General features: G+C 62.5%; 88 protein-coding genes and 1 pseudogene (1 of these 89 running past the window's edge). 53 read left to right on the forward strand and 36 right to left on the reverse strand.

Annotation, left to right across the window (positions count from 1 at the left end):
* Positions 1–188: pseudogene (locus C6558_RS19895) on the forward strand (IS110 family transposase); the annotation flags it as partial.
* A gap of 263 nt (positions 189–451) precedes the next feature.
* Positions 452–1,315: a DMT family transporter gene (locus tag C6558_RS19905; protein WP_057224082.1), complete on the forward strand. Its 864-nt coding sequence runs from the start codon at positions 452–454 to the stop codon at positions 1,313–1,315.
* A gap of 21 nt (positions 1,316–1,336) precedes the next feature.
* On the opposite strand, the gene C6558_RS19910 is transcribed toward C6558_RS19905, so the two are convergent.
* Positions 1,337–2,230 (reverse strand): LysR family transcriptional regulator, encoded by an 894-nt coding sequence (locus C6558_RS19910; protein ID WP_107027615.1) that lies wholly within the window; start codon positions 2,228–2,230, stop codon positions 1,337–1,339.
* Between the two features lie 115 nt (positions 2,231–2,345).
* Here C6558_RS19910 and C6558_RS19915 point away from each other — a divergent pair, with 115 nt between their 5' ends.
* From C6558_RS19915 to C6558_RS19955, 9 genes are all read left to right on the forward strand, one after another.
* Positions 2,346–3,254: an NmrA/HSCARG family protein gene (locus tag C6558_RS19915; protein ID WP_107027616.1), complete on the forward strand. Its 909-nt coding sequence runs from the start codon at positions 2,346–2,348 to the stop codon at positions 3,252–3,254.
* A gap of 25 nt (positions 3,255–3,279) precedes the next feature.
* Positions 3,280–3,528, forward strand: coding sequence for a DUF2798 domain-containing protein (locus C6558_RS19920; protein ID WP_198956878.1), 249 nt, complete (start codon positions 3,280–3,282; stop codon positions 3,526–3,528).
* Between the two features lie 129 nt (positions 3,529–3,657).
* Positions 3,658–4,404, forward strand: coding sequence for a GntR family transcriptional regulator (locus C6558_RS19925; RefSeq protein ID WP_025428406.1), 747 nt, complete (start codon positions 3,658–3,660; stop codon positions 4,402–4,404).
* A 173-nt stretch (positions 4,405–4,577) separates the two neighbouring features.
* Entirely contained in the window at positions 4,578–5,264 is a 687-nt protein-coding gene (locus C6558_RS40850) for an N-acetylmannosamine-6-phosphate 2-epimerase (protein ID WP_038577785.1), read from the forward strand.
* Entirely contained in the window at positions 5,261–6,127 is an 867-nt protein-coding gene (locus C6558_RS40855; protein WP_244445456.1) for an ROK family protein, read from the forward strand. Before C6558_RS40850 ends, C6558_RS40855 begins: the two co-directional genes overlap by 4 nt.
* 13 nt (positions 6,128–6,140) lie before the next feature.
* A complete protein-coding gene (locus C6558_RS19940; RefSeq protein ID WP_107027617.1) occupies positions 6,141–7,469 on the forward strand; it encodes an extracellular solute-binding protein in 1,329 nt (442 codons plus the stop codon).
* 137 nt (positions 7,470–7,606) lie between these two features.
* Entirely contained in the window at positions 7,607–8,494 is an 888-nt protein-coding gene (locus C6558_RS19945; RefSeq protein WP_107027618.1) for a carbohydrate ABC transporter permease, read from the forward strand.
* Complete coding sequence (locus tag C6558_RS19950) at positions 8,491–9,312, forward strand: carbohydrate ABC transporter permease (RefSeq protein ID WP_107027619.1); 822 nt, start codon at positions 8,491–8,493, stop codon at positions 9,310–9,312. Before C6558_RS19945 ends, C6558_RS19950 begins: the two co-directional genes overlap by 4 nt.
* Positions 9,313–9,332: 20 nt before the next feature.
* Positions 9,333–10,394: an ABC transporter ATP-binding protein gene (locus C6558_RS19955; RefSeq protein WP_025428402.1), complete on the forward strand. Its 1,062-nt coding sequence runs from the start codon at positions 9,333–9,335 to the stop codon at positions 10,392–10,394.
* Between the two features lie 23 nt (positions 10,395–10,417).
* Here the strand turns inward: C6558_RS19955 and C6558_RS19960 are convergent, their stop codons facing one another.
* A complete protein-coding gene (locus C6558_RS19960) occupies positions 10,418–11,458 on the reverse strand; it encodes a dipeptidase (RefSeq protein ID WP_107027620.1) in 1,041 nt (346 codons plus the stop codon).
* A 286-nt stretch (positions 11,459–11,744) separates the two neighbouring features.
* On the opposite strand from C6558_RS19960, the gene C6558_RS19965 reads away from it, so the two are divergent.
* The 7 genes from C6558_RS19965 (at position 11,745) to C6558_RS19995 (ending at position 19,368) form a co-directional block, all read left to right on the forward strand.
* Positions 11,745–13,343, forward strand: a complete 1,599-nt coding sequence (locus tag C6558_RS19965) for an ABC transporter substrate-binding protein (RefSeq protein ID WP_107027621.1) — start codon at positions 11,745–11,747, stop codon at positions 13,341–13,343.
* Positions 13,340–14,353, forward strand: a complete 1,014-nt coding sequence (locus C6558_RS19970) for an ABC transporter permease (protein WP_107027622.1) — start codon at positions 13,340–13,342, stop codon at positions 14,351–14,353. Before C6558_RS19965 ends, C6558_RS19970 begins: the two co-directional genes overlap by 4 nt.
* Positions 14,350–15,252 (forward strand): nickel transporter permease, encoded by a 903-nt coding sequence (gene nikC, locus C6558_RS19975; protein ID WP_107027623.1) that lies wholly within the window; start codon positions 14,350–14,352, stop codon positions 15,250–15,252. Before C6558_RS19970 ends, nikC begins: the two co-directional genes overlap by 4 nt.
* 4 nt (positions 15,253–15,256) lie before the next feature.
* The gene (locus C6558_RS19980; protein WP_025428397.1) at positions 15,257–16,087 is read left to right on the forward strand and encodes an ABC transporter ATP-binding protein; all 831 of its coding nucleotides are present in this window, start codon (positions 15,257–15,259) and stop codon (positions 16,085–16,087) included.
* Positions 16,084–16,824 carry an ABC transporter ATP-binding protein gene (locus tag C6558_RS19985; protein WP_025428396.1) on the forward strand — a complete coding sequence of 247 codons (741 nt, stop codon included), beginning with the start codon at positions 16,084–16,086 and terminating at the stop codon, positions 16,822–16,824. The genes C6558_RS19980 and C6558_RS19985 overlap by 4 nt, the downstream gene beginning before the upstream one ends.
* A 39-nt stretch (positions 16,825–16,863) precedes the next feature.
* Positions 16,864–18,378, forward strand: a complete 1,515-nt coding sequence (locus tag C6558_RS19990) for a serine hydrolase (protein ID WP_107027624.1) — start codon at positions 16,864–16,866, stop codon at positions 18,376–18,378.
* 87 nt (positions 18,379–18,465) lie between these two features.
* Positions 18,466–19,368 carry a LysR family transcriptional regulator gene (locus C6558_RS19995; protein ID WP_107027625.1) on the forward strand — a complete coding sequence of 301 codons (903 nt, stop codon included), beginning with the start codon at positions 18,466–18,468 and terminating at the stop codon, positions 19,366–19,368.
* A 77-nt stretch (positions 19,369–19,445) separates the two neighbouring features.
* Here the strand turns inward: C6558_RS19995 and C6558_RS20000 are convergent, their stop codons facing one another.
* The 3 genes from C6558_RS20000 to C6558_RS20010 form a co-directional block, all read right to left on the reverse strand.
* The gene (locus tag C6558_RS20000; protein WP_025428393.1) at positions 19,446–20,312 is read right to left on the reverse strand and encodes a D-amino-acid transaminase; all 867 of its coding nucleotides are present in this window, start codon (positions 20,310–20,312) and stop codon (positions 19,446–19,448) included.
* Between the two features lie 25 nt (positions 20,313–20,337).
* Positions 20,338–21,393, reverse strand: a complete 1,056-nt coding sequence (locus C6558_RS20005) for a P1 family peptidase (RefSeq protein WP_025428392.1) — start codon at positions 21,391–21,393, stop codon at positions 20,338–20,340.
* 179 nt (positions 21,394–21,572) lie between these two features.
* Entirely contained in the window at positions 21,573–22,619 is a 1,047-nt protein-coding gene (locus C6558_RS20010) for a DUF930 domain-containing protein (protein WP_025428391.1), read from the reverse strand.
* Between the two features lie 413 nt (positions 22,620–23,032).
* Here C6558_RS20010 and C6558_RS20015 point away from each other — a divergent pair, with 413 nt between their 5' ends.
* From C6558_RS20015 to C6558_RS20030, 4 genes are all read left to right on the forward strand, one after another.
* A complete protein-coding gene (locus C6558_RS20015; RefSeq protein WP_038577778.1) occupies positions 23,033–24,076 on the forward strand; it encodes an amino acid ABC transporter substrate-binding protein in 1,044 nt (347 codons plus the stop codon).
* A gap of 19 nt (positions 24,077–24,095) precedes the next feature.
* Positions 24,096–25,286, forward strand: coding sequence for an amino acid ABC transporter permease (locus tag C6558_RS20020; RefSeq protein ID WP_084815192.1), 1,191 nt, complete (start codon positions 24,096–24,098; stop codon positions 25,284–25,286).
* Entirely contained in the window at positions 25,283–26,356 is a 1,074-nt protein-coding gene (locus C6558_RS20025) for an amino acid ABC transporter permease (RefSeq protein ID WP_107027626.1), read from the forward strand. Before C6558_RS20020 ends, C6558_RS20025 begins: the two co-directional genes overlap by 4 nt.
* A gap of 82 nt (positions 26,357–26,438) precedes the next feature.
* A complete protein-coding gene (locus C6558_RS20030) occupies positions 26,439–27,647 on the forward strand; it encodes a TIGR03862 family flavoprotein (RefSeq protein ID WP_107027627.1) in 1,209 nt (402 codons plus the stop codon).
* 127 nt (positions 27,648–27,774) lie between these two features.
* Here the strand turns inward: C6558_RS20030 and C6558_RS20035 are convergent, their stop codons facing one another.
* A complete protein-coding gene (locus tag C6558_RS20035; RefSeq protein ID WP_107027628.1) occupies positions 27,775–29,589 on the reverse strand; it encodes an ABC transporter ATP-binding protein in 1,815 nt (604 codons plus the stop codon).
* 506 nt (positions 29,590–30,095) lie between these two features.
* Here C6558_RS20035 and C6558_RS20040 point away from each other — a divergent pair.
* The 7 genes from C6558_RS20040 to C6558_RS20070 all read left to right on the forward strand — a co-directional run bounded on the left by C6558_RS20040 (position 30,096) and on the right by C6558_RS20070 (position 39,965).
* The gene (locus C6558_RS20040) at positions 30,096–31,445 is read left to right on the forward strand and encodes an ABC transporter substrate-binding protein (RefSeq protein WP_146160897.1); all 1,350 of its coding nucleotides are present in this window, start codon (positions 30,096–30,098) and stop codon (positions 31,443–31,445) included.
* Positions 31,445–33,349, forward strand: coding sequence for an ATP-binding protein (locus tag C6558_RS20045; RefSeq protein ID WP_245449187.1), 1,905 nt, complete (start codon positions 31,445–31,447; stop codon positions 33,347–33,349). Before C6558_RS20040 ends, C6558_RS20045 begins: the two co-directional genes overlap by 1 nt.
* Complete coding sequence (locus C6558_RS20050) at positions 33,346–34,686, forward strand: sigma-54 dependent transcriptional regulator (protein ID WP_025428383.1); 1,341 nt, start codon at positions 33,346–33,348, stop codon at positions 34,684–34,686. The genes C6558_RS20045 and C6558_RS20050 overlap by 4 nt, the downstream gene beginning before the upstream one ends.
* A gap of 162 nt (positions 34,687–34,848) precedes the next feature.
* Positions 34,849–36,168 carry an ABC transporter substrate-binding protein gene (locus C6558_RS20055; protein ID WP_057224052.1) on the forward strand — a complete coding sequence of 440 codons (1,320 nt, stop codon included), beginning with the start codon at positions 34,849–34,851 and terminating at the stop codon, positions 36,166–36,168.
* A 217-nt stretch (positions 36,169–36,385) separates the two neighbouring features.
* Entirely contained in the window at positions 36,386–38,095 is a 1,710-nt protein-coding gene (locus C6558_RS20060; protein ID WP_107027630.1) for an iron ABC transporter permease, read from the forward strand.
* Between the two features lie 18 nt (positions 38,096–38,113).
* The gene (locus C6558_RS20065; protein WP_057224048.1) at positions 38,114–39,214 is read left to right on the forward strand and encodes an ABC transporter ATP-binding protein; all 1,101 of its coding nucleotides are present in this window, start codon (positions 38,114–38,116) and stop codon (positions 39,212–39,214) included.
* 91 nt (positions 39,215–39,305) lie between these two features.
* On the forward strand, positions 39,306–39,965 hold the full coding sequence (locus C6558_RS20070) for a histidine phosphatase family protein (protein WP_107027631.1): 660 nt from the start codon (positions 39,306–39,308) through the stop codon (positions 39,963–39,965).
* A gap of 95 nt (positions 39,966–40,060) precedes the next feature.
* Here C6558_RS20070 and C6558_RS20075 read toward each other — a convergent pair whose 3' ends face one another.
* The 3 genes from C6558_RS20075 to C6558_RS20085 form a co-directional block, all read right to left on the reverse strand.
* A complete protein-coding gene (locus tag C6558_RS20075) occupies positions 40,061–41,845 on the reverse strand; it encodes a diguanylate cyclase (RefSeq protein WP_025428378.1) in 1,785 nt (594 codons plus the stop codon).
* 146 nt (positions 41,846–41,991) lie between these two features.
* On the reverse strand, positions 41,992–44,202 hold the full coding sequence (locus C6558_RS20080) for a TonB-dependent siderophore receptor (RefSeq protein ID WP_107027653.1): 2,211 nt from the start codon (positions 44,200–44,202) through the stop codon (positions 41,992–41,994).
* Positions 44,203–44,381: 179 nt separating this feature from the next.
* Positions 44,382–45,266 (reverse strand): AraC family transcriptional regulator, encoded by an 885-nt coding sequence (locus C6558_RS20085; RefSeq protein ID WP_057224044.1) that lies wholly within the window; start codon positions 45,264–45,266, stop codon positions 44,382–44,384.
* 249 nt (positions 45,267–45,515) lie between these two features.
* On the opposite strand from C6558_RS20085, the gene C6558_RS20090 reads away from it, so the two are divergent.
* The gene (locus C6558_RS20090; protein ID WP_057207551.1) at positions 45,516–45,722 is read left to right on the forward strand and encodes a hypothetical protein; all 207 of its coding nucleotides are present in this window, start codon (positions 45,516–45,518) and stop codon (positions 45,720–45,722) included.
* Between the two features lie 53 nt (positions 45,723–45,775).
* Here C6558_RS20090 and bla read toward each other — a convergent pair whose 3' ends face one another.
* Entirely contained in the window at positions 45,776–46,636 is an 861-nt protein-coding gene (bla, locus tag C6558_RS20095; protein WP_107027632.1) for a subclass B3 metallo-beta-lactamase, read from the reverse strand.
* 329 nt (positions 46,637–46,965) lie between these two features.
* Between bla and C6558_RS20100 the strand changes: the two genes are divergently transcribed.
* Entirely contained in the window at positions 46,966–47,922 is a 957-nt protein-coding gene (locus C6558_RS20100) for a polysaccharide deacetylase family protein (RefSeq protein WP_057213053.1), read from the forward strand.
* A gap of 94 nt (positions 47,923–48,016) precedes the next feature.
* Here the strand turns inward: C6558_RS20100 and C6558_RS20105 are convergent, their stop codons facing one another.
* On the reverse strand, positions 48,017–48,934 hold the full coding sequence (locus C6558_RS20105; RefSeq protein ID WP_107027633.1) for a LysR family transcriptional regulator: 918 nt from the start codon (positions 48,932–48,934) through the stop codon (positions 48,017–48,019).
* A gap of 445 nt (positions 48,935–49,379) precedes the next feature.
* Between C6558_RS20105 and C6558_RS20110 the strand changes: the two genes are divergently transcribed.
* The gene (locus C6558_RS20110; protein WP_107027634.1) at positions 49,380–51,833 is read left to right on the forward strand and encodes a penicillin-binding protein 1A; all 2,454 of its coding nucleotides are present in this window, start codon (positions 49,380–49,382) and stop codon (positions 51,831–51,833) included.
* A 1-nt stretch (position 51,834) separates the two neighbouring features.
* Positions 51,835–53,574, forward strand: a complete 1,740-nt coding sequence (locus C6558_RS20115; RefSeq protein ID WP_107027635.1) for a penicillin-binding protein 2 — start codon at positions 51,835–51,837, stop codon at positions 53,572–53,574.
* 83 nt (positions 53,575–53,657) lie between these two features.
* Here the strand turns inward: C6558_RS20115 and C6558_RS20120 are convergent, their stop codons facing one another.
* On the reverse strand, positions 53,658–54,260 hold the full coding sequence (locus C6558_RS20120) for a nitroreductase family protein (RefSeq protein WP_025428369.1): 603 nt from the start codon (positions 54,258–54,260) through the stop codon (positions 53,658–53,660).
* Between C6558_RS20120 and C6558_RS41660 the strand changes: the two genes are divergently transcribed.
* Complete coding sequence (locus C6558_RS41660) at positions 54,253–54,720, forward strand: hypothetical protein (protein ID WP_156407918.1); 468 nt, start codon at positions 54,253–54,255, stop codon at positions 54,718–54,720. The genes C6558_RS20120 and C6558_RS41660 overlap by 8 nt on opposite strands.
* Here the strand turns inward: C6558_RS41660 and C6558_RS20130 are convergent.
* The 12 genes from C6558_RS20130 to C6558_RS20185 form a co-directional block, all read right to left on the reverse strand.
* The gene (locus C6558_RS20130) at positions 54,717–55,313 is read right to left on the reverse strand and encodes a 2-hydroxychromene-2-carboxylate isomerase (RefSeq protein WP_025428367.1); all 597 of its coding nucleotides are present in this window, start codon (positions 55,311–55,313) and stop codon (positions 54,717–54,719) included. The two genes, C6558_RS41660 and C6558_RS20130, sit on opposite strands and share 4 nt — an antisense overlap.
* A gap of 48 nt (positions 55,314–55,361) precedes the next feature.
* Positions 55,362–56,423, reverse strand: a complete 1,062-nt coding sequence (locus C6558_RS20135) for an LLM class flavin-dependent oxidoreductase (RefSeq protein WP_057207546.1) — start codon at positions 56,421–56,423, stop codon at positions 55,362–55,364.
* A gap of 11 nt (positions 56,424–56,434) precedes the next feature.
* A complete protein-coding gene (locus C6558_RS20140) occupies positions 56,435–57,373 on the reverse strand; it encodes an ABC transporter substrate-binding protein (RefSeq protein ID WP_057224031.1) in 939 nt (312 codons plus the stop codon).
* A gap of 76 nt (positions 57,374–57,449) precedes the next feature.
* Positions 57,450–58,394 (reverse strand): ABC transporter substrate-binding protein, encoded by a 945-nt coding sequence (locus C6558_RS20145; protein WP_107027636.1) that lies wholly within the window; start codon positions 58,392–58,394, stop codon positions 57,450–57,452.
* Between the two features lie 77 nt (positions 58,395–58,471).
* Positions 58,472–60,247, reverse strand: a complete 1,776-nt coding sequence (locus tag C6558_RS41480) for an amino acid ABC transporter permease/ATP-binding protein (protein ID WP_081788921.1) — start codon at positions 60,245–60,247, stop codon at positions 58,472–58,474.
* A gap of 43 nt (positions 60,248–60,290) precedes the next feature.
* Positions 60,291–60,842, reverse strand: a complete 552-nt coding sequence (locus C6558_RS20155) for a GNAT family N-acetyltransferase (protein ID WP_057207543.1) — start codon at positions 60,840–60,842, stop codon at positions 60,291–60,293.
* A 25-nt stretch (positions 60,843–60,867) separates the two neighbouring features.
* Entirely contained in the window at positions 60,868–62,055 is a 1,188-nt protein-coding gene (locus C6558_RS20160) for a M20 aminoacylase family protein (protein WP_038578097.1), read from the reverse strand.
* A 19-nt stretch (positions 62,056–62,074) separates the two neighbouring features.
* Positions 62,075–63,424, reverse strand: coding sequence for an LLM class flavin-dependent oxidoreductase (locus tag C6558_RS20165; protein WP_107027637.1), 1,350 nt, complete (start codon positions 63,422–63,424; stop codon positions 62,075–62,077).
* A gap of 23 nt (positions 63,425–63,447) precedes the next feature.
* Positions 63,448–64,443 (reverse strand): LLM class flavin-dependent oxidoreductase, encoded by a 996-nt coding sequence (locus C6558_RS20170; RefSeq protein WP_107027638.1) that lies wholly within the window; start codon positions 64,441–64,443, stop codon positions 63,448–63,450.
* 377 nt (positions 64,444–64,820) lie between these two features.
* Positions 64,821–65,348: a DUF992 domain-containing protein gene (locus C6558_RS20175; protein WP_057224028.1), complete on the reverse strand. Its 528-nt coding sequence runs from the start codon at positions 65,346–65,348 to the stop codon at positions 64,821–64,823.
* Positions 65,349–65,669: 321 nt separating this feature from the next.
* A complete protein-coding gene (locus tag C6558_RS20180; protein ID WP_057224026.1) occupies positions 65,670–65,882 on the reverse strand; it encodes a hypothetical protein in 213 nt (70 codons plus the stop codon).
* 113 nt (positions 65,883–65,995) lie between these two features.
* A complete protein-coding gene (locus C6558_RS20185) occupies positions 65,996–67,174 on the reverse strand; it encodes a glycosyltransferase (RefSeq protein ID WP_107027639.1) in 1,179 nt (392 codons plus the stop codon).
* Positions 67,175–67,504: 330 nt separating this feature from the next.
* Between C6558_RS20185 and C6558_RS20190 the strand changes: the two genes are divergently transcribed.
* From C6558_RS20190 to C6558_RS20220, 7 genes are all read left to right on the forward strand, one after another.
* Positions 67,505–68,830, forward strand: a complete 1,326-nt coding sequence (locus tag C6558_RS20190) for a polysaccharide biosynthesis/export family protein (RefSeq protein ID WP_025428358.1) — start codon at positions 67,505–67,507, stop codon at positions 68,828–68,830.
* Positions 68,831–68,877: 47 nt separating this feature from the next.
* The gene (locus C6558_RS20195) at positions 68,878–71,148 is read left to right on the forward strand and encodes an exopolysaccharide transport family protein (RefSeq protein ID WP_025428357.1); all 2,271 of its coding nucleotides are present in this window, start codon (positions 68,878–68,880) and stop codon (positions 71,146–71,148) included.
* Positions 71,127–72,065, forward strand: a complete 939-nt coding sequence (locus tag C6558_RS20200; RefSeq protein ID WP_225906406.1) for a glycosyltransferase family 2 protein — start codon at positions 71,127–71,129, stop codon at positions 72,063–72,065. The genes C6558_RS20195 and C6558_RS20200 overlap by 22 nt, the downstream gene beginning before the upstream one ends.
* A 4-nt stretch (positions 72,066–72,069) precedes the next feature.
* A complete protein-coding gene (locus tag C6558_RS20205) occupies positions 72,070–73,377 on the forward strand; it encodes a glycosyltransferase family 4 protein (RefSeq protein ID WP_025428355.1) in 1,308 nt (435 codons plus the stop codon).
* A gap of 229 nt (positions 73,378–73,606) precedes the next feature.
* Positions 73,607–74,284 carry a sugar transferase gene (locus C6558_RS20210; RefSeq protein ID WP_025428354.1) on the forward strand — a complete coding sequence of 226 codons (678 nt, stop codon included), beginning with the start codon at positions 73,607–73,609 and terminating at the stop codon, positions 74,282–74,284.
* Positions 74,285–74,723: 439 nt separating this feature from the next.
* The gene (locus C6558_RS20215; RefSeq protein ID WP_057207541.1) at positions 74,724–76,244 is read left to right on the forward strand and encodes an oligosaccharide flippase family protein; all 1,521 of its coding nucleotides are present in this window, start codon (positions 74,724–74,726) and stop codon (positions 76,242–76,244) included.
* 46 nt (positions 76,245–76,290) lie between these two features.
* Positions 76,291–77,112 (forward strand): methyltransferase, TIGR04325 family, encoded by an 822-nt coding sequence (locus tag C6558_RS20220; RefSeq protein ID WP_244496064.1) that lies wholly within the window; start codon positions 76,291–76,293, stop codon positions 77,110–77,112.
* 32 nt (positions 77,113–77,144) lie between these two features.
* Here C6558_RS20220 and C6558_RS20225 read toward each other — a convergent pair whose 3' ends face one another.
* Entirely contained in the window at positions 77,145–78,869 is a 1,725-nt protein-coding gene (locus C6558_RS20225) for an FAD-dependent oxidoreductase (RefSeq protein ID WP_107027640.1), read from the reverse strand.
* Positions 78,870–79,142: 273 nt separating this feature from the next.
* Here C6558_RS20225 and C6558_RS20230 point away from each other — a divergent pair, with 273 nt between their 5' ends.
* Positions 79,143–80,324 carry a DegT/DnrJ/EryC1/StrS aminotransferase family protein gene (locus tag C6558_RS20230; RefSeq protein WP_025428350.1) on the forward strand — a complete coding sequence of 394 codons (1,182 nt, stop codon included), beginning with the start codon at positions 79,143–79,145 and terminating at the stop codon, positions 80,322–80,324.
* A complete protein-coding gene (locus C6558_RS20235; protein ID WP_025428349.1) occupies positions 80,314–81,114 on the forward strand; it encodes a 4'-phosphopantetheinyl transferase superfamily protein in 801 nt (266 codons plus the stop codon). Before C6558_RS20230 ends, C6558_RS20235 begins: the two co-directional genes overlap by 11 nt.
* On the opposite strand, the gene C6558_RS20240 is transcribed toward C6558_RS20235, so the two are convergent.
* The 5 genes from C6558_RS20240 to C6558_RS20260 form a co-directional block, all read right to left on the reverse strand.
* Positions 81,035–82,621: a hypothetical protein gene (locus C6558_RS20240; protein WP_038577754.1), complete on the reverse strand. Its 1,587-nt coding sequence runs from the start codon at positions 82,619–82,621 to the stop codon at positions 81,035–81,037. The genes C6558_RS20235 and C6558_RS20240 overlap by 80 nt on opposite strands.
* A 24-nt stretch (positions 82,622–82,645) precedes the next feature.
* Positions 82,646–85,450, reverse strand: a complete 2,805-nt coding sequence (locus tag C6558_RS20245; RefSeq protein WP_107027641.1) for a condensation domain-containing protein — start codon at positions 85,448–85,450, stop codon at positions 82,646–82,648.
* A complete protein-coding gene (locus tag C6558_RS20250; RefSeq protein WP_107027642.1) occupies positions 85,447–93,525 on the reverse strand; it encodes a hybrid non-ribosomal peptide synthetase/type I polyketide synthase in 8,079 nt (2,692 codons plus the stop codon). Before C6558_RS20250 ends, C6558_RS20245 begins: the two co-directional genes overlap by 4 nt.
* On the reverse strand, positions 93,522–95,471 hold the full coding sequence (locus C6558_RS20255; RefSeq protein WP_025428345.1) for a non-ribosomal peptide synthetase: 1,950 nt from the start codon (positions 95,469–95,471) through the stop codon (positions 93,522–93,524). The genes C6558_RS20250 and C6558_RS20255 overlap by 4 nt, the downstream gene beginning before the upstream one ends.
* A gap of 349 nt (positions 95,472–95,820) precedes the next feature.
* A complete protein-coding gene (locus tag C6558_RS20260; RefSeq protein WP_234907998.1) occupies positions 95,821–96,678 on the reverse strand; it encodes a glycoside hydrolase family 16 protein in 858 nt (285 codons plus the stop codon).
* A gap of 138 nt (positions 96,679–96,816) precedes the next feature.
* On the opposite strand from C6558_RS20260, the gene C6558_RS20265 reads away from it, so the two are divergent.
* The 4 genes from C6558_RS20265 to C6558_RS20280 all read left to right on the forward strand — a co-directional run bounded on the left by C6558_RS20265 (position 96,817) and on the right by C6558_RS20280 (position 101,420).
* Positions 96,817–98,265 carry a hypothetical protein gene (locus C6558_RS20265; RefSeq protein WP_025428343.1) on the forward strand — a complete coding sequence of 483 codons (1,449 nt, stop codon included), beginning with the start codon at positions 96,817–96,819 and terminating at the stop codon, positions 98,263–98,265.
* Positions 98,262–99,545 (forward strand): polysaccharide pyruvyl transferase family protein, encoded by a 1,284-nt coding sequence (locus tag C6558_RS20270; RefSeq protein ID WP_025428342.1) that lies wholly within the window; start codon positions 98,262–98,264, stop codon positions 99,543–99,545. The genes C6558_RS20265 and C6558_RS20270 overlap by 4 nt, the downstream gene beginning before the upstream one ends.
* 270 nt (positions 99,546–99,815) lie before the next feature.
* Entirely contained in the window at positions 99,816–100,484 is a 669-nt protein-coding gene (locus C6558_RS20275) for a Crp/Fnr family transcriptional regulator (protein WP_025428341.1), read from the forward strand.
* Positions 100,485–100,757: 273 nt separating this feature from the next.
* Positions 100,758–101,420 carry a response regulator transcription factor gene (locus C6558_RS20280; protein WP_025428340.1) on the forward strand — a complete coding sequence of 221 codons (663 nt, stop codon included), beginning with the start codon at positions 100,758–100,760 and terminating at the stop codon, positions 101,418–101,420.
* A 227-nt stretch (positions 101,421–101,647) separates the two neighbouring features.
* Here C6558_RS20280 and C6558_RS20285 read toward each other — a convergent pair whose 3' ends face one another.
* The 4 genes from C6558_RS20285 to C6558_RS20300 all read right to left on the reverse strand — a co-directional run bounded on the left by C6558_RS20285 (position 101,648) and on the right by C6558_RS20300 (position 107,428).
* Positions 101,648–102,199 (reverse strand): DUF922 domain-containing Zn-dependent protease, encoded by a 552-nt coding sequence (locus C6558_RS20285; protein WP_234908000.1) that lies wholly within the window; start codon positions 102,197–102,199, stop codon positions 101,648–101,650.
* A gap of 222 nt (positions 102,200–102,421) precedes the next feature.
* Positions 102,422–105,574, reverse strand: a complete 3,153-nt coding sequence (locus tag C6558_RS20290; protein WP_107027654.1) for an efflux RND transporter permease subunit — start codon at positions 105,572–105,574, stop codon at positions 102,422–102,424.
* Between the two features lie 26 nt (positions 105,575–105,600).
* A complete protein-coding gene (locus C6558_RS20295) occupies positions 105,601–106,752 on the reverse strand; it encodes an efflux RND transporter periplasmic adaptor subunit (protein ID WP_107027643.1) in 1,152 nt (383 codons plus the stop codon).
* A gap of 67 nt (positions 106,753–106,819) precedes the next feature.
* Positions 106,820–107,428, reverse strand: coding sequence for a TetR family transcriptional regulator (locus tag C6558_RS20300; protein ID WP_025428336.1), 609 nt, complete (start codon positions 107,426–107,428; stop codon positions 106,820–106,822).
* Between the two features lie 203 nt (positions 107,429–107,631).
* On the opposite strand from C6558_RS20300, the gene C6558_RS20305 reads away from it, so the two are divergent.
* The gene (locus tag C6558_RS20305) at positions 107,632–108,600 is read left to right on the forward strand and encodes a DUF808 domain-containing protein (protein ID WP_025428335.1); all 969 of its coding nucleotides are present in this window, start codon (positions 107,632–107,634) and stop codon (positions 108,598–108,600) included.
* A 97-nt stretch (positions 108,601–108,697) separates the two neighbouring features.
* Here C6558_RS20305 and C6558_RS20310 read toward each other — a convergent pair whose 3' ends face one another.
* A complete protein-coding gene (locus C6558_RS20310) occupies positions 108,698–109,459 on the reverse strand; it encodes a L,D-transpeptidase (RefSeq protein WP_038577748.1) in 762 nt (253 codons plus the stop codon).
* A gap of 108 nt (positions 109,460–109,567) precedes the next feature.
* On the opposite strand from C6558_RS20310, the gene C6558_RS20315 reads away from it, so the two are divergent.
* From C6558_RS20315 to C6558_RS20325, 3 genes are all read left to right on the forward strand, one after another.
* Positions 109,568–110,230 (forward strand): response regulator transcription factor, encoded by a 663-nt coding sequence (locus tag C6558_RS20315; RefSeq protein ID WP_025428333.1) that lies wholly within the window; start codon positions 109,568–109,570, stop codon positions 110,228–110,230.
* Positions 110,230–111,585, forward strand: coding sequence for an ATP-binding protein (locus C6558_RS20320; protein WP_057207530.1), 1,356 nt, complete (start codon positions 110,230–110,232; stop codon positions 111,583–111,585). The genes C6558_RS20315 and C6558_RS20320 overlap by 1 nt, the downstream gene beginning before the upstream one ends.
* Positions 111,586–111,654: 69 nt before the next feature.
* A complete protein-coding gene (locus tag C6558_RS20325; RefSeq protein WP_025428331.1) occupies positions 111,655–112,005 on the forward strand; it encodes a DUF1801 domain-containing protein in 351 nt (116 codons plus the stop codon).
* Between the two features lie 18 nt (positions 112,006–112,023).
* Here C6558_RS20325 and C6558_RS20330 read toward each other — a convergent pair whose 3' ends face one another.
* Positions 112,024–112,986, reverse strand: a complete 963-nt coding sequence (locus C6558_RS20330; RefSeq protein WP_025428330.1) for a LysR family transcriptional regulator — start codon at positions 112,984–112,986, stop codon at positions 112,024–112,026.
* Positions 112,987–113,094: 108 nt separating this feature from the next.
* Between C6558_RS20330 and C6558_RS20335 the strand changes: the two genes are divergently transcribed.
* Together C6558_RS20335 and C6558_RS20340 are read left to right on the forward strand one after the other, a co-directional pair.
* Complete coding sequence (locus C6558_RS20335; protein WP_057207529.1) at positions 113,095–114,897, forward strand: adenine deaminase; 1,803 nt, start codon at positions 113,095–113,097, stop codon at positions 114,895–114,897.
* Between the two features lie 59 nt (positions 114,898–114,956).
* Positions 114,957–115,343 carry the 5' end (the start) of an NCS2 family permease gene (locus C6558_RS20340; RefSeq protein WP_082523592.1) on the forward strand. Its footprint extends 1,017 nt past the window's final position, so 387 of the gene's 1,404 nt are visible here — the first part of the coding sequence; its start codon is at positions 114,957–114,959; its stop codon lies off the right edge, out of view.

Here is a 115,343-nt window from a genome sequence, read left to right on the forward strand (position 1 = left end):
TCGCCAGCGATGCGCAACTTCATGACCAGTACGAGCATCTGAAGATCAGAGGAACCAACAAGGCGCGTGTGGCGATCGCGCGCAAGCTTTTGACGATCGCCTTCCAGATCCTGCGTGACCAGCGCGCCTATGAGCCGCGCGGCGAAAGCACGATGGGAGGCGCGTCGACGATATCCCGGTTGTCCTGATGGCTTTTTAGCGAGCCCGGCAGGTCCGGGCTGCGCTCCTTAAGGAGAATGGGAAACCGGGAGCCGAACGCCACTCTGTGACCGAAGCCAAGGCATCAGGGTCACGCATTGGAGACTGGTTCAGAACCGAAGGACGGCCCTGTCCAGCGGAAGGAAGAACATTGAGCCGATCGGCAAAAAGCCGGTCAGAACGAAACCGAACCCAAGGAAAAGCCGCCAATCGAAGGCGTTTTGCCCCTTGTGTTCTTTCATTGGAGACGACAATGGACAGGACGACGACCGGCTGGATAAACGGCTTTGTGGGTGTATTGATTTTCAGCGGCTCGCTGCCGGCCACACGCGCTGCCGTCATGGACTTCGACCCGGTGTTCCTGACGGTCGCGCGCGCGGCCATCGCCGGTGCACTAGCGCTCTGCCTGCTCCTCGTCTTTCGCCAACCCAAGCCGACGCGCGCCGATCTCTTCTCGCTGGCGATCGTCGCCTTCGGCGTCGTTCTCGGTTTTCCGCTGCTGACCGCGCTGGCGCTTGAGCACGTGACCTCGGCCCATTCGATCGTCTTCGTCGGATTGTTGCCCTTGGCGACCGCGGTCTTCGGCGTGCTTCGCGGCGGCGAGCGACCGCATCCGGCCTTCTGGCTGTTTTCCTGCCTCGGCAGCGCACTGGTTGCCGGTTTCGCGCTCACGCAGGGCTTTTCGGCCTCGCCGGTCGGGGACCTCCTGATGCTTGCCGCAATCATCGTCTGCGGTCTTGGTTATGCCGAGGGAGCAAGCCTGTCGCGCAAGCTCGGCGGCTGGCAAGTGATCTGCTGGGCGCTGGTACTGTCGCTGCCGGTCATGATCGGTATCGGCCTCTTCTCGAACCCGCCGTCCTTCGAGATGGTGAATGGCGCGGCCTGGACCGGGCTTGCCTATGTCTCCGTCTTCAGCATGCTGATCGGCTTCGTCTTCTGGTATCGCGGACTGGCGCTTGGCGGCGTCGCCGGCGTCGGACAGTTGCAGCTGCTTCAACCGTTCTTCGGCCTCACGCTAGCTGCAGCGCTTCTCCACGAGCCGGTTAGCTGGGCCATGCTGGCTGTCACCGGCGCCATCGTGCTGTGCGTAGCCGGTGCAAAGAAGTTCGCGAAATAGACGGCAAGCACTGAGCCGTCGTCAGAGGTGATCGAGTTTGAGCCGTTTGCTGAGGAGATCGATAAATGTCCGGACCTTCGCCGTCGGCGTCCTGCCCTCGCGCCAAAGGACGTGGATCGGAACAGGCGCAGGCTCGAACTCTTGAAGTACAATCTCGACCCGACCCTCGGCGATCAAGTGCTCGATCTGCCAGAGCGGAGAGTAGCCAAGACCGAGCCCCTCGCAGACGGCGGCATAGATTGCCGTCATGGCGTTTACCCGCAACGGGCCGGCTACTTTGACCTCACGCGGCTTGCCGTCGATCGAGAACATCCACGCGCCGGGCCGGTCGCCACCTGAACGAACGACACAATTGTGCTGCTTGAGTTCATTTGGATGCATCGGCCGGCCATGGTCGGCGAAATAGGACGGCGTGCCGAAAACCACACGGCGCAGCGCGCCCAATCGCTTTCCCATCAGACCGGAGTCAGCAAGGTCTCCAATCCGCACCACCATGTCGAGCCCGCCGTCTGCGAGGTCGACGAACGCATCGGAAAGGTCGAGTTCGACCTCGACCTTTCGATGTTGCCGCATGTACTCGGCGACGATCGGCATCAGGAAGCGCGGGGCAAACAGCGCTGGCGCGCCGATCCGCAGCACGCCTGAAGGCTCCATCCGTCGCTGTACCGCCTCAAGCCTGGCTTCGCGGATTTCATCGACGGCAGGTTTGATCCGGCGATAGAAGATTTCGCCAGCCTCGCTCGGCGTCGAGCGGCGCGTCGTGCGGTGGATGAGTTCCACGCCAATATCGTCTTCAAGAGCGGCAAGCGCACGGCTGACGGTTTGCAACGGCCGCGCAAGACGGCTGGCCGCCGCCGTCAGGCTGCCGAGTTCCACCACGGCGACGAACACTTCCAGGTCTTCGATACGGCTCATTCCATTATCCCGCTTTTGTAGAGAATAAATCACATTTTTGGATGATTGTCCAAATTTTTGCCGAACGATAATCTGCGTTCACATTGAAGTGACGAGCACAGGAAGGCGAAATCGCATGACAGCGAGAGGCAAGAAAGCGACCGGAAATAGGATACTTGTCGTCGGGGCAACCGGCCGGTTTGCCGGGCTTGTCATGCCCGAACTGGTCCGCCGCGGCGCCGTCTTGCGCGCCCTGATCAGGGATCAGTCCAATATCGGCCTGGCGCAATCACTTGGCGCCCGACAGGTTGCGGTCGGCGACCTTAGAGATCGCGACAGCCTCGACATCGCACTGCAGGGCGTCGACGGCGTCTTTCATCTCGGACCGGCTTTCGCGCCGGACGAAACGGCGATGGGCATCGCGATGGTCGACGCGTCGGTCCGTGCGGGTGTGCGAAAATTCGTCTTCTCCTCGGTCATCCAGCCGACGAACACGCGGCTGAAGAACCATGCTGCCAAGATACCGGTCGAGGATGCGCTCTATTCGTCCAATCTCGAATACACCATCCTGCACCCGGCAAACTTCATGCAGAACATCCGCTCAGCCTGGCCGACCGTCGTCGAACAGGGCGTCTTTTCCGAACCCTTTCCGAAGACCGCGCGTGTGGCACGCGTCGACTATCGTGACGTCGCCGAGGTGGCGGCAATCGCGCTGACCGAGGACCGGCTCGCCTACGCCAGCCTCGAGCTCTGCGCCGATGGTCGCCACAACAGGGAAGAGATCGCCGAGATGATGGCAAAGGCGCTTGGCCGGCCGATCGCGGCCGGTGAGATCGGCTTCCACGAATGGGCCGCTCCGGCGCGGGCAAAATACACCGAGCACCAGCTAGGCCTGCTCGCCAAGGTTTATGAGCACTACGCAGCCGTCGGCCTTGGCGGCAACAGCCTGTCGCTCAGGGCCGCTCTTGGGCGGGAACCCCGGAGCCTGCAGTCCTTCATCGAAGAGCTGGCCGGCGCCAATCCCCGCCTTCAGCCCCACGCCTGAACCTTGAAACCGGAGCATGACCCAAATGCCGAAGAAACTTCCTCCGCGCTATAACGCCGTCGCCATGCCACTGGTGCTGTCGGTGCTGATGTCCTGCCTCGTCTCGGCCGTCTCGACCACGGCCAATGCCGGCTTCAGAGCCGATCTGTTCTCCCTGTGGATGAAGGCCTGGGGCATTTCGTGGCTGGTGGCGTTTCCAAGCCTGCTGCTCGTGCTGCCACTGGTACGCCTCATCGTCGCGGCGATCGTGCAGGCACCGCAGGCCAGACGTTGAGTCTGGCTTGATAAACGGTCGAGCCGTGCACCGGCTTGGTAAAAGCCGTAAAATTCGGCCCCCAGTACAATACCAGTTTAACACCGGGCAAAAATATTGCATAAGGAGGCATCTCAAGCAGGTGTCTCCATGAGCGATCAGGCAACTCTCGATTTTCTGTTGCAGACCATGTCCGGCGAGAGCGGCGAGCCGCTCTACCGCCGGCTCGGCGAAGCGATCAAGGCGGCGATCGGCGCCTCCGTCATACGGCATGGTGCAGTCATTCCGAGCGAGCGGGACCTGAGCGAGGGTCTGGCGATATCGCGCGTGACAGTGAGAAAAGCAATTGAGGGCCTGGTCGCCGAAGGGCTATTGGATCGGCGCCAGGGCGCAAAGACCGTCGTCTCTTCGCGTGTCGAAAAATCGCTGGCGACGATGACAAGCTTTTCGGAGGATATGCGGTCGCGCGGGCTCGAACCCGGATGCGTCTGGATTTCGCGGGAGATCAGCCGCCCGTCGCCGGCAGAGATGATGGCGCTCGGCATTCCCGTCAGCGAAAAGATCGTTCGCCTGCGGCGGCTGCGCACCGCCGACAACACCCCGATTGCCATCGAGACCGCGGCACTCCCCGCCCGTTTCGTGCCGCAGCCTGAGGCGATCGGCGCCTCGCTCTACGAGTATCTGGCCGCCCATGGCGCCCTTCCCGTCCGGGCGCTGCAGCGCATGCAGGCAAAGCCGGCGAGCGAGGAAGAACGCCGCCTGCTCGCGACACCCGAAGGCACCAGCCTTTTGATCATGGAGCGCCGCTGCTTCCTCGCCGACGGCCAGATCGTCGAGTTTACCCAGACCAAATATCGCGGCGACGTCTACGACTTCGTCATCGAATTGATGCGATAATACCAGTTTAATTCCTGTTGCAATCTGGTCTTGCCCTGTTACCGTAATGGCCTGATCGGGTCGCAACGGTACGGGCTGACACAGCCTCAAAGCCATGATGCGGCCGAGTAGCAAATGCGTGCGGGGAGCGGCTGATATCGCCAAAGGTCGTTACCCGCGCCAGAGGAGCCGGCGTGACATTCGAGATCCAAAGCCTGAAGAACGGACTGATCGTTTCCTGCCAGCCGGTCAAAGGCGGCGTCATGGACAACGCGGCGATGGTCGTCGGCTTCGCCTTGGCGGCGCTTAATGGCGGTGCGGCGGCGCTCCGGATCGAATCTGCCGACTACGTCCGCGCCGTTCGCCAGGCGACCGACCGGCCGATCATCGGCCTCGTCAAGCGCGACCTGACGACCTCGCCTGTTCGCATCACGCCGCTGATCGAGGATGTAGATGCATTGGCCGCGGCGGGCGCGGATATCATCGCCTATGACGCCACGCAACGGACGCGCCCGGTCGAGACCAGGCGCCTGATCGAGCGCATCCAGGCAACAGGAAAGATCGCCATGGCCGATTGCTCTGTCAGCAGCGACGCGGCGCAGGCCTTGCGCGAAGGCGCCGAAATCGTCGGCTCGACACTCGCCGGCTACACCGGACCGGTGGAGCCGACCGAACCGGACTTCGCGCTCATTGCCGCCATGCGCAGGCTCACACCCTTCGTCGTTGCGGAAGGCTGCGTCCGCACCCCGGAACAGGCGTCGCAAGCGCTGCGGGTCGGCGCCTTCACCGTCGTTGTCGGCTCCGCCATTACCCGGCCGGAACACGTGACCTCCTGGTTCCGCACAGCGCTCGACGAAACCCTGGCATCGAGCGGGGCATGAATGTGATGGCGCAGGCGCAGGCCACCCTCTCCATCGACCTTGGCGGCACGAAGATGCTGGCGGCGCTGGTGCGCGACCGGACCGTTCTCGAAACGCACAAGATGGCGACACCCCGCGGCGGCGATCCAGCCGAATGGCTGCAGGCTTTGTTCGACGCCATCGCCATGTGGAACGGTCGCTACGACAAGGTCGGCGTCGCCGTTACCGGCATCGTCGACGATGGCCATTGGTCAGCGCTCAACCGCAACACGCTCGATATCCCCGATCGCTTCCCGCTGACCGACGTGGTCGCGGCACTTTCGGGCTCGCCCGTCCTTGCCGCCAACGACGCCCAGGCGGCGGCCTGGGGCGAGTTCAGCTTCGGTGCCGGCCGGCGCGAGGACATGGTTTTCCTCACGGTTTCGACCGGGATCGGCGGCGGCATCGTCGTCAACGGCCGTCTGCTCGGGGGCCTTGCCGGGCACTTTGGCCAGTTCCGCCTTGATGAGGCGACGCACCATACGCTCGAAGACCAGGTTTCCGGCCATTGGATAGCCGGGGAGGCCAGCGTCCATCAAAAGGATGCCACCGCCCGCGAGGTCTTTGCAGCGGCCGACGCCGGGCAGGAGTGGGCGCGCCGGATCGTCGAGGCCTCGGCACGCCAAACGGCTTTGCTGTGCCGCAATATTCAACTCGCGCTCGATCCGAAGCGCATCGTCATCGGCGGCGGCATTGGGCTGGCGCCGGGCTACCTGACATCCATCGAGCGCGCGCTGGGCGACCTTCCGCCGCGCCTCAAGCCATCGATCCACGCCGCCGAACTCGGGGAGAACGCTGGCGTGGTCGGAATCGCAGATCTTGCAGAGCGTCAACAACAACTTTGAGGGAGAACCAAAGATGACACTTGCGACCATGAAACGAGGAGCGCTGCTCGCAGCCAGTATCGCCGGCCTTCTGGCAAGCCCGACACTGGCAGAAGTCACCGTGCTCGGCTGGCCCGGCGGCCCGGAGGAAGTGGCGCTGCGCGCCGCCGCTGACACCTACAACGCAAAGCCCGACGTTGCCGACAAGGACAAGGTCGAGCTGCTGTTCTTCAACCGTGAGGGCTTCTGGGACAAGCTGCAGGCCGACCTTGCCGCCGGCTCCAAGGCATTCGACCTCAACCTGCTCGCCACCTACTCGATCGGCCGCTACGCGCCGTTCATGGAGCCGGTCGTACTGTCTGAAGAGGCCAAGGCCGTCTATGGCGACTCGGTGCTTTCGACGATGCAGTATGAAGGCAAGCAGTACGGCGTGCCGACCGACCTGTCGCTGCATTTCATGTACTTCCGCAAGGACCTCATCGACGCCCTGATGAAGGACGATGCGGCAAAGGCGAAATATGCGGAGATCTCGGAGAAATACCTGGGCAAGAAGCTGGAGCCGAAGGCTCCGGACGAATGGACCTGGGACGACTATGCCACAACGGCGCTTTACTTCACGCAAGCCGTCAATCCGGACAGCCCGACGCGCTACGGCACCGTGCTGCAGCTCAAGAACCTGCTGTTCAACATCATGATCTGGCAGTCGGTGCCGCGTGCCTACGGCGCCAACTGGATGGACGACAGCGGCAAGATCATCGTCAATTCCGACGCCTATCGCAAGGGCCTGGAAATCTACAAGCTGCTCTACGACAACGGCGCAACCCCGCGCGACTCGCTCTCCTACGAGTTTGCGGAAGCGAACGCGGCCTTTGCTTCCGGTCAGGTGGCGGCCATGCTGCAATGGAACGCCGCCGCCGGCGATCTGACCAGTAAGGAAAAGTCACCCACTGTGGCCGAGGTCACCGATACCGTAGCCCCTCCCGCCGGTCCGGAAGGGCGCTTCACCCATATCCACGGCCTCGGCTTCGGTCTCAACAAGAACGCCGAGAACAAGGAAGGGGCGGCCCTGTTCCTGAAATGGCTGTCTTCGAAAGAAGCGGCGCTGATCTATGCCAGGAACAACGGCGCACCGGCGTTGACACCCGAGGTGGTCGCCGAAGTCGCGGAAGCACGGCCGGATCTGGTCAAGCTCGGCGAATTCGCCGGCAAGTACGGTTACGTCATGAACGGCGGCACCTCGGCCAAGGCGCTGTCGGTCTATGAACTGCAGGCCAAGGAGTTCACCGGTTACTGGTCCGGCCAGCAATCGATCGACGATGCGCTCGCCAATACCGAAAAGGGCATGGCCGAACTGCTGAAATAAGCGAAAGCACCGGCGGCGGGTGACTGTCGCCGGTGCCCTTCGGCAAGACCGGTAGTTAAGGAGTGACAGGCGCCCGCCGGGAACTGTCTCTCCGTGAGCCGCCGACACCCTAAGACAGGTAGACACAGATCGGTCCGATGACGAAAGCCTCGCAACGCCCCCTTGTCCAGGAATTCAGGTTACTCGCCACGCCCGTGGTGCTGTTCCTCCTTGTCTTTCTCGGCTTTCCCGCGATCGTCAACCTGATCTATTCGGTCTCCGACGTCTCGTTCGAGACGTTGCGCCAGCCCGAATTGTCCGGCTTCAAGAATTTCGCCGCCGTGTGGAGCGATAGCGCCTTCTGGCAGGCAAGCTGGTTCTCGTTCCGCTTTGGTCTTCTGACGGCCGCACTCGAATGCACACTCGGGCTTTTCCTCGCCATATTCCTGTCGCCGCTGATCGAGCGGCGCAGCTGGCTGATGGCGATCCTGATGCTGCCGCTGATGGTAGCGCCGGCGCTGGTCGGCCTGATGTATCGGCTCGTCCTACACGAGTTCGTCGGCCCCGTGCCCTATTATCTCTGGACCTATTTCGGCGCGAGCCTGTCCTTTCTCGGCCCCGGCTCAGCCTTCTGGACGCTCGTGGTCGTCGAGACGCTGCAGTGGACGCCGTTCGCGCTGCTGCTGTTCTACATGGCCTACCAGGCGATCCCCTCCGAGATCGCCGAAGCTTCGGCCATGGATGGCGCCAAGAGTCATCATCGGCTCTGGTACATCGAATTGCCCTTGATGCTGCCGACGATCGTCGTGGCCTTGCTCATCCGTTTCATCGACGGTTTCCGCGTCTTCGACAACGTCTATGTCCTGACCGGCAGCGGCCCCGGCGGCTCGACGGCATCGCTGTCGATCTACATCTACGAGGCGTTCTTCAAGCAGGGTGCCATCGGCAAGGCGGTCGCCACCTCGGTGATCCTGTTCGTCGTCTCCTTTGCCGTCCTCTACGGCCTCAATTTCATTGCCAGCCGGCGGAAGGGAGCGGCCCGATGATGACAGCACTTCGCTGGCTGGTATTTGCGATCGCCGCATTCGCCATGAACTTTCCGATCCTGGTGACCCTTTCGACCTCGTTCAAGAGCACCAGAGAGCTGTCGACCAATCCCGGCCTTTGGGTGCAGTCGCCAACGCTCGACAACTATCTCGCGGTCTTCCAGGTGACGGACCGGTTGAACATCTTCCTCTATCTGTTCAACAGCCTCTCGGTCGCCTTGATCGGCACGTTGCTGGCGGTGGCGCTCGCCCTTCCCGCGGCTTACGCGATTGCCCGCGGCCGGCTCGGCGAGCGGACGCTGCTGCCGTTCATCGTCAACCTGCGCGCCGTTCCGCTCATCATCTTCGCGATCCCGCTCTATATGATGTTCCAGTGGCTGGCGCTGCTCGACACCCGTCTCGGCCTCGGGCTGATCCTGACCATCGTCAACCTGCCGCTGGCGCTCGTTATCCTCGTCAACGCCATCCGTGACCTGCCGGCCGAGCTCGACGAGGCCGCGCTCATGGATGGAGCCAACCGGACGCAGATCCTCTTCAAGGTGATCGCCCCTGTCTGCCGCCCTGCCATCGTCACCAGCCTGATCTTCGGCTTCATCACCGCCTGGAACGAGTTCCTGTTCGGCCTGATGCTGACGACGTCCAAGGCCGTACCAATCACCGTCGGCGCCTCGTTCTTCTTCGCCGCCAGCGGCGGCGGCGTGCAATGGGGCGTGGCGTCTGCCGTGATGATCGTCGGCGCGCTTCCCCCGGTCCTGCTCGGCCTCATCATGTATCGCCAGATCAGCGGCTCGATGACAGCAGGCGCGGTCAAGGGCTGACCTTTATTTCGGAGACAACCATGGCTACGATTTCACTTAAAAAGGCCGGCAAGCAATACGGCAACCTGGAGATCATCCGCGAACTCGACCTCGACATCGCCGACGGCGAATTCGTCGTCATCGTCGGCCCTTCCGGCTGCGGTAAGTCCACACTGCTGCGCATGATCGCCGGGCTGGAGGAGACCACCTCCGGCCAGCTCTTCATCGACGGCCGCGACGTGACTGCGGCCTCCCCGGTCGAGCGCAAGCTCGCTATGGTGTTCCAGTCCTACGCGCTCTACCCGCACATGACGGTCCGCCGCAACATGGGGTTCGGCCTCAAGCTGGCAAAGCTGCCCACTGGGCGGATCAAGGCCAAGGTCGAGGCGGCCGCCGAGACCTTGAAGCTCACCCACCTGCTCGAGCGTTACCCGAAGGAATTGTCCGGCGGCCAGCGCCAGCGCGTCGCGATCGGCCGAGCGATCGTTCGCGAACCCGTCGGTTTCCTCTTCGACGAGCCGCTCTCCAATCTCGATGCGGCGCTACGCGTCGACATGCGGCTCGAAATCGCCAAGCTGCACCGCACCCTCGGCGCGACGATGATCTACGTCACCCACGATCAGGTGGAGGCGATGACACTTGCCGACAGGATCGTGGTGATGAAGGACGGACGCATCATGCAGCAGGGCAGCCCGCAGGCGCTCTACCAGACGCCCGCCAATCTGTTTGTCGCCCAGTTCATCGGCAGTCCGAAGATGAACCTTCTGGCCTGCCAGCCCGGCGCTAGCGGGCTCGACCTATCCGGCGAAGGCAGCATTCAGCTGCGAGTATCCGGCGCTGCAGCGCCAGCGCATCTGGGCGCCCGGCCCGAACATCTGTCTCTGGTTTCGCCCGAAAGCGGCCATTGCCGGGGCACCGTCGAGGTCAGCGAATATCTTGGCGGCAACACCAGCGTCTTCGTGCGCGCCGGCAAACTCGGGTTGATCAACGTCAGCGCCCCCGCCGATACGCCCTATCGCATCGGCGAGACCGTGGGCATCAGTATTGATGCGGCGAGATCGTCGCTGTTCGACGAGGCAGGAGCAGCAATCGCAGCGAACTGATAAGGCTCGCTGCGCGCCCTATCTTACGCGCCCCAGGTCGTTTCCAGCACCCGGATCCAGTTGCCGTGGCAAACCTTGGCGAGCGTCGCCTCGTCGTAACCTCGCTTGCGGAGCACGTCGACCAGTTGCTGCAGGTCGGCCGCGTCGCGCATCGCCGCGGGGATCGTGGTGCCGTCAAAGTCGGAGCCGAGCGCGACATGATCGATGCCGATGCGGTTGGAGATGTAGTCGATGTGATCGGCCAAAAGCTCGAGGCTGGTGTCCGGGTTCTTGATGCCATCAGACCGCAAGAACAACACGCCGAAATTGATGCCGGCAAGGCCGCCGGTTTCCTTGATGGCGTCGAGTTGGCGATCCGTGAGGTTGCGGCTGTGCGGGCAAAGCGCATGCACGTTGGAATGCGAGGCGACCAGCGGCGCATTGGACAGAGCGGCAATGTCCCAGAATCCCTGCTCGTTCATGTGCGACAGGTCGACCATGACCCTGAGCTCGTTGCACGCCCGGATCAGATCCTTGCCGCTTTCCGTCAGGCCGGGACCGATATCCGGCGACGACGGGAAACGGAACGGCACACCATAGGCAAAGATGTTCGGCCGGCTCCAGACAGGCCCGAGCGTGCGCAGGCCGGCGGCGTGCAGCACGTAAAGCGCATCGAGATCGGCGGCGAAGGCTTCGACACCTTCGACGTGGAGCACCGAGGCGAACACACCGTCGGCGATGGCCTGGCGGATATCGGCTGCCGACCGGCAGATCTTCAGACGGCCGCTCGCTCGCCGCTCAAGCCGCATGAGCAGGCTTGCCATGCCGAGCGTGCTCTTCAGCGCATCCTGCTGATCCGGCGTTGCGAAATCGCCATTAGCATCCTTCTGCATGCTGGGCGACGCGACATAGACAGCGCAAAGACCACCGGCGAGCCCACCTTTTTCCGCCTTGACGAGATCGATATGACCGCTGCCGCCGCCGTCAACGAAGCGGGCCTCGGCGTCTGCCTGCTGCGAGTGCCACAAGCGGGACAACACATCGTTATGTCCATCGAAGACCGGAATTTTCGCCTGTGTTGCCAATTGGGGACCGCCTTTCAACTTGTTTGCCGCCCACGGCGGCCGACTGCGCACGACTCAAACTGGCCGTCGCGCGCGAACATAATCATCTGACAGCCCTAGGGGAAAGCCGTCCATCGGCGCAAATGCAAACCATGCATAGGCCCTGCCGAAATCGGAATTGGTAGCACCAAGCCATGTTGTGCTTAATCCGGCCACTAACAAGGGAACACGGTTGGCGGTGAGGTGAACTGCGAAACCTCACGACGGCCGTTCGCATGACGTTAAGTCCGAGAAGGGGATATTTCCGATGATTTCCAGACGCAACCTGTTGATCGGCGGCGCTGCCGTGCCGTTTCTGTCCTATGTCAGCCTGGTTCCGGCCTTCGCCGAAACGCCGAAGGACATTCTGGTTGTCGCTCAGCAGCTCGACAACATGACCAGCCTCGATCCGCATGAGAGCTTCGAGGCAGTCGGCAGCGAAATCTGCGGCAATATCTACCAGAAGCTCGTTCATCCCAACCTTGATGATGCCAACAAGGTCGACCCGATCCTGGCTGAATCCTGGGAAACCGATGCCGACAGCAAGGTCTTCACCTTCAAGCTTCGCGCAGGCGCAACCTTTGCCAGCGGCGCGCCGGTTACGTCAGAAGATGCGGCCTTCTCGCTGCAGCGCGCCATCAAGATGAACAAAGGCCCGGCCTTCATCATCGCCCAGTTCGGCTTCACGCCGGAGAATGTCGAAGAGCGCATCGTCGCCGTCGATGCTTCGACCCTACGCCTGACGCTCGAGGAGCCGGCATCGCTCTCCTTCCTGCTCTACTGCCTCTCGGCCAATGTCGGCAGCATCGTCGAGAAGAAGGCCGCGCTCGAAAACGAAGTCGACGGCGACCTCGGCAACGCCTGGCTGCAGAAGAACACCGCCGGTTCGGGCGAGTTCGCGCTGCAGTCCTGGAAGCCGAGCGAGAGCGTCGCGCTGACGGTCAATCCGAACGGCCCCTACAAGGGCAATATCAAGCGCATCATCCTACGCCACGTTGCCGACCCGTCGTCGCAGCTGCTGATGCTGCAGAAGGGCGACGCCGACATCGCCCGCAACCTCAGCTCCGAACAGCTGCGCACCCTGCAGGGCGACGAGAACTACACGCTGGTTCGCAAGGGCGTCGCCTCGCTCGTGCTGATCTCGCTCAACCAGAAGCAGGCAAACCTCGCAAAGCCTGAGGTCTGGCAGGCGATCAAGCACGCGCTCGACTACAAGGGCATGCAGGAAAACATCGTTCCGCTCACCCACAAGATCCACCAGAGCTTCCTGCCCGAGGGCTATCCGGGCGTCGTCAACGATACGCCGTTCGTCAAGGACGTGGCCAAGGCCAAGGCGCTGATGGCCGAGGCGGGCCTCGAAGCAGGTTTCGACATCGTGATGGATCATTATTCGGCACAGCCCTATCCGGATCTGGCGCAGGCGATCCAGGCAAACCTTGCCGAAATCGGCATCCGCGTGCAGCTGCAGGCGGCAGAGAACCGCCAAGTGCTGACCAAGATGCGCGCCCGTGAGCACCAGATGGCGCTCTCGGCCTGGGGATCGGACTACTTCGACCCGCACGCCAATGCCGACGTCTTCAACATCAACCCCGACAATTCGGATGATGCCAAGTCGCGCCCCTTCCTGTGGCGCTCGTCCTGGCAGGACGCCGAGATGGCAAAGAAGGCAGAAGCCGCCCGCGACGAGCAGGATCCGGCAAAGCGCATCGCGCTTTACGAGGAACTGCAGCGCGCCCACATGGAGCACAGCCCCTTCATCTTCATGCTGCAGACGACGACCACAGCCGCCTGCCGCAAGTCCGTCGCCGGCATTCGGCTCGGCACGCTGTCGGACTCCCACTCCTACGCAGAGGCGTCTAAGGCTTGAACAAGCGTATCCGAAGCTTTTCCGCCACGTTGAGCAGCGTCCTCCTGACGCTGCTCGGCCTGACGATCGTCACCTTCATGATCGGCCGCGTCATGCCCGTCGACCCGGTGATTGCCGCGGTCGGCGACAACGCCTCCGAGGCGGTGATCACCCGCGCGCGCATCGAAATGGGCCTCGACCAGCCGCTGATCGTGCAGTTCTTCCGTTATCTCTGGCAATTGCTGCACGGTGATCTCGGCATGTCGATCCTGACACGCAACCCTGTTGCGACCGATATCGCCCGGTTCTTCCCGGCTACGCTGGAGCTGGCCACGGCGGCGCTGCTGCTGTCGGCGGCAATCGGCATTCCGCTCGGCGTCTGGGCGGCCGTCCGGCAGGGCAAGTTCGTCGATCAGGCAATCCGCGTCGTCTGCCTCGCCGGTCATTCCGTTCCGGTGTTCATGCTGTCGCTGATTTCGCTGTTGATCTTCTACGCGACGCTTGGCGTGGCACCGGGACCCGGCCGCCAGGACGTGATCTTCGACGGCATGATCGATCCGGTCACCGGCCTGTTGACGATCGATACACTGATCGCCGGCGACTGGGATGCTTTCCGTGACGCCGTGGCGCACATGGCGCAGCCGGTCTGCATCCTCGCCTATTTCAGCATGGCCTATATCACCCGCATGACCCGGGCCTTCATGGTCGATGCGCTGAAGGGCGAATTCGTCATCACCGCGCGCGCCAAGGGTCTCTCGGCATCGACTGTCATCTGGAGCCACGCCTTCCCAACGGTAGCCGTACAACTGGTGACGGTATTGGCGCTGACCTATGCCGGACTTCTTGAGGGCGCCGTCGTCACCGAAACGGTCTTCAGCTGGCCGGGCCTCGGCCAATACCTGACCGTGTCGCTGATGAACGCCGACATGAACCCGGTGGTCGGAGCGACCCTTTTGATCGGCCTCATCTATGTCGGCCTCAATCTCATCGCCGACCTTCTCTATCGTGTACTGGATCCCCGCGTCCGATGATGCTTACGACCTTTCGAAACTGGGCGCTGGACGAAACGCCCGCCTCCCGCACACAGGCCTCCTGGGGTCATCGCTACCGCATCTGGCTGAAGCTCAGGTCCAACCCGCTGGCGATGATCGGTCTGACGATCATCCTCGTCTTTTCGCTGCTTGCGGTGCTTGCGCCGGTACTGGCGCCGCACGATCCAGCGATCCAGAACCTGGCCAACCGGCTTGCCGCCCCAAGTGCTGCCCATTGGCTCGGCACCGACGAGCTCGGCCGCGACATCTTTTCACGCATCCTCTTCGGCGGCCGCGTGACCCTCGGCATGGTCGTTTCCGTGGTTGTCCTGGTGGCGCCGATCGGGCTCGCTGTCGGGTGCATCGCCGGCTATTTCGGCGGCATCGTCGATACGGTGCTGATGCGCGTGACCGACGTGTTCCTCGCCTTCCCGCGCCTCATTCTCGCACTTGCCTTCGTCGCGGCGCTGAAGCCGGGCGTCGAAAGCGCCATCCTCGCCATCGCGCTCACAGCCTGGCCGCCCTATGCGCGTCTCGCCCGCGCCGAAACCATGACCGTGCGCCGCAGCGATTTCATCGCCGCCTGCCGGCTGACCGGTGCATCGCCATGGCGCATCATCATGCGCCATGCAGCGCCGCTCTGCGTGCCGAGCCTGATCGTGCGCATCACGCTCGACATGAGCTCGATCATCATCACCGCTGCAAGCCTCGGCTTCCTCGGCATGGGCGCGCAGCCGCCGTCACCGGAGTGGGGCGCGATGATTGCCACCGCCAAGCGATTCATCTTCGACCAGTGGTGGGTCGCCACCGTTCCCGGCATCGCGATCTTCCTCGTGTCGCTCGCCTTCAACTTTCTCGGCGACGGATTGCGCGACGTGCTCGATCCGAAGGGGGACTGAGACCATGCTGGTTGATATCAAGAACCTCCGCATCGCCTTCGAGAACCGCTCCTCGCGCTTCGAGGCGGTGCGCGGCATCTCGCTTTCACTCGGCGCAGAGAAACTCGGCATCGTCGGCGAGAGCGGCTCGGGCAAGAGCCTGACGGCACGGGCGCTGATGAAGCTGCTGCCCTCCAATGCCGCCATATCAGCCGACCGGCTCTCCTTCGACGGCATCGATTTGCTCTCTGCCTCGGAAAAGCAGATGCGCCAGATCCGTGGCAAGCGGGCGGGCTTCATCCTGCAGGATCCGAAATATTCGCTCAACCCGGTGATGAACATCGGCCGACAGGTGGCGGAAGCCTGGCGTGCCCACAAGGGCGGCAGCAAGAGGCAAGCGCTCGAGGCGGCGATCCATCTCCTCGACCAGGTTAAAATCCGCAATCCGCGCGAAGTCGCCGCCGCCTACCCGCACGAAGTCTCGGGCGGCATGGGCCAGCGGGTGATGATCGCGATGATGCTGGCACCCGATCCGGAGCTGCTGATTGCCGACGAACCGACGAGCGCGCTCGATGCGACCGTGCAGGCAGAAATCCTGCGGCTGATCGAGGAGCTGGTGTCGGAGCGCAACATGGGCCTCATTCTCATCAGCCACGACCTGCCGCTCGTGTCGCATTTCTGCGACCGCGTCGCGGTGATGTATTCCGGCCGCGTGATGGAAGAGCTGAAGGCGTCCGAGCTGCTGAACGCCCGCCACCCCTATACCAAGGGGCTTCTCAACTGCATGCCTTCCCTCACGCATCCCAGGGACCGGTTGCCTGTTCTCAACCGCGATGCATCGTGGCTCACCGCATGATCGACGTTGAAAATCTCCGCATAAGATTCGGCGACCGCGAAGTCGTCAAAGGTGTCTCGTTTTCGGTGAAGAAGGGCGACAGCTTCGGCATCGTCGGCGAAAGTGGCTCGGGCAAATCCACGATCCTCAGGGCGATGGCCGGGCTCAATGAAAGCTGGGCCGGTCGCATCGCCTTTGGCGGTGAAGCGGCGGCACTGAAGCGCCCACCCGCCTTCTTCCGCCGGGTGCAGATGGTGTTCCAGGATCCTTATGGCTCGCTGCATCCACGCCAGACAATCGATCGCATTCTCAGCGAATTGCCGCTCGTGCACGGCATGGACAATATCGACAAGCGGATCGTTCAGGCGCTGTCCGACGTGGCGCTGCCGCAGGCGGCCCGCTTCCGGTTTCCGCACCAGCTGTCCGGCGGCCAGCGTCAGCGGGTGGCGATCGCCCGGGCGCTGATTGCCGATCCGCAGGTGTTGCTGCTCGACGAGCCGACGAGTGCGCTCGACGTTTCGGTGCAGGCTGAGATCCTCAACCTATTGTCCGATCTTCGCGAAGCGCGAAATCTCACCTACATTCTCGTCAGCCACAACCTGGCGGTGATCGCCCACCTCTGCGGTCAGGTCGGCGTCATGCTGAACGGCGAAATGGTGGAGCAACTGAGCGCGCAGGACCTTCGAGCGGGCAAGACACACCATGCCCATACGACGGAGTTGCGTATGCTGAGCGTCGGGCTGGAAGAACCGGCCTGACTTCGCCCCTTGGTGACAACTAGGACAATGGAAGAAAACATGCCGGCACATTTCGATTGGCACGCCGCATCCGCCACAGCCGAAGGATTCGCCAAGCAGTGGGCGGAGAACGAACCGGGCGGCGCCATCGTCGGTTTCGACGATAGCGGCATCCGCTTTTCGCATGCGCGCGGCGTCGAAAGCCTGGCAACGTTTGCGCCATTCTCGGCCGAAAGCGTCGTTCGCTATGCCTCGGTCACCAAGCATTTCTTCTGTGCCATGGTGCTTGGCCATGACGACATCATCAAGCTCGACGACCGGCTTGGGCACCATCTGCCCGCACTCGTCTCGCCGCTTGCCGACGTGACGGTCGGCCAGGCGCTGGATATGAGCGGCGGCCTGCCGGATACGCGCGAATGCCTGTCCCTGCTCGGCCTCTCCGTCTACACGGACACACAGGCCGCACCGCTTCTGGCGTTTCTGGCGCGTCTGCGGCGGCTGAATTTCGATGCCGGCAGCGAGGTCTCCTACTCCAACACCGGTTATCGCCTCGTCGAGGCCGCGCTGGAGCGCAAGGGCTTTGCGTTCGATGACTTCATCCAGAACGACGTTGCCGGACCGCTCGGCGTCACCTTCAAGGCGCCCGACGTCTGGAACGATCCGGTCGCGAGCCTGGTGCCTGGTTATTGGCACTCTGGCGAGCGCTGGCAGCTTTCCGCCGCCGGCCTGCATATCTCCGCTTCCGGCAGCCTGACAGGAAGCGCCAATGCGCTCACTGCCTGGTTGCAGGCATTGATGGGCGGGCACGGTCGTTACGAAGGTTTGCTGGAAAGGTTGCAGACGACCCGTTTCCTGGCGGACGGACGGCCGAGCGGCTACAGCCTTGGCCTGCGTCTGTCGACGCTCGGCGACCGTAGCTTCGTCGGCCACGGCGGCTCACACCCCGGCTACAAGACTTACTTCCTGCTCGACCCCGAAAGCCGCTCGGGCTTCGTCGTCGTCTCCAACCGTGAGGACACCAACGGCAACAAGATCGCGCTCGAAAGCATGGCGGCGCTGACCGGCTTGCCGCTGCCAACACCGGCAGCCGGCATTCCCGACGGCCTCTATATCACCGAACAAGGTCCCTGGTGGCTGGAGATCAAGGGCAGCGTCTGCACCTATCTCGATGCCGACGACACGCTTTACGACGACGGCGACGGGTGGGTTTCCTCGCGCTCGGCCTCGTCGCCGATGCGGCTGCGGCTGGAGGGATCGGCGCTTGTCGGCGAGGCGGGCCATGCGGCGCGGCGGTTCCTGCCCGTCGCCGGCCAGCACGTTGTGCCGGCGTCTCTCTCCGGAGCGTGGCAGTCCCCTGAAGGGGCAGAGTTCGAGATCCGCGACGGGGCGGTGGTTATGGGTGTTGGCCCGGTGCGCAACGTCATGCCGCTGACGGCGCTCGGCAACGGTCGCTTCCTGTTCACGCTGCATGACGGCCCCTGGACGAAGCGTGTCTGCCTGCATGCCCTCGACGATAACCGGGTGGAACTGGTGCTCAACCGCGCGCGGATGATGGAATACCGCCGTCGGCCCTGATTTTTCTTGAAGCCTGTCGAACTGTGCCTAAAAGGGGTCAGGTTCCCGCTGCAAGGCGGGAAATGACGTTCTTCAGGAGTGCATGCGTTGGAAATCAAGTGGCTCGAAGACTTTCTGGCACTGGCGAGCACGCTCAATTTCTCGAAGGCGGCCGACGAACGGCACGTCACCCAATCCGCCTTCAGCCGCCGGATCAAGCAGCTCGAAGCCTGGGTCGGCGCGAGCCTTGTCGACCGCGCCACCTACCCCTCTCGGTTGACCGAGGCGGGCCTGAAATTCGTTCCGGTGGCGCAGGAAACCCTCAAGCACCTCTACCAGTCCAGGCGCAACCTGCAGAAGGAAGAGGGCTCGGACGCCAAGACGATCAAGGTGACCGCGCTCCACACGCTCTCCTTCACCTTCTTTCCCGACTGGATGAACCGCATCAACAGGAAGGCCGGCCCGGTCTTCTCGCGGCTTCGCCCTGACTCCGGCAGCATGGAGGAGAACCTCAACTCACTGGTCGATGGCTCGTGCGACTTCCTCCTGACCTATGCCCACACCCAGGTGCCGCTGCTCCTGGACCCGCAGGCGTTCGAACACCGCTTGCTCGGCCATGAAAAGATCATCCCGGTTTCGGCGCCTATCGAAACCGGAGCGGCCGCGCACCTGCTGGAGGGCGGTGCAAAGCCCTTCCCTCATATCAGCTACGAGAAGTCGTCATTCTTCGGGCAATTGCTGGGAGAGCTGGTCGGCGCCGACCTGCCGCCCTTTCAGCGCGTGCATGAGGGCAGCATGTCCGTCGGCCTGAAAGCGATGGCGCAGGCCGGCTGGGGCATTGCCTGGGTGCCGGAAAGCCTGATGACCGCAGAGCTTTCGTCCGGCACGCTGGTGCGCGCCGCCGATCCCCGTTGGGATATCAGCGTCGAAATCCGGCTCTATCGCGCCAAGGACAACCGGCGCCCCGTCGTCGGCCGTATCTGGCAGTCGCAAGAAGCGGCTGCCCTTTGAGGAAGGTATGAAGCGGTTCCGGTCAGGATTCGCTTCGCACTCCTGTCCCATCGACTGCCCCTCCCGCTAATCGGCCGCTAGATCGCCGTACGGCGGGCATTTTCCAGATAGAGTTCACGCAGCCGCTTGACCATCGGTCCGGGCACGCCGTCGCCGACAGGCTTTCCGTCGATGCGCGTCACGGAGACGACGAAGTTCGACGCGCTCGTCAGGCATGCCTCGCGGGCGCCCAGCGCCTCATCGAGCGAAAACGGCCGCTCCTCGATCGTAAGCCCCTGCTCGCGCGCCAGTTCCAGCGCGGCAAGGCGCGTGCAGCCGGGCAACGTCGCACTGCTGTTGCCGCGGGTAACGATCCTGCCGTCGTCGGTAACGATATAGGCGGTGGAGGACGCGCCTTCGGTCACCAACCCGTCCTCGATCATCCAGGCTTCGTCGCAGCCTTCGGCCTTGGCGATGCGCTTCGCCATCACCTGCGGCAAGAGACATACGCTCTTGATATCGCGTCGCGCCCAGCGCTGGTCGGCGACCGATTTGACGGAAACACCGTTGTCTACCGCTGCGACGTGCTCGAGCGTCTTGACCTGGGTGAAGAGCAGCAGCGTCGGCTTGATCTCTCCTGAAAACAGGAAGTTGCGATCCTCGGCGCCGCGCGTGAGTTGCAGATAGACCACGCCCTCGACGAGGTTGTTCTCGCGCACCAACCGGCGCTCGATCTCGACGATCTCGGAAACGGGGACCGGAAGCGGCACGTCGATCTCGCGGGCGGAGCGTTCGAGCCGCGCCATATGCAGCGCGCTGTCGATAAGCTTGCCTTCGAGCACGGCGGTCACTTCATAGATCCCGTCGCCGAACAGGAAACCGCGGTCGAAGACCGAAAGATGCGCCGCGTGCTCGGAAACGAACTCGCCGTTCAGATAAACGATACGGCCGGTCGGGTTGGACATGGTAACTCCGTCTGAGGGAAGAGAATTAGGCTTTGAGGGCTGCGAGGCGGACGAGCGAAATCGCCTCAACCGAACTCACCTTGCCGGTGGCCGCATTGAAACCGCTTGTGGATTGCGCCGTGACCAGCGAATTGAGGATCGCCTCTTCTGTCGCCTCGATCGTCGCCTCGAACAGCGGCGAGATCAGGTCGTTCGGCAGGTCGGGGTAGCTGGAGATCGCTGTGCGCCGCTCGCGCGTCCGGCGGACAGCTTCCGCGGTGGAGAATGCCAGCGCATAGTCGCCGGATCCATTGCTGAGGGCGGCACCGGTGCGGGAGAGGCCGCCAAAGGCGCGCTCGGCCAGCCGTTCGAGGCTGCGCGCCGACAACGGCGCGTCGGTGGCGACGACGATGACGATTGAGCCGTCGCGATCATGTCCCGACGGCGCATCATAGGGATGCCCGCAAATCAGCAGCCGGCCGCCATAATTGGACTGCACCAGCACGCCGACTGTGAAGGTTTCGCCTGCCGCCTTGACGCGGCGCGAACTGGTGCCGATCCCGCCCTTGAGACCGAAGGCCACCGTGCCGGTGCCGGCGCCGATGGCGCCCTCTTCGACCGGACCGGGCGCCGCCGCGGCAATTGCCTTGCCGATCTCATCGATCGTCGGGCGGCCGGCGCGGATATCGTTCAGTCTGGAGTCATTGGTCTCTCCGACGACGGCGTTGAGCGACACAACCTTTTCGTTGCCCGGCTGGGCCAGCGTAAAACGGTTGATCGCCTCGATCGCCCGCCCGGTTGCGAGCGTATTGGTCAGAACAACTGGCGTTTCGAGCTCGCCCAACTCGGCGATCTGGGTCGAACCTACGAATTTGCCGAAGCCGTTCAGGACCGCCAGCGCCGCCGGCACCTTGTCCTGAAACAGATTGCCCTGGTGGGGAAGGATAGCAGTCGCGCCCGTGCGGATCCTGTCGCCCTCGACCACAGTCGCGTGGCCAACGGCTACACCGGCAACGTCGGTAATCGCGTTCAACGAGCCGGTTTCATATACGCCTGGGCGGAATCCGAGGTCGCGAAGCCTTTGGCGCGTGTTTGCCGACATGTAGCCTTTTCCCCATTTTGCCAAGTGGCGATCCGCCGCAAACGACCGTCGCCCTATTTGGCTGGAAGCTACTCTGCCCTGCGACAAAACGGCATCGCAAAAATGGAATAGTTCTATGAGAAGTCCGCAAGACGACCGGACGTCTCGCGTTGCAGAGCACGGGCGGCTCGAAGATCGGCTCAGTTGGGCGGCAGACGGCGGCTCTTCCAAGCCGTTTTCGGAACGATGTTGCCGATGGCGAAGCTGAAAGATGTGACCTCGACCGTCTCGAGATCGACCTTGCATTTGAAGTCGACGTCGTACCAATTGCCCTTGCTGCGATAGGCGCCGCCGCTTGCGTCGATCTGCTCCTTGCCGATGAACCCGCCAGATGGCCCGAAGGGCACGAGTATATCAGGAAAGTCCTCCGGCCGCTGATGGCGGATCTGCTCCAGGGCTTCGATGTTGCAGAGTTGGAGGATACGCTTCTTGACCGGAAGTTGGCCCATCGCCTGCTTAACGCGCGGATCGGCGATCGACTTCGCCGAAAAAAGCTCCTCGGCCTTGACAAACCGGTCGGACGGCAACTTCGCCGTCGCTTCGGCCTCGCCTTCCGTCTCGTCACTTTTCTCCTTGTCGTCGGCAGGTTTGCGCACCGGCACCGAATCGGCTTTGGACACCGCCTTCTCGGCATCCGCCTCGGCAGCCGGCTTCTTCTCATCCGCCTCGGCAGCCGGCTTCTTCTCAGCAGCACTATTATCGCCGTTGGCAGGGGTCGACAGGACGGCAAGCTGCTGCGGTGTCGGCTTTTCCGTCTCCGGTTGCTTCTGCGCCTGCGCCTCCTCTTTCTCCACCTTCTTCGTGGCGGCGTCGGCCGCCTCTGCCTTCTTCGGCTGGTTCACCACATCCTTCTTCTCGGCCTTCGCAGTGGGCGGAAGCTGAGCAGCTTTAGCCTCCTGCTTGATCTTGGCCGCAGCCGACTCGAAGGCCTGTGGCTGCTGACGAGAGGGAGCCGGTTGTGGCTTCGGCTGTTCCTTCTTCGGCTGAGCCTCCTGCTTGGGCTTCTCTTGCTGCTTGGGCTGCGGTGGAGAGACGAGTTCGACGTTGATGCTCTGCTCGCCCTGCGGTTTGGGCGTTTCCTTCGGCAGTTGGATCAGCAGCAGAGCGATGACAAGCAGGTGCAGAGCCACCGAGGTCGGCGTGCCCCATCTGATCTTCTCCCACCATTTTTCTGAAAACAGCTGCATCGCTTACGAGATAATGGACCACATGGGCGGAAGCTAGGTGCTTCGGCACATCTCAACAAGTGGCCGCAATAAAGCACACACAAACCGGAGACTTGACCGGTCGTAGCCTGGCCCGGTCAAGATGCGCACAGCGGTGAACGAAAAATCATCCGTCACCCGAAGAAAATGCGCGGGGCCATCATGAGCTGAGCACACAGCCAGTCAGTGCGAATGTCTTTGCGAGGTTAAGGCCCAGCAACTATCGAAATCATTTCACCGACACTGAAAGGCGAGAAATTTCTTCCCGAAATGGCAGATATTCCGCATAATCATCTCTATTCTATATTTTCTATAGATTTAAAAAATAAAGGCAGTCGCGGCCCGGGATTTGTCGGGCGGCGCGACGGACGAACACCATGGCCAGGAGCCTCTTCATGCAGCGAAATTCTATCGGCAGCAGATTTTTCACAAAGGCATTTACAGCCACGGCGGCCCTGACGGCAGCCCTGATCGCCTCCTCCGCCCTTGCGGGCGAGACCCTCGACAAGATCAAGGCACGCGGGCTCATCAAGGTGGGCGTCGGCACCACGCCCGGCTTCTTCACGCCGGATAGCAGCGGCCGCTGGCAGGGTTTCTTCGTCGATTTCGGTCGCGCGCTCGCAGTCACCGTCTTCAACGACACCGAGAAAGTCGAGTTCACCAACTCCTCGCCGCAGCAGCGCCTCCCCGCCCTGCAATCGGGCGAATTCGACATCCTGCTCTCCGGCGTGACCCAGACAGTGACCAGAGCGTTCAAGCTCGGCTTCCATTTCGGCCCGGTGGTCTTCTATGACGGCCAGGGCCTGCTGGTGCGCAAGGATCTTGGTGTCGGCAAGGGCGAGGAGCTCGACGGAGCGACGATCGGGGTCCAGAGCGGCACGACCGGCGAACTCAACATCGCCGATTTCTTCCGGAAGACCGGCAAGACCTTTACGCCTGTGACGATCGAAGAGACCGGCGAATTCCTGAAGGCACTCGATTCCGGTCGCGTCGATGCGCTGACCCAGGATGCGACCGACCTTGCCGCCAAGCGCACGCAGCTTTCCAAGCCGGACGACTATGTCCTTCTGCCAGAGCGCCTGTCGAAGGAACCACTCGCACCGGCCATTCGCGCCGGCGACGACCAGTGGCTGGAGATCGTCAACTGGACCGTCTACGCCACGATCCAGGCGGAAGAGTTCGGCATCACCCAGAAGAATGTCGACAGTTTCCTTACGAGCGAAGATCCGGGCATCAAGCGCTTCCTCGGCGTTGATCCGTCGCTCGGCGAAGCCATCGGGCTTGACCCGAAGTTCGCCTATAACATCGTCAAGGCGGTCGGAAACTACGGCGAGATCTTCGACCGCAACGTCGGCAAGGGCACGCCGCTCAATTTCGATCGCGGCTACAACCAGCCCTGGACCGCCGGCGGCCTACTCTATTCGCCGCCGTTCCGTTGAGCCTTTGCCGGTATCTGCGATGACATCCACTCTTCAACCGGGCCCGCTAGGGCCCGGACTTCCCTCGCGGTTGCGCACCTGGCTCGGCCCCTCGCCCTTTCAACAGATCGTCCTGTTTATCGGCGTGCTGGGGATCTTTGCGCTCTTCGGCTCCAACACCGTCGACAGCATGCAACGCATGGGCCTCACTCCGGGTTTCGGCTTTCTCTTCCATCAGGCGAATTTCGAAATCGGCGAAACCGTGCTTCCCTATTCGGCGGGAGACACCTACGCCCGCGCGCTTGCGGCGGGCCTAGCCAACACCGTCAAGGTCGCCGTCGTCGGCTGTGTGCTCGCCACGTTTCTTGGCGTTGCCCTTGGCATCGCCCGGCTGTCGGGTAACCTGTTGCTGGCAACCTTCGTTCATGCCTATGTCGAACTGCTGCGCAACACGCCGCTGCTGCTGCAGCTCTTCCTCTGGAGCGCGATCATCCATGCGCTACCGCCGCCGCGCGGCGCCTATCTCTTCCTGGAAAGCGTCTATCTCAGCAATCGCGGTGTCTATGTCCCGTCCATTTCGCTACACGGCCTCTCCTGGGCGATCTGGCTGCCGGCCATCCTGTTGACGGCTTACGCGTCGCTGTCGCTCGCCCGGCGCCTGCTGACAGGTGCGACCTTCTATATGCCGAAGGCAACCATGACCGTGTTCGGTTCGCTGGTCGTCTGCACGCTCGCGCTCACCTCTTTCGGCCTCGCTGCCACCATCGATCTGCCAGCCAAGGGCGGCTTCAATATCAAGGGCGGCCTGTCGCTGACGCCGGAATTCTTCGCGCTCTTGATCGGCTTGGTCGTCAACGCGTCCGCCTCGATCTCCGAAATCGTGCGGAGCGGCATCCAGTCGGTAAAATCGGGCCAATGGGAAGCGGCGCGTGCGCTGGGCCTGAAGCCGGCGCAGATCATGCGTCTCGTCGTCTTGCCGCAGGCGTTGCGTGTCATCACGCCGTTGATGATCTCAAGCTTTCTCGACCTCACCAAGAATTCCAGCCTCGCGGTGGCGATCGGCTATCCCGATATCGTCAGCGTCGCCAACACCACCGCCAACACCACCGGCCAGGCGCTGGAAGCGATCTGCATCATCGCCGCCGTCTATCTCACCCTGAGCCTCTCGGTGTCGGCACTGATGAACTTCTACAACAGCCGCATTGTCCTTCGCGGGGAGACACGGCGATGAGCCATATCGAACTGCCACCACCTGTTGCGCCGGACTGGCATCGCTGGCGAAGCGGCCTCTTCGGCGGTTGGGGTAACAGCCTCATCACGCTCGCTACCCTCGGCGTCTTTGTCTGGTTTCTCCAACCTTTCCTCCGTTGGGCAATTTTCGATGCGGTATGGACGGGAACCGCGACAGATTGTGCGGTTGACGGGGTCGGCGCCTGCTGGGCTTTCATCGGCGCCAAGCTGCGTTTCATCCTCTTCGCGTTCTTTCCACCGGTGCTGCAATGGCGCCCCGCCCTTGTGGTTGTAACCGTGCTCGCCCTACTGGTGCTATCCGCCCTACCGCGGTTCTGGAGTTTCCGGCTTGTGCCGCTGTGGATCGCCGCACTCGTCTTGAGCTGGCTTTTGATGGCGGGAACGTTGACGCCACCAGTGGTGTCGACCAACAATTGGGGCGGGCTGCCGATCACGCTGGTCGTCTCGATCGCCGGCCTCGCCTTCGCATTCCCGATCGCGCTCCTGCTGGCTCTTGCCCGACAATCGAGCATGGGGATCGTCCGGACGCTAGCGATCACCTTTATCGAGACGCTGCGCGGGGTGCCGATGATAGCAGTGCTCTATGTCGCCATGCTGATCGTTCCGCTCGCCCTGCCGAGCGGGGCCGCCATCGACAAGTTGTTGCGCGCACAGATCGGCGTAACGCTGTTCTTCTCGGCCTATCTCGCCGAAGTCATCCGCGCCGGCCTACAGGTGGTGCCGTGGGGCCAGCGGGAGGCAGCACTTTCCCTTGGTCTGGGCTATGTCCAGACGATCCGCCTCGTTGTCCTTCCCCAGGCGCTTCGCGCCGTCATCCCGGCGATCGTCAATCTTTCGATCGGCATCGTGCTCAACACGTCGCTTTTGGCGGTGATCGGCATCTACGACCTCTTGAATGCGGCAAGGACCTCGGCCACGGATCCGACCTGGCTCGGCTTCTATACCGAAGCCTATGTCTTCGCCGCCGCGGTCTATTTCATCATCTGCTTTGCCGGCTCGCGCTACAGCATCTGGCTCGAGAAACGTCTGAACGCCGCGAGCAGGCATTGAAGCGCGCCCTTCGCCCCGCCTTGCGCGAGGCGCCGTGACGGGCCAAGAGTCCCCGTAACGGAATCGGACGCCGGACGGGCACATGAAACGAAGCGAAATCGCGATCATCGGCGGCGGGCCGAGCGGGCTGATGGCGGCAGAGATCCTGTCTATGCAGAACCATTCGGTGACGGTCTACGACAGCATGCCGACCGTTGCGCGCAAGTTTCTGCTTGCCGGCAAGTCCGGCCTCAATATCACCCATTCCGAGGATTTCGAGCGCTTTGCCGATCGCTTCGGCGCCGCGTCGCAACAGTTGCGCCCGGCACTCGACGCTTTCACGCCCGCGGACGTGCGCGTCTGGGCGGAAGGTCTCGGGACCGAAACCTTCGTCGGCTCGTCCGGCCGGGTATTTCCGAAGGCGATGAAGGCCTCACCGCTGCTGCGCGCCTGGATCAAGAGGCTTGAGGCGCAGGGCGTGCGGATCCTGACGCGGCACCGATGGACTGGCTTTGCCGGTCAGACACTGACCTTCGACACGCCGGATGGGCATAAGACCGTCCACAGCGATGCCACGCTTCTCGCACTCGGCGGGGCAAGCTACCCGCGCCTCGGGTCGGACGCCGGATGGGCGACGGCTCTGAGAGACGCCGGCGTCGATGTCACCGACTTCCGCCCAGCCAATTGTGGCTTCGATGTCGACTGGAGCGATGCGTTCCGTGAGCGCTTTGCCGGCGAAGCGCTGAAATCGGTGACGGCGACTTCAGAGGCAGGCACGATCCCCGGCGAATTCGTCATCACCCGTCACGGTATTGAGGGCAGCCTCGTCTATGCCCATGCGGCGCATTTGCGCGACCGTCTGGAGATGCAGCGCTCTGCGGCATTGTCAATCGATCTTGCTCCGGGACGAACGGTCGAACGGCTGGCCAAGGACTTGGCGCGCCAAGACGGCAAGATGAGCTTCTCCAATCGCCTGCGCAAAGGCGCGGGGCTGGAGGGTGTCAAATCGGCCTTGCTGCGCGAAATTGTTCCCGACGCCTCCCGGTCTGACCCGAAAGCACTTGCCAACCTCATCAAGGCTCTGCCGATCACCGTCGTACGGCCCCGCCCGATCGCCGAAGCGATCTCAACGGCAGGCGGCGTGCGGTGGAACGCCATGGATGACGCCTATATGCTGAAGGCACTGCCGGGTATTTTCGTCGCCGGCGAGATGGTCGATTGGGAAGCGCCGACCGGCGGTTACCTACTGACGGCCTGTTTCGCGACGGGTCGCGCTGCGGCGCGCGGCATCGTGGCCTGGCTTCAACGGTAGGCAGACGTCATCCGGTTGCAGCCAGCGATCGCTCTTGCCACCCGATGATAGATAGTGAAACGCAAGACGCCGGCACACTCGGGTACCGGCGTCCTTGCATTTCGGCATTTGCGGCTCGCGCCCGATATCAGCTGTCGTTGAGCACCAGGCCCTTGGTCAGTTCCAGCGCCTGGCGCTCGAACAGCCCGCGATAGATGCCGCCGTCGAGACGGATGAGCGCCTCGTGCGTACCTTCTTCCGCGATCCGGCCGTGGCTGAACACCAGCAAACGGTCAAGCGCGCGCACTGTCGACAGCCTGTGCGCGATCACCAGGGTGGTGCGACCCAGCATCAATCGCTCCATCGCCTGCTGGATCAGCACTTCCGATTCCGAATCGAGGCTCGACGTCGCCTCGTCCAGAATGAGGATCGGTGCATCCGCCAGGAAGGCCCGGGCGATGGCGATGCGCTGGCGTTCGCCGCCCGACAGCTTGACCCCGCGTTCGCCCACCAGCGTGCCGTAGCCTTTCGGCAGGCCCGTGATGAAGTCGTGAGCGCTCGCAAGCCTTGCGGCTTTTTCGATCTCCGCTTGCGTGGCCGTCGGCCGGGCATAGGCGATGTTCTCCGCAAGCGAGCGGTGGAACAGGATCGGTTCCTGCTGGACGATCGCGATCTGCTGGCGCAACGAAGCCTGGGCAACGCCGGCGATATCCTGACCGTCGATCCGGATCTGGCCGGACTTCAGGTCATGCAGGCGCTGGATCAGCTTGACGAAGGTCGTCTTGCCCGAGCCGGAATGTCCAACAAGGCCGACACGCTCGCCCGCCGGGATCGTCACCGAGAACCGATCATAGAGCGGCTTGCGATGGGCGCCGTAGTGGAAGGTCACATCGTTGAATTCGATGCGACCGTCGGTGATGCGGATCGGCTTTGCTTCGGCCTTGTCTTCGATACCGAGCGGCTGGGCGTGGATGTCGACCAGCTCTTCCATATCGTTGACGGACCGCTGCAGGTTGCGGATGTGCATGCCCACTTCACGCAGGTAGCCCTGCAGGATGAAGAAGGAGGTCAACACGAAGGTGATATCACCGGCTGTTGCCTGCCCGCGCGACCAGAGAAACAGTGCAAAGCCGATGACCGCCGCCCTAAGAACGAGCAGCAGGGCACCCTGCGTCGTACCGTTCACCGTTCCGCGGACCCAGGTCCGGCCCGTGCGGTCCCGCCATTTGGCCAGCACCTTGACCAGCCGCGCATCCTCGCGCTTTTCGGCCCCGAAGCCTTTGACAACGTTGTTGCAGCTGACGGCATCGGCAAGCGAACCGCCGAGCTTGGTATCCCAGCTGTTGGCCAGGCGTGCCATCGGCGCGACGTAGCCGAGCGACAACGTGACCGTCGCAGCGATGAAGACAAGCGAGCCCACGCCGATGATGACACCCATCATCGGCCAGTACCACGCCATCAAAGCGGTCGAGCCGACCAGCATGATGATCGACGGAAACAACGCGATCAGCAGCGTGTCGTTCAACAGGTCCAGCGCCCACATGCCGCGCGTCACCTTGCGCACCGTCGAGCCGGCAAAGCTGTTGGCATGCCAGTCGGACGAGAAGCGCTGGATGCGGAAGAAGGCCGCCGAGGCAATGTCGGACATCATCCTGAGCGTCAGGTCGACGACACCCATGAAGGTGACATGCCGGAAAATGATGGCACCGAGCGACAGCGCCATCATCGTCCAGAATGCCGCAAGGGCCGCGTCCCAGGCCACCTGGTCGGAGGCAGCACCGGTCACGACCGCGTCGACCAGCCGACCGGAGTAAAGTGGCGTCAGGACATCCGCGAGCGTCGAAAACAGGACGGCACCGAGGATGAAGGCAAGGCGAAGCGGCTGGCGCTTCCAATGAACCCAGGTGAAACCGAGAACGCTGCGGAACGCACCGCCGCGCAAGGCGAAACGAGTAAAAGCCATAACGATTGCCCAATGCCTGGAGCATTGGCCTCAAAATTCAGGTCAATGAAACATGCCGAGAAAGGGAAACTGTTTTCCGATCGGCATCAATGGATTGGTAGCTTCCGCATCGAGGGAAGACCAAAGTCAGCGAGAAAGGTCCTGACTTGCAACTGCTAAAGAGCCCGAAGCCCCCCAGCGTCTCGTTCAGAACTGTACGCCGCCCCGTAGGGAGAAAGAATAAGCTGGCATCTGAAACCTCCCTGATCTGTTGCCGGAAATCGACTTATAGGCGAATCGCCCGCAACCGCCAAGCGAGGAAATCTAGCCATGCCGCCAAAGTGCAACCGGTGCGGCTTGCTTGCAACAGTGTACAAGACGCCCCGGGGTTTACGGCGACACGGTCTTCGTAGCAGAGTAAACCGTCGGCCGATGGCGGGATCAACCCGCCGGGATGGCGATAATGAGGGGGGGACCGCGGCAGCTTTTTTTTAAGAAGAAGCAGGCGCTGGTCGTGGTGGCATGCAGTGTTGAAGTTCCGTTTCGTCATTCTTGCGGCATTGCAACTGCTGGCTTTTGCCGGCCTCAGCATGCCCGTGATCGCTGCGCAGGCAGCCGAAAAACGGGACCTGGTGGTTGTCACCTCCTACCCGCCATCCTTTTTTGAGCCGTTTCGCCGGGCGTTCGAGAAGGCCAATCCCGATATCCGCACGTCGATCGTTCAGCGCAACACGGCAAGCGCGACGCGCTTCGTCATGGAGAAAGCCGATGTGCCGGCCGACATATTCTGGGCCTCGGCGACCGATGCTTTCGAACTCTTGAAGCGCAGCGGCGAACTGCGCCCGATTGCGCCGCGCCACACGGGCGCGGCTGAAAAAGTCTTCGGTTACCCGGTCAACGATCCCGAGGGTTACTATCTCGGCTTTGCGCTCTCCGGTTACGGCTTCGTCTACAATCAGTCCTACCTCGCCCAGAACAAGCTGCCGGTGCCGCGGGACTGGCAGGACCTGCTGAACCCCATCTATTCCGGCCAGATCGGCATCACCACGCCGTCACGGTCGGGCACGACGCATCTGATCGTCGAGGCCTTGCTGCAGACCTATGGATGGGAAAAGGGCTGGGCGATGCTGTCCCAGCTCGGCGGCAATCTATCGACGGTTACCGCGCGCAGTTTCGGCGTTGCGTCCGGTGTCGCCCAAAGGCGCTTCAGCATCGGCATCACCATCGATTTCCTCGCCAATGCGCCAGAATTCGCCGACGCCGGCAATGTGTTCATCCTGCCGCCCGATACCGTGTTCGTGCCGGCCAGCATCGCGATCCTCTCCCGGGCGCGCAATGTTTCCGCCGCCGAGCGCTTCATCGATTTCGTTCTGTCTGAAGACGGCCAGAAGGTGCTGTTGCTGCCCGCCGTCGCCCGCATTCCTCTCAACCCGGCGCTCAACAAGGGACTACTGCCCCAAGAGAGTGATGACGGCCTGTTGAAATACGGCGGTTTCGACGCGGCGTTGTCTGCTCGAAGGTACGGTCTCGTCAACCTGATCTTCGACGACTATATCGTGCGCCGCCGGGCGACGCTTGCCCGGCTCTGGAAAAGGGTGACGGATCTGGAAGCGATCGAAATCGAGGACGCGCAGCAGCGCAGCACGCTTGCGAGAGCCCGGCGTCTGCTGGGCACGCCGCCGCTTTCGGCCAGCGATGTGGAAAACGCCGACGAAGCCCTGAAGGCCGAGTGGCCGCGCAGCATTGCCCGCTCGCCGGCGCATACCGCACTGACGCAGCGGCTGCGCGCCACCATCGAGCGGAACCTGGCGACGGCCGAAATGCTGCTCTCCTCCGTCGGGCGACCGGCGACAGATCTGCAGCCATGGCGGCAGTGATGGGCCAATCGTTAGACCCTGCTGCCGGGATGCGCCGCTGGCGCTTCGGCATCGGCGCGCGCCTGGTCCTTGCCTTCGTCGCGATCGTCGGCCTCGCCGTCGGCGCCTGCCTTGTCGGCTGGCTCTCCTACGAGCGTCTGTCCGGTGAACTGTCGCGGATCGCGGAAGACCAGATGCCGCAACTCGCCTTCGCCTCGAGACTGTCGAAGGCGGGTGCCGACATCGGTTCGGTGACGACGGTTCTCGCAGGCGCTGAGACACGTGCCGAGTACAACGAGATCCGCAGCAGCTACGCGGCGCGCCTGACCACACTGCGCTCGCTGCTTGGGGAAAGCGGCACAAAGTCGGATGCGACCGATCTGCTGCCGCTGGCGGAAGCGATCGGCGAAAACCTCGACAAGATCGACCTTGCCGCCGGCAAGCGCTTTACACTTCGCGAAGCGATGCGCTCCGATACCGACGAACTGCGGTGGGTCCAGGCCGATCTCCTCGAGGAGGCCGATCCGCTCGTCGACGACATTCGCTTCAACATCGAAGCCGAGACGCGCAACGGAAACGGGGCGGCCGCACTTGCGGAGCAGCAAAAGAGCGAGGCGTTGCTGACGGCCGTGTCGCAAGCGAACCTGGCAACCGGGCTGATCGGCCGGCTCGTCAACGCCACCACGCAAGAGGAAATTCAGGAAACCAATGCCTTCCTCGGTGACAGCGCCGACGAACTCGCCAGCCGCATCGCCAGCCTCGATAACTGGCCTGATAGCATCACCGTTCGCCAACTGGCACGCCGCATTCTCGACCAGTCCGACGTTCTGACGGGCATTCCCAACCGCAAGCGCTCGGAAATGATCGAGGCGGCAAAGCTCTCCGAACTTGCCGGCGAAAACGGCCGCCTCGTCGAGGACCTGGGGCGCCGGATCGAAACGGAAGTCGTGACGATCGAGGCCAGCGCCGCCGCCGCCGCCCAACGGGCCGCTGCGGCTATCGAAACGGGGCGCAGCCTGCTCGTCGCCATCGCCATTCTTTCGGTGCTGCTCGCGTCTGCGATCGGCTTCTTCTACGTCTACCGCAATCTGCTCACACGCATCCGGCTTCTTTCGGCAGCCGCCGGCGCGATCAGCAGCGGGCGTCCGGCAACCGCGATCCCCGCACCCGAGGCCGACGAGCTCGGCGATCTCGCCCATGCGCTGGTACTTTTCCGCCAGACGCGCGACGAGTTGATCCAGTCGGCAAAGCTCGCGGCTCTCGGGCAGATGGCGGCCGGCATCGGCCACGAGCTCAACCAGCCGCTGGCAGCCCTTCGGGCGCATATCCATAGCGCCACCACTCTGATCGGGCGAGACAAGGGCGATCAAGCATTGCTCAATCTCGACAAGATGAAGGGACTGACGGGGCGCATGGCCGACCAGATCAGCCATATCCGTCGCTTTGCCCGCCGGCCCGACGCGCAGCTGCGGCCCGTCGATCTCACCGCGGCGGTCCGCGACGCGCTCAGCCTGCTCGAACATCGGTTCGAGGAAGAGGCTGTCGAAATACAACTGCGCCTGCCGGAAGGCGCCGCAGTCCTTGTCATGGCCGAACCGGTGCGGCTCGAACAGGTGGCGGTCAATCTCATCGGCAACGCCTTGGATGCCGTTAAAGACAGGCCCGTTCGCCAGGTAAACGCAATGATCGAAAGGGTCGGTACCGATGCCCGCCTTGTCGTCGGCGATAGCGGAACCGGTATTGCTGCTGCCGATGTCGGCGCGGTTTTCGATCCCTTCTTCACCACCAAGCCGGTCGGTTCCGGCCTCGGACTTGGCCTCTCCATTTCCTACAACATCGTCAAGGATTTCGGTGGCGAGATATCGATCCTTGAAACCAGTGCGGACGGCACGCAATTCCTCGTATCCTTGAAAGGCCCGGAATGACGTTGGACCCGGATATCATCCTGATCGACGACGATGCCAGCGTGCTTGAAGCCTGCTGTCAGGTGCTCGAACTGGAAGACCTCAGCGTATCGCCGCACGGCTCGGTGACATCGGCGCTCGCCGGCCTTCGCGCCGACAGCCGCGCCGTTATCGTTTCCGACGTGCGCATGCCGGATCACGATGGCTTCGATCTGGTCGCCGCCGTGCGCAAGATCGACCAGGAGATCCCGATCATCCTGATGTCCGGGCACGGCGATATCCCGATGGCGCTTCGCGCCATGCGCGACGGCGCCTGGGATTTTCTGGAGAAGCCCGCCGATCCGATGCATCTCATCGAAACCGTACGCCGCGCCCGCGACCATCGCCGCCTGCTTCTCGAAAACCGGCGGCTGCGGCTGTCGGTGGACGACGACGGTTGGGAAACGCGCCTGATCGGACATTCCGGACCGATGGTTGCGCTGCGGGAGAAACTCAAGCGCATCGCGGCCGCGACAACCGACGCGCTCATCATCGGCGATACCGGCACAGGCAAGGAAGTGACGGCGCGCGCGCTGCACGATTTCAGCGGGCGCAAGGGGCGTTTCGTCGCCGTCAATTGCGGCGCCATTCCCGAAACCATGCTGGAATCCGAACTCTTCGGCCATGAGGCCGGGGCCTTTACCGGTGCGCGCGAGAAGCGCATCGGCAAGATCGAGTATGCCGACGGTGGTACGCTGTTTCTCGACGAGATCGAATCGATGCCGCTTGCCGCCCAGGTGCGGCTGCTGCGCGTACTGCAGGAGCGCGTCATCGAACGGCTCGGCTCCAACGTCGAGCTGCCGGTTGACATGCGCGTCGTGGCGGCGACCAAGGCGGATCTGCATGCGGCGGCCAAAAAGGGCGATTTCCGTGAAGACCTTGCCTACCGCCTCGACATCGCCCGTGTGGAGCTGCCGTCACTGGCGCAACGCAAGGGCGACGTCGGCCTCTTGTTCCAGCATTTCCTCGGCCTCGCCGCCAAACGACAGGGCCGCACCCCGCCGCGGGTGAGCGCCGAACTTCTGGCCGAACTCAATGGCAGGTCATGGCCGGGCAACGTTCGCGAACTGCGCAACGTCGCGGAGCGCTTCGTGCTCGGGCTTGAAGACCGCTCCGATATCGACCGGGCAGCGGCAGGCGGCGAGACGTTGGAGGTGCAGATGGACCGCCTCGAGCGCGCCATCCTTCTCGACAGCCTCGCCAGGCACGACGGCCGCGTCGGCGCGACGGCCGATGCGCTCGGCATCTCCCGCAAGACGCTCTACCTCAAGATGCGCAAATTCGATATTGCCGCCCAGGGCGATGGCGAAGCCGGCTGATGTTACCGGTTTGACCCCGTCCTTTTGCGAGGTTGTTACCTTTTTTACCCATCAGCCGACAAAGAACTGCTGATTTCCGGCGGTTTTCAATCTGGCACGGTGCTTGCTCTCAATAGATCGGACACCAAACAAGCGGTGTCCCTATTGGGAGGAGATACCTATATGTTGAAGACCATTGCTGCGGCGATGCTGATGTCGGCTGCCTTCGTCGTGACGGTTTACGCCCAGGACGGCGGGAAAGTCACGATCGTCACGTCGTTTTCCAAGGATGTGACCGATCCGTTCAAGGCGGGCTTCGAAGCGGCCAACCCCGGCTTCACCCTCGACGTCCAGAACAAGAGCACGAGCTCGGGCGTCAAATACATCGATGAAACCAAGGTGAACAACCAGGTCGACCTGTTCTGGGCATCGGCCCCGGACGCATTCGACAGCCTCAAGAGCCGCGAGCTGCTCGCCAAGTTCACGCCTTCGGTCACCGGCCTTCCTGAAAAGGTCGGCTCCTACCCCGTCAACGACAAGGACGGCTATTACTTCGGCTTTGCCGCCTCCGGTTACGGCATTATGTCGAACGATCGCTATCTCGAAGCCAACGATCTGCCGAAGCCGGTCGAGTGGAGCGACCTGACCAAGCCCGAATACCACGATCACATCGCGATTGCTGCGCCCTCGCGTTCGGGCACGACCCACCTGACGATCGAGACGATCCTGCAGGGCGAAGGCTGGGACAAGGGCTGGGCGACGCTGAAGGGTATCGGCGGCAACCTGCAGCAGGTCACCGAGCGTTCGTTCGGCGTTCCTGACGCGGTCAACTCCGGCCAGACCGGCATCGGCATCGTCATCGACTTCTTCGCCTTCTCGGCACAGGCAAGCGGCTTCCCTGTCAGCTTCGCCTACCCGTCGGTCACGACGGTCGTTCCGGCCAATATCGGCATCGTTGCCAATGCGCCGAACCAGGCCGGTGCTGAAGCCTTCGTCAACTACCTGCTTTCGGAAAAGGGCCAGGCCGTTCTGCTCGAACCGGCGATCCGTCGTCTGCCAATCAACCCGGCCCTCTACGAAAAGGCACCGGAAGGCTTCCCGAATCCCTACAAGGATCCGCGCTTCCAGTCGATGATCACGTTCGATTCCGACGTTTCGAAGAAGCGCACCGACGTCGTCGACACGCTCTACGATCAGCTGATCTCGTTCCAGCTCGACAACATCAAGGGCGCCACCAAGGCGATCCACGAAGCCGAAAAGGCAGTTGCCGCCAACGAACAGGCTCCCGCACGCGCTTTGCTGACGGAAGCCCACGCGCTGATCGCGGCCATGCCGATCACTGCCGACGAAGCTGCCAGCCAGCAGATCCGCGACGCCTTCACCGGCGGCGAGGAAAAGACCGCCCGCCAGGCGGAACTCGAGCAGAAATGGGCCGCCTTTGCGACCGAGAAGTACGCCGCCGCCAAGGCCAAGGCCGAGGAAGCGCTGGCTCTCGTCGACTGACGCCGGCTTAAAAAGCCGCCTGCCCCGGCGGGCGGCCATCCCCGAAAACCATGCCTTCGCCAAGCCTGACGCGCCTGCCGGTCGGCTCTCAGTGATCCGAACCGATCATGAAGCAACCGCGCAGCAGCCGACAGCGTTGCTGCGACCCCAGCGATCCAGAGGCGCAGGGGCGCCGCAAGCGCGTCAGGCTTGTCGACCAAAATCCGGAGTCTGCCCCATGGCGCTCGTTCAATCCATTCCCATAAGACGCGTTTCGGCCAAGCCCGGACAGATCTTTGCGATCTCGCTGATCGCGCTTTTCCTCGCCATCTTCCTGGTCATCCCGGCCGGTACGGTGATCTATACCGCCTTCACCGAAAAGGGCACCGGCGCGTTGACGATCGTCAACTTTGTCGACTTCTTCAACACCGATCTGTTCCGGCGGTCGTTCTTCAACTCCGTCTACGTCTCCGGCATGTCGGTGGTCTGGGCAAGCGCCATCGCGCTGCCGCTCGCGGTTTTGACCACGCGCTTCGACTTCCGCGGCTCGCTGATCATCCAGACGCTCGGCTTCGTGCCGCTGATCATGCCGCCATTCGTCGGTGCGGTCGCCATGCAGCTGCTGTTCGGCCGCAACGGCACCGTCAACCTCATCCTGAATGACTGGTTCGGCATCCGCATTCCCTTCATGGAAGGCCTGAACGGCGTCATCTTCGTGCAGTCGCTGCACTATTTCCCCTTCATCCTCATCAATCTGTCGACCAGCCTGCGCAACATCGACCGCTCGATGGAAGAAGCAGCCCAGAACCTCGGCTCGTCCGGCTTCCGGCTGTTCCGCCGCGTCGTCTTCCCGCTGGCAATGCCCGGCTATCTCGCCGGCGCTTCGCTGGTCTTCGTCAAGGTCTTCGACGACCTGGCAACGCCGCTGCTTCTCAACGTCAAGGACATGCTGGCGCCCCAGGCTTACCTCCGCGTCACTTCGGTCGGCCTCACCGATCCGATGGGCTATGTCATCTCGGTCATCCTCATCACCGTCTCGATCTTCGCCATGTGGCTGTCAGCGATCGCTATGCGCGGCAAGGACTATTCGACGACGCAGCGCGGCGGCGGTGGTCTTTCCCGTCGCAAGCTGAGCCGCGGTGAGAGCGTCATAGCCTATGGCGTCGTCGGCCTGATCCTGCTGCTCGTGCTGTCGCCGCATATCGGCTTGCTTCTGCTGTCGCTTGCAACCGTGTGGTCGTTCAGCCCGTTGCCGGACGCCTATACGGTCGCGCACTACGGCCGCGTCTTCGGCGAAAGCTCGCTCTACATCAAGAACACGCTGATCTACGCCAGCCTCGCCGGCCTGATCGACGTGGTCATCGGTGGCGCCATCGCCTATCTCGTGCTGCGAACCAAGGTCGTCGGCCGTCGCTGGCTCGACTGGGCGGCAACCGCCGCACTCGCCATCCCCGGCGTCGTGCTCGGCATCGGCTACCTCCGCACCTTCTACGGCATCACGCTGCCGGATGGTACGCCGCTTGCGACGCTCTGGGTCATGGTGGTGCTGGCACTCGCCATCCGTCGTCTGCCCTACGCGCTCAGAGCCTGCTACGCCGCATTGCAGCAGGTGTCGGAATCGCTGGAGGAGGCCGCCGAAAACCTCGGCGCCACCAAGCAGCGAACGATCCGGCGCATTGTCCTGCCTTTGATGACGGGTGGTCTGCTCGCCGGCTTCGTCACCAGCTTTTCGACAGCCGCCGTCGAACTGTCGGCAACCCTGATGCTGATCCAGAGCAACTCGGACGCACCGATCGCCTACGGGCTCTACGTCTTCATGCAATCGCCGGCGGGTCGTGGCCCGGGTGCAGCCCTCGGCGTCATCGCCGTCATCATGGTCGCACTCTGCACCCTGCTCTCGCACTACGTCATCGAGCGGCGCCAGAAGGCGCTCGGCATGACGAAATAGAAACTCGGGAGGAACACTATGACTGTCAACATCAACAGCGCAGCGCTCGCGGTTAGCCCCGCCAAGGCGATCAGCATCAGCGACGTCAATCTCTACTACGGCGCGCTCCACGTGCTGAAGGATATCAACCTGGAGATCCAACCGGGCGAGTTCTTCGCCTTTCTCGGCCCGTCCGGCTGCGGCAAGACCACGCTTCTCAGGCTGATCGCCGGCTTCAACAATGCCCGGCAGGGCAAGGTCGTCATCGGCGGCCAGGACGTGCTCGACATGCCGCCGTGGAAGCGGGACATCGGCATGGTCTTCCAGTCCTACGCGCTCTGGCCGCATATGACGGTGGCCGCCAATGTTGCCTTCGGCCTGGAAGAGCGTCGCCTGCCGCGCGCGGAGGTCGAACGCCGGGTCCAGGCGGCACTCGAACTCGTCGGGCTGAAACATCTCGCCGATCGCCGCCCGTCGCAGCTCTCCGGCGGACAGCAGCAGCGCGTCGCACTTGCCCGCACCATCGCAATCGAACCGAAGGTGCTTCTGCTCGACGAGCCGCTCTCCAACCTCGACGCCAAGATGCGCGTCGAAGTCCGGCGGGAGCTGCGCGACCTGCAGCAGCGGCTGAAGTTGACGACGATCTTCGTCACCCACGATCAGGAGGAGGCCAACACCGTCTGCGACCGTATCGCCGTCTTCAATGAAGGGCGCATCCAGCAGGTGGGAACGCCGATGGGCCTCTATGAGAAGCCCGCCAACCTGTTCGTCGCCAACTTCCTCGGCACCGCCAACATCCTTGACGGCACCGTCTCGGGTTCCGGCACGCAGCGCACGTTCGAGGTTGCAGGCGCCGGCTCGATCCCGATCCCGGCAGGGGCGTCGGTACCGGCGGGCGCCAAGCTCGTCTTCCGGCCGCAATATGCGACGCTCGCCACGCTGGAGCCGGGTGCCGTCGCCTTGACCGGCACGATCGCGCATCGCGAATTCCTGGGCGCCACCGTCCGCTACGGCGTGCAGGTCGGAACGGCCACGGTGCTGATCGACGCACCGTTCCATTCCGGCGGCTCTCTGCTAGAGACCGGAGCCACGACGACACTCGGCCTCAAGCCGTCCTCGGCGCTTTGGCTTGCCGAGTAAGCAACCAGGCACCCGCCGGCCGTCGGTCGGCGGGTGTCCTTCTTTCTTTTTTTCATGTCGGTGCGCCGCGCCGTCGAACTTCGAGCATGTCATGACCTCCCATTTGCCAAACATCATCCTCATCCGCCACGGCGAAACCCAATGGAATGTCGCCGGTCGGCTGCAAGGCCGAAAGGACACGCCGTTGACGGCAAACGGTGTCCGGCAGGCGCTCGCCGTCGGGCTGCGGCTGGCGGAAAGAATTGCCGGCGAGACGAAACTCAAATTCTGGGTTAGCCCGCTTGGGCGCGCGCGCCAGACGGCGTCGATCCTTGCCGACACATGGTCTGTTCCCTTCGAGCAATTCACCCATGACGAGGCACTGGTGGAAAGGGCCTACGGCTCCTGGGAAGGGCGCGCGCACGATGAGATCGAGAGGGATCTCGCGCACGAATATGAGGCGCATAGCGCCGAACCGTGGGATTACGCCATGCCCGGCGGCGAAAGCCGCACCACGCTCGACGGCCGCCTGCTCGCCTGGCTCGCCACCCTCGACCACGAGAATACACACGTGGTGGTGACCCATAGCGGCTGCGTGCGCGCCCTGCGCGGCATCTATACCAAGGCGTCCCGCGAAGAGATCCTCGCCTACCGCGAACCGCAAACGGCCTCGTTCCTGCTTTCGACCGGCCATGAAACCATGATCGGCATTCCGCTCAGCATTCTGCGCGCACTCGGCTGCGAAGGCGTGGGCCGAACCGTCTGGATCTGAACGGCGACGGTCCGACGTTGGCTCGAGCGCGCCCGGCTGCGCGCGCTATCATGCCGCAGCCGTCCAAACCGGAAACGCGCTATTCCAGAAGCGTGCTAGATGACGACCAGCCCTGACGAGCAAACCGTCATGTTCCGCCCCCGCGCCTTGGCGTCGAGCAAGGCGGCATCGGCCCGCGTCAGAAGCGTCGCGACCGTGCCTTCGCGTGGCGACGAGGCAATACCGATCGACACGGACACGGAGCCGAGGATGCGTCCGCGGTGAGAAAGCGGCGTCGTGCCGATCTTGTCGCGCAGGCGCTCGGCGAATTCAAAGCCCGCCGCCTCGCTCATTTCGGGCAGCAGCATCGTGAACTCCTCGCCACCGAAACGATAGGTCGCGCCCAGCTCGCCGGCCGCGTCGAGCATGATCTGCGCAACATACTGCATCACCACATCGCCGGCGTCGTGGCCGAACTCGTCGTTGAAGCGTTTGAAGTGATCAATGTCGATCATGAGGCAAACGAGCGGCCGTCCGGCCCGCTCCCGCAATTGCTTGTTCAGGGCTTCGTCGAGGCAGCGCCGGTTGAGCAGCCCCGTCAATGCGTCGCGGACCGCCAGGTTGGTCAGTTTTTCGCGCAGCTGTAGGTTGGCCACAGCCAGGCCGATATTTTCCGCGATCAGCTCGAGATAAAGCCGCGACGTCTCGACGGCCGGCTGCTCGGGCGAGCGTTCCTCGAAATAGAGCAGACCGATCGTATCGCCCTGAGCGGTCAGCGGCACGCACAGTCCAGCGACATCGCTCTCGTCCAGATGCTGGCAGGCAATATCGCCCTGCCCGCCATTGCTGACATGCGGCCGGCCGCGGCGAAGCCCCCAGCAGGCACTGGAAGGGAAAGTATCGGCCGAATGTTGCGGGTCGAGCCAGGTGCCGACACGCGTCAGCGACGTGCGGTTATCGTTCAGCACATAGAGATGACCGGCAAGGTTGGGGAAGATCTGCGGTGCGAACCGGGCTACGACCTCGGCCAGTTCTTCCTGGATCTGGCACGCCTGCAGCCGATGCATCATTTGCAGGATGAGGTCCTTGGTCTGCTGATCCAGTCGGCGCTCTGCATCGAGCCGGTCCCGCTCCAGCCCGTTGGTGCGAAAGATATGGATCGCCTCGTTCATCTCGCCGATCTCGTCGCGGCGGCGGTCGAGCGGAACTTCCACGTCGTAATCCTGCTTGGCAAGCCGCGTCACGATGCCCGTCATGCGCACCAGCGGCATGGCCACGCGCCGCTTGAGCACGAAATAAAGGACACCGAGGAAGAGCGCCGCAGTCATGGCGAGCATCGTCTTGGCGGCGATGGCGAACCAGTCGCTTCGCTCCTTTGCCTGCTCCAGTGCCGCGCCGGTTCTGGCCTTGGTCAGTTCGCGGAAGCGGACCACCGTTTCAAGCAACGCCGTCTGCAGACGGTCGTGCTCCGGACCGAAGAGCATTTGTTGCGCTTTTGCCTGGTCGCCCTCCTGGTAGGCGGCGATCGCCGAAACCTCGATCTTGTCGAGGGCCTCTACCTCGCGCTCGACCTCCTGAAGTGCCGCCAACTCGGCCGGTGACGCCCCAACCTCCCGCACGTTCTTGATCGCCGCCTCGTGAGCGCGCTCTTCCTCTTCCCTGCCATGGAAGCGTTCGAGATGGCGCAGGTCGCCGCGCATCACGTACAGACGGGCAGCATCGCTCCGTTCCTCAGCGCCGAGCGCAAGATCTTCGCCAAGCGTGTCGAGCACAAGATGCTGCTCGGCCGCCTGCCGCTCCTCGATCGCGCTGTTCGTCGACAGGATGAACGCTACACCGGAAAGTCCGGTCAAAAGGACCGTGACCCCGTAGGCCCAGTTTGTAATCGCATTGATTCTCATGGGATGATCTATAGCCGATGGCGACGGAATAGCCGACATTGGAAAGCGCAGCGAGCGACGCATTTGCCAGAATGTAAACGACGTCGGGACCGGCTGCCGCCGGTCCCGACGTCGTTTACATACAAACTAAAGCGGTGATGCCGTCGTTACCATTTCTTGCTGAGCTTCAGGGTCAGCGTGCGGCTTTCGCCGTAGCCGCACACCGAAAGCCCCTGGCACCCCTTCACATATTCCTTGTCGAAGAGATTGGAGACGTTGAGCGATGCCGCCCAATCGTCCTTCTCGTAGCGAATTGCCGCATCGACCAATGCGGCCGAGGGCACTTTGCGCGTGTTCTCCGCATCCGCCCAGGATTCCCCCTGGTATCTGACGCCGGCGCCAAGGCTGACCCCCTCGAGCGCTCCTGAAGGCACGGTATAGTCGAGCCACAGCGACGCCTGAGCGTTGGGAACAAGGTACGGCGTCTTTCCCACCAACGCCGTGTTCGCGTCTTCGGTCACCTCGAGATCCATGAAATCAAGACCGGCGATCAGCTTCCAATCTTCGTTGATATTGGCCTTGCCCTCAAACTCGATGCCGCGGGAACGCACCTCACCCGTCTGGGTGGAAATGCTCGTCAACGGGTCGGTCACGAGAGCATTGCGCTTGGTCAACTGATAGAGTGATGCCGTCAACACGCCGTCGAATAACGTCGGCTCGTATTTGACCCCGACTTCGAACTGTTCACCTTCCTGCGGCTTGGTATTGCCTGTTGCTGTCACCGCGACGATCGGGTTGAAGAAGGTCGCGACGCTGACATATGGGGTCAGGCCATTGTCGAACTCATAGGCAAGGCCAGCGCGGCCGCTGAAAGCGCCTTCGTTGTAGCTGAAGGCGTTATTTTGCGTCGGAGCCCAGAAGGTCGGGCCGTTTTTGGTGTTGGTGTCCACGTAATCGTAGCGACCATTGAGCGTGACGAGCCAGCCCTGACCGAACCTGATCTGATCCTGCGCATAAACGCCCAGCTGCTGCTGCGTAACCACCTGATTGATATAGGTGGCGTTTGCGGGCTGCGGCGCACCATAGATCGGATCCGTTGCGCTGATGGGTGTAGCGGCCGACGAAGCCTGCACATGGTCCAGCCGGTAGTACTTGTAGTCCAGGCCAACGAGCAGCGTATGATCCAGTGCCCCGGTTTCGAATTCTCCTTCGACACGGTTGTCGACGGCGAAGGTATCGACCTTCGATGTCGCCTCAAACCCCAGACGATAAAGGAGATTGTCGGGGGTGGCCGGCACTGTCGACGACGGGAAGGGCAGGCTCGGATCGTAGTAACCGAAGGTATATGGGCCGTTCTCATGCTTGTAGAGATGGCCGTACCGCAGGTTCTGGCTAAACTGCCAACCGCCTTCAAACTCGTGCGTGAATTCATAGCCGATCATCTGCTGGACATAGGTGCCCGTATCCAGATCCGGCTCACCATAAAATGCATCGCGGTCGATCTTACCGAAGGGTGCATCGACGACCGTGCCGACATAAGGCAGGAAGCCGTTGCCGACGTGCACCTGGTCGAGGCCCTGTAGAACACCGTAGACCGTCAGGCTTGTCGCATCATCAGGCGCGTAGGTGATCTGCGGCAGGACGAAGCCGCGCAGATCGTTGGAGAAATCGGTGTAGGTATCGCCGCCCGACATCTTGCCGGTGACGCGATACCGGATGGTGCCATCGTCCGTCAGCTTGTCGTTGACATCGAAGCCGGTGAAGGCATTGCCAAAGTTGTTGATGCCGATCTCGGTATAATAGAGCGGTTCATCGAATGGCCGCTTGCTGATCAGGCTGACGATACCGCCTGCGTTGGCGCCGCCGTAGAGCGCCGAGGCGGGCCCCTTCAGCACTTCGACCCGCTCGAGCATGAAGGGGTCGATTTGAAAACCGCCGAAACCAAAGCTGAAAAGCGTCAGACCATCGAGGAACACGCCGGTCTGCGTCGCGTCGAAACCGCGGATGTAGTACCAATCCGTATCCGCATCGGTGCCGAAAGGCTCCGTCGTCACACCCGGCGTGTAGCGCAGGGCCTCATCGACCTTGTTGACCACGCCGCGGTCGTCGAGCTCATCGCGACCGATGACGGAGACGGATTGGGGAATTTCGCTGATCGGCGTGGCCGACTTCGAGCCCGTCGTCGTCGCCTTGGCGACGTAACCGTCAACTGGGCCGGTGGCCTCGTCGCGTAAGCCCTGTGCCTGCACCTCGATCTTTTCGAGTTTCGTGGTGATACCGTCCTGGGCGACCGCCGCCGTCGACACGAGCAAGGCGATACCGGCAACGCCACTCGCAAGGAATTTTCTCAAACGCACACTTTCACCATCACGCTGCATCGTATCGTCGCCCTTTGATGCCGGACCCGCCATCCCCACGACGTGCGGCCCGACTTTCTGACTGCTGATAAGATGACCGTTTATCTCAACTATTAGGACGGGGCTTGTTTCGAACCCTGAAAGTTGAACGCTCTTGGGCAAATGTGTGCGGGCAACTGTTCAAGGCTGAAGGCATTTGCTCAGGCGAGACGGCTTCTTTTCCAAAGAGCCGGCGTCGTTCCGACTGCCTTGCGGAAGACGCGGGTGAAATGTGCCTGATCCGAAAAACCGGTTTCGGCAGCGATCGCGGTCAGCGACGCTTCATTCTTTAAAAGCAGATGCTTGGCCCGCTCGATGCGCGCGTTAGTCTGCCACTGGTGCGGCGCCACGCCTGTCGATGCCTTGAAGGCGTGGCTGAAATGGGACTGCGAAAGCCCGGCGAGACCAGCCAGTTCCTCGAGCCGGATGTTGCGAAGGCTGTTTTCCTCGATGTATTCCACCGCCCGACGCAACTGCCATGACGCCAGCTGGCTGCGCTTGCGTGCGCTGCTGCGATTGAGCTTCATCAGGTCGATGAACAGCGCCAGCGTCAGCCCGTCGCCGTAGAGATCGTGTAGTGGCTGCGGATTGAGGCATTCGGCAGCGATCAGTCGGGCGAGTTGGAGAAACCGCTCGTCGTGGAACATCAGCCGTGGTACGGCGCATTGGCCGGCGTCGAGATCCTCCATCAGCCGTCGGCTAAGGATGTCGATGTTGAAGTGCAGATCGAGATGGCGGATGTATTTGACATCAACCACATCCGCCCAGATCTCCATGCCGGCGGGGATGTAGGAGATCGCCTGTTGCCGATAGTTCTGGACGGCGCCGTTTGCCTGCGAGGAAAGCTTGACGTTGCAGCTGCTCCCACCCCGCGCATCGAGAACGATGAACATCCGCGGATCATCCGAGACGTAGTAGCCGCCGGCATGGGGGTCGCATTCCACATCCCACACGTCGGCAATGATCCCGTTCCATTCCCGGCGATGCAACTCGCCCTGGATCTTGAAACCGGCAATCTTGTTCTGCATCCGCGGCTGAAACGTCATTATCGCGTTGCCCGTCTTCGGGAAGGTCTGTCTTGGCTACTTTATTCCTTCCTCCAATACTCATCTTTAAGCCGCAACGGAAGTCCCCGGCGATTGCTTTTGGAGAGAACAGCACCAAGCGGATCTGAGGGTGAAAGACTGCGGCGTGGCATGATTTTTTCGAGATTCCACACCAAAGGATCACACGGACAATCCCCAGCAGGGCCGATAGGGCTATAAGGCTGCACTCAAACAGATCAGGAGCTTACGATGGACACCGTCGAAATCGCAGACCGCAGCGAATTTGCCCTCTGGGCAATCCAGCGCGCACAGGAAATCGTCGTGACTGAAGGCGCGTCTTTCGCCATGGCGGCACGCGACATGGACGATACGGCGCTGACCGCTGCTGCAGCAGCACTCGGTAAGGCCATCAGCGACGCCATGATCGAAGTGTTCGACGGTCTCATGGCCGAGTAAGAGCCCGATTCGTTCGCAATGTGAAAAGGGCCACGCCAAGCGCGGCCCTTCTCTCATTTTTTCGCCTTCTGCCGTGCAAGCTCTTTCTTGAAGGCGGCACGGGACTTTTCGACGATTTGGCCCAGCAAGGCCGGATCGACGAAGGCATCTTCCTCGCCCGCATCCCGCCGCGCGGCGCGGCCGATAATGTCGGCGATATCGGGATGAGCGGGCAGGACCACATCCGCCGTCATGCCTCCCAGCCGGTCGAAGCTGGTCTCGAAGTCGGCAACGATCCCGGGATAGCGCTTGTTGCCGAAGAGCTTGTTGCCGGCGACGGTGACGCTGCAGGGAAAGACCACCTTGAGCGCACGCCCGGCCTCGCTCACCGACGTTGACCAGGTGGTGCAGCCCGGCGTGTGGCCGGGCGTCAGCGTCGCCTTCATGCTGACGTCTCCGAGCGTCACGACTTCGCCGTCGTCAAGCACATGATCGACCTTCACCGCCGGAAAGGTTCCACGCTTATAGGTGGTCTCACCATCATGCAGGCCGTTTTCCAGTGCCCAGCGATCCGCCGCGATCGCATAGAGCTTGGCGCCGCTGTCACGCTTGATTTGTGCAACGCCAGCGACATGATCGTAATGCGCATGGCTCGTGACGATGATCTTGATGTCGGAGCGTTTGAAACCGAGTGCTGCGATATTGTCCTCGACAAGGGATGCGGTGCTCTTCAACGTGCCGTCGAGCAGAATGGCCTGCTTGCCTGAGGTGATGAGGTAGGCCGCCAGCCCCTTGGTCCCGACGTAATAGATGTTGCCGACGACGCGGAGTGGCTTTGTCGGCTGCGACCATTCGGCGTTATCAGCCATTGCCGCACTCGCCAGGCATACCGTGGCGACCACCGTCGCCAGCGCGCGTCGCATCATCTTTCTCATACAAGCCTCCGCATCTCGAATTTGGTTTCCATGAACCTCGGACGCGTCCTGCCTAAGGAGCCGTGGCGCGGTCGGCAAACGACGATAATTTGCGGCAGCCATTAGAATAATTTGCATTTCGATGAACCTGGACAGTCGGGGCCAGCAGCCACAGGCACTTGGCCCGAAAATCCCGACCACGCAATGCTCATGCAACCCTTGCGTACGAGGGTCGATCTCATTTCGATTAGCAGAAGAGGGACGATGATGATGGAAACCAGGCTTCATGGTGCCTGCGGCACGCAGTGTTAGGGCTAGGCGTTCGAAGGGCCCGCGCGATCGGGCGCCTCATGCTGCTTGCCTTCACGCCTTGGCTCGCGCTTGTTTTCTTCCTGGTCGACGCCCATGCCGAAACCAGCGGCACCGCCCGGGAGAAATCCGTCGCCATCACATTCGATGATCTTCCCCACGCCAATGCCGGCACCGACGGAACAGATCAACCTTCGCCTCAAAGCATCCAGGATGCGAATGCCCGCATTCTTGCCGCCCTCAGGGATCACAAGGCGCCGGCTATCGGCTTTGTCGTGGAAAGCAAGGTTCGCGCGATCGGTCCGTTTGCGAAAGATATCCTGAAGGATTGGACCGGCCCGCGGCTGACGCTCGGCAACCATACCTTCTCGCACGCGGACACCAACACGCTCGACATCGCCGGCATCGAGCGCGAGATCGTCGATGGCGAGAAGACGACGAGGCGAACGCTAAAGGCGGCGGGCAAGCAGCTGCGTTTCCTACGGTTTCCCTACAATCACACCGGCGACACAACGGAAAAGCAGAAGGCGATCGCGGCGCTTGCGGCGAAGCTTGACTACACGATCGCCGCCTCGACCATCGATACCTCCGATTACGTCTTCGACCGCGCCTATGAGCGCGCGCTTGCCGAAAACGACACGGAAGCCGCCCACCGCATCAGGACGGCCTATCTGATGCACACCCAACAGCAGATCGCCTATTACGCCGGTCTCAACGAGCAGGTCCTTGGCTACGAGCCGCCGGCAATCATGCTCTTGCATGTCAACCGGCTGAATGCCGACGCGATGAAGGGGATCCTGTCGCTGTTCGAAGAGAGCGGCTACAGTTTCACAACGCTCGAAAAGGCGCAGGCCGACGCCGCCTATCGGCGACCGCTGTCCTACGCGACGAAATTCGGTCCGATGTGGGGTTACCGCTGGGCGAAGGACAGGAACGTGCGCGTTGACGGCAGCCTGGAACGAGAGCCGCCGGAATGGATCGTCAGCTACGGCGAATAGCTCGGCACACCGGTCGCAGGTTGACCTTCAGTATCGAGTTGCTCCCAGCAGATCCCCCTTCGCTGACGGCACTCCCCCGCCAACGCATTGCAGCCTATGCCGAGTTGCTCGCCTCCGGCTCATGCAATCGGGCGGCGCTATCCTCCTTCGCCGCCATCAGCCAATCGTGGAAGGCGGACATCGCCAGTGTCGGCGCGCGCGACCGCAGCCGCGTCAGCCAGTAGCTCCCCATCGAGGTATAGACGTCGAAGGGCTGCCGCACTGTGCCGTTCGACAGCAGTCGGGAAAACATCAAAGGCGGCGCAAGCGCCACACCGATGCCCTGGGCGGCTGCCTCCATCATGGCGAGCGACGAATCGAAGACGACGCCCTTGAGCAGCGGCGCCGGATAGGTGATGCCGGCGGCGGCAAGCCAGTTCACCCATTCGTCCGCCCGATAGGACCTGAGCAGCGTCTGGCCCAGAAGATCGGCGGGACGGCGCAGCGTATCGGCAATCTCAGGTACGCACAGCACCGAAAGCGGCGCCTCGAACAGCCGCGTCGCCTCGATGTTGTGCCAGGAACCGCTGCCGAAGCGAATGGCGTAGTCGAGCCCCTCGGCGGCCATGTCGACACGATTGTTGTTCGTCGACAACCGGACATCGATGAAGGGATATTTTTCCTGAAAATCCGCAAGGCGTGGCAGCAGCCAGCCGACGGCAAAGGTGCCGACTGCGCCGATCATCAGCACCTCCCGCAGATGGCCGCCCTCGAACCGTTCGAGCATATCGGCCATGCGATCGAAGGAATCCTGGAGTACCGGCAGCAACGCCTCGCCCTCGGCGGTGATCATCAGACCGCGCGGCAGCCGCTTGAACAGCGTCACGTTGAGACGGCTTTCCAGCAGCTTCACCTGGTGGCTGACCGCCGCCTGCGTCACGCACAGTTCGATCGCCGCGCGGGTAAAACTCAGATGTCGCGCGGACGCCTCAAAGGCCCGCAGCGCATTGAGGGGGAGATATGGCCTGACCATGGATGCCCTAATTCAGCTAATGGGTCCTGCAAATAAACGTGGTTTGCCGCTGCGGTGCAACCTCTTTACGGTGAACTCACGTCGGCACCCTGTTTCGCCAGGACGAGACTGCCAACATATCGAGGATCCGGCCCCTCAGACATACTTCCCCGTGGAGGACCCAACCATGTGTCGTCTCAACTGAACGCCCCATAGGCACGCGCCCAACACGTTTCGCACCGTCACATCCGCTCCGGCCGCAGCAGCGGACCAAGGCGGCATGTCACAGCCCTTGGTGGTGAGACTGAGGCGACCGGCCGCGACGGGATAGGCGAAACATCGGGCTTCTAGGCCCGATCCGCCGCCCCGCACCGCCTTCACGCCACAAACTGATGCGCGTCAGCCGCTCCCTTGGATCGGATGGCGAAGCCATGTCCTTCGAAATTCGAAAGCCCCGACATCCGCCATGAAGTTCATTGCAAACCTGCTCGCAACCCTGATCAATCTGGCAACGCTTCTCGGCGTCGGGCTGGCATTCTGCGCCGCGGCCCTGACGCGAGACCTGCCGGATCATCGGGCGCTGGCGAACTGGGAGCCGGCGGTCACGACCCGGCTTTACGCCGGCGACGGCGCCATGATTGCGCAATATGCCCGGGAACGCCGTCTGTTCCTGCCGATCGGCGCCATTCCCGCCCGGGTCAAGCAGGCTTTCCTTTCGGCCGAAGACAAGAACTTCTACCTTCATCCGGGCATTGACCTGACGAGTCTTGCCACCGCGCTCTGGTCGAATGTCGCCAACTACGGCTCGGGCCGGCGCATGATTGGCGGATCGACGATCACGCAGCAGATCGCCAAGAATTTTCTCCTGTCCTCCGATCGAACGGTCGAGCGCAAGCTGCGCGAAGCGATCCTTTCGATCCGCATCGACCAGACCTATTCCAAGGACCGGATCCTGGAACTTTATCTCAACGACATCTATCTCGGTCTCGGCGCCTATGGCATCGCGCAGGCAGCGCTTACCTATTTCGACAAGCCGGTCGATCAACTGACGGTGGCCGAAGCGGCCTATCTCGCCGCCCTACCAAAAGCGCCGAACAATTATGACCCGTATCGCCATCCGGACCGAGCCGTCACCCGGCGCGACTGGGTCATCGAGCAGATGCGCCGCAACGGCGTCATCGACAGAGAGGTTGCAGCCGCAGCCACCGCCTCGCCCCTCAGCATCAGGCCGAAACGACAGGAGACATCCGCCGACAAGGCGGACTACTTCACCGAGGAGGTGCGCCGCCAGTTAGGCACCCGCTATGGCGAGGCAGCGCTTTACACTGCCGGGCTCTCGGTTCGCACGACACTCGATCCGCGGCTGCAGCAAGCGGCCATGCGGGCGTTGCGAAAGGGACTGGTTGGCTACGACCAGGCAAAGGGGTACCGCGGGCCGATCACCCGCCTGCCTTCGCTTGAAGGGTGGCAGCAGGCGCTCGCCAAACGTCAGCCGCTCTCGGACGTTCCGGAATGGCAGCTCGCAGTCGTCCTCTCCGCAAGCAACGACAAGGCCGAACTCGGCCTCAGGCCGTCAGGACCAGAAACGGCGACGGCGGCCGCAGACACCGCCATGATCGACCGCGATGACACAGCCTGGGCTCTGTGCCGGCTCGCCGAAGGCAAGCGTCGTTGTGCCTCATCCCTCAACGGCGTGGTGCAGCCGGGCGACGTCGTCTATGTCGAAAAGCAGGAGACCGGCTATGTCCTGCGCCAGCCGCCGCAGGTGCAGGGAGCGCTGGTCTCGATGGACCCGAACACTGGTCGGGTGCTCGCGGTCGCCGGCGGCTTTTCCTACGCGCAATCCGAATTCAATCGCGCGACCCAGGCTTACCGCCAGCCCGGCTCGTCGTTCAAGCCGTTCGTCTACGCCGCGGCACTCGATACCGGCTATGCGCCGACCACGCTCGTCATGGACGCGCCGATCGCCATCCCTGATGGCACCGGCAAGACATGGCGGCCGAAAAACTATGATGGGCGCTTCAGCGGTCCTTCGACCCTGCGAACGGGGCTGGAAAACAGCCGCAACCTGATGACCGTGCGCCTTGCTCGCCATCTTGGCATGGACCTTGTCGCCGACTACGGCAAGCGCTTCGGCATTTACGACGAGCTTCGCACCTACCTACCGATGGCGCTGGGCGCCGGCGAAACGACGTTGCTGCGGCTCGTTTCCGCCTATGCCGTCATCGCCAATGGCGGCAAGGCCATAACCCCGTCGATGATCGACCGTATTCAGGATCGATATGGCCGGACGATCTACCGGCAAGACAGCCGCCAGTGCGCGGACTGCAATGCGCTTGCCTGGGAAAACCAGGAAGAGCCTGATCTCGTCGACATCAGGGACTATGTGCTCGACCCGATGACGGCCTATCAGATCACTTCGATGATGCGTGGCGTGGTGGAAAGAGGCACCGCCAGAAATGTCGCCACGCTGGGTGTCCCGATCGCCGGCAAGACCGGAACGACCAACGACGAGAAGGACGTCTGGTTCGTGGGTTTCACCCCCAATATCGTCACCGGCGTCTTCCTCGGCTACGACACGCCGAAGCCGATGGGTTACGGCGAAACCGGTGGCGGTCTCGCCGCACCGATCTTCATCGACTTCATGAAGGTGGCACTTCAGGGAAAACCGGCGGCCGATTTTCATCCGCCGCCCGGCATGTCCTTCCAGACAGTCGACAGAAAGACGGGGCGGCCCGCGCAGGACGGCGCGCAAGGCGCCATCCTCGAAGCCTTCAAGCCGGGAACCGGCCCCTGCGACGGCGGTTGCGCCGTCATCGACGACAAGGAGATGGCCGAGTTGCCGGCCAACGGCGCCGACCAGGGCCTAACACCTGAATTGCGGCAGAAGCTGCTCAGCAATACCGACGGGCTCTACTGATATGGTGCAACGGCTTCAATCGCGCGCGGATCGCCGCAAGCGCATCCTCTTTCTGATAGCCGTGTTTATCGTCGTGTTCCTGACGATGTTCGGGCGACTGATCCAGCTCGGCACGGCCGAAATCGAGACCACCGGCTATGTGCCGAAGCGCCCCTCGGTCGGTCGCCCTTCGATCCTGGATCGCAACGGCAATCTGCTGGCGATCGATGTGCCAAGCTCCGGTGTCTATGCCGAGCCCCGCTTCATCGTCGACGTCGACGAGGCGGTGGAAAAGCTGACGGCCATCTTCCCCGATCTCGATGCTCGCGAACTGCACCAGCGGCTGAAAAGCAAGGCGCCCTTCGCGTGGATCAAGCGTCAGGTGACACCGGCTGAGGAGCAGGCGCTCTGGGACGCGGGCATTCCGGCCGTCGGCTTCCAGCGGGAAAAGCGGCGTGTCTACCCCAATGGTTCGCTTGCCGCCCACGTGCTCGGCACTGTCGATATCGACAATATCGGCATTGCCGGCATCGAAAAATGGATCGAGAGCCAGGGCCTGGACGTGTTGCGCCAGACCGGCATGGACCTCTCCCATCAGAACCTGCAGCCCGTCACGCTGACGCTCGACATCCGAATCCAGCACGCGCTGCAGATCGAGCTTGCCAAGGCGATCGAGAAATTCGGGGCAAAGGCCGGTGCCGGATTGGTGCTCGATATCACCAATGGTGAAGTGCTGGCGCTTGCCTCCGCGCCGGATTTTGACCCCAACACCCCCGCCGATGCGCTGAAGCCTGATCGTATCAACCGCATTGCCGCCGCCACCTTCGAGATGGGCTCCACCTTCAAGGCCCTGACGACGGCCATGGCGCTCGATTCAGGGCAGTTCAACATCCGCTCCGTCATCGATGCCAGCAGGCCGCTGGCCTTCGGCCGGTTCCGCATCCGCGATTATCGCGGGAAATACCGGCCGCTCAGCCTGCCGGAAGCCTTCATCTATTCCTCCAACATCGCGATGGCCAAGATGGCGATCGCGCTCGGCCCTGAGAACTTCCGCGCCTTTCTCTCTCGTTTCGGACAGATGTCGCGACTGACGACCGAGTTGCCGGAGAGCGCGCATCCGCAACTGCCGCGCTCCTGGCGCGAGATCGATACGGCAACCGCATCCTACGGCCACGGCATTGCCGTGACGCCGCTGCAGGCGAGCATTGCGGTTGCGGCCCTCGTCAACGGCGGGCGCCTGATCAGGCCGACATTGATCAAAGGCTCTGATGTCGAAGAGCGGGTGCTGGCCGCCAACCTCATCAAGCCGGAAACCGGCGAGGCCATGCGTTTTCTGCTCCGCCTCAATGCCAGAACCGGATCGGCGCGAAAGGCCGAAGTCAAAGGTTATTTCATCGGCGGCAAGACCGGCACGGCCGAAAAGGTCGTCGCTGGACGCTATGCCAAGGATCTCAATCTCACGTCCTTCATGGGTGTCGTTCCGGCCGACGATCCGCGCTATCTGCTCCTGACCATTCTGGACGAGCCCAAAGGGTTGCCGGAAACCTATGGCTTCCGCACCTCCGGCTGGAATGCCGCCCCGCTCGGCGGTGCTGTGTTCGAGCGCATCCTTCCGATGATGAGCCTGATGCCGTCCTTCGACGTCCGGGACGTGAGCTTTCCGTCGATCGTTGCGCAGCAGGCCTATGGTTCCGAGCTGTTTTCAGGTGCGACCCTGCACGGCGCGTCCGGCCATGACACACCCATTGAAGAGCCACTTTGAGGTAAGGCGGCAATTGTGACCTGTCAGCCGAATTGCGGCCGAGGGCGAGACCCGCCCTCGGCAAAGTCATCGGAGCAATGCGTTCAAGACCGCTCGAAACGACCCTCGGACACGATCTCCGTCAGGGGTTTCCGCGGGCTCGGCACTTCGCGCTCCCGCAACCCCTCGGGCAATTGCGCCTTGTCGCCGATCCTGCCGATCGCCACGGCGGCTTCAACGCGGTAATCGGACGGCACGCCAAGCTCGGTCCGCGCCCTGTCGTAGTCGAGGCCGGCCATGCCGTGCGCCTGCCAACCGGAATAGGCGGCCTGCAGCGCGAGCGCACCCCATGCGGCCCCCGTGTCAAACGAGTGCGTATAGGAAGGCACTTCCTCGCTGGCGCCAGGAGGCAGCAGCGACGTTTTCGACAGCACGAAGATCAGTGCGGAAGCCTCCTTGGCCCAGCTTTGATTGAATGCGTTGAGAATGCCGAACAGTTTGTCCCAATGCTCGGTGCCTCTGCGGGCATAGATGAAATGCCAGGGCTGGGCGTTATAGGCCGACGGCGCCCAGCGCGCCGCCTCCAGGATGCCGAACAGCTCGGCTTCGGAGATCTCCGCTCCGGCATAGGCGCGCGGCGACCAACGCTCGAGAAAGAGCGGGTTGATCGGGTGGCCGGCGATACGCGAATTGATTTCGATGGTCATGGCTTTCCTGTGTCGTGGCGTTGGTTTCAGCCTTCAGCCGCAATCGAAATCACCAGGTTTCGTACCGTTCGCGCCGACGGTTGAGATTGGAAATCTCGTCCGAAAGCTCTGCGATGCGGTCTCGAAGTTCGTTCGTTGTTCCGTCTTCGAAATCATCGATCCCGAAACAATCCCGCGCTTCGTAAAGCTCAAGCTTGCCTTGCAGGACATCTCGGATCGCGCTCAGGCGTTCATATTGCCGCAGGACACTCATGGCACACCTCATCAAAAGCCATCGTTGTCTAGGAAATGCGCAAACAACGGAAAAGGTTTCATTCGACTGCTCGGCTTCAAGCATCCTGAAAATTATCGAGTTAAACAGTGGATTAAAGGAACCTCGACCCAAAGATCGTACCAGGCTTGGAAAAGTGATCCGACGGCGTGCCGCGAGCGCTCGATCTCCGCGCCCGCCGATGCCTAAGGCCGCTCGCCTTGCAGGTGTTGCTCCAGAAACGGCAGATTGTCCTGGCCCCAATAAATCTCGCCGTCATAGCCGAACGTCGGGAACCCGAAGACGCCGCTCTTGAGAGTATGCTCCCGATCGGACGCCCATTTCTCGACAACGTCTGCGGCACTTTCCCGCGCAAGCAAGGCACTGCCATCGAAGCCTGCGCGCGTTGCTACTGCCTCGCGCACCTCTGACCGGCCGATGTCCTCGGCTCGGACCCAGAAGGCTTCCTGCAAAATCTCCGTCAAGGCGAACCAGTCCTTGCCGTCGAGATAGGTGGCAATCACCATCCGTGACGCAGGCGTGGGATCGGCGAGCGGCGGACGGCCGTCGAGCAGAAGTTCCCTGCCCCGCACACGGCTCCAGCGCTTCAGGTCGCGCGTGCCGTACGCTCGTCGCGCCTGCGGCCGATTGCGCGAGAAGATGCCGCCGTTTTCCTCGACCACCGTGGCCATGTAGGGCGTGATTGCCGCTTCGTGCCGGCGTGCGAGAGCCGCAAAGGCTTCAAGCCCGATGAACGACCAGGGCGAGCCGATCGAGAAGAAGTAGTCGATGCTTTTTGTCACTGTCAGATCTGCCTCATGGGTTTTGGATCTGGGATTGTAGGCAGCGGCCTAAGCCGCCGCCGGGTTCGCTGACAGCGTTCGAGCGGCCTCGCCCTTCGTCGGCGACCAGCCAAGCTCCGGTGCGATGCGCGTAAAGACATCATCGAGGATCTGGCGATACTCGTCGTGTTCGAATTCGTAGGGCAGTTCGAGCCTGAGTTCGCGCACATGCGGCAGGATCGGATCGGCCAACAGCCGTTCGAGGATCTGCTCGGACGTACCGACGAGATCGCTGGCAAACAGCGTGCGCCGCTCGCCCTGTGGTGTCAGCGTGCGCTCATGCCGGCTGGCGGCGTAGTCGAGATAGCGGCGCCGGGTGCTGGCGTTGGCGCCATCGAGCGGAACGATGACGCGCCCGAGCGCGACGCGTTTCTCTGCGCCGCCAGCCTGCCGATAGGTTTCGAGCTGGCGTGCCTGCGCCTCGAAAAAGTCGTTGGTCTGCTCGCCTGTCGTGACGTTGCCGATCAGGAGATTGAAGCCGTTCTCGCCGGCCCAGCGGGCGGAGCGCAAGGAGCCGCCACCGTACCACAGCCTGTCGACAAGCCCCTTGGCATGGGGTTGCAACCGTGGGCGCTGCGGGCCGAACGGTGTCTTGATGACGGTATGCTCGTCGCCGAGAAATGCCCCGCGCAGATTATCTGCAAAACGCAGAACCCGCTGATGGGAGAAATCGCTGGCAGACCAGTCTCCGTCAAAGGCGAGCGGACCGATGAGGTCCACATGTGGCGGGCGGCCCGCGCTCAGGCCGATATTCAGGCGGCCGCGCGACAACACGTCAACGGTCGAAAGGTCCTCGGCCAACCGGTAGGGGTTCTCATAGCCAATCGGGATCACCGCCGTGCCGAGCTGAATGCGATCGGTTCTCTGGGTCGCCGCCGCCAGAAAGGCGGCCGCCGACGAGATGCCGGGCTCCAGGTGGCGCTGCCGCACCCAGGCGCTGGCGAAGCCGAGCCTCTCGCCATATTCGAGCAGGCGCAGAGTCTGCTCCAGCCCCGCCAAGGGATCGTCGCTCGCGTAGTTTCCGGGAGTGAGAAAGCCGATATGATCGATCGAGATCTTATGCTCTGTCATCGTTGCTCACCTCAGGATTTCGGCAGGCCGGGTGGATTGGTTTCCGACTTCGGCAGCGCCTCTTCCGCCAGGTGCCAGCGCTCGAGAATTTTGGCGTAAGTGCCATTGTCAATGAGGCCGTTGGTGGCGGCGGTCAGGGCGTCGGCTAGGCCACTGTTCTTGCGCGTGGTGATCGCCACGTCGGATCGCTCCGGCCAACCGGCGCTCAAGGTGCCGACGCGTTTGATGTTCCGGTCGCGGGCGGCAATGAAGACGAGTTGCGCATGCGGCTGGACGATCACGTCGGCGCGGCCTGCAGCCAATGCGACAAGGCTCGTGGCCTCGTCGTCATAGTATTGCAGCTCGAGCGCCTTTAGCCCGGCAGCGACATTCTCGTCGTTCCATTTGAGAAGAATGCGCTCCTGGTTTGTCCCAGCGCCAACGATGATCCTCAGGCCGGCGGCATCCTTCGGCTCCTTGATCGATGTAACTGCGCTGTCGGCCTTGACGAAGAAGCCATGCAATCCCTGACGGTAGCTCGAAAAGTCGAACTTCTCCTTGCGCTGTTCCGTCACGCCGACATTGGAGATCACCGCATCGTATTTGCCCGAGGTCAGGCCGAGCGGCCAATCGATCCAGGCGATTGGCACGAGCTCCAGCGTCAACCCCAGACTATCGGCGACGGCCAAAGCATATTCCGGATCCGCGCCGATGACGGTCTTTGCATCGTTCGCATAGGTCGCAAGCGGCGGGCCGCCGGGGCTGACGGCAACGGTGAATTTGCCGGGGGTGACGAATTTGAAGCTTGGCGGTATCGCCGCAATCGCCGCCTCGTTTCGTTCGGCACGGATGCGCCCCGGTTGTTCAGGGCTGAAATCGAAGCCGTCGGCGGCCAGCGCCGGGGCAAGGTGGAAAAGTGCCGTCGCAAATGCGGCGATGAACGAGGGGCGTAATGCAGCTAGACCAAGCATTTCTGTCGTCTCCGGAAGGGATGTTGAACGAACGGGCCGGCGGCAAAAGCAGGCGCCGACCCGCAACAGGCAATGATCAGGAGCCGCTCTTCGGCAGGCCCGGTGGGTTGGTCTGCGACGCGTCGACCGCCTCGTCGGTCAGGCTCCAGCGCTTCAGCACCTCGCCGTATTTGCCGTTCTTGATCAGGTCGTTGATGGCAAGGGTGATCGCGTCGGCAAGGCCACCACCCTTGCGGGTCGTCACCGCGATCTCGGCGGTCAGCGGCCAGCCGCCGCTGGCGATGCCGACGACCTTGGTGTCGTTGCGGATCGAGGCGGCATAGGCGCGCGTCGCATTGGGGTTGAATTCGATGTCGGCCCGGCCGGACTGCAGCGCCAGGTCACCAGCCGCGCGGTCGTCATAATATTGCACCTCGATCGGCTTCAGCCCGGCGGCGACGTTCTGCCTGTCCCATTCCAGAATGATCTTTTCCTGATTGGTGCCGGCCCCGGTGATCACCTTCAGGCCCGCCACGTCCTTCGGTTCCTTGATCGATGTGATCGGGCTGTCGGACTTGACGAAGAAGCCGAGCACGTCGCGCCTATAGGTGGAGAAGTCGAATTTCTCCTTGCGCTCCTCGGTCACGGTCACGTTGCTGATCACCGCATCATATTTGCCGGAGGCGACGCCGAGCGGCCAATCGGCCCAGGCGACCGCGACGAGATCCAGTTCGAGGCCGAGGGAATCGGCCACCAGCGAGGCGAGATCGGGATCGGCGCCGACGACCGTTTTGGAGTCCGATGCGTAGGTGGCAATCGGCGGATCCCAGGGGTTGACGGCAACGGTGAATTTTCCTGGGTTTACGAACTTGAAGTCGGGCGCGATCGCCTTGATGGCCGCTTCGTTCCGCTCGGCCCGCACGCGGTTGGACGTATCCGGGCTGAGATCGAACTTCTCCTGCGCCTGAACCGAGGCCGTACCGAGCGTCGCTGCGGCGACCGCTCCTGCCAAAAGCAGTTTTGCTCTATCGAAAAATGCCATGTACTTAAACTCCATTTCATCTTTGGGTTGCAGATTGTGTCGGCACGATCCAGCGTGCCCATGCACGCCTGGAATTTTCAGAGAACCTTGGCGAGGAATTCGCGGGTGCGCGGATGTTCCGCGGTGGTGAAGATGCGGGACGGCGGCCCGGCCTCCAGGATGCGTCCCGCCTCGATGAAGACGACGGTGTCGGCAACCTCGCGGGCAAACCCGATCTCGTGCGTGACGATCACAAGCGTCGTGCCGGTGCGGGCCAGTTCCTTGATGACATCAAGCACTTCGCCGACCAGTTCCGGATCGAGTGCCGAGGTCGGTTCGTCGAAGAGCAGGACCTTCGGCTTAAGGGCCAGAGCCCGTGCGATCGCCACGCGCTGCTGCTGGCCGCCCGAGAGCTGCCGGGGATAGGCGTTGATCTTGTCGCTGAGGCCGACCCGCGCCAGCAGTTCCTGCGCCAACCGAACAGCGTCGTCGCGCTTGAGGCCGCGCACCTGCAACGGTGCCTCGATGAGGTTTTCCAGCACCGTCAGATGCGGGAAGAGATTGAAATTCTGGAACACCATGCCGATGTCGGCGCGGCGCTTCAAAATATCCTTCTCCTTCAGTTCATAGAGCGTGTTGCCCTTCTGGCTGTAGCCGACGAGATCGCCGTCGATCGAGATGAAGCCGTCATCGACCCGCTCCAGATGATTGATGGCGCGCAGCAAAGTCGACTTACCCGAACCCGATGGCCCGAGGATCGCCGTGACGCTGCCGGCAGGCAAGCTCAGCTCGACGTCATCTAGCACTTTCAGCGGACCGAAACTCTTCGAGATGCCATGGATGCGGACGGCACCGCCGGCGCGGAATGCAGTCGCGTCATGAAAACCGGTCTTGCGGGCGATGGCACCACTGCTCGCAACCTCGGCCAGCGGACGCCGAAACCGCGAGAAGAAGGCCTGGAACGGCAGCGGCACCGGATTGCGAACGGCCCCCTTGGAGAAATGGCGTTCGATATAGTGCTGGGCGATCGACAGCCCGGTCATGATCACCAGGTACCAGACGGTGGCCACCATCAGGAGCGGAATGACTTCGAGATTGCGGCGATAGATGACCTGAACGGTGTAGAAGAGCTCTGGCAGCGCCAGCACGTAGACCATTGATGTGCTCTTTGCGAGCCCGATGATCTCGTTGAAGCCGGTCGGCAGGATCGAGCGCATCGCCTGTGGCAGCACGATACGGAATGCCTGGCGATGACGGGGAAGACCGAGTGCAGCCGCGGCCTCGTGTTGCCCGTGATCGACGGAGAGAATGCCGCCACGCACGATCTCGGCAAAGAAGGCCGACTGATTGAGCGTCAGACCGAGAAAGGCTGCTGCAAACGGCGTCAGCAGCTGGGTCGTCGGGTAGTTGAAGAGCGTTGTGTCGGTGAAAGGAATCCCAACCGAGATCGTCTCGTAGAGATAGCCGAGATTGTTGAGCACGAGCAGCAGCACGATCAGCGGAATGGAGCGCAGCAGCCAGATGTAACCGAAGGACAGGCCACCGAGCAGCGGCGACTTCGACACCCGGGCGAGCGCCAGAGCCGTTCCAAGTAGCGAGCCTGAAACGGTCGCAAGTGCCGTCAGGAGCAGCGTCCGCCCAAGGCCCGCAAGCACCGGTTCTGCAAAGAACCATTCGGCAAAGACCGGCCAGCCCCAGCGAGGATTGGTCAGCACCGAATAAAGCACGCCGGTTATGACGAGCGCAGCAAACAGGGTGCCGAGCGCCCTGCCAGGATGGCGGGCCGGCACGATGCGATAATGCGCGTAGCCCGGATTGGGTTCGCTTGCTCGCCCGGTTCCGGCAACGCCGGCATAATCGGTCAAAATGGCCATGATGCATCCTCTCTGGATGGTTGGCGCCCGTTGGACGCCGGCGTTACGGGTGGCTCACTGCCTGCGGATGCGATGGGCGCGGCTCTCCGAGAAGCGCGAGCGACGCGACGAGATGGGTGATGTCCTTCTCGAACGGCAGCGTCTTGTAGACCTCCGGATCGGCAGCGACGTCGAACAGCGCCGTGTAGCCATTGACGAGATAGAGACCCACTGCCTCCGGCTGCCGGAAGCCGGTGGTCAGATAAATGCGGGAATAGCCTTGCCTTGCTGCTTGCGCTTCGAGTTCGAGCAGAACCCTGCGCGCCAATCCCTGGCGGCGCAGGTCGGAGCGCGTCCAGATGCGTTTGAACTCCGCGGTGCGGTCGTCGTAGTGCTTGAACGCACCGCCGCCGATCGTCTCGCCGTTGCGGATCAGCAGCACGAAATTGCCATGCGGCGGCGCGAAGGCATCAGGTGGATAGCGGTTGAGTTCTGCCGCAGCACCCTCGTCGCTGAAGTAGTTGCCGTAACGGCTGTCATATTCGATGATCAGTTCGTCGATCAGCGGCTTGGCACGCGGGTCGAGGGGGGTGGTGTAGAGAAACGTATCGCTCATGGTTTCGCCAATCCCGTTGTCGTCATCATGCGAGGAAGGTTTCGACCAGCCGCACCCAATAGCGGGCGGCAGGCGCGATGATTGCGTCGTTGAAGTCGTAGTTGGCGCTATGGAGCGACGCGCTGTCGCCATTGCCGACGAAGAGATAGCTGCCGGCCTTCTCCTCCAGCATGAAGGCGAAGTCTTCGCTTGCCGTGCGCGGCTTGAAGTTGCTCACGATCTGGCCGGGGCCGAAGGCTTCTAGTGCGACACTGCGGGCAAGCTCCGTCTCGGCGCGGTGATTGATCAGAGCCGGGAAGCCGCGGCGATAATCCACCTCCGCGGTGGCGCCGAAGCTTTCGGCCTGAGCGCACGCCAGTGCAGGTACCCGCTCGCCGAGCAGTGCGCGGGTCGCCTCGTTGAAGGCCCGCATGGTCAGCTTCAGCGCCACGCTTTCAGGAATGACGTTGGATGCCGAACCGCCATGGATCGAGCCGACGGTAACCACCGCCATCTCCTGCGGGTCGACATTGCGCGAAACCACGCTCTGCAGGGCGGTGATCAGCGACGCGGTCGCTAGCACCGGATCGACGGTCAGCTGCGGTTCCGCCCCATGGCCACCCTTGCCGACGATCGTGATGTTGCACTGGTCGACCGAAGCCATGGCGGCACCGGCAACGAAGCCGAATTGACCTGTTGGAACGCCCGGCCAGTTGTGCAGGCCGAAGACGGCGTCGACGGGAAACCGTTCGAACAGCCCTTCGGACAGCATCTTGCGCGCGCCGGCGCCGATCTCTTCGGCCGGCTGGAAGATCAGCCGCACGGTGCCGTCGAAGCGGCCTGCTTCCGCCAGATAGCGTCCGGCGGCAAGCAGGATTGCCGTGTGGCCATCGTGCCCGCAGGCATGCATGACGCCGCGATGGACGCTGGCATGGGCAAGACCCGTTGCCTCCTCGATCGGCAAGGCGTCCATGTCGGCACGGATGCCGATGCTGCGTTGGCCTTCACCCCGGCTCAAGGTGGCCACGACACCGGTTCCGCCAATTCCCGTTGCCACCTCGTAGCCCCAGGAAGAGAGCCGACTGACGACGATTTCGCTGGTGCGGTGTTCGTGAAACGCAAGTTCCGGATGGCGGTGGAGATCGTGGCGTAGCGCGACGATCTCATCGAGATAGGCGCCGATGCCTCGCTCGACCGCGTCCCCCGCCTGTGTGTCCTTGACGATCATGTTCATCGGCGGCTCCGTCGACGCCTCAAGCGCCGACGGCCCTTCCCTGCTCGATCTCTTCCGCCGCCGCCGCATAGCGGCTCTCCCTGTAGGGCAGCCCCAGATGATCACGCAGCGTCTCGCCCTTCAGATGCGGGTCGAAATAGCCGCGCTCTTCAAGAATCGGCAGCACGTGGGCGGCGAAATCCTGCAGGCCTTCGGCAATGACCGGGAAGCCGAGGATGAAGCCATCTGCCGCCTCACCATCGACCCAACGGATGATCTCGTCGGCGATGTGGTCTGCGGTGCCGATGAAGGCGGTCCGCGGCGTCGCAACATCAAGCGCGATCTCGCGAAGAGTCTGGCCGGTCTCGCGCGCCGTCTTCTTGATGCGGTCGGTCGTCGCGCGAAAGCTGTTCTTGCCGATATCGCCGATGTCGGGGAACGGTTCGTCCAGGGGATAGGCACTGAAATCATGGTGATCGAAGAACCGGCCGAGATAGAGCAGCGCCTCCTCGACCGTGACCAGCGCGCGGATTGCCTGATACTTGGTCTCCGCCTCCGCGGCCGTCGAGCCGACGATCGGCGCGATGCCGGGGAAGAGGCCGATATCGGCCGCCCTTCGGCCTTGAGCAATCGCACTCTGCTTGATCTGCTTGTGGAAGGCTTGAGCATCGTCGATCGGGCCGCCATTGGTGAAGACGGCATCGGCATGTTTGCCGGCAAGACGGATACCTGAATCGGAAGCCCCTGCCTGGAAGATCACCGGCTGTCCCTGGCGCGACCGGCTGATGTTGAGCGGCCCTTCGATGCGGAAGAAACGGCCTTTGTGGTTCAGACGGCGCATCTTGGCCTTGTCGACATAGACGCCAGCCTGACGGTCACGGACAAAGGCATCGTCGTCCCAGGAGTCCCAGAGGCCCTTGGTCGCATCCAGATACTCGTCGGCGATCTCGTAGCGCAGCTCATGTTCCGGATGCTCGCGCCCATAGTTGCGGCCGGAGCCCTCCAACGGCGAGGTCACCGCGTTCCATCCGGCCCGCCCGCCGCTGATCAGGTCGAGCGAAGCGAACTGGCGGGCGATGGTGAAGGGGTCGCTGTAGGAGGTCGAAACGGTACCGACGAGCCCGATCTTCGAGGTCGATGCGGCAAGCGCAGACAGAATGGTCAGCGGCTCGAAGCGGTTGAGAAAATGCGGGATCGACTGTTCGTTGATATAGAGGCCGTCGGCGACGAAGGCGAAAGCGATACCGGCGGCTTCCGCCTTGCGCGCCGTGTCGACGAAGAATCCGAAGTTGACGCTAGCGTCGGCGGGACCGCTCGGATGCTTCCAGGCATTCATGTGGCCGCCGGGGCCCTGCAGCATGATACCGAAGGTGACATTTTTCTGGGGCATGGACGAGATCCTTGTGCGGATGTTCAGGCGACGAGCGAAAGCCGCTCTCTGGCGATGAGTTCGATCGATGCGAAGCGTTCGGCCGCAGGAAGGGCTGGCGTGTCGATCACGAATTCCTTGACGCCGTAGCGGCGGTGAAGCGCATCAAGCTCCTGGCGGACCTGGCGCGGCGTTCCGTGCAGCACGCTCGGGCTCTTTTCCTCGACCCGGTAGTCGCTGACGCCCGCCTGGCGCGCGAATTCGGCCGCCTGTTCCTCACTGCCGACATTGACGCTTTGGCCGTTGCCGAGGAAAACCTTGAAGATACGAAGGCCGGCGACGCGCTCGCGGGCGCGCTCCTCGCTTTCCGCTGACAGCGCCGCGACTGCCAAAATCGGCCGACCACCGCCCGTTGCGCGCTCGTAAGCCGCAACAGTTCGCTCGATGTTGTCCGGATCACCATTGAGATGCGCGGCAAACACCAGTTGCCAGCCTTTTGCAGCGGCAAGTTCCGCACTCTCGACACTGGCCCCAAGCAGGAACCTTTCAGGCGCATGGACGGGCAAGGGCGTTGCCAGCAACGCTCCGTCGTCGGATTTTCCGGGCGCAAGATAGTGGTTGAGATCGCTCAGCTGTTCGGCAAAACCCGGCTTGCGCTCGGGATCGATGCCGATCTGTAGTGCCCTTGTCGAGAGAGGAAAGCCACCCGGCGCCTTGCCGACACCGAGATCAACCCGTCCGGGCGCAAGTGATGCCAGGAGGTTGAACGTTTCGGCGACCTTGTAGGCGCTGTAATGCTGCAGCATGACGCCGCCGGAGCCGATGCGGATCTTGGATGTGCGCGCCAGGAGATAGGCAATCAGCGTTTCGGGCGCCGAGCTTGCCAGCCCTGTCATGTTGTGATGCTCGGCCAGCCAGAAGCGGTGATAGCCCCACTCTTCCGCTTTCGCCGCCAGCCTGGCGGTTGCCTGCAACGCGTCAGTTGCGGTGGTTCCCGGATCGATCGGGCTCTTGTCGAGAAGACTGAGAAGATAGGACATGCCGAGTGTTCCAGATTGTCATAGCGTCCGTACTGGTCGCCATTACTCCATAAAACACATAGACAATATGCATTATAAGAAATGCATTTCTATTTCGGGGCGGGATGAGAGAAAAACCCGCCCAAAGTTTGCAGCCTGGAATCTCGCTGAAGACAGGGTGCGCCACATGTGGTCGGCGCTGGAAGCCAGCCGTTCGACCGGAAGTGCAGGAGATGGGCTGCAGTCAGCCTTGCGGAAACAACGCCGATGCGTGGTCCGGCGACACGATTGCTCGACGCCAGCTTCGGCTGAGGCAGCGCGGCGATCCTGAGATGTGGAGGCGGCGAAAAAGGATGGGGAAGCACCGGCGCGCAGCAGAGCCGCGCGCCGCTCGCAGATCAGTTCACCGAAGTGAGCGTCATCGACGTGCCGGTCGCGGCAACGTTGAGGCCGAGTTGACCCGTCACACTGACCGTCTGCAGGTGGATGGCACCGGCCGTACCGCCGATGAGGATGTTGGCGCCGACGCCTGCACCGAGCGTCGCTTCGGCGGTCGCACCCTGGTAGATGCCGCTCAACGCGCCCTTGTGATAGCCGGCGGTCGGCGCGAACACCGCCCAGATCAGCCGGCTGCGGGTGGTGAAGCCGACATCGACGCCGAGCTTGCGGATCGCACCGGCATAGTGGTCGGAAGCCTCCGCGCCGACGGTCGAACGGAAGACGCATTGGACTTCCTTGGCCGAACCCAGGACATAGCCGGCACCGCCGGCAATGTTGCAGTCGAGGTAACCGATCTTGACGCCACCGCGCGCGTCCGGCTCCCGGTAGGTGTCCTTGTAGGTCGGCAGGTCGGCGGCATTGACGGCCCACGCACCGGCAGACGCCAGGGTTGCAGCAGTAAGCGCCATCGCAAGACTCTTTTTCATAGTTCGCTCCTTTTCGGATCGTTATTGATCAACAGCACTCGGTCTTTTGGAAAACGAATCGAGCAACAGAGACGTCACCGTTGAACGCCGATCGGACATTTCGAAGGCACCGCTCCGGGCGCAAGCACCCGTATGCAAGTTTGCGGCGGACTGTTGCTGATGGAGAACACCAATCGCCTGCGGACACCTGCCGAAAGGCAGTTGCGCCAATATGGACACAGGATGGCGATGGCGTCGGACCAGTGTGGCTCGAAAGCCGCATAGCGAGACAGATCTGCAGAAGGTGCCGCCACCGGGAGCGTCGCTTCAACCGCCCATCCGTCAGCCTGCCTTGCGGTCAAGCCCCGTCAGCCACCCAACCGTCATCAGAACGAGGATTGCCGCAAGGGCAAGCAGACCGACGGCATACATCACGAGGAATTCGAGGATGCGCGGCACGAATAGCAGCGCCTGTCTCGGCAGCGATTGAGCACCACGCCAAGCGGGCAGCTCATCCCGATTGAAAGCCTCCAGCCGACGAACAAGAAAACGCATGTCCACCTCTTCCGGCCGACGGCAAGCCAAGGTGGCGCGCCGGCAATTCCCGTTTGAACATCGCTGGCCAGTCGTTGCTGCGACTGGCGGTCGATACGCAGCCTCGCCCGCCCTCAATGCAGCGGCGTCGCGCTTTCCGCGTCGCGCAATTGAAAACCGCCGATCGCCAGTTTTCCGTCGCCGAACGGCAGCGCGCGGCGCTGACGAAGCTCGTCATCGATCACCGCCTGCATGCCGGACTTGAATTTCCTGACGCTGAACTGGGCAGTGTGTGTCCTGATGACGTCGGGCCGGAAGGTATCTTCGCGCGCCTCGAAAGCGTAGATCGCCTTGATCAGCGCGTCGACACTCTGCTGCTCGAAAAGCATGCCCGTCAGATTGGGCACGACGGTTTCAAGCGCCCCCCCGGCGCCAAAGGCGATGACCGGACGGCCGCTCGCCATGGCCTCGACAGGCACGATGCCGAAGTCTTCCTCTCCGGGAAAGACAAGAGCGCGGCAGCGCGAGAGCTTTTCCTTCAGCACTGCAAAAGGCGCGCGCCCGAGGAAGGTGACGGTGGGACCGGCCATGCGCTTCAGCCTGACGATGTCCTGTTCCTTGCCGTCGCCGATCACGACCAGGTTCTTGCCCATCTTCGTGAACGCCTCGACCGCGAGATCGATTCGCTTGTAGGGGACGATCTGCCCCGCACAAAGATAGAAATCCTCGATCTGCGTCGAGGGTGCGAAGTCCTCTGTGCTCACAGGCGGATAGACGACCGTGGCCGGACGTCGGTAGTATTTGCCGATGCGTGCCGCAACATGATGGGAATTGGCGACAAACCGATCCACCCGCATGCTGGTATTGACGTCCCAACTGCGCAGCATCGGCGCCAGCACCGGCATCATCATCCGTGACAACAGGCCCGCGCTCGACCGATAGGCATGGTAGTGATCCCAGAGATAGCGCATGGGAGAATGGCAGTAGCAGATGTGTGCTGCATGTGGCGGCGGGATGATCCCCTTCGCTGGCCCTGACTCACTCGAAATGATCAGGTCGTAGCCGCTGAGATCGAGGCTCTCGAGCGCAAAAGGCATCAGTGGCAGCAGCGACTGATAGTGCCCGATCGCTCCCGGAATGCGCTGTAGGAATGACGAGGTGACCTTGTGCTTCTTGATCGTGTCGGACACGCGGCCCGGATCATAAACCAGGGTGAAGATGTCGGCCTCGGGATAGAGGTCGCAAAGCGACTCAATCACCTTCTCCCCGCCGCGCATCGATACCAGCCAATAATGAACGATTGCGACGCGCATAGTGCTCCCCTCTGAAACGATCCTGCCGCAGCATGGGACACACAAGGTGCGCGTGCACAGAGCCAAGATCGGTCCGGGGGTGCATCCGAAGGAACGATCGTCCTACCCGAAAGGTTTAGCTGCCGGTGGCGGCCGACCCGGGCTTAGCCATAGGCCGAGGCAATCCTATCCGATGGTGCCGCCGGTTTAGGGATATTCCCCTAAAGGGATTACCCGCGATTAGACCGCAGGGAATTTACCTCGAACGTTTTGGGCCGACAATCAATCCGACGCGCCACACCAAGCCGAGCTGTCCGGTACCGTGGCGCGCTGGAACATCAGCGAGGCCCCATGCCCCATGCCGATCACCGTATTCTACATCGCCTGTCGTCGCTTGGCCGTGTCTCGACCCTATACCTGGCGATCGGCCTGAGCACTCTTGCTCCCATCCATCAGGCCCATGCCGAGCCGGTGTTCCGTTTGCAGCCCCAGACAAGGGTCAAGGTCGCGATCGTCGAATGGGTCGCGGCGACCGGGGAATACAAGGAATGGACCGCGCTCAACGGAGAATACGTCGTTTCCCCCGCCGGCACGATCTCGGTTCCGCTGGTCGGCGAAGTGAAGGCCAAGGATCGGACACCTGCAGAACTGGCGGCCACGATCGCCGACCTCCTGAAGGAGCGCACCGGCCTTAGCAAGGCGCCGGAGACATCCGTCGAAGTTGTCCGCTACCCGATGATCTATGTCACGGGTCTGGTCGACCGGCCGAGCGAGCTGGAATTCCGCCCGGGCATGACTGTGATGCAGGCGGTGGCCATGGCGGGCGGGCGCGAACGCCGTACGAACCCTGCCGGCGGCTACTCCGACATGGAGCAGATCCGCTACACCGGCGAGTTGAACCGGATGGAACTCGAGATGATGCAACTCGCCGCCCGTCGGGCGCGGCTGAGGGCCGAGTTCACCGACAGCGCCAAGATCGAGTTTCCCCAGGCGCTCAAGGCCGCCGATGGCGCCGCCATCCAGCAGATCGTACGAGACGAGAGCACGCTCTTCGATGCCCGGATCGAAGCCATGCGCCGCCAGCTCGATTCCCTTGCCGAGCTCGGCACGCTGCTCAAGAACGAAATCGATGTGCTCGATGAAAAGACGGCCGTCCAGCAGCGTCAGATCGAGATCGCCCAGGACGAGCTCAAAGGCATATCGAAGCTGGTGAACGACCAGACGGTGACGAAGTCGCGGCAGACGTCGCTCGAGCGGATCGTCGCAGAGCTGCAAAGCGACAAGCTCGACCTCCAGGTGGCCGCCATGCGCGCCAAGCAGAAACTCAGCGAAACCGAACGCGATGCCGTGACCTTGCAGGGTCAACGCCGAACCGAAGCCGGCCGCGACCTGCAGACGACGGAAGCCGCGATCGAAGATCTGAAGCTCAAGCGCAGCACGACGCTGCAACTGCTGCAGATCAACGGCGCTTCGCTTTCCCGTTTCGCCGACAGGAAGGCAATGGACCTGGAGCCGCTGGAGTACTGGATAACACACGGCGGCGGCACCGACCCGGCCGTGAGGGTTACGGAAGCAACATTGCTGGTTCCGGGCGACGTGCTCGACGTGCGCTCGGCGCTGACGGCAGCGCTGGATAACAAGCTTCTGACATCGGTGGGCATCGAGCAGTCCCAATAGCAACGACAGATCGACTGTGGCGCAGCGTATTTTCATGGGGAACACCAATGGTCGTGCATGACATCTCAAAAATCGTGCTGGATGAGAACTTCGAGGCCAAGCGTTCGGCCGGGCAGGAGAGCATATCCTTCCGCGATGTTTCCGACTTCCTGCGGCGGCACCTCATTCGCATCGGGATCTGTGGTGTGATCGGGCTGGCGCTCGGCGCCTTCTACATACTCAACACGGCACCGACCTTTACCGCGACCGTCCGCCTGGTGATCGATCCCGAGCAGGGTCGCATCGCCTCACAGGATGCCTCGACCGGAACGATCATCATCGAAGCAGCCGAAATCGCCAGCGAAGTCGAAATCGTCAAATCCGAGGCGATTGCCCGCGCCGTGATCGAACAACTCGACTTGACCACTGATCCGGAAATTGTCGGCGGCGGCGTCTCGATCCGCGGTATGATCGGCTCGCTGTTCTCGTCGGGGGCCAAGAATTCCGACGATGATAAGGTCGATGACGAGTATCTGATGCGGCGCACGATGGCCGCCTTTCTCTCGCGCGTAACCGTGCGGCGCGTCGGCCAATCCTACGTGCTTGAGATCGGCTACTCTTCCACGGACCCGCGAAAGGCGGCCAAGACCGCCAACGCCATTGCTGGAGCCTATATCCGCACGGGCATGAACGAGAGATCGGACGCCGCGAGAAGCGGCGCCAAGTGGCTGGAAAGTCGCCTTATCGAAGTCGGTGCGCAGGCGCGCGCAGCCGCCATGACGGTGGAAGAGTTTCGCGCCAAGAACGACATCACAACGGTCGGCACCGCATCGACGCTCGATCAGCAACAGCTTTCCGAACTCAGCAGCCAGATGCTGGCAGCGCGCGCCGCGACCGCAGCGGAATCGGCCAAGCTGATGACGCTGCAACAGCTCATGTCGAAAGATACGCTGGTCGCGACCGTCAACGACAGTCTCGACAACCCGCAGATCCAGAAGCTCAACGAAGAAATGCGCCTGGCATCCGCCAAGCTCGACAATCTCAAGACCCGATACGACAGCGGAAATCCCGCTATTGTCGCCGCCGAGGCAGATATTGCGCGGCTGGATGCCTCTCTTCGCAACGAATTCCTGCGCATCGAACAGTTCTACAAGTCGAATGTGGACATCGCCAAGACCCGGGAAAAGCTGCTGGAAAGCGAGCTTGCCAGCCTTACCGCGGCGGGTGCCGGCAAAAACGTCGCCCGCGTCGAACTCTCCGAGATGGAAAGCCGCGCGACCACCTACCGCAGCATGTACGAGGGCATTCTACAGCAGCTCATCGGCGCTTTGCAAAAGCAATCCTTCCCCCTCGGCAAGGCACGCATCGTCACGGCGGCAACGGCGCCGCTGGGCAAGACCTGGCCGAAACCTTCGACGATCATGCCGTTTTCGCTGATGTTCGGATTGGCAACCGGGTTGATGCTGTCGGTGCTGCGTGACGGCCTCGACCGGCGCGTCAGCTCCAGCGAGCGCCTTCGCGCCGAACTCGGGATAACGTCGCTCGGCCACGTGCCGATGTTCAGAAGCAGCCCACGTCCCCATCAGCCCCCGATTGCCTCCACCATGCTGCCGCTTAGATCGGTCCTGGACATGCCCTATTCGCGCTTCTCCGAGGCACTGCGCGGCGTCAAGAACTCGGTCGATTCCGCCTTTCCTGCCAATGCGACGGCGGTGATCGGCGTGACCTCGGTCGGACCCGGCGAGGGCAAGACCACGATCGCCGCCAACCTCGCCCAGCTCTACATGAACGAAGGGACCTCGGTCCTGCTCGTCGATGCGGATTTCGTCGGCTCGCGGCTCAGCCGCGTCACCACCGAGGACGGTGCGGGCTTCGGCATGGAGAGCCTGCGGATCCTGGGCATCGCCGGCCAATACTCCAGGCGCAGATCGGAGGCGCCGCAGCACGTCGAGGAATTCGACGGCAAGGCCGTTCGCTGCGTGCCGGTTCTGACCGTCGACCAGACACGCAAGGCAGCCGTCGCGCATCAGCGCTACGGCCACCTGCCGGCGCTGAAATCCGAGCTCGAGCTTTTGAGACAGCGCTACAAGGTGATCATCGTCGACATGTCCGGCTTCGAGGATTCGGCCGATACGCGCGTGATCTGTACCTATCTCGACGGCATCGTCGTGGTTCTCGGACAATCCGACAAGATGACCGTCGAACGGTTGGGCGAGGCCTTGGCAACATTCGGCAAATCACGCGTCGCGTTGCTCGGCGTCATTTCAAACAGAAGCGACGGCCCTCGCCGTACCAACATCCGCTGGGACCGAAAACAATGGCGCAAGTTCAGAAAATGATGCAGGCGACAAAGGATTACGCCGAAGATCGTCCGGTCACGGTTGCCATCGGCATACCGAGTTGCGGGCGCAGGGACATTCTCTCCGCCGTCCTGCCCCTGATCGCCCGGCAGACCCGCCAACCGGACGAGATTTACGTTTGCCTCACCTCGCCCGAGGATATGGACCCTTGCTGCACCGAAGGGCTTGCGGTCCGCGTCATCGTCATCATCTCCGAGCGCGGCAGCTGTCGACAGCGAAATCGCATCCTCGCCGCCGCCAAGTCGGATGTTATCCTCTTTCTGGACGACGATTTCCTGATGGCGCCATCCTACGTCGAGGAAGTCGAGCGCCTGTTTTCCGAGAACGACGACATTGTCGTCGCCACCGGCACGCTGGTTGCCGATGGCATCATCGGGCCGGGCATTTCGGTCGACGGTGGCTTGGAGTTGATCGAGGCGGACGAACGTCTGCCAAAGTCGACGCAAGCCTTCAGGCCGATCTACAACGCCTATGGCTGCAACATGGCGGTTCGAACCGGCCCTGTTCGCGAAGCTGACCTCGCCTTCGACGAGAACCTGCCGCTTTACGGTTGGCTTGAGGACGTCGACTTCAGCCGGATGGCCGCCGACCTTGGCCGCGTGGTGCAATCCGGCAATCTCGTCGGCGTTCACCTCGGAACCAAAAAGGCGCGCACGCCAGGCATCAAGTTCGGCTATTCGCAGATCGCCAATCCGATCTACCTGATTCGCAAGGACACGATGAGCATTCGGCATGCCGGCGTGCAGATCCTGCGCAATCTGGTGGCGAATTTGGTCAAGGTCTGGAACCCGGAGCCCTGGGTCGATCGAAAAGGTCGCCTGCGCGGCAATGCCCGCGCATTCCTGGACCTGCTGACCGGCCGGCTGGCGCCGCGAAACGTCGAAAGGCTCGAATAAGACCATGACGGCCCTCTCACCCGACCGCGTCGTCGTCATCAACGATCGTTCCATCAGGGTTGGCGGCGCCACGAACCTCGCCATACTCTCGGCCGAGTTGCTGCAACGGCGCGACATACCGGTGACCTTCTTTGCCGGGGACAGCGCGCCCGTCGACCGACCGGCCGCCGATACGATCAATCTGGACGCAGTTCCCTTGCTGGAGCGACAAAGGAGCGATGCACTGCGGCTCGGTCTTTACGATCCGATCGTCTACGAGGCCCTCAACGGGTTGATTGCCAGCCGCGACACCCCGTCGACGATCTACCACGTTCATGGCTGGTCGAAGATCCTGTCGCCGGCGATCTTTCGTGCGCTCGCGCCGGTACGCGACCGTGTGGTCCTTCACGCTCACGATTATTTCCTCGCCTGCCCCAATGGCGGTTTCGTCAACTTCCGGACCAATCGTGTCTGTGAGCTGAAGCCGATGTCCGGCCGCTGCCTGACGACGCAGTGCGACAAGCGCGGCCTGCATGAGAAGGCCTGGCGCTCGGCGCGACATATGCTGCGCGAGCACTTCTTCCCGACCAAACGAGCGGCCGCAAACATCATCGTCGTGCATGAGAGGATGCGAGCCTATTTCGACCGTGCCGGCATGAACGGCACGCAAGTGGAAACGGTCCGCAATCCCGTCCTTCCCTTCGTCGGTCCCGGGCTTCAGCCATGGACCAACCGCAACTTCGTGTTCGTCGGTCGGCTCGAACCCGAAAAGGGTTTCGAGGACGCCGCCAGGGCGGCGAGCCTTGCCAAGGTGCCGCTGCATTTCATCGGTGATGGTGCCGGTCGCGCACTCATCGAGAAAACCTATCCAGAGGCGACCGTTCACGGTTGGAAAACCAGGGACGAAATGCGCGATATCATCCGCAGCGCTCGTGCTGTCGTCGTTTCGTCGCGTGTGCCGGAACCGTTCGGGCTGGCGGCCCTCGAAGCCATCGCCAGCGGCATACCGGTCATCCTGACCGATGCGGCGTTGCTCGCCGACGAGATCGCAGCCCTCGGCTGCGGCGTCAAATTCCGCATCGCCGACATCGAGGATCTTGCCGCTGCGATGCGCTCCCTTGCCACCGACGACGCACTGATCCGGCAAATGAGCGAGAACTGTTTCAGGCAGGCAGCCACGCTCGCCCATACGCCCGAAACCTGGGCGGACGCATTGGTCGATCTCTACGGTCGCGTGCTGCATCGTGCCTACCGGACCACGATCGATCTCCGGCAGCATCGACTGACAAAGACAGTGACGCTCGATGATTTGCGCAGTGGAGATGCCTTATGAAACGGTTTCGGTCAGTGGGCGGAGTACTCTTGCGGCAAAGGCTGCGACCGCTTGGCGAAGCCCCGAGCCGTTCTGCCACCTCCCGATTAGGAGGTTTACGCAACGTTTCTGTATTCCTGCCCGGCGTGTACCTCCATTGGACTAGGTCCTGCCCATCAGGGTCGATTGTAAATTAAGGCGCCCGCTGGCAGCCTGTTAAGGGCGAACGGTGTTTGGAGGGGTGAGAGATATGCTGTCCGTTTCTGATGGCGTTGCACGACAGAGGCATACCGCGCGCGGGACCATCGCAACACGGCGCGCTAGCAGATCCAAGCGTCTGATCGACGTGACCGTCTCCATCCTGGCGCTGATCTTCCTTGCGCCGGCCCTGGCGCTGATTGCAATTGCGCTCATGATCGTCGACGGGCGCCCCATCCTTTTCCGGCAGGCCCGTGTCGGCGCGCAGGGAGAGATGTTCGAATGTCTCAAGTTCAGATCCATGCGCCTCGATGCCGCGGAACGGCTTGCGGAACTGCTGGCCTCCGACCCCGAGCGAAACAGGGAGTGGATGGAGAAGCGCAAACTCGTCGGCGACCCGCGTGTCCATTGGCTCGGCAAGATCTTGCGGATGACCTGCCTCGACGAACTGCCGCAGTTCTATAACGTGCTGCGTGGGGATATGAGCCTTGTCGGCCCTCGCCCGATTTCACCTGAGGAAACCGAGAAATACGGGCAGAACCTGCATTACTACACGGGACTGAAGCCCGGTATCACCGGCATGTGGCAGGTGAAAAGACGGCCGGATACAACCTACGACGAGCGGGTCCAATTCGACATCGAGTACTATCAGTCCCGATCGATCTACCTCGACATCGTGATTATCGTAAAGACGGTAGGTGTCGTCCTCTTTGCAACAAACGAGACCTGAGGGGCGTTCACCAGATGAAAAAGAACACGGCGGCCCAAAAGACAAGGCACAGCACGACCACGGACCAGCGAATGGCCAGCTTCGTGTTCCATGCAGGCCGATTGGTCATGGCGCCCTCTTTGTCCAACGACATCCGTCTCAACATCTGCTGCGAGCTCCCCTCTCCCGCTTGCGTCGCCGCTCTCTCCCTAGCCGCAATAGGCCACGGAATTCAGGCGAACTGCGGGCGCCACCGTTCACGCCATCGCCCACTCTGTCGTTCAAAACGGGCTATACCCGAATCAGAGCGACACCGCACACCATACCTTAGGAGTTGCGAATTTTCAGCAAAACGGGGAAATTTCGCAAAAGTCGATACGCAACGCGCGCCACAAGCGGTTGAGCCCGACCCGTTACCACCCTTCCGCCAGCGCCATTTCTTCCCAGTCGTGGTGCAATGATGCCCCGCTGGATCGAGACGGCAATCCTCCCACTACGACGCCTGTTGCCAGGCTCCCCGCGCGCCTTGCGCCTGCCCGACCTGATCGGCGACGGCTTTGCCGCCCTTTGCGCCAAAGTCATCTCGCAGGCTGCCCAGCTGTCGATTTTCATCGTTGCGGCACATGTTCTGGCGGCGGCCGAGTTCGGCTTCTTTGCGTTCGCATCCTCCTTCGCCATCTTCGTTCTCGTCGTCGCCGAGGGTGGATGGGGCGAGTTCATCATGAAAGGCGGCGCCGATAAGACGGATATCGATCAGCTTGCGACCCTGTCGATGCTGTCCGGGCTTATCGCCACGATCCTGGGCCTGTGTACCGCTGCAACCATGTTCATGCTGGGTCACGGCTGGAATGCACTGCTGGTCGCCCTTTTCAGCTCCTGGTATCTGCCGGCATCGCTGTCGACAGTTTACGACGGCATTCTCATCTCTCAAGGTCGATTGCGCGGCCAATCCATCATCAGGATCGCTGCCGAGATCATCGGGCTACTCGTGGCGATCGGCGGGCTTTCCTTGCAGTGGAACATCGTTGCGCTCATCTGCGGACGGTTGGCGCAACAACTGACGATCCTGGCCGCGTCGATGATCCTGGTGCGATGGCTGCCGCGTCTGCGCCTGCGTCGCTCATACGCCGTGCAGGTGTTGGAATTCTCACGCCATATCGTCGCCAACCGGCTCGTGGTGTTCTTTCGCTCCTACGCCGGCACGCTGGTGGTGGGCAGCTTCCTCGGCCTGGCCGAAGCGGGCTACTACCGCGCGGCGGAAAGGATCGTCGCCGCCTTCTCCGAGCTCATGGGCGAGCCCGCCCGGATGCTTGCCTGGATCCTCTTCGGCCGCGTGGCGGGCAAGGACAAGGGCAATGTCGACCGGGCCGCGATCGGGGCGACAGCCACCACCTTCATGACCGTACTGATGGCCATCTCGACGCCGATCTATCTCGGTCTCGCACTGATCTCGGCAGAATTGATCGACGTCGTCTTGGGTGAGAAATGGGCGCCGGCGGCGATCCTCGTCGCAATCCTCGCCGCGAAACAGACGCTTCTGATCCCCGGCTATGTGACCGAACCGCTGCTTTCACTGAGCGGCAAAATTCATCGGATGCCGAGGGCCGTCATGTTGAATGGGGCGATCTCCGTCGGCTTGATCATTCTCCTAACCCCGTTCGGCGCGGTTGCGACGGCGCTGGGACAATGCGTTGCCGCGGTGTTCTCGTTCAACATATCCATGCGGCTTCAATCACGCGAGGGCGAACTTGCCTGGAACCGCGTCCTTCGCGACTGCGGCCTGGTGGCGATCGCCGTCTGCGCCATGGCGGCCGCCGTCTTTCTGTTCGGCCGGATAGCCGAAGCGTCGTCGCTGAAGCAGATGTCGACGATCGCGCTGCAGGTGGTTGCCGGCGCGGCGATCTATGTCGCAGCACTCGCCGTGCTGCAGCGATGGAGCGACGCCCTGCGGCCGATCTTCGCCTTCGGCCGCCACGGATGAGAAACCGACGGAACGACGCAGGCGCGACAACCAGGGGAGACGCATCGTGCTGACCAGCGATATCAGGAACACAGCTTACCCGCTTCTGCGCAGCGCGATGCGTAGCCTCAATCGCTCCCTGACACCGCTGAAGGTGGCCGGTGGACGCCTGCGATATCTCTCGCCTTTTCCGCAGCGTTTCACCGGCGCCTACGCGTCGTTCGAAGACGCCATCGCCGCCGCCCGCTCCAACGGGCTTGCCGGCTATGATCATGAGGAGATCGCCCAGGTCGCCTTCGAGAAGATGTGCAAGGTCGCCCCCTGGGACTATCCGGTGCTTTTCTGGATGCGGCAGGTCATGGACGAGATCGATGGTCTCGTCGATGCCGGCGGCCACATGGGCACCAAATACCGGGCGTTCCGCGACCTTCTCTCGCTCGACAGATCCTTCCGATGGGTGGTCTACGACCTGCCGGCAATCGTGCAGGTCGGCCGACGCAGGGCCGAACAGGACGAGCTCGACAATCTGCATTTCGTCGATCGCATCGTCGATGCCGGCCCTGTGCCGTTGTTCCTCGGCTCAGGCCTGCTGCAATATCTCGATATCCAGTTGTCTGATCTGCTAGGGCGGATGCCCGCCCTGCCCCGCCACCTCCTGCTCAACAAGGTGGCCCTGAGAAAAGGCGGCGCCGTTGTAACGCTGGAGCGCATCGGCACGGCCATCGTGCCTTACCAGATGCGGAACGAAGAGGTGTTCCGCAGCGACATCGAGAGACTCGGCTACCGCCTCGTCGACCGCTGGTCCATCCCGTCGCTCTCACATGTGATCGAAACACATCCCGAGCTGGGGCCGAGCGAAAGCGCCGGTTTCTATTTCCGCCTGCAATGACGACCAAGGGCCTGTAGGCGAAGGGATAGGCATCAAATTCCCGGTACGGCGACCGTTTCCTCCGCAACCGCACGAGACGTCACCGTCGCTGCCGGGCGTCTTTCCAGCCGCATCTTCAGATGATCGGCAAGACGCATCGCCAGGCCAAGCGTCATCAAGGTCGGATTGGCGTGGCCGGGCGTCGGAAAGATCGAGCTGCCGGCGACAAAGAGCCCGTCCACTCCATGCACCATGGAATTCGCATCGACGACACTGGTGGTCGGATCGCTCCCCATGCGCGTCGTGCAGGACGGATGCGCCATGTCGGTGAACGCCGCCTTCCCATCGTCGTCCTCGGCTATCCAGTCGACCAGACGCGGCTGTGGAAGGCCATTGCGCACGAATTCGGAGGCCAGTGACCGCGCGAGCCGCTTGACGCTCTCAACCTCTGTTGGGCCGATTTTCCAGTCGACGCGCGGTATCGGCACGCCGAACTCGTCCCGTTGATCAGACAGGGTGACGCGGCTCTCCGCGTCGAGTTTCTGCTCGACCATGACATCGAAGCGCAGCGCGTCGGACCGGTGCATCATTCCCCGCTTCTGCACCTTCCGGCGGAAGGTACCTGCTGCCAGGAAGGCAGGCGACCGCGCGATAACAGCAAGATCACTCGCAAGTCGCGTGCGGTCGCCCCGCATCAGTCGCTTCAGCGCCGCCCAGGGATCACGAGCCGAATGAATCTGCACGGGATAGGCCGCACAGTTGACGAGCTCTTCGCGTCTCTGCACAGCGGGACTGAGGCGCAGACCGTGGAGATAGAACCGGGTCGCCCCCTTATCGGACAGGCCGTAGAAATTGAAGTGCCGGGCCACGGCGTTGATATCCCGCCGTTCGAACTGCAGAAGCGTCGAGCGGGGGTGGTCGGCGAGGTAGCGCCCGACGACACCTCTGCCATTGCCGACACCGCTCGACATCACCGATGTCGAAGCCAAAAGCAGGCGGGCGTTCTCGATGCCGCCGGCACACAGAACGACGGTCTCGGGCCGTACACTTGCGGAAGCTCCGTCAAGGCTCCGCAGATCGAGCGATGCGACGCGACGGCCACTCTCGTCAAGATGGATCGCCGTGACCGTGGCATGCGTCAGGATCTCGATGTTCGCCGCCACCAGCTCGGCAGCCACATTGGCAAATCGCATGGGCTCGCCGTGCCGATCACGCTCATGGCTGAACTGCCAGAAGAACGGGCGAAGGAGATCGCGGTCGAAACCGAGTTCGTCCGGCGGCGAGTGCAGCCGGCCAAAGAGCCTCTCGTCATAGAGATTGGGTCCGAGATTGAGCAGGCGCGCCGCGCGATCAAGCCCCGGCGCCAGGCTTTCGCGCGTCATCGGCCAACCGGAGACCGGCAGCCAGGGCCGGCGCTCCAGGTCGATTTCGTCGAAGCTCGCGCATTTGCCGATCCAGGTATGCGTGCTGCCGCCGAGCACCCGGTTGCGCAGCTCGAAAGGGGGGATGTCATTCAGCCATTCGAGGCTGCCGTTATAGCCGCGGCCGGGACTTTCGACGCCGTCTCGGACGACGGGTTCGCCGACATTGACGACGGCATTCAACGTCTGCTGGGCGGCCTCGAAGTCGGCGCCACCGCTTTCGATGATCAGTACCCGGCAGCGGCTGTTGGCGAATTCCCGGGCGATCGTCAGCCCGACGGGACCACCGCCGATGATTGCCACATCCGGACGAAACTCGGTGCCTGAGGGCGCTGATCGGAGATCGCGGATCGGCATGAAAAGAACTCCCACGTGCTACATACAGGTCGTAGCACCAGCGCTATCGCGCCGAAATCTCCCAATATGCATAGGGGAGTAGGGTAACTACTGATTTCGGCTAGTTGGAGCCTGCACACTTTGCTCAGGCTCTGGCCGGAAGTCCATTTTGAAACGATATCGCGACACGACTAGGCTTGATCATTGGGGCCGGTACCCCGCAGGCGATTTGTCTTCATCCCTGGACGCCGATGGTCGGCGCACACGGAGCCGGCGAGGATCGGAGGGTGCGGTATGGCGCGTGTAGGTATCAGGGAATGGCTGGCTCTCGCTCCGGTCTTTGCGTCAGGGGAGCTTGCCCGCTTCGGCGGCGACGGCAACGGGCCGCTCACGCGCTTCGAGGCGGATTTCTCGGCCAAGTTCGGCACAGGCCATGTGCTGACCGTCAGCAGCGGCACGGGCGCGTTGATCGCCGCTCTGGCTGCTGCCGGCATCGGCCCGGGCGACGAGGTGCTGGTGCCCGCCTATACCTGGATTGCCACGGCCGGCGCCGCACTGGCCGTCGGCGCCGTCCCCATTATCGTCGAGATCGACGAGACATTGACAATGGACCCGGCAGATATCCTGCGAAAGATCACGCCCCACACGCGCGCCATCGTCCCCGTGCACATGGCCAACATGGTGTGCGACATGGACAGCATCATGCAGATTGCCCGCCAGCACGGGCTCGTTGTCATCGAGGATGCCTGCCAGGCGGTCGGGCTGACCTACAAGGGTGTGCGGGTGGGCACGATCGGTGATGCCGGGGCCTTCAGCTTCAACCAGTTCAAGAACATGAACATCGGCGAAGGCGGGGCCGTCGTCACCGACGACGACCGGCTCTTCGCCAGGGCGCGCATGTATCACGATATCGGCGCGCTGTTTCGCGGCCACCTCGACAATGCCAACGAGCCGCCCATGCTCGGCATCAATCTCAAGGCCAGCCAGATCCAGGGTGCCATGCTGAACGTCCAGTTGAAGAAGCTGGATCCGATGATCCGCCGCATGCGCCGCCGCTACGATGCGATTGCCGAGATCCTGTCGGCCAGCAATGCGATGCGCATCGGCCCGCACAACGACCGGGACCATGCTGCCGGCCTGCACGTGATCTTCGATACCGCCGAGGAGGCGCGGGCCTTTGCTGCCGAAAACAAGCGCGGCGTGTATCGGCCCTACGATTCCAGCCGGCACGTCTACAGCAACTGGTTGCCGGTGCTGGACCAACGCACGGCAAATCCGAAGATGAACCCCTATGCCTGGGCGTCCCGCAAGATCGAGTACTCGCCGGATATGTGCCCGCGGTCGCTCGATATCCTGAAGAGGACCTGCCGTATCGGGCTCGGCGAGAACTATCCCTTGCCGCTCATGACCTATTTCGCCCGACGCATGGTGCGCCAGCGACCCGCTTCGAAGGGGAGCCTCGTCTATGCGACCTAGCTTGGATCGGATCGGTCCCAACTTCATCGACATCTGGCGCTGGAGCCTTGATCCGGCCCCGTGTGAAATTGACCGCTTGTTCCCAATGCTGAGCGGTGAGGAGAAGGCGCGAGCCTCCCGTTTCGTCTATCCGGAACATCGCCAACACTTCATAGCCGGCCGTGCCGGCTTGCGCCTCGTGCTCGGCCACTACCTCCACCTGCCGCCGCACCGCATCGGGCTGACCTACAACGTCTTCGGCAAGCCGCGCATCGCCGGAGCATCGGAGTTGCTGCATTTCAATCTCAGCCACAGCGCCGATGTGGCGATGCTGGCGGTCTCCGACCATTACCCCGTTGGCATCGACGTCGAAGCAATCAAGCCGCTGAAAGAGGATATTGCCGGACATTTCTTTTCGAAGCGCGAGTGCGCGGCTCTCGCGGCCTTTGCCGGCGACGACTATCTTAACGCGTTCTATCGCTGCTGGACGCGCAAGGAGGCTTTCGTGAAGGCTCATGGCGCCGGGCTATCGCTGCCGCTGGACTCATTCGACGTCACCGTCGACGCAGCCTCCCGTCCAAGGCTCGAATCCCTTGATGGTGACAGAGATGCGCCGCTGAACTGGAGCCTCTTCGACCTCGCGAGCCCGCCTGGTTTCGCTGGCACCCTGGCAGCGCTCACCCTCGGCAATGCCGTCCATCTTCGCTATAGCGATCACGATGTCCTGGCGCTCAAAGCGTCAGTCGCGCATCCAGCACATACCGATCCCCGGCAGCGTCAAAATGGTGGCAGCCGAGCAATCCCGGTTTGAAATCGGGCTTGATCGTTCTGATGCACCGCTCCCGGTAGTTCTCCAGGTCCAATTGCTCGATTTCCATGATATTCAGCCCGTAGCCGTAGATGCCGTGCGCATTGTGCTGCGATGGGCGGAAGACACGGCCCTCGCGCGCAAAGATCCGGCCGGCATTGCGGGCAAACGTGCTGCCGAGCACCACCGGATTGCGCTTGTGCGGCGTGATGCGCGCAAGCCCCGGCCCATCGACTTCAAAGATGTGAAGCTCGCTGCAGTGATCCTCATAGGCGTGGAACTCGGAGAGGTTCGTAAACAGCCACCACCGCCCGTCATGGCGCGTCAGCACGCTGTCGGCGGCAGACATGCCATTGAGCGCGGTCGCATGCAGCTCCCACTTCAGCGGAAACTCGACGCAGCGCCAGATCTCGATGCGCCTGGACTGATGCGTCTCTGGCATCATGAAGATGTCGTCGCCGTCGCGGAAGACGAACGGGTAGGACAGGTGGTAGTCGCAGTTCAGCGCGACACCCACCGGCTCAAGCCGATCGCCGTCAAAGCGGCCGACCGCGATATGCGCCTTGCGGTCGCCATCGGCATAGGCCTCGTAGAACAGGTAGCACTCGCCTTCATGCTGAAGCAGAAACGGATCCGCCTTGATGTCCGTCGATGTCGGCGGGATTTCGACGGAAACGCCGGGCTCGAAATCGTCGATGCGGCCGCTGCCGGTAAAGAGCGTCCAGACGGCCGAGCCCGTGCCGGCCTTGTGCTGCACGGCCTTTTTCGCGCGCGCGACGAGCTGGCCGCTGAGGATGCCGAGATACCGGCCCAACTCGTCAATCGAGGGCGGCGCGGATTGCCGGCGCGCCGGCAGCGGCGTGGTGATGAGCTCCCCGGTATCGGCCAGTCGCGACAGTTCGCGCAGCAGCAGGGTGGCGGCGCGCTCCTTGATGAAGTTGATGTTCCTGACCGCGCTGAACTTGATGTTGAAGGAGGACGAGGCGATGGCAACCGAGGAAGCGGAAGCCCCGAGCCGAACGTAGAGCGCCAGATCCACGGCCGGCGCGCCGCTGGCCACTTCGAGATAGCTGAACCATTCGCCCGCCCCCGACTTCTGGTCGGAGAACGAGAGCGCCCATTCGCCATAGGGCAGCTCGCGCACGGCGTCGTCGGGCAGACCGTTCGGCGTCATGCGGACCACCAGATCGAGACCAAGCTCGGCCACCTGCGCCTGGACGGCCCCAGGCTGCGTCGATGCCAATGGCACGATCCGCTGTTTGTGCGCATCGAAGTTGCAGGGGTTATAAGCCGCCTGGCGGCCGAACGCCGCCTGCTCGAGCCGATGGGCGAGCTTGAAGAAGATGGAACTCCTGCCGACCCCATAGGGTGCCGGATGAACGAGCAAGGCGGTCAGGGCGTATCGCGGATCGGCCACGATCCGATCGAAGACCATCAGTTGCCAATTCTCGAAGTGCTCGTTCTGTTCGACCAGGACGGCGATGCGCAATGGTAGGCTTGTGACACGCATGGATGTTGCCTTCGCACGTCGTGTTCAGCTCTCGTCGGAGCGGAACCTGTTGATGACGATGGTCGCCAGGGCCTGAATGCTGTTGCTGTTGAGGCTATCCTCGTGCCAGCCCTCGAGGTCGAAAACCTCGCTGTCCGGGGTGATTGCACCACCCCAGCCGAAGAGCAGCTTGCGCGCACGGCGATGGGTGGCTTCACTGCGGAACAAAAGCACCGACTTTTCATTCGTCGGTGGCGGACGATAGCGACGGGCCGCATTGACCAGCAGGTCGGTAACGTCGGCATTGACTGCTTCTTCCTGGGAATAGGTCCCCGCCCGCAGGCCCAGATGTTTGAGCAGGGCAAGCGTGAAGTTGAACTCCCTGAGATAGTCGACGAAGCTGATGCGGCCGGAAAAGAGCTTGCGCGTGAAGTAGCCGACGCGCTTCACCCGGCGCTCGCTGTTCCAGCGAAGGCGCCGAAGCCGGGGCTGCGACTTGACATAGCCCGGTGCCCAGGCATCGATGACGGCCGTGAAGCGAAGATCGGCGCCGCGCTCGCGCAGCTGGCGGGCAATTTCGACCGCCAGCACGCCATTGACGCAGAGCCCCATCACGCCGACCGGGCCTTTCAGAATATCTGCGCCCATACTGTCGACGGCATGCCCGGCGATCTCTTCAAGCGACATGGAGGCGAGATCGCCGGTGAGGTCCGCATGGAACATGTTGGCGTTATAGACCGAGACGGTATCGCCAAGATCGGTCGCAAGCCGGTAGTAGAGGAACGGATGATTGAGCGTGTAGAGCGTATAGGGCGCATCGGTGCGCCCGCAGGCCCCCACGCTCCAGGGATTGGCGCTTGCGGGTTCCAGATCGGTACCGGTCGGCTGCGCTTCGCCAAACAGCGCAGTGGAAAAGCCCCCGAATGTCGGCTGCTTGAAGAGCAGCTCCAGGTCGGCCTTTGCCCCAAGCTTCGATCTGGCGCCGGAGAGCATGCGCAAAGCCAGCAGCGAGTGACCGCCGAGCGCGAAGAAGTTGTCGCCGGGCGCGACCGTCGGAACGCCGAGCACCTCTGCCCATATCGCAGCAAGAGCCTTGGTCTGGTCGGTTCGCGCCGCCGGTACTGGTGCCGAGACATCTGTTGGCTCAACGCGATCGGCCACAGCCTTGGCGAGGATGGTCGGCGGCGCCGGTATCCGCAACGCGGTTCGATCGATGGTGCCGCTGGCATCGCGCGGAAAATTGAGAAGCACGCTGACACCACCCGGCATCGCGGATTGCGAAAGCTGCCGGCTCAGATACTCCATCAGGCCATCAGGCAGGCGATCGAGCGGTTCGGTGATCGTCGGCGCCGGCGTGACGAAAGCATGCACGCGCTTGCCATCGCCTTCGACCAGCACCACGGCCGAACCGACGGATGGATGGGCCGCAAGCATCAGTTCGATCGCCGTTGCCGGCCCCGTCTCCACTCGCAGCGCCTTGATCTCCCTCGGAGGGATGACCAGTGAGGAAAGGGGCGCCGAGGGCCGTTCCAGCGCCGCTTCATAGGCCTCCTGCCAAAGCCGCAGAAGAGATTCGATCGTGCTCTTTTCAAACAGGTCGGCATTGTATTCGATCGACATGCGCCATCCGCTCGGCCTGCCGATCATGATGAAGCTCAGATCGTAGATGACACCCGGCGATTGCGACGGCGCGCTGAGCAGCTCGAAACCTCCATACTGATGGTCTTCCAGGAACGCCTTCTGCAGGTTGAAGTTGACCGAGATCAGCGGGTTGCGCGAGGGATCGCGCACCGGATTGACCAGTTCGACCAGTTTGTTGAACGGCATTCTGTGATGGTTGAGGGCAGCCGTCACCGTTGCGGTTGCTAAACGCACATGCTCGGCAAAGGAAATGTCACCGGCCATGTCGAACCGCAGAACAACATTGTTGATGAAGACCCCGATAAGGTTCTCCAGATCCGTCTCGTCGCGCCCGGCGACCTGTGAGCCGAACATGACGGTGTCATGTCCGGTATAGCGGTGCAGCAACGCGCTGACGACGGCAGCCCCGAAACTGTAGAGCGAGACCCTATGCGCGCGGGCGGCGGCGTCGATCCGCTCGCTGAACTCGCTCGGGTTGTTGACGGACAGGATATTGCCGCGGCTGGTCTTGACCGGTCCGCGCGGCGTGTCGGGAATAACTTCGAAATAGGGCGCTCCGGTCAGCTGTTCGCACCAGAATGACTTCTCGGTCTCGAAACCGTAGCTGTTCAGATACTCCTGCTGCCACAGCGAGAAATCGCCGTATTGCAACGGCAGGTCCGGAACAGCCGGCTGCCGGCCGGCATCAAGCGCCGCCGCGATCTCGCCGACCTCGCGGCCAAGCACGCGGATCGACCAGCCATCAAAGCAGCTCTGGTGGGCGGTGATCAGTAGAAAGCCCCGCTCGTTCTCTACCATCAGCAGCGAAACGCGGAAGAGGTAGGGACTGCTGAGGTCGAACGGCGCGCGCGCGGTCTCCTCACCGATCGAGAGGATACGCTGATCGCGCTGATCGGCAGGTACGTTTCGCAGGTCGATGACCGACATCCTGAAGTCGACTTGGTCGACTACCTGCTGGCAGGGCCTACCGCCGACTTCGACGAACCGGGTGCGAAGGGCCTCATGACGCTGGATGACTGTACGAAAGGCGGCCTCCAACGTCGAGGATCGGAATGCGCCTCGGATCTCCCATCGGACTGCGACGTTGAGCGCCGGATTGCCTGGCTTCAGCTGGTCGAGGATCCAGCAGCGCAACTGGGTCTGGGAACAGGGGAACTCCGCAATCACGGTGGGTTCGGCGACAGGTGCAGTGTTGCTTGTCTCTTTCATACTCTTGATACCTGCTCAAACCGGCGCCGCGCGCCATTGCGGAAATCTCTCAGCGAAGGGACCTGCGGCTGGGTGCCGTTCGGATCGATGTCGTCGCGTGTCTCGGCAAAGGTGGCGAGTTCTGCGATGGAGGGATGCATCATCAGATGTTTGGCCTCCAGGCGCAGACCGCTGTCGAGCATGCGGGCGGCGATGCGGAAGATGATCAGCGAATCCGCGCCGAGCGCGTAGAGGTTGTCCTCGACGCCGATCTCCTGCGCGTTCAGAACCTCGCGCCAGATCTCGCAAAGCTGCGTTTCCATGGCGGTGCGCGGCGGCACCCTGATGGCCGTGGTCTCGCGTTGCGGCAAACCACGCTGTTCAAGCGTCTTGCGGTCGAGCTTGCCGTTGGCCGTCTGGGGGAGAGCCTCCTCAAGCACCCAGAAACCGGGGACCATATGCGCCGGCAGGTTGGCCTCCGCATGGGCGGCAAGCGCGGATGCCGAGGGTTTGCTGCTCAGGTCTTCCGGGATGACATAGCACACCAGCTGCTTGTCGCCATTGCTGTTCGGGGCGGCGACGACGGCGCATTGGCGAACGCCGGCGGCGCTGGAGATGGCAGCCTCGATATCGCCAAGCTCGATGCGGAAACCGCGCAGCTTGATCTGCTGGTCGCGCCGGCCGAGCAATTGTAGCGAACCATCCGCGAGCCGCCGACCGACGTCGCCGGTCTTGTAAAGACGCTGAACCGTTCCCGTGCCGATGTCGATATCGGCGAAGGCCTTCTCGGTCAGATCAGGGCGGGCGAAGTAGCCGTTGGCAAGGCCCTCGCCGCCGATATGCAGTTCACCCGTGACGCCGATGGCGGCAACGCGGTTGGCCTTGTCGAGGATGAGGAGCTGCGTGTTGGCGATGGGATGGCCGATGGTGATCGGCTTTTCGCCATCCTCGATCCGTTGCACCGACGACCAGATCGTCGTCTCGGTCGGGCCGTACATGTTCCACAGCTCGCCTCCGAGGCCGAGCAATGAAGAAGCGAGCGCCTTGGGAAGCGGCTCGCCGCCGCACAGCATCTTGAGGTTCGAGCGGCTGAGGCCGGCTTCGACCAGCATCTGCCAGAGTGTCGGCGTCGCCTGGAGCACGGTCGCACCGCAGCTTTCGACGAGCCGCACCAGAGCAAAACCGTCGCGCACCGTGTGCCGGCCGGCAAGCACCACCTTCGCACCTGTGATCAGCGGCAGGTAGAGTTCAAGGCCGGCTATGTCGAAGGAGATCGTCGTCACCGCGACGATCGTATCGCGATCGTCAAGCCCCGGCTCCCGCGCCATCGACGTGAGGAAGTTGACCAGGGCGCGATGGGAGACTTCGACCCCCTTCGGTGCGCCGGTCGATCCCGACGTGAAGATGATGTAGGCCGGCGTCGCCGCGTCCGTGGGGACCTTCGGCAGTGCAGTTGCCGCGCCGGTCGTGTCGACGTCGCTATCGATGCGGATGATCGCGACGTCCTTGCCGGCCAGTCCCTCTGCCCGGTCGCTATCGCAGATCATGCCGGCAACGCGCGCAACCTCAAGGGTTTGCGACAGGCGGGTCTCAGGATGGGCAGGGTCGAGCGGCACATAGGCATGTCCCGATTTCATGATCGCCAGCAGGGCGATCACCATTTCAAGCGACCGTTCGGCGAGAAGGGCGATGCGCTGGCCCGGCTCCGGGACGGTCTTCTGGATTTGGCAAGCCAACTGGTTGGATCGCCCTTCAAGCTCGCCATAGGTCATCGTCTTGCCGTCGAGTTCGACGGCAATCGCGGAAGGCTGCTCGGCCGCCTTTTGGGCAAACAGCGAGAAGACGAATGCGTCGCGATCGTAGTCGGCGGCCATGTCGTTGAGGCCCTCGGCAAGCCAGGCCTGTTCGGCCGCAGACAGGAGCGGCAGATCGTGGATCGGCCGGGTGATGTCGGCTGCCAGCGCCGCAACCAGTGTCGCGAAATGGCCGATCCAGCGCTCGATCGTGCTGCGCTCGAAGACCTCGGCATTGTAGTCGACATCGATGCGAACGCCGTTGGGGCTTTCGGTCAGGTTGAAGAACATATCGAAGTTGGAGAAGGCCTTGGCGTTCGACGCGATCTTCGTCTGCAGCCCGCCGAACTCCAGATTGTCAGGAACCCGCTCGAGGTTGAACTGGATCTCGGTCAGCGGCAAGCGGTGCGTGTCACGCTTGACGCCGAGCTTACGGACGAGCGTGCCGTAGGTGTAATCCTGGTGCTCGAACGCACCGAGCACAAGCTGCTGCGTCGCCTTGAGATGCTCGTCGAAGCGCTTGTCCGACGAGACCGTCTGGCGAAGCGGCAGGAGGTTGACGCAATGGCCGACGAGCGTCTGGCCGTCGAGCAGGCTCTGCCCGGCCGAAGGCACGGCGACGACGATGTCGTCCTGTCCGGAGAGGCGGGAGATCATGATTTGCAGCGCCGCCAGCAACGTCGAAAACAAGGTCGCGCCGGACTTTGCACCTGCCTTCTTCAGGGCTTTGTAGGTTTCCGCCTCGATGCTTCCGGTGACGGTGCCGCCGGCAAAGCTGCGGCGATCCGACCGCGGCCGGTCCAGCGGCATTTCCGGCAGATCGGGGACGTCCTTGTATTGGTCGAGCCAGAATTGTTCGGTCGCGTTCGATATATCCGCATTGGGAGCAAGATCGGTCGCGTAGGTGGCAAAGGAGAGCGGCGTCGTGAGCCCGGCCTCGGCGTTGCGCATCAAGGCGGAATAGGTCGCGGCAAGCTCTTCGATCAGCACATTGATCGACCAGCCATCGCAGATGATGTGGTGTGCGGTGAAGACCAGGCGGTGACTGTCGGGAGTCATCCTGACGATGGAAGCCCGAACGAGTGGCCCATCGGCAAGATCGAAGGGAGTGCGCGCATCTTCGTCGATCAATTGCTGCAACAGCGCCTCGGCATCGTTCTCGCCGGCAAGGTCGATATCGGCGACATCGAGCACGAAATCGGGAATGAACTCGAAATGATCCCCCGCCCGGCCGAACCGGATCTGCAGCGCATCATGGCGTGCGACTACGGCATCAAGCGCCCGGCCCAAGCGTTCGCGATCCAGCGGCCCGTCCAGAACCATCGTGAAGGACTCGTTGAAGGAGCAGGAGGCTTCATCGCCGACCTGGGCGGCCAACCAGATTTCCTTTTGCGCTTCCGTCAGCGGCGCCGTTGACGGTCGGGCAGTTGCCACATCAGCAGGCTCCGGCGCGATATCCTCTGCCTGGCGTTGCGTGCCGAGGATGCCGACCGATTGGAACGCATCAAGACTGGTGCGGAAGGCGGCAGCGATCGCCTGGAAATCCGCCTCGCTGTGGGCGGTCGTCAGGAAGCAGGGATAGCCGTCCTGGATATGAATACCCTGCATGCGCATCTTGGCATAGAGGAGCGAGCCCAGCGGATCGTCGCTGCCGAAGTCGGCAAAGAACCAGCTCTTGTAGCTGTTGATGGTCTTGGCGATACCGCGCCGGGCGAGATCCGCATTGATCTCGGCGACCAGAGCCTGCGTGCGATCGGCGACGGCGCCATAGAGTGCGGCGCCCTCGCCCCTGATGTGCTGAAGAACGGCCCGCGCCGCCGCAAGCACGAGCGGATGGCGCACGAAGGTCCCGGCAAAGAAGGTCGGCGCGGTCATCGGAACGCTATCGTCGCCATAATTCCAGCATCCGCCGTCGAGTGCATCCATGAAGCGGCTGTCGCCCACCAGCACGCCGATCGGCATGCCGCCGCCGATGACCTTGCCATAGGTCGCCATGTCGCCCTTGATGCCCCAGACGGCCTGCATGCCACCGGGATCGACGCGGAAGCCGGTGACGACCTCGTCGAAAACCAGCGCGAATTCGGATTTCGTGGCAATAGCACGCAGCTCGCGCACAAACTCGACCGGCCGTAATTCCGGATGACGGCTCTGGACCGGCTCGATGATCACCGCGGCGATATCGCCGGCATTGGCCTTGATCCAGTCAAGACTTTCCGGATCGCCGTAGCGAAGAACCGTCATGTTGGCGACGGAGGCGGCAGGGATGCCGGCGGCGACCGGTATCGCGACCGGCGCACCAGCCCGGTTCCGGCCCTTGACCAGCACCTCGTCGAACTGCCCGTGATAGTCGTTGCCGAAAATCACGATCCGATCCCGGCCGGTCACCGTGCGCGCCACCCGCATGGCCGCCATGACGGCCTCCGAGCCGGTGTTGCAGAAGGTCACGCGTTCGTGCCCGGTCATCTCTGCGATCAGTTCCGCGACTTCGCCGGCAAGCGGCGTCTGCGGGCCGATGGCAAATCCGGCGTCGGCCTGCGCCTTCACCGCCTCGACGACGAAATCCGGCGCATGGCCGAAGGCCGTCTGACCCATGCCGTTGACCAGATCGATATATTCATTGCCGTCGACGTCCCAGATGCGCGATCCCTTCGAACGATCGGAAACGACGGGGAAGACCATCTCCTTCCAGTCCTGGCGGAAACCGGCAGCGGTGCGCGGATCGGCGAGCCACTTCCGGTTCTGGCCGGTGAAGCTCTTCGATTTCCCGTTCCGTGCCTCGTAGGCGGCGATCAAGTCGGCGACGAACGCCTGCTTCTGTGGGGTCATCTCGGTCGAAAGGCTCTTGGCGCCGGGACGGTAGAGCTTGATGCGCTCCGCTCCGATTTCGCCATCGGCGGTGCGATCGACCTCAATCTTCGATACCAGCTGCGGCTCAATCGTCGCGATCGGAGGGGCGATCGCCGCCGCAACAATGGTCGACTGTGCGGAAGGGGCTGCGACGGAACCTGTCGCCTGGAGCACCTGCAACTGCTGCGTAACGATCGTCTGCAGCATCTGCAATTGCGACTGGAGGACGGACTCGATGCCGGCAACAGTCGCGGCTGTGGTGACGGGGGCAACGGTAAGCGGCAGGGCCGCCTGCGCTGCGACGGCGGGCGCCGCGGCGACTGCGAGCGACGGCAGGGCCACCGGTGCGGATGCCGGCGCCTGCTGCGGCTCGGGCGGCAGCTGCCGGTCGAGATGCGCGGCCAGATCCTGGATGCTGGGAATGTTGCTCAGCAGCTCCCGGAACGAGAGCTTGATCTTGTAGTCTTTCTCGATCCTTTGCGCGAACTGGCCGATGAAGAGCGAGTCAAAGCCGAGCTCCAAGAATGTCGCACCCGCCTCGCCCGGTCCGAGCGCCTCCCCCGACATGTCGCTGAGCAGGGTGATGAGGGAGGTTTGCAAGGCAGGGATACGGCTGGCAGCAGCAACTGGTGTGGCAACATTCATGATTTTGATCCCGTCAAACGGTTGCGCTTGAGTGTCGGTGGAAGATGGCTCGGCGGCAGGGAGCTGCTCGGCCGACGATGCCGGCCGGCCTTCGCCGCGCCGTGCGGAGGCAGGAGCGTCAATCCAGTGGCGCTGCCGCTGGAACGGATAGGTCGGCAGAATGAGCGGGGTTTTGCTCGCGGACGACGTTGGCCAGTTGAGGTCGCAGCCCGACATCCAGAGCTTGCCGTGGGCCTCGGCGAGGGTTTCACCGGCGGCATGCGCGCGATCATGTTCCGGCAGCGACTGGACGACGGCAGTGACCGCATCGCGGCTGAGCGTCTGGGCCGCAAAGACCGACAGGGTGCGACCGGGGCCGACCTCCAGCAGGACGGGCTTGCGCCCGTCGCAAAGGGTCGCCAACCCGTCGGAAAACCGGACGGCGGCGCGGCAATGCTTCGCCCAGTAGTCAGGCGACATGCCCTGTTCGATCGTCTGCCATTGGCCGGTGACGCACGAGATATACGGCGTTATGGCAGTGCCGTAGGTGACCTTTGCCGTCTCTTCGCGCAGGGCTTCGGTAACGCCGTCCATCATGGCGGAATGAAACGCATGCGAGGTGTGAAGCCGGCTGAAGGCGATGCCGGCGCGCTCCATCGCAGCGCACGCAGCATCGACGGCAGCGAAGGTTCCGGAGATCACGCAGAGTTTCGGGGCGTTGACCGCAGCGATTTCGACCTCGTCGCCAAGATAGGCTGAGACTGTCTCCACATCCGCCCGCACGGAAACCATCGCGCCCTGGGGCTGCGACTGCATCAAGCGGCCGCGCGCGGTCACGAGCCGCAATCCGTCCTCGAAGGAAATGACGTTGGCAAGCGTCGCGGCGACGAATTCGCCAACGCTGTGACCGATCATGACATCGGGTTTCAAGCCGCGGCTCATCCATAACCGCGCGAGCGCATATTCGACGAGATAGAGGCACGGCTGCGCGATGCGCGTCTCGCGCTGTTCGTCGGCCATGGCCTGGCTCACCGTGCCGCTGTGGCAGATGAAATCGCGCAAGTCGGTTTTTAAAGGTGCCCGGAGCAGCTCCGTGCCCCTGTCAATCCAGCGGGTGAATTCCGGTTCGCGGCTGTAGAGTGCCGCGCCCATGCCGACATATTGCGAGCCCTGGCCGGGGAACATGAAGGCGATCGGCGGCCTTTCGGTGGCAACGCCACTTGCTACGCGCTCGCTGCCGAGGCGCTCAATCGCCTGCTCGATATCGTTGGCAGCTATGGCGGTGCGATGGCTGAAAGCGCGCCGACCGGTCTGCAGCGTGTGCGCGACCTGCGACAGTGGCAAAGCAGGGTTCGCCTGCAGGTGATCGCGCAGGTTCGCCCGCATGGCCGCAAGTGCTGCCTCGTTGCGGGCAGACAGCGGCAGAATGTGAGGCCCCCGCGCCACGTCGTCGACATTGCCCTGCGACGCGGGCGCCTGCTCCAGCACGAGATGCACATTGGTGCCGCCGACGCCGAACGAGCTGACGCCGGCGCGGCGCGGACCTTCGGTGGCCGGCCAGTCGGTGGTGCTGGCGGGAATATAGAAGGGACTGTCGTCGAGATTGATGCGCGGGTTCGGCCGCTGATAATTCGCCATTCCCGGTATCTTGGCGTGATAGAGCGCCAGCGCAGTCTTGATCAGCCCGCTGACGCCGGCAGCGGCATCGAGGTGACCGACATTGCCCTTGACCGAGCCCAGGGCACAAAGCTGCCGCTTGTCGCCTGCCTCGGCAAAGGCGCTGCGCAATCCGCCGAACTCGATCGGGTCACCAAGCGGGGTCGCGGTGCCGTGGCATTCGACATAACCGATTGTCGAAGGATCGACCCCCGCGTTTGCCAGAGCAGACGAAATCGCGTCCGCCTGCCCCTCGACGCTTGGCGCGGTAAACCCGATCTTGTCCGAACCGTCGTTGTTGATGCCGTAGCCGCGAATGACCGCGAAGATCCTGTCGCCATCCCTCAGCGCGTCTTCCAACCGCTTCAACAGCACGATGCCCGCGCCGCTGCCGAAAACCGTTCCAGCCGCCTGTTCGTCGAACGGCCGGCAGACGCCATCGGGCGAAACCATGCCGCCCTCCTGGTAGATATAGCCACGCCGTTGCGGGATCGTGATCGATACACCACCGGCAAGGGCCATGTCGCAGCTGTAGGTCAGCAGGTTCTGGCAGGCCTGCGACACGGCCAGCAGCGACGTTGAGCAGGCCGACTGGATGGCGATCGCCGGTCCGCGCAGGTTGAACTTATAGGCGATGCGGGTCGCTAGAACGTCCGTCACTGAACCGACGATCTGCTGGAAGCAACCGATCTGGTAGTTGGAGGTGAACTCCTCGACCTTCGCCCGCTCACCCAGGACATTGTTGATGAGATAGGTGGGCATCGAGGCGCCTGCGAAGACGCCGACCAGGCCGGGATAGCGGTGAGGATCGTACCCGGCCCGCTCGAGCGCTTCCCAGCAGACCTCGAGAAAGACGCGGTGCTGCGGATCGGTGACCGCCGCTTCCCGCGGGAACATGCCGAAGAACTCGGCGTCGAACATGTCGACATCCGGGAGCTGCGGCCGGGCTGGAACGTAGTTTGCGGCAGCACGTTCCTCGTCAGTGAATGCGTCTTCGATCTCGTCCGGCCTCAGTTTCAAAAAGGCATCCCGCCCCTCACAGACGAGATCCCAAAGCGCCTCCACCGACGGAGCGCCCGGGAACCGACCGGACATGCCGATGATCGCAATGCCGGTCACGTCCTGGTCATTGCGATCCGAGCCGCGGGCGTCGTCTGCATCGTTGAAAACGGTCATGAAGCGCTCCTGCGGAAGTGGGAGATGTTCTTCTTTTGCAGCGCCGCACGTTCGGCCGCCGTCATCGCTCGGGCACTGGCCGACGACTTTCCATCGAGGAAGTCCGCCAACTCGTGAATGGTCGGGTGCTTGAACAGGGCAACGACATCGATCGACCGGCTGAGGTTGACCTCCAGCGCCGCATGCACCCGCATCAGCTGCAGCGACGTGCCGCCGAGATCGAAGAAATTGCGATCAAGCTCTACGGCCTGCTGGCTGAGCACGTTGCGCCAGAGGTCTTGCAAGAGTGCCTCGGTCCGACTGGCGACTGGCGCGTTCTCGGCCGGCAACGCATCCACCGGCAGCGGAAGCCTGGCGCGGTCGACCTTGCCCGATTGATGCAATGGCAATTCGTCAAGCACGATCACCGCGCTCGGGATCATGTAGGCGGGCAGGCTGTTGCGCAGTCTCTCCATCACGTCGCGGATCAGCTCGGCGTCGTCTGCGCGGGTGCCCTCACGTGGGCACAGGTAACCAACGATGCGCTTGTGCGACTGATCCAGATTCTGGCAGATGACGACACCGTCGGCGAGCCGCGGATCGCGACGCAAGGCGGCCTCGATCTCGTCAAGCTCGATGCGCTTGCCATTCAGCTTGATCTGCCGGTCACGCCTGCCCCGGAAAAGCAGGATGCCGTCGTCGCTGAGCACCGCGAGATCGCCTGTCAGATAGCCGCGCACGTCTCCCTGTTCGGTGCGGATGGTGATGAACCGTTCTGCCGTCAGCTCGGGGCGTCGGAAATAGCCGATGGCGACGCCCTCGCCGGTGAGGACAAGCTCTCCCTCTATGCCGCGCCCGACCGGGCGACGGTCCTCGTCGACGATCAGTATACCGGTGTGGCTGACGGCGCCGCCGATCGGCACGTCCTTGCCGTCGAACCCCGCGGGGATGTCGAAGGCGGTGGCCAGAACAGTGATTTCCGTTGGCCCATAGAGGTTTGTCAGTCGGCAGTCCGGATGCGCCTTCTGAAAGCGTTTGATGTGCTCGGCAGAGGCGACTTCGCCGCCGAACATCATATGCCGCAACGTCGGCAGTTCGCCGCAGGAGAAATCGGCGAGCAGGTTGAACAGGCCGGTGGTCAGCAAGGAGGAGGTAACGCCGTTGTCACGGATGACATCCCTAAGCCGGCCGACCGAGAAATTTCCGTCCGGCAACCCGGCGATGGTCCCACCGTTCGTCAATGTCGTCCAAATCTCGAACGTGGAGGCATCGAAAGCGATTGTTGCCGCGTGCAGCATCACGTCGGCACTGCCGATCTGCACGTAATTCTGATCGAGCGCGAGCCGGGTAATGCCACGATGCGGAATGGAGACGCCCTTGGGTCGACCGGTCGAACCCGACGTGTACATGACGTATGCCATGTCGCCGCCTTCGCAGGGTACTGGCTCGAACGGCTTCCTCTCGGCTTGCTGCGCGAGATCGGCGACGATCGCGTGAAGATCGGCGATCGTGCCCTTGACGCTCGGCACAAGGCGCATCGTGGCAAGCGAGCAGGTATCGACGAAGACCACCTTGGGCTCGCAGTCGCCGATGACATAGTCGAGATGATCGACGGGAAAAGTCGTATCGAGCGGCAGATAGGCGGCGCCGACCTTGAGGGTGGCCAGCATGGCGACGATCGTTTCGAGGGAGCGTGGGACGAAGAGGCAGACGATATCGCCCTTCGTGACGCCCGCATCGATCAGATAGGTGGCAAGCGCATCGGACATCAGCTCAAGCTCGCCATAGCTGATCGAGTGGTCGTCGAAGACGATTGCCGTCGCCTGCGGAGCCGCCTGGGCGTGCCGGTGAACGACGGCATGAACCGAGTGCTCCGGGTCGTAGTGCACGGTTTCCTGCGAGCGGCCCGTCACGCGCCCGGACTTCACCGCCGAATCTTCTGCGCCGAAAAATCGGAACTCAGCCATCGTTCGCCTCCTGTCCCTCTCGCCTCACTGCCCGGCGGGACGGCTCAAACGCCCTCCCGGCAATGGGCAGCTCGCGAATTTTGCTGCAATGCCGTCGTCAGCCAGAATTCCATGGTGGCGAAAAATGAACAGCTGATCATTGGGATAGCCGCACCGACGCATCGCCATCAAAAGGGTTAGGCCCGCTTAGTCCTTAAGGGGATGGAAGCCACGGCTATGCACGGACGAGGCGCCCGATAGGCGGCCGGAATCGTGTTCCATCTTTTTGTTTTCGCAGGATTTTTCGAGGTCGCCTGCCGCGCCGACCCTGGCGGATCAAACGCGGTGAAAACGACCTGGCGAGGGGCGCCTATTGAAGGTCGTATGCCCTGACATAATCGATGAACATGTGGGATGGATCCGGCGCCTGATCGGCGGTTTTTTCGACGAGCGCGAGGTTGAGCAGCACGTACATCGGCTGCCGGTGCTCAGGCCGCGTTTCGGCCTTCCACACGAGTTTCCGGTCAAAGTACATCCGGATGAATTCGGAATCGATCTTCACCCCATAGGTATGAAAATCCTGGGGGTCGGCGTCGCGAAATACCTCGATCCGACTGAATTGGGAATCGTCCTTGTCATCGCGATGCCAGACATGGATGACAGAGGAGTATCCTTCCGGCTTGTCACCGTAGAATTCCATCACGTCTATCTCGGCCGTCGACTTCGAGCGGTCCTTGCCGATCAGCCAGAATGCGGGCCATACGCCCGGACCGACCGGCAAACGCGCACGCATTTCGAAATAGCCGTATTGCTGGGCAAAGCCATTGCCCTTGGCGTCCACCGAGGCGAGCAGGCCTGACTGCCAGTCACCTTCCGGGTCGCGCTTGGCCTCGATCCTCAGAATGCCGTTTTCAGTCTTAAACGGCGAGCGCTCACCGGGGTTGGCAAAGCGGGCGCCACCAAAATCCCCCGACCACGGCGTATGCGCGATCCAGCGGGTGCCGGGCCCCCAGGCGGACACGCTCAGATCATCGAAGGTCTCGTCAAAGGTCAGCGGCATGTCGTCGACAGGAAGCTCGTCGCCCGTGTCGCCGGCCGTGTACCCATCGGCATGGGTCGCCGACACAAGCATCATCAGCCACAGGCAGCCGACGACAGGCCGGACGAAAAGCCGAACTGGCAGGCGGCGTGCCCAATACGGGCGAACTTCGCGAACAGATGGGGTCATGGTGCAAACTAACGCGGGGCGCTACCGCGGGTCCATTACCGATTCAGGCCGCGGCTTTATGCGAAAGGCTTAGCCGGAGGCGTAAATACGCAACATGCCCCCTTTGATAGGATCGTTTCAGCAACTGGAACTGGTGGCATGAGCTTTGAACTGATCGGCTTCGTTACCGTGCTTGTGGGGTTGGGCGTGCTGATGGCGCCCATCCACTGGGCGTTGACGTTCATGGTCGTCTCAACCGCTCTCGGCTCTGCCGCTGCCATCGGCCTTCCGGCACTTGGCGGCGCATCCATCCTCGTTCCAAATGTTTTCCTGCTGTTCTTCGGCCTCAGGGTCCTGATGGCCTATGGCGAAGGTCCGGTGCTGGCGGCCTTCGTGCCTGCCGGTGCCGGCTTCTGGCTGATGGTGCTCACCCTTTTCGGCGTGCTGACGGCGATCCTGTCGCCTCGCCTGTTCCAGGGCGCCGTCGACGTGATGACGGTCGAGCGATCTGTTGGTGCGAGAAGCTTCATATCGCTGTCACCGCTGCGGTTTTCGTCCAACAACATAACGCAGGCCGTCTATGCACTCGGCGGACTTGCCTGCTTCGGATTCTGCCATGCCTATCTGCGCCGGACGGCCGCGCCGTCGCACCTCGTCCACGCCATCCTCATTGCCGCCACCGTCAACCTCGCCTTCGCCGCGGCCGACATCCTCACTTATTTCTCCGGCACCGAGTATCTGCTGAGCGTGGTACGGACGGCCAACTACGCCCTCCTGACCGCCGCGGAAAAAGGTGGGTTGAAACGGATTTCCGGATCGTTCCCCGAGGCGTCGGCCTTTGCCGACTACACCTTGATCCTGTTTGCCGCGACCGCGAGCCTCTGGCTCGACCGGGTGCGCTCACGGGCGACAGCCCTCCTGGCGATCGCCTCGCTTGCCGGCCTGGTGTTTTCGACTTCTGCCACAGCACTGCTCGGGTTGGCCGTGGTCTTCCCGTTTCTCTGGATACGTTCGATTGTGACGGTCTTCGAACGGAGAAAGCCCGGACGTCCGGTGTTTCTCGCCGCCCTCTTCCTGGTCGTACCGCTCGTCATCCTCACGGTCGTCAACTTGTTCCCGGAGGTGGTGTCGACTGTTTACGATTTTCTCGATGAGATGCTGCTGTCAAAGGCCGACAGCCAGTCCGGCCGCGAGCGCGCGATGTGGAACGCCGCCGCCTATGAGGCGTTCGTCAACACCTCCGGCATGGGGGCCGGCCTGGGGAGCGCCCGCGCCTCCAGCTATCTACTGGTTCTGCTCTCGAATGTCGGGGTCCTTGGGCTCGCCATCTTCTGGGTCTTCGTCGCGGCCATTCTGTGCGCTCGCGCGGCACCAGACGCCGGGCGGCGGGCGGAAAGCCTTGCCGCGCTTCGGGCGGCAAAGGCCGGCTTTATCGCGGCCCTGAGCACCGCTCTCGTATCGGGCACCGTCTATGATCTGGGCCTGATGTTCTACATTCTCGCCGGCAGCGCGTCGGCGCTGACATGCCGGCAAATCGCCGAGGCAGAAGCGCCACGACCGCGACTGGTTGGTGCGACAAGCCCGCGCCGTATGGGAGGCTCCCGATGAAAATCGTCATCTTTAACGTCAAATACAGCGAAAACCTTGGTGACGGCATTCTGGCGCAGTGCCTGGAGATTGCGCTGGCGCGCGGGGCCAAGGGGCTGGAGGTCAAGACGATCGATCTCGCCGGCAGGACGGCATTCGGCACCGGCGGTGGCGGGCGCCGCCGACTGTTGCTGAAGGTACTGCAAGCGCTGCCGTCATTCGCGCGTCGGCTGGTCGTAAGACAGGCGCTTGGCCCGACACTCCGTCGATTGCAGGTCGAATGGCAAAAGGAGATTGACGCCGCGGATGCGGTCGTCATCGGCGGGGGAAACCTGTTTCAGGACGACGACCTGAACTTCCCGCTGAAAGTCGGCGCAGCACTCGATTGTATCAACCGCAGCGGCAAGCCGCTGGCGGTCTATGCCGTCGGCACCAGCCGGGACTGGTCGTCGCAGGCAAGGCAGCTTTTCGGCATGATCGATGAGAGCCAGGTCGTCCACGTTTCGGTTCGTGACACGATCGCCGGCCGCAACTGGCTCGGCCACTTTCCAGCCGGCCCGCACGCCCGGATACTGCCCGATCCCGGGCTGCTCGTCCGGGAAATCGTCGCGTGCCACGCGCTTGCGCCACTGAAGGCAGATGACCGAGCAATCGGCATCTGCGTCACTGACCCGCTCATTCTGCGCCGACATTCCAGCCATGGCTCGGCTGGAACTCCTTTTCGGCATGCCGACGACTATCACCAACTACTAAGCCTGATGCTCGATGCCGGATATCGGATCTGCCTCTTCACCAATGGAGCCCAGGAAGACCAGGCCTTTGCGCGGCGCATTCTCGGCGGTGACGGTCTCGCCGACCACATCGACAGCGGTGATCTCTACCTCGCCCCTCGTCCCAAAACGCCCGAGGAACTGATCCACATCATCGCATCGACGCAGGTGATACTGGCGCATCGCCTTCACGCCTGCATCGCCGCCTATTCCCTCGGCGTGCCGCAGGTCGGTCTCGGCTGGGATGCGAAAGTCGAAGGCTTCTTCCAGTTCGTTGGCCGACCGGAGTATTTTGCCAACGGACCCGACATCTCCGCTCGCGATGTGGCCTCCTTGCTTGAAGAGGCAGCCCGCAAGGGCATCGATCCCGCGGCCCATGCCTCGATACTCAATCAAGCCCGCAACGGCATCTCGCAGCTGCGAGAGTGCCTGGAGGCGCACCAAAACCGCAGCGCAAGCCCGACGATCCAGCCGGTGGTTGTGCCAAGTGGCAGAGCTTTATCCGGCTATGCGTTGTCGCACGGTCTCTAACCGTAACGGGTCACACAGTGTTGATCGCGCGGTTATCGGCACCTTAGTGGTCCAAAACCCAAATGCTTCAGCTAATTAGGACCGGTACCCACCCGGCCGGATTAAGCTCATATCGATGTGATTTCCCGCCATTACTAATCCTCTTGGGTAATATTCCTAACCACCGGTTGTTTGCTATATACTTAAGTACAATCGAATGGACCGAAGAGAGAGTGCGCCTTTATGGTGGGGCAACTTGGGGCATTTATAGGATCGTCACGGTTTAGAGAATTGTCGAGTTTCGACACGGATCAGCAGAGGTCCGAACTCTCCGTGGCGCGAAAACGGGTATTCCCGGCGGGCTCGATACTGTTCGAGCCCGAAGGTCGATCGTGCGTCCTGTTCTTCATCTCCGGCTGGTGCGTCAGCCGGAAGATTCTGGCAAATGGCACCCGCATCGTCATCGATTTCATGCTGCGCGGAGATATGCTCTGGACCCTGTCGTCGGAAATGACGCAGGAGACAATCCAGGCGCTGTCCGACGTTGCCGTCTACGAGTTCGCGGTGCCTCCCGGCACCGGCGGCCCCAATCTGTCGCAGAGAATCCAGCAGAACTTCGTGCACGAGATGCTCAAGCGCCAGGTCAGGATGACCGAGCGGCTGGCAAACATTGCACGCCGCGACGCACTGGAGCGTACCGGGCATCTCTTGCTCGAGCTCGCAGTCCGCGCAGGTAGACCCGACAGGCTGGGATTTGACGGTTTCGATTGCCCGCTGACGCAGTCCGACATCGGCGACGCCGTCGGCCTGTCGACCGTGCACATCAATCGCGTTCTGAAGGAGATGAGGTTGAAGGGATTGTTGTCGTTCAGGAATGGCATCGTCGAATTTCTCGATCGCAGACGCCTGGCCGAATTGGTGGACTTCGATCCGGGCTATCTCAGCACGAATTCCGGTTGATTCATTGCGAGGGCTTTAACCTGTGTTAATGCGCACCGACAATATATGTGATCTGATTACCAAAATATAAGAAGAAAATACGAGAGGACCCTGAGGGAATATCAACACCAATACTTGTATCTAGAATATTTACACCTAACAAAATAAGAATAAAAAGGAGAAAATTCAATGGATATTCGTACAGCAACAATTGCAAGAACCTCCACGACGCGACCGACATCCCTCCCAAGCGTACTGGAACAGCGTCTTCCCCAAAGTCTGGCGGGTTCGGATATGACCGATCAGGAGGAAGATCTCGACTACATCCTGCTCATCGACCCTCGTGCTCTCGACCGGGAGTGCCTGTCGAAAAGCCTGACGGGCTATGACCCCGGGCTGACGATCGTCACAGTCGGATCCTTTGACGAGTGGCGCGGCCGCAAATTGCAGACAGACCCTTCCGCCGTTCTTCTCATCGTCGGCGGCGGCAAAGTGGGTGACCTTGCCGTCTGCGAAAAGATCGAAACTCTGGTTGAGAAGTTCAAATATAGCCCAGTGATCGTGGTTGCCGAAACGGATGAACTCGGCCAAATTCTCAAGGCATTGGAATGCGGTGCCCGTGGCTACATTCCAAGCAATGTCGGCATCAATGTCGCCGCCGAAGCGATTGCGCTGGCGCGCGCCGGTGGCGTCTTCGTTCCGGCAAGCAGCATCCTGACGATGAGAGAGGCAATAAATTCGGTCGTGAATGGCGCCCGTTGCTCCGACAGCCTGTTCACGCCTCGGGAAATCGAAGTCGCCGAAGCCTTGCGCCGTGGAAAGGCAAACAAGATCATCGCCTATGAGATGGATCTGTGTGAAAGCACCGTGAAGGTTCACATCAGAAACATCATGAAAAAGCTGAACGCGACCAACCGCACCGAGGTCGCCTACAAGATCAGAGAATTCATGAAGTAAGCCGCCGATAGCAAACGAACCGGCAGACGTTGCGAATAACGAAGGCTCCGGCAGGCGTGTTTTTGATCACGGCCTGCTGACCGTGGTTCGCGATCGGCTGACTCGTCTCCTATATCCGGCATCTGGCCGATATGGGCCGGCATGTGTAGTTTCGAGATGCGCCCCGGCAAGAGATTGTCGGGGATGCCGTTGCGGCGCACGAAATGGCGCATGCCCGTGAGCCTCGGTCAACGGCTTCCGGCACCATTGACGAGATTGAGAATGAGTTGGTGGATATTGCCGCCATCACTGAGTTCGACGCGGTCGAAGTCCCGGCTTCTCTGGCGTTGAGCAACAGACAGCTCGCCGAGCCGCCTCGTCAGCTCAGTCCTGATCTTGCGGCAGTTGGGGTCTGCGTCTACCGAGAGCCCGACTGATGTGGTCTCGATCGCCTTCACCAGATCCTTGATGTAGTCACCGTGAACAAGCTCGTGCTTGCGAACGCCTGCGAAAAAGGTTTCCCAGTTCTCTACCATGGCCCCCTGCAGCGGCTTCGACGGCTTCGGCAGCGTATAGGTGATGATGAGCTTCGGCTTGGCCGAAACGAGCGTGCAGGCGTTGCCTTGCGGCTCGTATTTCCGGGTCCAGGTCAGCTTGAAGTCCGTGTGAGCGATGGCCCGAACCAGCCCGCCGACCTTTGGCCCCCGCTCGCCGATCGACGCATAAAGCTCGGCGCCGGTCTGCCCCGAGATCGCATAGGTGCGGACCTTTTCCACCGCCTGCCATTCCGCATGCGCCATGCACGGCAACGAAAATGCGCAAACCATCGTACTGCAGAAGAAAACGCTTCGCTTCACCCGAATCCCCTGGAAGGCACCTGAACGCGGGCGACCCTACTGCATAATTTCTTGATCGGCATCGATTTATCGAGAAAGGCGGCCGCACAATCGCGCGACCGCCTTCAATCGATAGAGCGCTCCGGGGGCGCCGAGCTGGTAGCTGCTATGGCGGCGCCGTCAGCGCTACTCGGCAGCAACCGCAGGCGGATAGATCATCGGCGCCGCAGGCTCGGCCTTGCCCGCTTCAACGGATTCCGGTTCTGATGTCTGCTTCTTCGGCTCCCGGCCGAAGAAGAGCGCGTAACCGGCCGGCAGCACCAGAATTGTCAGAACGGTGGCGACAAGGATGCCGCCCATCATCGCATAGGCCAAGGGCCCCCAGAAGACGCCGCGCGAGATCGGGATCAGCGCCAGAACCGCGGTCAGTGCCGTCAGCGTGATCGGACGGAACCTGCGCACGGCCGAGCCGATGATAGCTTCGGAGCGATCCATGCCCGCGGCAATGTCCTGATCGATCTGGTCCACCAGGATGATCGAGTTGCGCATGATGATGCCGAGCAACGCGATAACCCCGAGGATGGCGACGAAGCCGAAGGGGGCGCCGCTGATCAGCAGCGCCGCCGCCGCCCCGATTATGCCGAGCGGACCGGTTGCCAGAACCAGCATCGCCTTGCCGAAATGCTGCAGCTGGACCATCAAGAGCACGACGATGACCGCCAGCATGATCGGCGCCTTGGCGGCGATCGAACCCTGGCTTTCGGCCGCGTCTTCGGCGCCGCCCTGGATGCTGATGCTGTATCCGGGCGAAAGACCATCGCGCAGCGTCTGCATGTCGCCATACATCTTCAACGCCACATCGTTCGGCTGCACGCCGTCGGGCAAGGTGCCGCGAACGGTAATCGTCGGCAGCCGGTCCCTGCGCCATTCGATGCCTTGCTCGAGCACGGGCACGACCTTGGCCACCTGAGACAACGGAACGAAGCTGCCGAAATCGGTCGGGATGTAGACGGATTCCACCGACGAGAGCAGCGCACGGGTCGCATCCGGCTCACGGGCGACGATCGAGACCGTCTCCTCGCCATCACGGAAGTTGTCGAGCGGCACGCCGGACATGGTGGCCTGCAGCATCTGCCGGACGCGCTGCGAGGTGACGCCGAGCGCACGGGCGCGATCCTGGTCGATGACCAGCTTCATTGCCGTCACCGGCTCCAGCCAATCGTCGTGCACGGCACCGAGCTGCGGGTTTTCGGCAAACTTCGCCTTCACCTGGTCGGCGATGCGGCGCACCTCCTGGCGGTCCGGCCCCATGACGCGCATCTGCACCGGCCAGCCGGTCGGCGGGCCGAGGAAGAGGCGATCGACCTTGGAGCGGATCGACGGGAAATCCTCGGCAAGGATCTTGCGCAGCTTGACGATCAGCCGTTCGCGTGCCGGCTCGTCATTGGCCATGACGAGGAGCTGGGCGAAATTCGGATTCCGCAATTGCTGGTCAAGCGGCAGGAAGAAGCGCGGCGCGCCCTCGCCGATATAGGTCGCGATGAAGCGTTTGTCCGCATCGTCGATCATCCGCGCTTCGAGCGCCTTCGCCTGGGTCTCGACTTCCTTGATGCTGGTGCCTTCCGGCAGCCAGAGATCGACGAGGATCTCCGGACGTGAGGATTGCGGGAAGAAGTTCTTGGGAATGAACTGGAACGCCCACAGGCTGACGAAGAAGGCGACAAGCGTCATCGACAGCACGATGATGCGATGGTGAACCGCCCAGGAGACCGTCGAGCGCAGGCGCCGATAAAAACGAGTGTCGAAGACATCGTGGTGGCCGCCGGCATGGGGGCGCTGCTTCAGGATCATGTTGCCGAGCCAGGGCGTGAAGTAGACCGCGACGAACCACGAGACCACCAGCGCGATGCCGACGACGTAGAACAGCGAGCGGACATATTCGCCCGCCGTCGAGGCGGCAAAACCGACCGGGATGAAGCCGGCGGTGGTAATCAGCGTGCCCGTTAGCATCGGGAAGGCCGTCGAAGAATAGGCGAAGCTTGCTGCCTCGACCTTGACCAGCCCCTCCTCCAGCTTGCGCTCCATCATCTCGACAACAATCATCGCGTCATCGACCAGGAGCCCGAGAGCGATGATCAGCGCCCCGAGCGAGATGCGCTGCAGGTCAATGCCAAGCTCGTACATGATGGCAAAGGTCGCCGCCAGCACCAGCGGAATGGTGATGGCGATCACCAGGCCGGAGCGCCAGCCGATCGACAGGAACGAGACAACAAGCACAATCACCAGCGCCTCGCCGAGCGCCTTCATGAATTCGCCGACGGCTTCCGTGACCACTTCCGGCTGGTTGGAGATCTGATCGACCACCATGCCATAGGGCAATGCCGCCTCGAAACGCTGATAGGTCTCTTCGACGGCCGTACCGACATCGGTCACCTTGAAGCCCTTGGCCATCACCACGCCGATCTGCACGCTGTCCTGACCGTTGAAGCGGAACTTGCGAGAATAGGGATCCTCCAGCCCCGAGGAGACGGTGGCGATATCGCCGAGGCGGGTGACCTGCCCACCGGCCGTCAGGCTGAGGTTGCGCAGATCCTCGACCTTGTCGAGGCCGCCCTCGACGGAAATGCGCACGGAGCGCGAACCGGTATCGACCGAACCTGCGGGATCGACATTGTTCTGACCGGCGATGGTGTTCCTGAGGTCGTTGAGCGTCAGCCCGCGCGCAGCCAACACCTTGGAAGAAACGTCGATATAGATCTTTTCGGGTTGATCGCCGAGGATCACCGCCTTCTCGACGCCGGGTGTCGTCAGCAGCATGTCGCGCGCCTGGATCGCGAACTTCTTCAGTTCGGGATAGCTGTAACCGTCGCCGCTCAATGAATGCAGCGTGATAAAGGTGTCGCCGAACTCGTCGTTGAAATAAGGCCCGTGCAGCCCTTCCGGCAGCTCACTGGCGATATCACCGACTTTCTTGCGGACCTGATAGAACGCGTCGGCCACCTGCTGGGCATTCGTGTCACCCTCGACCTGCAGGGTGATGATCGCGCTTCCGGCGCGGGTATAGGAGCGCACGAAATCGAGATGCGGGGTTTCCTGCAGCTTGCGCTCGATCTTGTTGACGACCTGATCCTCCATCTCCTGAATCGAGGCGCCCGGCCAGAAAGCCTGCACGACCATGACGCGGAAGGTGAAGTCCGGATCTTCCTTCTGCCCCATCCGCATCAAACCGAGCGCGCCGGTGATGATGATCAGGCCGAACAGGAACCGCGCGATACTGGGATGGGCGATCGCCCAGCGCGAAAGATTGAAAGGCCGTTTTTCTTCTGACGGTAGGGACATCGGCATCATTCCGCGGTTGGGTTGGTTCAGCGCACGATTTCGGCGGCTGCGGTCTTGTCGGTCGCGGCGGACTGGCGGGCGATATCGCCCGATATCGCAACCTTCAGGTCTTCGGTCATGAACTGCGTGCCGGCGGCAACGATCAGATCGCCGCGCTTCAGCCCGTCGACCACGCGCACGCCCTCGCCGGTAAAGTCGGCAACGGTGATCGTCCTGCTCTTCACGATCTCGCTGTCACGGTCGACGACCCACACCGTTGTTTCACCGTCCTTCTGAGCCAAAGCGCTCAAGGGCACGGACATGTGGCGCTCGGCGTCATCAGCCGAAGCCAGGATGGTTGCGGTCATGCCGAGCAGAATGCGCGGATCGTTGGGCAGACTGACGCGCACGGCAAAAGTTCGCGACGGCTGTTCGGCACTGCCCGCGACCTCGCGCACCTTGCCGTCGAGGATCAGGCCCTGATCGGACCAGAAGCCGGCCTTTACCGCCATGCCCGGTTTGAAATTGGCGACATCGACTTCCGGGACGGCGATGAGCACTTCCTTCTCGCCGTCGACGGCGACGGTGGCGACAGGCGTGCCGGAGCCGACCACCTGCCCGACATCGGCAGCAATTGCCGCGACGATGCCGCTACGGTCAGCGACCAGTTCGGTATAGGTCACCTGGTTCTTCGCCTGGGACAGCGCCGAGCTTGCGGCATCGCGCGTTGCCACGGCCTGGTTATGGCTGAGTGTTGCCTGGTCGAGCTGCGCCTGGGAGGCGACTTTCCGGGCAAAGAGTTGTTCGGCGCGTGCGCGAACCAATGCGGTCGTCTCGACCTGGCGCTCGGCGGCCTCAAGGTTCGCGGCCGCACTCTTGACTGAAAGATCATAGTCCGTCGCATCGATGCGGGCGAGCGGATCGCCGGACTTCACCCGGTCGCCGACATTCACCAGGCGCTCGGTGATCTTGCCGTTGACGCGAAAGCCGAGGTTCATTTCCGTTCGGGCACGCACGACACCGGAATAGTTCATCTGCCGCGCTTGTCCGGCATCGCTGATCTCGACCACCTTGACCGGCCGCACGACCGGCTTGGCTTCCTCCTGCTCCTGCGAGCAGGCTGCCAGCACCAGGGACATCGCGGCAAGAAGAGCCATCCTTGCGCTCAACGCGAAACGGCTACGGGTTTGAACGGGCATAGACATTTCCGCACTCCTCGGCGGCATCAGCCACACGGTACACATCGGGGGCCGCTACCCGGCCTGGTCAGTTTTTCAGTGCCTTGATCGCAAATTCGATCAGTTCATCCGGCGTCGCCCGATTTTCCTTCGAGAGACATTGAGCCACCATCTGCGGGTGGCAGAGGATCACGGTCGCGGCGCCGAAACATCTGGAGGCCGCGTCGGCGTCCTGCTCGGGGAATTCGCCCGCAAGAATACCTTCGCGGATCACATCGGCGACAAGGGCATGCAGACGATCGATGTGCTTGTCGATCACGTGCCAGTCGCGTTCCATCGCGATGACGACCATCTCATGCACCTTCTGGTCGTCGAGCATGACCTCCACCGTCATTTGATGCTGTGCGCGGATATATTGCCGCAAGCGCTCGGTCGCGCTCAGCGGCTGCCGGCAGATGTCCAGAGCCTGCTGATAGCTGGCAGCCAGCATGCGGCCGCAGATCGCCTGATGGATCTCCGCCTTCGAAGCGAAGAAACGGTAGATATTGGCGGGCGACATGCCGAGATCGCGGGCGATGTCGGCCACATTGGTCTTCGAATAGCCGAAATGCCGAAACAGCCGCTCGGCCGCATCCAGGATCCGCGAGACGTTTTCCTGACGCGTCGCGTCCAGCTGGCTGTCGATGCTGTCATCCATGTAAGTCCGCTTTCGATTTACGACTGACGATTTTCATATTTCGTCAGTCGTAAATCGAAAGCGGACTTACGTCAACCGAAACGAGCCACTTTTCGCCTCACGTTATGGTGTCCGCTCGCCAGAGAATTTGCATGTCGTTGACTCGGCACGCGGCGGTGGTTACTGCCGAATCCTGGAGCATCAGCGCAAAGGGTTCGCGTTCAATGGCTACTGGTCTCATCGCCCTGCTCGACGACGTTGCCGCCATCGCCAAAATGGCGGCCGCCTCGCTTGACGACGTCGCCGCACAGACCGCAAAGGCCGGCGCAAAAGCAGCAGGCGTGGTCATCGACGACGCAGCCGTGACGCCGCGCTACGTCGTCGGGCTGACACCGGAACGCGAACTGCCGATCATCGGCCGCATTGCGCTCGGCTCGCTCAAGAACAAGATCCTGTTCCTGTTGCCCGGTGCACTGCTGCTCGGCTACTTCGCCCCCTGGGCGATCACCCCGCTGTTGATGCTGGGCGGCATCTACCTCTGCTACGAGGGCGCCGAGAAACTTTATGGCGTCTTCTTTCCGCACGCGGCCCATGAGCACGAAACCGCCGTGCTCGGAGAAAAGACCGATCCCGTCGCGCTTGAAAACGAGAAGGTCGCCGGCGCCGTGCGCACCGATTTCATCCTGTCGGCCGAGATCATGGCGCTCACGCTCTCAACCGTCGCCGATGCCAGCATCTATATGCAGGGCGTGGTGCTTGCCGCGGTCGGCATCGCCATTACGCTTGCCGTCTATGGCGTCGTCGGCCTGATCGTCAAAGCCGACGATGCGGGCGTCGCGCTGGCCAAGACCTCCGTATCGGCGCTACGCGCCATCGGCCGCGGCCTGGTCGTCGGCATGCCGATCTTTCTGAAGGTTCTCGCCGCCATCGGCACTGCGGCGATGCTCTGGGTCGGCGGCAGCATTCTCGTCCACGGCCTTGCCCAGATGGGATATGCCGGCCCGGAACACATCATCCACGACATCTCCGAAGCCGTGGTCCACGCGCTCCCAGTTGCCCCGGGTCTGATCGGCTGGATTGCCACGTCGGCGCAGCAGGCCCTGCTGGCGATCGTCGTCGGCGCTGCAACCATCGCCGTCATGGGCAATATCGTCGCGCCGATCTGGGGACGACTGAGACCTGCGAGCCACTGACCTCGCATCATTGGCGCCGCCACGCTCTGGCCCTGCCCGGGCCAGAGACATGCATGTTCCCTAATCGGTCGATATTGACCGACCGGACAAGCCGCGATCAGCTCGTGGCGAGATGCGCCTTCGACGGATCGGGAATGACGACGATCGGGCTACCGTCTCGGACCTGAGCGTGCAGATAGACCACATCCTGGTTGAGCATGCGGATGCACCCGGACGAGACGGCCTTGCCGATCGACCGTGCCTCGGGACTGCCATGGATGCGGTAGAGCGTGTCCTTGCCGTCCTTATGGATATAGAGCGCCCGCGCGCCCAAAGGGTTCTTCAGGCCCGGCCCCATGCCGCCGTTCTTGATGCTGTAGGGCTCGAGCCTCGGCTGCCGCGCCACCATTTCGTCGGGCGGCGTCCAGCGCGGCCATTTCCGTTTATAGGCGACCACCGCCCGCCCGGACCAGGCAAAACCCTCGCGGCCGACACCGATGCCATAGCGCATGGCGCGCTGGCCGGGCAACACGTGGTAGAGGTGTTTCGCCGGCGTATCGACGATGATCGTGCCCGGCCGCTCCTGTGTCGGATAGTCGACTTCCTGGCGCCAGAACTTCGGATCGACCTGGGAGACATCGACCGCGGGAATGGGAAATTGCTCATCCGGCATCGCGTAGTACATCGGCGGAACGGTGCCCTTGGGCGGCGGCGTCATCTCGACCACCGTCGGCTTCGGTGTCGGGCGCGCGGTTGCTGCACAACCTGAAAGCAGGATGGCCGTCGCGCCAACGAAAAGGCTGCGGCGCGTCAGCGAGCCGCCGGATCGCAAATAGGTTCTGGCTGATGGTAACGGGTTCAGTTCATCTATATCGGACATTCATCGACTCGGGGCTTGTTACGATGACGCCCAAAGGAATGCGCTACCTTAAGGCTGCCTTAAGGGAGGTGCTAAACAACCGCCGTCGGTTAATTCGTGGAGACCTAAGTGCGGGTACTGATTGTCGAAGACGATGACATTTTGCGCGACGGGCTGAAGGTCGGCTTGGCGCTCGCCGGTTTTACCACCGATGCCGTCGCCACCCGGGAGAGCGCCGACGCGGCGCTGGCCGCAGGCAAGTTCGACGCCGTCGTCCTCGATCTAATGCTGCCGGACGGCTCCGGTGCGGACGTGCTGAAAAAACTGCGCGACGCACGCAACGACACGCCGGTCCTGCTCTTGACCGCCCGCGACACGGTCGCCGATCGCGTCAGCGGGCTGGACATGGGCGCCGACGACTATCTCGGTAAACCCTTTGACCTCGATGAGGTGGCAGCACGGTTGCGCGCGCTCGCGCGCCGATCCGCCGGTCGATCGAGCGCCTTCATCGAATGGTCGACGATCCGGCTCGATCCAGCCCGGCAATCGGTGGAAAAGGCAGGCGCGCCGGTCCGGCTCTCGCGTCGGGAATATTCCATCCTGCATGCGCTGATGTCGCAGCCGGGCGCGATCTTTTCGAAGGCGACGCTGGAGGACAAGCTTTACGGCTGGCAGGAAGAGGTCGAAAGCAACGCGGTCGAGGTGCATATCCATCACCTGCGCAACAAGCTCGGCCCTGGCCTGATCGAAACCGTCAGGGGCATCGGCTACCGGCTCGGCAGCAACATCTGATGCGATCGATCCGCGCACGCCTCTTCTTCATATTGCTCGTCACCACCGGGCTCATGTGGCTTTCGGCCACCCTGTGGATCTTCTTCAGCACCCGCGCCGAGGTCGAGCAGGTGCTCGACGCCCGACTGATGGAGGCGGCGAAGATGGTCAGCTCGCTTGTGGTCAACCAGGAGATCGACCCGGATAAGCCGGCGCAGACGAAGGCAAAGATCCCGGTGCTCGAGCACCCGCATTACGACCGGCAGCTTTCTTGCCAGATCTGGTCGCTGGACGGCACCCTGATCGGCAAGTCGGAAAGCGCGCCGGAGACGACGCTGTCGGCGCATGCGACCGGCCTTTCCGAGACGGTGATCAATGGCGAAACCTGGCGGGTCTACGCGGTCGAGAATGCCGAGCTTGGCGTGCGCGTGCTCGTCGGCGACAACCTGCGCATCCGCGACAGGCTGGTCAACGACGTCGTCAAAGGCCTGCTCTTTCCGGCCCTCCTGATCATACCGCTGCTGGCGACCCTGATCTGGCTGAGCGTCGGGCGTGGTCTGGCACCGCTCAGAAAACTGGCGGGCGATCTTGCCGCCCGCGACGCCTCGGACCTGCACCCGATCAAGGAGACCGCAACACCGAGCGAGATCAGTCCCGTGCTTCGCGCATTGAACGGTCTCTTCGGCCGCGTCGCCGGCGCACGTCAGCGCGAGCAGAATTTTATCGCCTTTGCCGCCCATGAACTTAGAACGCCGCTTGCCGGGCTGAAAACCCAGGCCCAGGTGGCGCTGGCGAGCAACGATGCCGAAATCCGCGAAAAGGCTCTCGGCCAGATTGTTGCTGGTGTTGACCGCACCGGACGGCTCGTCCGGCAGTTGCTCGACATCGCGTCGGTCGAAGCGTCGGAAACGGCGCGCACTGTGGCCGAGGTCAATCCCGGCGAGATGCTGGTTTCGCTCAGGAGCGAACTGCTTGGCCATGCCGGCAGTGCCGCGACGGTTGTCGTCGACCCCAGTCTTTGCAAGCTGCAGGTCAGGACCAATTCGGATCTGCTGCGACTTGCCGCCCGCAATCTGATGGAAAATGCGCTCCATCACTCGCCGGCCGGCGGAACGATCCTCTGCTGGCTTGAAAGCGACGACGGAACGACCACGATTGCGATCGATGACGATGGCCCGGGCATTCCGCCGGAGGAGATGCCCCACGTCACCGAGCGTTTCTTCCGCGGACGCTTCAAGGCCGCGATCGGCAGCGGCCTCGGCCTGAGCATCGCCGAACTCGCGCTCGATCACGCGGGCGCCGCGTTGGTTTTGCGAAACAAGGTCGGGGGTGGATTGTCCGCCAGGATCGTCCTGCCCAAACACCTCATCGCGTGAGCATAGTCGGCGCACGTCGCGTGATATTGGTGCGTTCAGAATTCTGCAACGAGTCGTAAGCGAGCCATTATGGACAAGCGCATTGAAGCCTTCCTCGCCGATATTCGCGACCGCGGCGACACACAGTTCGCGATTGTTTCGCGGCTGCGCGAGATCGCATTGGCGTCCGGGGCGGGCATTTCGGAAGAGATCAAATATGGCGGCCTGCTGTTTTCCGCCGCGCGACCGTTCTGCGGCATATTTCCGTATTCGGCCCATGTCACCCTGGAATTCAGCGAGGGCGCCGCGCTACCGGACGCGCATGGCGTGCTGATGGGTCAAGGCAAGGCGCGCCGCCACATCAAGATGCATTGCGTGTCCGATATCGCGGCAAAGCATGTGGCCGCCTATGTTGACTTGGCTTTGAGAGCCGCCGGCTGATCGATTGCGGACGCCGCGTCAGCGGATCGCACGATTCGACGGCATGCTGACTTTCTCCACGTAGTAGCGCGGAATGCCTGTGCGCTCCCGGTCGCGATAAAAGTCGATGCAGAATTCGACAAAGGCCCTGAAGCGCTTCGACACGTGCCGCCGGCGCGAATAGATCAGGTTGATCGCCGTTTTCGGCGAACTCCATTCGGCCAGAACAGGCTGAAGCAATCCCGCTTGCCGCTCCGTCTCCACGAAGAATTCCGGCAGATAGGCGATGCCCTCGCCGGCAACCGCGAAATACTTGATCGTCCAATAGTCGTTGGTGGTGCAGGTTGCCGCCGGCAGCAGATCGATCTCGGCATCGCCGTCGCGCGTCAGATACCAGGATTGCAGGCGTGTCTGCTGGCGAAAGACGAGCCCGCGATGGCCGGCGAGGTCGTCGGGCTTAAGCGGTGCGCCGTGCCGGGCGATGTATTCGGGGCTCGCAACGAGACCGTAAGATGAGACCGAGAGCCGGCGACTGATGTAGTCGACATCTGATGGTTCGCCCCAGTGAAAGATGCCGTCGAGCGCCTGCTCGGTGACCTCGGAGAACGGTTGCCGCGAGCTCAGAAAAACGACGTCGAGATTGACCTGCGGATATTGCTGGCGAAATGCGTAGAGCAGTTCGGATGTGATCGTCGTGCCGAATTCGCCGGTCGAGCCGACGCGCAGCGTGCCCGCTACCTCCTGCCGCATCTCGGCCATCGCCGTTGCCGCATCCTCGCAATTCGACTGGATGAGCCGGGCATAACGCAGGAACTCCGCTCCGGCGTCGGTCACATGCAGCTGATGCCCCTCGCGCACGAAGAGTTCGATGCCGAACTCGTCCTCCAGCTGCCGGATCTTGTGGCTGAGGGTCGATTTCGGCAGCCGATGCAGGCGGGAAGCCGCTGAAATCGAACGGGAATCGGCAACTTTCACGAAGCAGTCGAGAAGCGAGAGATCCATTTTTCGTCCAAAATCCTGTACGATATGTCCGATAAATACGCCATTTCGGCCCATTGTACAAACGAAACCAAACTGGGAATATTCGGCGACGCTAAGGGAGAGGTTTCAGTGAGCAATATCAGAGAATTCATCCGGGCAGCCTCGGGCACCGGCAACAAGGCCACTTTGGCGATCCGCGGCGGCAGGCTCGTCAACGTCGTATCGGAAGAAATCTACCAGGCCGATGTCGCGATCTACGGCGAGCGGATCATCGCCGTCGGCGACATCTCCGTTTATGTCGGGCCGGAAACGAAGATCGTCGACGCCACGGGCAAATACCTGGCGCCCGGCATGATCGACGGCCATCTGCATGTCGAATGCTCGAAGATGTCGCTAACGAGCTTCGCCAAGGCGGTCGTCCCGCTCGGCACCACGTCGATCGTCACCGGGCTTGACCAGATCATCGTCGTCGGCGGGCCGGCGGCGGCGCGTGAATTCCTCGACGAGGCCAAGCAGACACCACTCAAGGTCTTCTGGGGCGCGCCCTGCAAGACGCCGTACACCATGCCGCGTTCGACCGTCGGGCACTATTTCAGTCCTGCCGATCACCAGGCCACCCATCACTGGCCGGAATGCGTCGGCATTTGGGAAACCGTGCGCGAGTTCATCCAGGAGGAAGACCCCGACGTGCTGGCGGCGCTCGAGCTTGCCGAAAAGAGCCGGCTCCCGGTGCTCGGCTGCTGCCCGATGACGCGCGGAGCGCGCCTCAACGGCTACCAGCAGTCCGGCGTGCGCGCCGACCACGAAAGCTATTCGCCGGAGGAAATGCTCGAAAAGCTCAGGGCCGGCATGCATGTCGTCGTGCGCGAATCCTCGATCTCCCACTTCCTCTCCGACAATCTGCGCATCGTCACCGAAATGGGCGTCAAGGCCTTGCGCCGCATCAGCTTCTGCACCGATGACGTCGTTGCCAGCGACATTCTCAAGCGCGGCCATCTCGACAATATGGTGCGCATGGCGATCGCCATGGGAATCTCGCCGATGGCGGCGATCCAGATGGCAACGATCAACGGCGCCGATGCCCTTCGCATCGACGACAAGGTCGGCTCAATCTCGCCGGGTCGCGCCGCCGACATCCTGCTCGTCAACGACCTGCGCGAGTTCAGGATCGATGCCGTCATCGCCAAGGGTGAGGAAGTCGCGCGTGACGGCCGCATGGCCATCGAACTGGTGCCGCCGCCGCGCAGCGCCGCGCTATTGACTTCGATGAAGGTCGCGCCGCTCGAACTCGACGATCTGAAGCTGCGTTATGACGGCCCCGGCGACAGCGCCGCTGCCATGGCGATCGCCGTCACGCCGGAAAAGATCTTCGTGCGCACCCGCCGCGATGTCACCCTGCCAGTCAAGTACGGATGCGTGCTCGCCGACCCGGCAAAGGACATCCAATATGTCACCGTGGTCGAGCGCTACGGCAAGACGAAAAACCGACCCGTCGCCTTCACCTCCGGCTTCGGATTGCGCGAAGGCGCAATCGCCAGTTCGACCGCGCCCGACGACAACAACATCATCTGCATCGGCGCCGACCCGGAAGACATGCGGGTCGCCATCAACCACCTGATCGCCAACCATGGCGGCCAGGTGGTGGTCAAGGACGGCAAGGTCGTCTCCTTCCTGCATCTGCCGATCGGCGGCATCGTCTCCGATATCGAACCATCGGAAATGGCGGCGCTGGAGGAGGAACTGGACGATGCGGCGCGCGGGCTCGGCTGCACCCTGCCATGGCCGTTCATGTACATGTTCGTGCTTCAAATCACCGCGATCCCGGAATATGCCATCACCGATCTCGGGGTCGTCGATTGCGTCCGGCTCAAGGTGATCTCGCCGCTCGCCGGGAACGGCGGCGAGGAAGCGCGCGCCGCAGCAGCAGAGTAAAGCCTTGGAAGGGGTCGGCATCGCCGGCCCCTTCCTCATTTCAAAAAAAGGGGAACAAAATGAACTACCAACCCAAGGGCGTTGAGCCGGCGTCAGGCCAGGCACAAGCCTCCTGGCTCGCCAGCCTGCTTGACCGCTACTTCCAGATTTCCAAATTCGGCTCGACCATTCGAACCGAAATCCTCGCCGGGCTGACCACCTTTCTCGCCGCCTCCTACGTGATCGTCGTCAACCCTTCGATCCTGTCCCACGCCGGCATTCCGTTTTCGGCCGGCGTAACGGCGACCGTACTCGTCAGCTTCATCGGCAGCTGCGCCATGGGGCTCTATGCGCGAAGCCCGATCCTGGTGGCGCCGGGCATGGGCATCAATGCGCTGTTTGCCTATACGATGGTTGTCGGCGCCAAGGTACCGCTGGAAATCGCGCTGGGCTGCGTCTTCTGGGCC

It is taken from the genome of Ensifer sp. NM-2 (assembly GCF_003024455.1).
Lineage (GTDB): Bacteria > Pseudomonadota > Alphaproteobacteria > Rhizobiales > Rhizobiaceae > Ensifer > Ensifer canadensis.

Bases quoted from the DNA above. Each gene is read 5' to 3' on its own strand.
- C6558_RS19905 (WP_057224082.1), top strand. From the start codon at position 452: ATGGACAGGACGACGACCGGCTGGATAAACGGCTTTGTGGGTGTATTG.
- C6558_RS19910 (WP_107027615.1), bottom strand. From the start codon at position 2,230: ATGAGCCGTATCGAAGACCTGGAAGTGTTCGTCGCCGTGGTGGAACTC.
- C6558_RS19915 (WP_107027616.1), top strand. From the start codon at position 2,346: ATGACAGCGAGAGGCAAGAAAGCGACCGGAAATAGGATACTTGTCGTC.
- C6558_RS19920 (WP_198956878.1), top strand. From the start codon at position 3,280: ATGCCGAAGAAACTTCCTCCGCGCTATAACGCCGTCGCCATGCCACTG.
- C6558_RS19925 (WP_025428406.1), top strand. From the start codon at position 3,658: ATGAGCGATCAGGCAACTCTCGATTTTCTGTTGCAGACCATGTCCGGC.
- C6558_RS40855 (WP_244445456.1), top strand. From the start codon at position 5,261: ATGAATGTGATGGCGCAGGCGCAGGCCACCCTCTCCATCGACCTTGGC.
- C6558_RS19940 (WP_107027617.1), top strand. From the start codon at position 6,141: ATGACACTTGCGACCATGAAACGAGGAGCGCTGCTCGCAGCCAGTATC.
- C6558_RS19945 (WP_107027618.1), top strand. From the start codon at position 7,607: ATGACGAAAGCCTCGCAACGCCCCCTTGTCCAGGAATTCAGGTTACTC.
- C6558_RS19950 (WP_107027619.1), top strand. From the start codon at position 8,491: ATGATGACAGCACTTCGCTGGCTGGTATTTGCGATCGCCGCATTCGCC.
- C6558_RS19955 (WP_025428402.1), top strand. From the start codon at position 9,333: ATGGCTACGATTTCACTTAAAAAGGCCGGCAAGCAATACGGCAACCTG.
- C6558_RS19965 (WP_107027621.1), top strand. From the start codon at position 11,745: ATGATTTCCAGACGCAACCTGTTGATCGGCGGCGCTGCCGTGCCGTTT.
- nikC (WP_107027623.1), top strand. From the start codon at position 14,350: ATGATGCTTACGACCTTTCGAAACTGGGCGCTGGACGAAACGCCCGCC.
- C6558_RS19980 (WP_025428397.1), top strand. From the start codon at position 15,257: ATGCTGGTTGATATCAAGAACCTCCGCATCGCCTTCGAGAACCGCTCC.
- C6558_RS19985 (WP_025428396.1), top strand. From the start codon at position 16,084: ATGATCGACGTTGAAAATCTCCGCATAAGATTCGGCGACCGCGAAGTC.
- C6558_RS19990 (WP_107027624.1), top strand. From the start codon at position 16,864: ATGCCGGCACATTTCGATTGGCACGCCGCATCCGCCACAGCCGAAGGA.
- C6558_RS20000 (WP_025428393.1), bottom strand. From the start codon at position 20,312: ATGTCCAACCCGACCGGCCGTATCGTTTATCTGAACGGCGAGTTCGTT.
- C6558_RS20005 (WP_025428392.1), bottom strand. From the start codon at position 21,393: ATGTCGGCAAACACGCGCCAAAGGCTTCGCGACCTCGGATTCCGCCCA.
- C6558_RS20010 (WP_025428391.1), bottom strand. From the start codon at position 22,619: ATGCAGCTGTTTTCAGAAAAATGGTGGGAGAAGATCAGATGGGGCACG.
- C6558_RS20015 (WP_038577778.1), top strand. From the start codon at position 23,033: ATGCAGCGAAATTCTATCGGCAGCAGATTTTTCACAAAGGCATTTACA.
- C6558_RS20020 (WP_084815192.1), top strand. From the start codon at position 24,096: ATGACATCCACTCTTCAACCGGGCCCGCTAGGGCCCGGACTTCCCTCG.
- C6558_RS20025 (WP_107027626.1), top strand. From the start codon at position 25,283: ATGAGCCATATCGAACTGCCACCACCTGTTGCGCCGGACTGGCATCGC.
- C6558_RS20030 (WP_107027627.1), top strand. From the start codon at position 26,439: ATGAAACGAAGCGAAATCGCGATCATCGGCGGCGGGCCGAGCGGGCTG.
- C6558_RS20035 (WP_107027628.1), bottom strand. From the start codon at position 29,589: ATGGCTTTTACTCGTTTCGCCTTGCGCGGCGGTGCGTTCCGCAGCGTT.
- C6558_RS20045 (WP_245449187.1), top strand. From the start codon at position 31,445: ATGGGCCAATCGTTAGACCCTGCTGCCGGGATGCGCCGCTGGCGCTTC.
- C6558_RS20050 (WP_025428383.1), top strand. From the start codon at position 33,346: ATGACGTTGGACCCGGATATCATCCTGATCGACGACGATGCCAGCGTG.
- C6558_RS20055 (WP_057224052.1), top strand. From the start codon at position 34,849: ATGTTGAAGACCATTGCTGCGGCGATGCTGATGTCGGCTGCCTTCGTC.
- C6558_RS20060 (WP_107027630.1), top strand. From the start codon at position 36,386: ATGGCGCTCGTTCAATCCATTCCCATAAGACGCGTTTCGGCCAAGCCC.
- C6558_RS20065 (WP_057224048.1), top strand. From the start codon at position 38,114: ATGACTGTCAACATCAACAGCGCAGCGCTCGCGGTTAGCCCCGCCAAG.
- C6558_RS20070 (WP_107027631.1), top strand. From the start codon at position 39,306: ATGACCTCCCATTTGCCAAACATCATCCTCATCCGCCACGGCGAAACC.
- C6558_RS20075 (WP_025428378.1), bottom strand. From the start codon at position 41,845: ATGAGAATCAATGCGATTACAAACTGGGCCTACGGGGTCACGGTCCTT.
- C6558_RS20080 (WP_107027653.1), bottom strand. From the start codon at position 44,202: ATGCAGCGTGATGGTGAAAGTGTGCGTTTGAGAAAATTCCTTGCGAGT.
- C6558_RS20085 (WP_057224044.1), bottom strand. From the start codon at position 45,266: ATGACGTTTCAGCCGCGGATGCAGAACAAGATTGCCGGTTTCAAGATC.
- C6558_RS20090 (WP_057207551.1), top strand. From the start codon at position 45,516: ATGGACACCGTCGAAATCGCAGACCGCAGCGAATTTGCCCTCTGGGCA.
- bla (WP_107027632.1), bottom strand. From the start codon at position 46,636: ATGAGAAAGATGATGCGACGCGCGCTGGCGACGGTGGTCGCCACGGTA.
- C6558_RS20100 (WP_057213053.1), top strand. From the start codon at position 46,966: ATGCTGCTTGCCTTCACGCCTTGGCTCGCGCTTGTTTTCTTCCTGGTC.
- C6558_RS20105 (WP_107027633.1), bottom strand. From the start codon at position 48,934: ATGGTCAGGCCATATCTCCCCCTCAATGCGCTGCGGGCCTTTGAGGCG.
- C6558_RS20110 (WP_107027634.1), top strand. From the start codon at position 49,380: ATGAAGTTCATTGCAAACCTGCTCGCAACCCTGATCAATCTGGCAACG.
- C6558_RS20115 (WP_107027635.1), top strand. From the start codon at position 51,835: ATGGTGCAACGGCTTCAATCGCGCGCGGATCGCCGCAAGCGCATCCTC.
- C6558_RS41660 (WP_156407918.1), top strand. From the start codon at position 54,253: ATGGTCATGGCTTTCCTGTGTCGTGGCGTTGGTTTCAGCCTTCAGCCG.
- C6558_RS20120 (WP_025428369.1), bottom strand. From the start codon at position 54,260: ATGACCATCGAAATCAATTCGCGTATCGCCGGCCACCCGATCAACCCG.
- C6558_RS20135 (WP_057207546.1), bottom strand. From the start codon at position 56,423: ATGACAGAGCATAAGATCTCGATCGATCATATCGGCTTTCTCACTCCC.
- C6558_RS20140 (WP_057224031.1), bottom strand. From the start codon at position 57,373: ATGCTTGGTCTAGCTGCATTACGCCCCTCGTTCATCGCCGCATTTGCG.
- C6558_RS20145 (WP_107027636.1), bottom strand. From the start codon at position 58,394: ATGGCATTTTTCGATAGAGCAAAACTGCTTTTGGCAGGAGCGGTCGCC.
- C6558_RS41480 (WP_081788921.1), bottom strand. From the start codon at position 60,247: ATGGCCATTTTGACCGATTATGCCGGCGTTGCCGGAACCGGGCGAGCA.
- C6558_RS20155 (WP_057207543.1), bottom strand. From the start codon at position 60,842: ATGAGCGATACGTTTCTCTACACCACCCCCCTCGACCCGCGTGCCAAG.
- C6558_RS20160 (WP_038578097.1), bottom strand. From the start codon at position 62,055: ATGAACATGATCGTCAAGGACACACAGGCGGGGGACGCGGTCGAGCGA.
- C6558_RS20165 (WP_107027637.1), bottom strand. From the start codon at position 63,424: ATGCCCCAGAAAAATGTCACCTTCGGTATCATGCTGCAGGGCCCCGGC.
- C6558_RS20170 (WP_107027638.1), bottom strand. From the start codon at position 64,443: ATGTCCTATCTTCTCAGTCTTCTCGACAAGAGCCCGATCGATCCGGGA.
- C6558_RS20175 (WP_057224028.1), bottom strand. From the start codon at position 65,348: ATGAAAAAGAGTCTTGCGATGGCGCTTACTGCTGCAACCCTGGCGTCT.
- C6558_RS20180 (WP_057224026.1), bottom strand. From the start codon at position 65,882: ATGCGTTTTCTTGTTCGTCGGCTGGAGGCTTTCAATCGGGATGAGCTG.
- C6558_RS20185 (WP_107027639.1), bottom strand. From the start codon at position 67,174: ATGCGCGTCGCAATCGTTCATTATTGGCTGGTATCGATGCGCGGCGGG.
- C6558_RS20190 (WP_025428358.1), top strand. From the start codon at position 67,505: ATGCCCCATGCCGATCACCGTATTCTACATCGCCTGTCGTCGCTTGGC.
- C6558_RS20195 (WP_025428357.1), top strand. From the start codon at position 68,878: ATGGTCGTGCATGACATCTCAAAAATCGTGCTGGATGAGAACTTCGAG.
- C6558_RS20200 (WP_225906406.1), top strand. From the start codon at position 71,127: ATGGCGCAAGTTCAGAAAATGATGCAGGCGACAAAGGATTACGCCGAA.
- C6558_RS20205 (WP_025428355.1), top strand. From the start codon at position 72,070: ATGACGGCCCTCTCACCCGACCGCGTCGTCGTCATCAACGATCGTTCC.
- C6558_RS20210 (WP_025428354.1), top strand. From the start codon at position 73,607: ATGCTGTCCGTTTCTGATGGCGTTGCACGACAGAGGCATACCGCGCGC.
- C6558_RS20215 (WP_057207541.1), top strand. From the start codon at position 74,724: ATGCCCCGCTGGATCGAGACGGCAATCCTCCCACTACGACGCCTGTTG.
- C6558_RS20225 (WP_107027640.1), bottom strand. From the start codon at position 78,869: ATGCCGATCCGCGATCTCCGATCAGCGCCCTCAGGCACCGAGTTTCGT.
- C6558_RS20230 (WP_025428350.1), top strand. From the start codon at position 79,143: ATGGCGCGTGTAGGTATCAGGGAATGGCTGGCTCTCGCTCCGGTCTTT.
- C6558_RS20235 (WP_025428349.1), top strand. From the start codon at position 80,314: ATGCGACCTAGCTTGGATCGGATCGGTCCCAACTTCATCGACATCTGG.
- C6558_RS20240 (WP_038577754.1), bottom strand. From the start codon at position 82,621: ATGCGTGTCACAAGCCTACCATTGCGCATCGCCGTCCTGGTCGAACAG.
- C6558_RS20245 (WP_107027641.1), bottom strand. From the start codon at position 85,450: ATGAAAGAGACAAGCAACACTGCACCTGTCGCCGAACCCACCGTGATT.
- C6558_RS20250 (WP_107027642.1), bottom strand. From the start codon at position 93,525: ATGACCGTTTTCAACGATGCAGACGACGCCCGCGGCTCGGATCGCAAT.
- C6558_RS20255 (WP_025428345.1), bottom strand. From the start codon at position 95,471: ATGGCTGAGTTCCGATTTTTCGGCGCAGAAGATTCGGCGGTGAAGTCC.
- C6558_RS20260 (WP_234907998.1), bottom strand. From the start codon at position 96,678: ATGACCCCATCTGTTCGCGAAGTTCGCCCGTATTGGGCACGCCGCCTG.
- C6558_RS20265 (WP_025428343.1), top strand. From the start codon at position 96,817: ATGAGCTTTGAACTGATCGGCTTCGTTACCGTGCTTGTGGGGTTGGGC.
- C6558_RS20270 (WP_025428342.1), top strand. From the start codon at position 98,262: ATGAAAATCGTCATCTTTAACGTCAAATACAGCGAAAACCTTGGTGAC.
- C6558_RS20280 (WP_025428340.1), top strand. From the start codon at position 100,758: ATGACCGATCAGGAGGAAGATCTCGACTACATCCTGCTCATCGACCCT.
- C6558_RS20285 (WP_234908000.1), bottom strand. From the start codon at position 102,199: ATGGCGCATGCGGAATGGCAGGCGGTGGAAAAGGTCCGCACCTATGCG.
- C6558_RS20290 (WP_107027654.1), bottom strand. From the start codon at position 105,574: ATGTCCCTACCGTCAGAAGAAAAACGGCCTTTCAATCTTTCGCGCTGG.
- C6558_RS20295 (WP_107027643.1), bottom strand. From the start codon at position 106,752: ATGCCCGTTCAAACCCGTAGCCGTTTCGCGTTGAGCGCAAGGATGGCT.
- C6558_RS20300 (WP_025428336.1), bottom strand. From the start codon at position 107,428: ATGGATGACAGCATCGACAGCCAGCTGGACGCGACGCGTCAGGAAAAC.
- C6558_RS20305 (WP_025428335.1), top strand. From the start codon at position 107,632: ATGGCTACTGGTCTCATCGCCCTGCTCGACGACGTTGCCGCCATCGCC.
- C6558_RS20310 (WP_038577748.1), bottom strand. From the start codon at position 109,459: ATGTCCGATATAGATGAACTGAACCCGTTACCATCAGCCAGAACCTAT.
- C6558_RS20320 (WP_057207530.1), top strand. From the start codon at position 110,230: ATGCGATCGATCCGCGCACGCCTCTTCTTCATATTGCTCGTCACCACC.
- C6558_RS20325 (WP_025428331.1), top strand. From the start codon at position 111,655: ATGGACAAGCGCATTGAAGCCTTCCTCGCCGATATTCGCGACCGCGGC.
- C6558_RS20330 (WP_025428330.1), bottom strand. From the start codon at position 112,986: ATGGATCTCTCGCTTCTCGACTGCTTCGTGAAAGTTGCCGATTCCCGT.